This window comes from Streptomyces sp. NPDC048278 (assembly GCF_040652195.1).
GTDB lineage: Bacteria > Actinomycetota > Actinomycetes > Streptomycetales > Streptomycetaceae > Streptomyces.
Genome location: NZ_JBEZLP010000007.1, coordinates 113022 through 225144 on the forward strand (window position 1 = coordinate 113022; position 112123 = coordinate 225144).

105 protein-coding genes and 1 riboswitch (2 of these 106 only partly in view) are annotated in these 112123 nt (G+C 73.1%); of the genes, 53 read left to right on the forward strand and 52 right to left on the reverse strand.

What is annotated here, in order from left to right:
- The 6 genes in view from AB0D74_RS15070 to AB0D74_RS15095 are tightly spaced (at most 3 nt apart) and all read left to right on the forward strand, a layout consistent with a single transcriptional unit that may run on beyond the window.
- On the forward strand, positions 1 to 2792 hold the end of the coding sequence (locus AB0D74_RS15070; protein ID WP_362585392.1) for an SDR family NAD(P)-dependent oxidoreductase. The gene continues 4114 nt to the left of window position 1, outside the view; only the last 2792 of its 6906 coding nucleotides appear in the window; its start codon lies beyond the left edge, outside the window; its stop codon occupies positions 2790 to 2792.
- A gap of 1 nt (position 2793) precedes the next feature.
- Positions 2794 to 7590, forward strand: coding sequence for a beta-ketoacyl synthase N-terminal-like domain-containing protein (locus AB0D74_RS15075; RefSeq protein ID WP_362585395.1), 4797 nt, complete (start codon positions 2794 to 2796; stop codon positions 7588 to 7590).
- Positions 7587 to 7904 carry an acyl carrier protein gene (locus tag AB0D74_RS15080; protein ID WP_089105552.1) on the forward strand — a complete coding sequence of 106 codons (318 nt, stop codon included), beginning with the start codon at positions 7587 to 7589 and terminating at the stop codon, positions 7902 to 7904. Before AB0D74_RS15075 ends, AB0D74_RS15080 begins: the two co-directional genes overlap by 4 nt.
- Positions 7905 to 7907: 3 nt before the next feature.
- On the forward strand, positions 7908 to 8723 hold the full coding sequence (locus tag AB0D74_RS15085; protein ID WP_362585398.1) for an alpha/beta hydrolase: 816 nt from the start codon (positions 7908 to 7910) through the stop codon (positions 8721 to 8723).
- A complete protein-coding gene (locus AB0D74_RS15090; protein WP_362585401.1) occupies positions 8720 to 9910 on the forward strand; it encodes a glycosyltransferase in 1191 nt (396 codons plus the stop codon). The genes AB0D74_RS15085 and AB0D74_RS15090 overlap by 4 nt, the downstream gene beginning before the upstream one ends.
- Positions 9894 to 10949, forward strand: a complete 1056-nt coding sequence (locus AB0D74_RS15095) for a class I SAM-dependent methyltransferase (protein WP_362585404.1) — start codon at positions 9894 to 9896, stop codon at positions 10947 to 10949. Before AB0D74_RS15090 ends, AB0D74_RS15095 begins: the two co-directional genes overlap by 17 nt.
- Positions 10950 to 10959: 10 nt before the next feature.
- Here the strand turns inward: AB0D74_RS15095 and AB0D74_RS15100 are convergent, their stop codons facing one another.
- Positions 10960 to 11952: a lysylphosphatidylglycerol synthase transmembrane domain-containing protein gene (locus tag AB0D74_RS15100; protein ID WP_362585407.1), complete on the reverse strand. Its 993-nt coding sequence runs from the start codon at positions 11950 to 11952 to the stop codon at positions 10960 to 10962.
- Between the two features lie 200 nt (positions 11953 to 12152).
- On the opposite strand from AB0D74_RS15100, the gene AB0D74_RS15105 reads away from it, so the two are divergent.
- Positions 12153 to 12797, forward strand: a complete 645-nt coding sequence (locus tag AB0D74_RS15105) for a DedA family protein (protein ID WP_362586016.1) — start codon at positions 12153 to 12155, stop codon at positions 12795 to 12797.
- A 92-nt stretch (positions 12798 to 12889) separates the two neighbouring features.
- On the opposite strand, the gene AB0D74_RS15110 is transcribed toward AB0D74_RS15105, so the two are convergent.
- The gene (locus AB0D74_RS15110) at positions 12890 to 13417 is read right to left on the reverse strand and encodes a gamma carbonic anhydrase family protein (RefSeq protein WP_362585410.1); all 528 of its coding nucleotides are present in this window, start codon (positions 13415 to 13417) and stop codon (positions 12890 to 12892) included.
- Positions 13418 to 13527: 110 nt separating this feature from the next.
- Between AB0D74_RS15110 and AB0D74_RS15115 the strand changes: the two genes are divergently transcribed.
- Positions 13528 to 14292 (forward strand): acyltransferase, encoded by a 765-nt coding sequence (locus tag AB0D74_RS15115; RefSeq protein ID WP_362585413.1) that lies wholly within the window; start codon positions 13528 to 13530, stop codon positions 14290 to 14292.
- 34 nt (positions 14293 to 14326) lie between these two features.
- Here the strand turns inward: AB0D74_RS15115 and AB0D74_RS15120 are convergent, their stop codons facing one another.
- Positions 14327 to 15184: a DMT family transporter gene (locus tag AB0D74_RS15120; protein WP_362585416.1), complete on the reverse strand. Its 858-nt coding sequence runs from the start codon at positions 15182 to 15184 to the stop codon at positions 14327 to 14329.
- A 127-nt stretch (positions 15185 to 15311) separates the two neighbouring features.
- Between AB0D74_RS15120 and AB0D74_RS15125 the strand changes: the two genes are divergently transcribed.
- Entirely contained in the window at positions 15312 to 15884 is a 573-nt protein-coding gene (locus AB0D74_RS15125) for a helix-turn-helix domain-containing protein (RefSeq protein WP_362585419.1), read from the forward strand.
- A 31-nt stretch (positions 15885 to 15915) separates the two neighbouring features.
- On the forward strand, positions 15916 to 16470 hold the full coding sequence (locus AB0D74_RS15130; RefSeq protein ID WP_362585422.1) for a YbaK/EbsC family protein: 555 nt from the start codon (positions 15916 to 15918) through the stop codon (positions 16468 to 16470).
- A 24-nt stretch (positions 16471 to 16494) separates the two neighbouring features.
- Here AB0D74_RS15130 and AB0D74_RS15135 read toward each other — a convergent pair whose 3' ends face one another.
- Positions 16495 to 17736, reverse strand: a complete 1242-nt coding sequence (locus AB0D74_RS15135) for a cation diffusion facilitator family transporter (protein ID WP_362585425.1) — start codon at positions 17734 to 17736, stop codon at positions 16495 to 16497.
- Between the two features lie 63 nt (positions 17737 to 17799).
- On the opposite strand from AB0D74_RS15135, the gene AB0D74_RS15140 reads away from it, so the two are divergent.
- Positions 17800 to 18198, forward strand: coding sequence for a metalloregulator ArsR/SmtB family transcription factor (locus AB0D74_RS15140; RefSeq protein WP_362585428.1), 399 nt, complete (start codon positions 17800 to 17802; stop codon positions 18196 to 18198).
- A gap of 12 nt (positions 18199 to 18210) precedes the next feature.
- Here AB0D74_RS15140 and AB0D74_RS15145 read toward each other — a convergent pair whose 3' ends face one another.
- The 3 genes from AB0D74_RS15145 to AB0D74_RS15155 form a co-directional block, all read right to left on the reverse strand.
- Positions 18211 to 19434, reverse strand: a complete 1224-nt coding sequence (locus AB0D74_RS15145; RefSeq protein ID WP_362585430.1) for a 4-hydroxybenzoate 3-monooxygenase — start codon at positions 19432 to 19434, stop codon at positions 18211 to 18213.
- A 75-nt stretch (positions 19435 to 19509) separates the two neighbouring features.
- The gene (locus AB0D74_RS15150; RefSeq protein WP_362585433.1) at positions 19510 to 21147 is read right to left on the reverse strand and encodes an APC family permease; all 1638 of its coding nucleotides are present in this window, start codon (positions 21145 to 21147) and stop codon (positions 19510 to 19512) included.
- 230 nt (positions 21148 to 21377) lie between these two features.
- A complete protein-coding gene (locus AB0D74_RS15155) occupies positions 21378 to 21791 on the reverse strand; it encodes a CoA-binding protein (protein WP_362585436.1) in 414 nt (137 codons plus the stop codon).
- A gap of 206 nt (positions 21792 to 21997) precedes the next feature.
- On the opposite strand from AB0D74_RS15155, the gene AB0D74_RS15160 reads away from it, so the two are divergent.
- From AB0D74_RS15160 to AB0D74_RS15200, 9 genes are all read left to right on the forward strand, one after another.
- Positions 21998 to 22735, forward strand: a complete 738-nt coding sequence (locus AB0D74_RS15160) for a hypothetical protein (protein ID WP_362586019.1) — start codon at positions 21998 to 22000, stop codon at positions 22733 to 22735.
- Entirely contained in the window at positions 22732 to 23289 is a 558-nt protein-coding gene (locus tag AB0D74_RS15165; RefSeq protein ID WP_362585439.1) for a histidine phosphatase family protein, read from the forward strand. The genes AB0D74_RS15160 and AB0D74_RS15165 overlap by 4 nt, the downstream gene beginning before the upstream one ends.
- 87 nt (positions 23290 to 23376) lie before the next feature.
- Complete coding sequence (locus tag AB0D74_RS15170) at positions 23377 to 24003, forward strand: YigZ family protein (protein ID WP_362585442.1); 627 nt, start codon at positions 23377 to 23379, stop codon at positions 24001 to 24003.
- 121 nt (positions 24004 to 24124) lie between these two features.
- Positions 24125 to 25363 carry a cytochrome P450 gene (locus tag AB0D74_RS15175; protein ID WP_362585444.1) on the forward strand — a complete coding sequence of 413 codons (1239 nt, stop codon included), beginning with the start codon at positions 24125 to 24127 and terminating at the stop codon, positions 25361 to 25363.
- Between the two features lie 381 nt (positions 25364 to 25744).
- Entirely contained in the window at positions 25745 to 26863 is a 1119-nt protein-coding gene (locus AB0D74_RS15180) for a Gfo/Idh/MocA family oxidoreductase (protein ID WP_362585447.1), read from the forward strand.
- Positions 26860 to 27786, forward strand: a complete 927-nt coding sequence (locus tag AB0D74_RS15185; RefSeq protein ID WP_362585450.1) for a PmoA family protein — start codon at positions 26860 to 26862, stop codon at positions 27784 to 27786. The genes AB0D74_RS15180 and AB0D74_RS15185 overlap by 4 nt, the downstream gene beginning before the upstream one ends.
- The gene (locus tag AB0D74_RS15190) at positions 27783 to 28541 is read left to right on the forward strand and encodes a cupin (RefSeq protein ID WP_362585453.1); all 759 of its coding nucleotides are present in this window, start codon (positions 27783 to 27785) and stop codon (positions 28539 to 28541) included. Before AB0D74_RS15185 ends, AB0D74_RS15190 begins: the two co-directional genes overlap by 4 nt.
- A 169-nt stretch (positions 28542 to 28710) precedes the next feature.
- Positions 28711 to 29874 (forward strand): exonuclease SbcCD subunit D, encoded by a 1164-nt coding sequence (locus AB0D74_RS15195; RefSeq protein ID WP_362585456.1) that lies wholly within the window; start codon positions 28711 to 28713, stop codon positions 29872 to 29874.
- A 40-nt stretch (positions 29875 to 29914) separates the two neighbouring features.
- Entirely contained in the window at positions 29915 to 32905 is a 2991-nt protein-coding gene (locus AB0D74_RS15200; RefSeq protein ID WP_362585459.1) for an SMC family ATPase, read from the forward strand.
- Positions 32906 to 33099: 194 nt separating this feature from the next.
- On the opposite strand, the gene AB0D74_RS15205 is transcribed toward AB0D74_RS15200, so the two are convergent.
- Positions 33100 to 33546 carry an Lrp/AsnC family transcriptional regulator gene (locus AB0D74_RS15205; RefSeq protein WP_362585462.1) on the reverse strand — a complete coding sequence of 149 codons (447 nt, stop codon included), beginning with the start codon at positions 33544 to 33546 and terminating at the stop codon, positions 33100 to 33102.
- A gap of 136 nt (positions 33547 to 33682) precedes the next feature.
- Between AB0D74_RS15205 and AB0D74_RS15210 the strand changes: the two genes are divergently transcribed.
- Both AB0D74_RS15210 and AB0D74_RS15215 read left to right on the forward strand, forming a co-directional pair.
- Complete coding sequence (locus AB0D74_RS15210) at positions 33683 to 34156, forward strand: rhodanese-like domain-containing protein (protein ID WP_362585465.1); 474 nt, start codon at positions 33683 to 33685, stop codon at positions 34154 to 34156.
- Positions 34157 to 34203: 47 nt separating this feature from the next.
- Positions 34204 to 34719, forward strand: a complete 516-nt coding sequence (locus AB0D74_RS15215; protein WP_362585468.1) for an immunity 21 family protein — start codon at positions 34204 to 34206, stop codon at positions 34717 to 34719.
- A 7-nt stretch (positions 34720 to 34726) separates the two neighbouring features.
- Here AB0D74_RS15215 and AB0D74_RS15220 read toward each other — a convergent pair whose 3' ends face one another.
- The 6 genes from AB0D74_RS15220 to AB0D74_RS15245 form a co-directional block, all read right to left on the reverse strand.
- Positions 34727 to 35956, reverse strand: coding sequence for a cytochrome P450 (locus tag AB0D74_RS15220; RefSeq protein ID WP_362585471.1), 1230 nt, complete (start codon positions 35954 to 35956; stop codon positions 34727 to 34729).
- Positions 35957 to 35990: 34 nt separating this feature from the next.
- On the reverse strand, positions 35991 to 37385 hold the full coding sequence (locus AB0D74_RS15225) for an FAD/NAD(P)-binding oxidoreductase (RefSeq protein ID WP_362585474.1): 1395 nt from the start codon (positions 37383 to 37385) through the stop codon (positions 35991 to 35993).
- Positions 37372 to 37599 (reverse strand): ferredoxin, encoded by a 228-nt coding sequence (locus AB0D74_RS15230; protein WP_351720264.1) that lies wholly within the window; start codon positions 37597 to 37599, stop codon positions 37372 to 37374. The genes AB0D74_RS15225 and AB0D74_RS15230 overlap by 14 nt, the downstream gene beginning before the upstream one ends.
- A 143-nt stretch (positions 37600 to 37742) precedes the next feature.
- Positions 37743 to 38423, reverse strand: a complete 681-nt coding sequence (locus AB0D74_RS15235; protein ID WP_362585477.1) for a hypothetical protein — start codon at positions 38421 to 38423, stop codon at positions 37743 to 37745.
- A 188-nt stretch (positions 38424 to 38611) separates the two neighbouring features.
- Positions 38612 to 40300 carry a DUF885 domain-containing protein gene (locus tag AB0D74_RS15240; protein WP_362585480.1) on the reverse strand — a complete coding sequence of 563 codons (1689 nt, stop codon included), beginning with the start codon at positions 40298 to 40300 and terminating at the stop codon, positions 38612 to 38614.
- Between the two features lie 33 nt (positions 40301 to 40333).
- The gene (locus AB0D74_RS15245) at positions 40334 to 40825 is read right to left on the reverse strand and encodes an Lrp/AsnC family transcriptional regulator (protein ID WP_362585483.1); all 492 of its coding nucleotides are present in this window, start codon (positions 40823 to 40825) and stop codon (positions 40334 to 40336) included.
- Positions 40826 to 40884: 59 nt separating this feature from the next.
- Here AB0D74_RS15245 and AB0D74_RS15250 point away from each other — a divergent pair, with 59 nt between their 5' ends.
- Positions 40885 to 42063 (forward strand): PLP-dependent transferase, encoded by a 1179-nt coding sequence (locus tag AB0D74_RS15250; RefSeq protein ID WP_362585486.1) that lies wholly within the window; start codon positions 40885 to 40887, stop codon positions 42061 to 42063.
- Between the two features lie 72 nt (positions 42064 to 42135).
- On the opposite strand, the gene AB0D74_RS15255 is transcribed toward AB0D74_RS15250, so the two are convergent.
- From AB0D74_RS15255 to AB0D74_RS15275, 5 genes are all read right to left on the reverse strand, one after another.
- Positions 42136 to 43578, reverse strand: coding sequence for a GNAT family N-acetyltransferase (locus tag AB0D74_RS15255; RefSeq protein ID WP_362585489.1), 1443 nt, complete (start codon positions 43576 to 43578; stop codon positions 42136 to 42138).
- Between the two features lie 143 nt (positions 43579 to 43721).
- Complete coding sequence (locus AB0D74_RS15260; protein ID WP_362585492.1) at positions 43722 to 46418, reverse strand: DUF6493 family protein; 2697 nt, start codon at positions 46416 to 46418, stop codon at positions 43722 to 43724.
- Positions 46418 to 47884 (reverse strand): SWIM zinc finger family protein, encoded by a 1467-nt coding sequence (locus tag AB0D74_RS15265; protein ID WP_362585495.1) that lies wholly within the window; start codon positions 47882 to 47884, stop codon positions 46418 to 46420. The genes AB0D74_RS15260 and AB0D74_RS15265 overlap by 1 nt, the downstream gene beginning before the upstream one ends.
- A gap of 163 nt (positions 47885 to 48047) precedes the next feature.
- A complete protein-coding gene (locus tag AB0D74_RS15270; RefSeq protein WP_362585498.1) occupies positions 48048 to 49628 on the reverse strand; it encodes an alkaline phosphatase D family protein in 1581 nt (526 codons plus the stop codon).
- Between the two features lie 494 nt (positions 49629 to 50122).
- Positions 50123 to 50953 (reverse strand): alpha/beta fold hydrolase, encoded by an 831-nt coding sequence (locus tag AB0D74_RS15275; protein WP_362585500.1) that lies wholly within the window; start codon positions 50951 to 50953, stop codon positions 50123 to 50125.
- A gap of 578 nt (positions 50954 to 51531) precedes the next feature.
- Here AB0D74_RS15275 and AB0D74_RS15280 point away from each other — a divergent pair.
- Positions 51532 to 52293 (forward strand): GntR family transcriptional regulator, encoded by a 762-nt coding sequence (locus tag AB0D74_RS15280; protein WP_362585503.1) that lies wholly within the window; start codon positions 51532 to 51534, stop codon positions 52291 to 52293.
- A gap of 84 nt (positions 52294 to 52377) precedes the next feature.
- On the opposite strand, the gene AB0D74_RS15285 is transcribed toward AB0D74_RS15280, so the two are convergent.
- The 3 genes from AB0D74_RS15285 to AB0D74_RS15295 form a co-directional block, all read right to left on the reverse strand.
- The gene (locus tag AB0D74_RS15285; protein WP_362585506.1) at positions 52378 to 53535 is read right to left on the reverse strand and encodes an ROK family transcriptional regulator; all 1158 of its coding nucleotides are present in this window, start codon (positions 53533 to 53535) and stop codon (positions 52378 to 52380) included.
- A gap of 101 nt (positions 53536 to 53636) precedes the next feature.
- Complete coding sequence (locus AB0D74_RS15290; RefSeq protein WP_362585510.1) at positions 53637 to 54287, reverse strand: response regulator transcription factor; 651 nt, start codon at positions 54285 to 54287, stop codon at positions 53637 to 53639.
- Between the two features lie 14 nt (positions 54288 to 54301).
- On the reverse strand, positions 54302 to 55456 hold the full coding sequence (locus AB0D74_RS15295; RefSeq protein ID WP_362585513.1) for a histidine kinase: 1155 nt from the start codon (positions 55454 to 55456) through the stop codon (positions 54302 to 54304).
- A 108-nt stretch (positions 55457 to 55564) separates the two neighbouring features.
- Here AB0D74_RS15295 and AB0D74_RS15300 point away from each other — a divergent pair, with 108 nt between their 5' ends.
- The gene (locus AB0D74_RS15300) at positions 55565 to 56488 is read left to right on the forward strand and encodes an ATP-binding cassette domain-containing protein (RefSeq protein WP_362585516.1); all 924 of its coding nucleotides are present in this window, start codon (positions 55565 to 55567) and stop codon (positions 56486 to 56488) included.
- Between the two features lie 2 nt (positions 56489 to 56490).
- Positions 56491 to 57204 carry an ABC transporter permease gene (locus AB0D74_RS15305; RefSeq protein ID WP_362585519.1) on the forward strand — a complete coding sequence of 238 codons (714 nt, stop codon included), beginning with the start codon at positions 56491 to 56493 and terminating at the stop codon, positions 57202 to 57204.
- A 30-nt stretch (positions 57205 to 57234) separates the two neighbouring features.
- Here the strand turns inward: AB0D74_RS15305 and mug are convergent, their stop codons facing one another.
- From mug to AB0D74_RS15345, 8 genes are all read right to left on the reverse strand, one after another.
- Entirely contained in the window at positions 57235 to 57672 is a 438-nt protein-coding gene (mug, locus tag AB0D74_RS15310; RefSeq protein WP_362586023.1) for a G/U mismatch-specific DNA glycosylase, read from the reverse strand.
- Between the two features lie 116 nt (positions 57673 to 57788).
- Complete coding sequence (gene purB / locus AB0D74_RS15315; RefSeq protein ID WP_362585521.1) at positions 57789 to 59240, reverse strand: adenylosuccinate lyase; 1452 nt, start codon at positions 59238 to 59240, stop codon at positions 57789 to 57791.
- 76 nt (positions 59241 to 59316) lie between these two features.
- Positions 59317 to 60051: a GntR family transcriptional regulator gene (locus AB0D74_RS15320; protein ID WP_362585524.1), complete on the reverse strand. Its 735-nt coding sequence runs from the start codon at positions 60049 to 60051 to the stop codon at positions 59317 to 59319.
- Between the two features lie 80 nt (positions 60052 to 60131).
- Positions 60132 to 61619, reverse strand: a complete 1488-nt coding sequence (locus AB0D74_RS15325; protein ID WP_362585527.1) for an aldehyde dehydrogenase — start codon at positions 61617 to 61619, stop codon at positions 60132 to 60134.
- A 57-nt stretch (positions 61620 to 61676) separates the two neighbouring features.
- Positions 61677 to 62447, reverse strand: coding sequence for an alpha/beta fold hydrolase (locus tag AB0D74_RS15330; protein WP_362585530.1), 771 nt, complete (start codon positions 62445 to 62447; stop codon positions 61677 to 61679).
- Between the two features lies 1 nt (position 62448).
- Positions 62449 to 63000 (reverse strand): amino acid synthesis family protein, encoded by a 552-nt coding sequence (locus tag AB0D74_RS15335; protein ID WP_355726482.1) that lies wholly within the window; start codon positions 62998 to 63000, stop codon positions 62449 to 62451.
- Positions 62997 to 63599 carry an amino acid synthesis family protein gene (locus tag AB0D74_RS15340; RefSeq protein ID WP_362585534.1) on the reverse strand — a complete coding sequence of 201 codons (603 nt, stop codon included), beginning with the start codon at positions 63597 to 63599 and terminating at the stop codon, positions 62997 to 62999. The genes AB0D74_RS15335 and AB0D74_RS15340 overlap by 4 nt, the downstream gene beginning before the upstream one ends.
- The gene (locus tag AB0D74_RS15345; protein ID WP_362585537.1) at positions 63596 to 64720 is read right to left on the reverse strand and encodes an LLM class flavin-dependent oxidoreductase; all 1125 of its coding nucleotides are present in this window, start codon (positions 64718 to 64720) and stop codon (positions 63596 to 63598) included. Before AB0D74_RS15345 ends, AB0D74_RS15340 begins: the two co-directional genes overlap by 4 nt.
- A 210-nt stretch (positions 64721 to 64930) precedes the next feature.
- Here AB0D74_RS15345 and AB0D74_RS15350 point away from each other — a divergent pair, with 210 nt between their 5' ends.
- From AB0D74_RS15350 to AB0D74_RS15385, 8 genes are all read left to right on the forward strand, one after another.
- Positions 64931 to 65848: a flavin reductase gene (locus AB0D74_RS15350; protein WP_362585541.1), complete on the forward strand. Its 918-nt coding sequence runs from the start codon at positions 64931 to 64933 to the stop codon at positions 65846 to 65848.
- 32 nt (positions 65849 to 65880) lie between these two features.
- Positions 65881 to 67305: a cytosine permease gene (locus AB0D74_RS15355; RefSeq protein ID WP_362585544.1), complete on the forward strand. Its 1425-nt coding sequence runs from the start codon at positions 65881 to 65883 to the stop codon at positions 67303 to 67305.
- Between the two features lie 154 nt (positions 67306 to 67459).
- Positions 67460 to 68767: a type III glutamate--ammonia ligase gene (gene glnT, locus AB0D74_RS15360; protein ID WP_359219564.1), complete on the forward strand. Its 1308-nt coding sequence runs from the start codon at positions 67460 to 67462 to the stop codon at positions 68765 to 68767.
- Positions 68768 to 68778: 11 nt separating this feature from the next.
- Positions 68779 to 69636, forward strand: a complete 858-nt coding sequence (locus AB0D74_RS15365) for a glutamine amidotransferase (RefSeq protein WP_362585548.1) — start codon at positions 68779 to 68781, stop codon at positions 69634 to 69636.
- Positions 69624 to 70298: a glutamate synthase gene (locus AB0D74_RS15370; RefSeq protein WP_362585550.1), complete on the forward strand. Its 675-nt coding sequence runs from the start codon at positions 69624 to 69626 to the stop codon at positions 70296 to 70298. Before AB0D74_RS15365 ends, AB0D74_RS15370 begins: the two co-directional genes overlap by 13 nt.
- A gap of 91 nt (positions 70299 to 70389) precedes the next feature.
- Complete coding sequence (locus tag AB0D74_RS15375) at positions 70390 to 71709, forward strand: FMN-binding glutamate synthase family protein (RefSeq protein ID WP_362585553.1); 1320 nt, start codon at positions 70390 to 70392, stop codon at positions 71707 to 71709.
- Positions 71706 to 72797, forward strand: coding sequence for an FAD-dependent oxidoreductase (locus AB0D74_RS15380; RefSeq protein WP_362585556.1), 1092 nt, complete (start codon positions 71706 to 71708; stop codon positions 72795 to 72797). The genes AB0D74_RS15375 and AB0D74_RS15380 overlap by 4 nt, the downstream gene beginning before the upstream one ends.
- Positions 72798 to 72806: 9 nt before the next feature.
- On the forward strand, positions 72807 to 73445 hold the full coding sequence (locus tag AB0D74_RS15385) for an XRE family transcriptional regulator (RefSeq protein WP_362585559.1): 639 nt from the start codon (positions 72807 to 72809) through the stop codon (positions 73443 to 73445).
- Positions 73446 to 73466: 21 nt separating this feature from the next.
- Here the strand turns inward: AB0D74_RS15385 and AB0D74_RS15390 are convergent, their stop codons facing one another.
- From AB0D74_RS15390 to AB0D74_RS15420, 7 genes are all read right to left on the reverse strand, one after another.
- A complete protein-coding gene (locus tag AB0D74_RS15390; protein WP_362585562.1) occupies positions 73467 to 74249 on the reverse strand; it encodes an SGNH/GDSL hydrolase family protein in 783 nt (260 codons plus the stop codon).
- Between the two features lie 91 nt (positions 74250 to 74340).
- Positions 74341 to 75354, reverse strand: a complete 1014-nt coding sequence (locus tag AB0D74_RS15395) for a hemolysin family protein (protein ID WP_362585565.1) — start codon at positions 75352 to 75354, stop codon at positions 74341 to 74343.
- Positions 75351 to 76688, reverse strand: coding sequence for a hemolysin family protein (locus AB0D74_RS15400; protein ID WP_362585568.1), 1338 nt, complete (start codon positions 76686 to 76688; stop codon positions 75351 to 75353). Before AB0D74_RS15400 ends, AB0D74_RS15395 begins: the two co-directional genes overlap by 4 nt.
- A 157-nt stretch (positions 76689 to 76845) precedes the next feature.
- Positions 76846 to 77280: a GNAT family N-acetyltransferase gene (locus AB0D74_RS15405; protein ID WP_362585571.1), complete on the reverse strand. Its 435-nt coding sequence runs from the start codon at positions 77278 to 77280 to the stop codon at positions 76846 to 76848.
- Between the two features lie 44 nt (positions 77281 to 77324).
- The gene (locus AB0D74_RS15410) at positions 77325 to 78197 is read right to left on the reverse strand and encodes a TIGR03621 family F420-dependent LLM class oxidoreductase (RefSeq protein ID WP_362585574.1); all 873 of its coding nucleotides are present in this window, start codon (positions 78195 to 78197) and stop codon (positions 77325 to 77327) included.
- A 29-nt stretch (positions 78198 to 78226) separates the two neighbouring features.
- Positions 78227 to 80794 carry an ABC transporter permease gene (locus tag AB0D74_RS15415; RefSeq protein WP_362585576.1) on the reverse strand — a complete coding sequence of 856 codons (2568 nt, stop codon included), beginning with the start codon at positions 80792 to 80794 and terminating at the stop codon, positions 78227 to 78229.
- Between the two features lie 4 nt (positions 80795 to 80798).
- Entirely contained in the window at positions 80799 to 81659 is an 861-nt protein-coding gene (locus AB0D74_RS15420; protein ID WP_362585579.1) for an ABC transporter ATP-binding protein, read from the reverse strand.
- Positions 81660 to 81826: 167 nt separating this feature from the next.
- On the opposite strand from AB0D74_RS15420, the gene AB0D74_RS15425 reads away from it, so the two are divergent.
- Together AB0D74_RS15425 and AB0D74_RS15430 are read left to right on the forward strand one after the other, a co-directional pair.
- Positions 81827 to 82078: a toxin-antitoxin system HicB family antitoxin gene (locus tag AB0D74_RS15425; RefSeq protein ID WP_362585581.1), complete on the forward strand. Its 252-nt coding sequence runs from the start codon at positions 81827 to 81829 to the stop codon at positions 82076 to 82078.
- Between the two features lie 4 nt (positions 82079 to 82082).
- A complete protein-coding gene (locus tag AB0D74_RS15430) occupies positions 82083 to 82457 on the forward strand; it encodes a fic family toxin-antitoxin system, toxin component (protein ID WP_362585584.1) in 375 nt (124 codons plus the stop codon).
- Between the two features lie 23 nt (positions 82458 to 82480).
- Here the strand turns inward: AB0D74_RS15430 and AB0D74_RS15435 are convergent, their stop codons facing one another.
- Positions 82481 to 83164: a class I SAM-dependent methyltransferase gene (locus AB0D74_RS15435; protein WP_362585588.1), complete on the reverse strand. Its 684-nt coding sequence runs from the start codon at positions 83162 to 83164 to the stop codon at positions 82481 to 82483.
- Positions 83165 to 83243: 79 nt separating this feature from the next.
- A complete protein-coding gene (locus AB0D74_RS15440) occupies positions 83244 to 83930 on the reverse strand; it encodes a triacylglycerol lipase (protein WP_362585591.1) in 687 nt (228 codons plus the stop codon).
- A 116-nt stretch (positions 83931 to 84046) separates the two neighbouring features.
- Between AB0D74_RS15440 and AB0D74_RS15445 the strand changes: the two genes are divergently transcribed.
- Positions 84047 to 86224, forward strand: a complete 2178-nt coding sequence (locus AB0D74_RS15445) for a LuxR C-terminal-related transcriptional regulator (RefSeq protein ID WP_362585594.1) — start codon at positions 84047 to 84049, stop codon at positions 86222 to 86224.
- Between the two features lie 130 nt (positions 86225 to 86354).
- Here AB0D74_RS15445 and bioD read toward each other — a convergent pair whose 3' ends face one another.
- From bioD to bioB, 3 genes are read right to left on the reverse strand one after another with little or no spacing between them, the layout of a single operon-like run.
- Entirely contained in the window at positions 86355 to 87071 is a 717-nt protein-coding gene (bioD, locus tag AB0D74_RS15450) for a dethiobiotin synthase (RefSeq protein WP_362586026.1), read from the reverse strand.
- Positions 87072 to 87073: 2 nt separating this feature from the next.
- Positions 87074 to 88360 (reverse strand): adenosylmethionine--8-amino-7-oxononanoate transaminase, encoded by a 1287-nt coding sequence (locus AB0D74_RS15455; RefSeq protein WP_362585597.1) that lies wholly within the window; start codon positions 88358 to 88360, stop codon positions 87074 to 87076.
- On the reverse strand, positions 88353 to 89567 hold the full coding sequence (gene bioB / locus AB0D74_RS15460; RefSeq protein WP_362585599.1) for a biotin synthase BioB: 1215 nt from the start codon (positions 89565 to 89567) through the stop codon (positions 88353 to 88355). The genes AB0D74_RS15455 and bioB overlap by 8 nt, the downstream gene beginning before the upstream one ends.
- 147 nt (positions 89568 to 89714) lie before the next feature.
- Between bioB and AB0D74_RS15465 the strand changes: the two genes are divergently transcribed.
- On the forward strand, positions 89715 to 90842 hold the full coding sequence (locus tag AB0D74_RS15465) for an 8-amino-7-oxononanoate synthase (protein ID WP_362585602.1): 1128 nt from the start codon (positions 89715 to 89717) through the stop codon (positions 90840 to 90842).
- 110 nt (positions 90843 to 90952) lie between these two features.
- Here the strand turns inward: AB0D74_RS15465 and AB0D74_RS15470 are convergent, their stop codons facing one another.
- Together AB0D74_RS15470 and AB0D74_RS15475 are read right to left on the reverse strand one after the other, a co-directional pair.
- On the reverse strand, positions 90953 to 91180 hold the full coding sequence (locus tag AB0D74_RS15470; RefSeq protein WP_362585605.1) for a DUF397 domain-containing protein: 228 nt from the start codon (positions 91178 to 91180) through the stop codon (positions 90953 to 90955).
- Positions 91181 to 91189: 9 nt separating this feature from the next.
- Entirely contained in the window at positions 91190 to 92050 is an 861-nt protein-coding gene (locus AB0D74_RS15475; RefSeq protein ID WP_362585608.1) for a helix-turn-helix transcriptional regulator, read from the reverse strand.
- A 212-nt stretch (positions 92051 to 92262) separates the two neighbouring features.
- Here AB0D74_RS15475 and AB0D74_RS15480 point away from each other — a divergent pair, with 212 nt between their 5' ends.
- Positions 92263 to 92721 (forward strand): ATP-binding protein, encoded by a 459-nt coding sequence (locus tag AB0D74_RS15480; RefSeq protein WP_362585611.1) that lies wholly within the window; start codon positions 92263 to 92265, stop codon positions 92719 to 92721.
- Between the two features lie 34 nt (positions 92722 to 92755).
- Here the strand turns inward: AB0D74_RS15480 and AB0D74_RS15485 are convergent, their stop codons facing one another.
- The 3 genes from AB0D74_RS15485 to AB0D74_RS15495 all read right to left on the reverse strand — a co-directional run bounded on the left by AB0D74_RS15485 (position 92756) and on the right by AB0D74_RS15495 (position 94730).
- Positions 92756 to 93229 (reverse strand): C40 family peptidase, encoded by a 474-nt coding sequence (locus AB0D74_RS15485; protein ID WP_362585614.1) that lies wholly within the window; start codon positions 93227 to 93229, stop codon positions 92756 to 92758.
- 3 nt (positions 93230 to 93232) lie between these two features.
- A riboswitch (cyclic di-AMP (ydaO/yuaA leader) is annotated at positions 93233 to 93417 on the reverse strand.
- 361 nt (positions 93418 to 93778) lie between these two features.
- Positions 93779 to 94087 carry a hypothetical protein gene (locus AB0D74_RS15490; protein ID WP_362585617.1) on the reverse strand — a complete coding sequence of 103 codons (309 nt, stop codon included), beginning with the start codon at positions 94085 to 94087 and terminating at the stop codon, positions 93779 to 93781.
- Positions 94088 to 94094: 7 nt separating this feature from the next.
- Positions 94095 to 94730, reverse strand: a complete 636-nt coding sequence (locus AB0D74_RS15495) for an ATP-dependent Clp protease proteolytic subunit (RefSeq protein ID WP_362585620.1) — start codon at positions 94728 to 94730, stop codon at positions 94095 to 94097.
- Positions 94731 to 94870: 140 nt separating this feature from the next.
- On the opposite strand from AB0D74_RS15495, the gene AB0D74_RS15500 reads away from it, so the two are divergent.
- The 8 genes from AB0D74_RS15500 to AB0D74_RS15535 all read left to right on the forward strand — a co-directional run bounded on the left by AB0D74_RS15500 (position 94871) and on the right by AB0D74_RS15535 (position 102130).
- Positions 94871 to 95161: a type II toxin-antitoxin system Phd/YefM family antitoxin gene (locus AB0D74_RS15500; protein WP_362585623.1), complete on the forward strand. Its 291-nt coding sequence runs from the start codon at positions 94871 to 94873 to the stop codon at positions 95159 to 95161.
- A gap of 502 nt (positions 95162 to 95663) precedes the next feature.
- Entirely contained in the window at positions 95664 to 95966 is a 303-nt protein-coding gene (locus tag AB0D74_RS15505) for an urease subunit gamma (protein ID WP_037782101.1), read from the forward strand.
- An 11-nt stretch (positions 95967 to 95977) separates the two neighbouring features.
- Entirely contained in the window at positions 95978 to 96289 is a 312-nt protein-coding gene (locus AB0D74_RS15510; RefSeq protein ID WP_362585627.1) for an urease subunit beta, read from the forward strand.
- Positions 96282 to 98003: an urease subunit alpha gene (locus AB0D74_RS15515; protein ID WP_362585630.1), complete on the forward strand. Its 1722-nt coding sequence runs from the start codon at positions 96282 to 96284 to the stop codon at positions 98001 to 98003. The genes AB0D74_RS15510 and AB0D74_RS15515 overlap by 8 nt, the downstream gene beginning before the upstream one ends.
- 15 nt (positions 98004 to 98018) lie before the next feature.
- Positions 98019 to 98696, forward strand: coding sequence for an urease accessory UreF family protein (locus AB0D74_RS15520; protein ID WP_362585633.1), 678 nt, complete (start codon positions 98019 to 98021; stop codon positions 98694 to 98696).
- Between the two features lie 251 nt (positions 98697 to 98947).
- Entirely contained in the window at positions 98948 to 99628 is a 681-nt protein-coding gene (gene ureG / locus AB0D74_RS15525) for an urease accessory protein UreG (RefSeq protein WP_362585636.1), read from the forward strand.
- Positions 99625 to 100395 (forward strand): urease accessory protein UreD, encoded by a 771-nt coding sequence (locus AB0D74_RS15530; protein WP_362585639.1) that lies wholly within the window; start codon positions 99625 to 99627, stop codon positions 100393 to 100395. Before ureG ends, AB0D74_RS15530 begins: the two co-directional genes overlap by 4 nt.
- Before the next feature lie 130 nt (positions 100396 to 100525).
- Positions 100526 to 102130, forward strand: a complete 1605-nt coding sequence (locus tag AB0D74_RS15535) for an alpha/beta hydrolase (protein ID WP_362585642.1) — start codon at positions 100526 to 100528, stop codon at positions 102128 to 102130.
- Between the two features lie 69 nt (positions 102131 to 102199).
- Here the strand turns inward: AB0D74_RS15535 and AB0D74_RS15540 are convergent, their stop codons facing one another.
- Positions 102200 to 102925, reverse strand: coding sequence for a lysophospholipid acyltransferase family protein (locus AB0D74_RS15540; RefSeq protein ID WP_362585645.1), 726 nt, complete (start codon positions 102923 to 102925; stop codon positions 102200 to 102202).
- Between the two features lie 140 nt (positions 102926 to 103065).
- Positions 103066 to 104289 carry a metallophosphoesterase gene (locus AB0D74_RS15545; protein ID WP_362585648.1) on the reverse strand — a complete coding sequence of 408 codons (1224 nt, stop codon included), beginning with the start codon at positions 104287 to 104289 and terminating at the stop codon, positions 103066 to 103068.
- 432 nt (positions 104290 to 104721) lie between these two features.
- Between AB0D74_RS15545 and AB0D74_RS15550 the strand changes: the two genes are divergently transcribed.
- Together AB0D74_RS15550 and AB0D74_RS15555 are read left to right on the forward strand one after the other, a co-directional pair.
- Positions 104722 to 105135, forward strand: a complete 414-nt coding sequence (locus tag AB0D74_RS15550; RefSeq protein ID WP_362585651.1) for a DUF6153 family protein — start codon at positions 104722 to 104724, stop codon at positions 105133 to 105135.
- Positions 105136 to 105218: 83 nt separating this feature from the next.
- Positions 105219 to 105836, forward strand: coding sequence for a DUF305 domain-containing protein (locus AB0D74_RS15555; RefSeq protein ID WP_362585654.1), 618 nt, complete (start codon positions 105219 to 105221; stop codon positions 105834 to 105836).
- Positions 105837 to 105880: 44 nt separating this feature from the next.
- On the opposite strand, the gene rocD is transcribed toward AB0D74_RS15555, so the two are convergent.
- From rocD to AB0D74_RS15570, 3 genes are all read right to left on the reverse strand, one after another.
- Positions 105881 to 107101 carry an ornithine--oxo-acid transaminase gene (gene rocD, locus AB0D74_RS15560; RefSeq protein WP_362585657.1) on the reverse strand — a complete coding sequence of 407 codons (1221 nt, stop codon included), beginning with the start codon at positions 107099 to 107101 and terminating at the stop codon, positions 105881 to 105883.
- 29 nt (positions 107102 to 107130) lie between these two features.
- Entirely contained in the window at positions 107131 to 107940 is an 810-nt protein-coding gene (gene ddaH, locus AB0D74_RS15565; RefSeq protein WP_362585660.1) for a dimethylargininase, read from the reverse strand.
- 145 nt (positions 107941 to 108085) lie between these two features.
- Entirely contained in the window at positions 108086 to 108571 is a 486-nt protein-coding gene (locus tag AB0D74_RS15570; protein WP_351714537.1) for an Lrp/AsnC family transcriptional regulator, read from the reverse strand.
- A gap of 111 nt (positions 108572 to 108682) precedes the next feature.
- Between AB0D74_RS15570 and AB0D74_RS15575 the strand changes: the two genes are divergently transcribed.
- The 4 genes in view from AB0D74_RS15575 to AB0D74_RS15590 are tightly spaced (at most 22 nt apart) and all read left to right on the forward strand, a layout consistent with a single transcriptional unit that may run on beyond the window.
- Entirely contained in the window at positions 108683 to 109432 is a 750-nt protein-coding gene (locus tag AB0D74_RS15575; RefSeq protein ID WP_362585664.1) for a DNA-binding response regulator, read from the forward strand.
- 1 nt (position 109433) lies between these two features.
- The gene (locus tag AB0D74_RS15580) at positions 109434 to 109793 is read left to right on the forward strand and encodes a hypothetical protein (protein WP_362585667.1); all 360 of its coding nucleotides are present in this window, start codon (positions 109434 to 109436) and stop codon (positions 109791 to 109793) included.
- Positions 109794 to 109815: 22 nt separating this feature from the next.
- Complete coding sequence (locus AB0D74_RS15585; RefSeq protein WP_362585670.1) at positions 109816 to 111528, forward strand: cation acetate symporter; 1713 nt, start codon at positions 109816 to 109818, stop codon at positions 111526 to 111528.
- Positions 111525 to 112123, forward strand: partial view of a histidine kinase gene (locus AB0D74_RS15590; protein ID WP_362585673.1) — the 5' portion only. The gene runs 583 nt beyond the window's last position; the window shows 599 of its 1182 coding nt (coding positions 1-599); it begins with the start codon at positions 111525 to 111527; its stop codon lies off the right edge, out of view. Before AB0D74_RS15585 ends, AB0D74_RS15590 begins: the two co-directional genes overlap by 4 nt.

Genomic DNA, 112123 nt, shown 5'->3' on the forward strand with positions numbered 1-112123 from the left:
TCTCCGGCCCCACCGACGAAGTGACCACGGCCGTACGGCTGTTGCGCGAGGCCGGCCTCGGCGCCAAGCGCATCCCGGTGGCCTGCGCCTTCCACAGCCCGGTCGTGGCGGGCGCGGGCGACCGGTTCGCGGAGGTCCTCGCGGACACGGCCGTACGACCGCCCGAGTTCCCGGTGTGGTCCAACCGCACCGCGGCCCCCTACCGGCCCGACGCCGACGCCGTACGCGCCGAACTCGCCGCCCAGATCGGCTCACCCGTCGCCTTCTCCGCCCAGATCGAGGCGATGTACGAGGCCGGGGCCCGCGTCTTCGTGGAGGCCGGCCCCGGAACCGTCCTCACCCGGCTCGTGAGCCAGATCCTCGGCGACCGCCCGCACACCACCGTGGCCTGCGAGCCCCGGGCGGGCGGCGGACTGCGCGGCTGGCTCGACGCGCTCGCCCAGCTGGCCGTGGCCGGCGCACCCGTACGCACCGCCTGGCTGCTGCGCGGCCGGGACGCCGTGGACGCGGTCCGCACCCCGGCGCCGAAACGGCCCGGCTGGACGGTCGACGGACAGCTTGTGCGCACCGCCGCCGGAGACCTCCTGCCCGGTGCCCTCGCACCGGCCCGACGAGTCGTGGAGACGACTGTGACGACGAACCAGCCGCACGGCGCCCCCGCCGACCGGGACGCGCTGATCTCCGAGTTCCTGCGCACCAGCCGGGAGATGATCGCAGCCCAGCGCGATGTGCTGCTCACCTACTTCGGGGCGGCCCAGGTGCAGGTGCCGGCCGCGCCGGTACTCCAGCAGCTGCCGTCGGCCCAAGTGGTCGTAGCGCAGCCGCAGTCGGCGGAACCCGTCCTCGCCCTCGCGTCGGCGCCCGGATCCGCCCCGACGGCCGGGCCCGAGCCGACCGCCGACGTCGAGCGGGTCGTCCTGGAGATCATCAGCGAACGCACCGGCTATCCCGTGGACATGATCGAGCCCGACCTCGATCTGGAAGCCGACCTGAGCATCGACTCGATCAAGCGGGCCGAGATCGCGGGGGAGTTGGCGAAACGACTCGGCATCGCGGGCGGCGCGGAGACCCTGGACGACGCCGAACTGGAGGAGCTGGCCAAGGCGCGCACGGCCGCGGCCGTCACCGGATGGCTGCGGGCACGGGTCGGCACCGGCGAGGAGGGGTCGGCCCAGGCCCCGTCCGGACCGGACCCGGCCACGGCCGACGGGACGTCCGCCGTGCCCGAACCGGTGGCCGCCGCCGCGCCCGGCCAGGGCGTACCGGCGTCGGCCACCACCGTGGCCGAGGAGATCCCCGCTTCCGCCGCGGCCGACGAGGTCCCCGCGGGCGAGGCGCCCAAGCGGTTCGAGATGCGGCCCGTGGACCTGGCGGAGCCGGACACGGGGGCAGACCCGGCCGCCGTACTGTCCGGCAAGCGGTTCTTCGTCCTCGGCGACGGCGCGCGGACGGCGGCCCGGCTCGCCGGGTACGGCGCCGAGGCCGTGACCGTCGACGCGGACCACCTGCTCGGGGAGACGGACGGAGCCGTGGACGGCGTGCTCTACCTGGGCGCGCTGCCCGGCACCGACACCCCCGTACTGCCCGACGCCTACCCGGTCCTGCGGGCGGCCCTCGCCAGGAGCCCGCGCTGGCTGCTGGCCGCCCGTCCCACCGACGGCGCGGACGCGGCGCGCTCGGTCGGACTGCACGGGCTGTTCCGCACCGTGTCCCGGGAGTACCCGGACACCGTCGCCCGGGTCGTGACCCTCGGGGACACCGCGCCCGACGCGGTCGCCGACGCACTGCTCACCGAACTGCTCGCACCGGAACCGGCTCCCGTCGTGCTCCGCACGGCCACCGGCCGGCAGGGTCTGGAACTGGTCGAGGTGGCACCCGGCACACTCGGCAGCACCGGGGCCGGACCGGCCGGGGCGGGGGCCGCCGAGGCCGCCGCGCTCGGCCTCGACCGGGACTCGGTGGTGCTGCTGGTCGGCGGCGCCCGGGGCATCACCGCGAAGTTCGCGGCCACCCTCGCCGCCGCCTGCCGCTGCCGGATCGAACTGCTCGGCCGGACGCCCGCGCCGAACGGCCCCGAGACCCCGGACACCGCCGCCGCCCGCACCCCCGCCGAACTCCGCGCCGCCCTCGCCGCCCGCGGCGGCCTGAAGCCCGCCGAGATCAACCGCGAGACCGAACTGATCCTGGCCCAGCGGGAGATCACCGCCACCCTGGACGAACTCGCCGCGCTCGGCAGCGAGGCCCGCTACCGCGCCGTCGACTTCCGCGACCGCGACGCCGCCCTCCAGGCCGTCAAGGAGATCCACGCCGACCACGGCCGCCTGGACGGGGTCGTCTTCGCGGCCGGGGTGATCGAGGACCGGCTGATCGCCGAGAAGACCCCGGAGTCCTTCCAGCGGGTCTACGGCACGAAGACGACCGGCGCGGCCACCCTGCTCGCCGCCCTTGAGGAACTGCCCAGCGGTCCCGGGTTCGCCGTCCTGTTCGGCAGCATCTCGGCCGTCCTCGGCAACCGCGGCCAGGCCGACTACGCCGCCGCCAACGACGCCCTGGAGAGCCTCGGCACCGGCTGGGCGGAGCGCACCGGGAACCGCGCGCTGACCGTGCACTGGGGGCCGTGGGCGCCCGTCGGCGGCCACACCGGCATGGTCAGCCCGGAACTCGGCCGCGAGTACGCGCGCCGCGGCATCACGCTGATCGACCCCGACGAGGGCACCGCGGCGCTGCTGCGGGAGCTCGCCTGGGGCCCGGAGTCCGTACGGGCCGTCGTCTACACCGCCTCGGGCTGGTGACATGACCGACGACCGCCGGACACCGGTCGCGATCGTGGGCATGGCGGTGCTGCTGCCCGGCGCCGCGGGCCTCGACGCCTACTGGACCAACCTGCGCGACGGCGTGGACGCGATCGGCGAGGTGCCCGAGGGGCGCTGGGACGCGGACTACTACCGGCCCGGCTCGGCGGCCGGGCCCGCCGTCCCCGACGAGGTGTACTGCCGGCGCGGCGGCTTCGTGGACGGGCTGGCCGAGGTGGAGGTCACCCGGTACGGGATCATGCCGAACTCCGTCCACGGCACCGAACCCGACCAGCTGATCGCCCTCGACGTGGCCGCCGCGGCCATCGCCGACGCGGGCGGCGCGGACCGGCTGCCCGACCGGCACCGGATCGGCGTGGTCCTCGGCCGGGGCGGCTATCTCACCCCCGGCCTGGTCCGGCTCGACCAGCGGGTCCGGACCGCCGGGCAACTCGTCCGCACGCTGGGCGAGTTGGTACCCGACCTCACGCCCGCCCAACTGGCCAAGGTGCGCGAGGCGTTCACCGACCGGCTCGGCCCCGCCAGTCCCGAGTCGGCGATCGGCCTGGTGCCCAACCTCGCCGCCTCCCGCATCGCCAACCGCCTCGACCTGCGCGGCCCCGCCTACACCGTGGACGCGGCCTGCGCCTCCTCCCTGGTCGCCGTCGACCAGGCCGTCACCGAACTCACCGCCGGGCGCTGCGACGTGATGCTCGCCGGGGGAGTGCACCACTGCCACGACATCACCCTGTGGAGCGTCTTCTCCCAGCTGCGCGCCCTCTCCCCGAGCCAGCGCATCCGCCCCTTCCACCGCGACGCCGACGGCATCCTCATCGGCGAGGGCACCGGAGTCGTCGTCCTCAAGCGCCTCGCCGACGCCGCACGCGACGGGGACCGCGTCTACGCCGTGATCCGCGGCACCGGCGTGGCCAGCGACGGCCGTACCGCCGGACTCGTCAACCCCGACCCCGGCGGCCAGACCCACGCCGTACGCCAGGCCTGGCGGGCCGCGGGACTCGACCCCGCCGCACCGCACTCGGTCGGCCTCCTGGAGGCGCACGGCACCGCCACCCCGGCCGGTGACGCGGCCGAACTGACCACGCTGGCCGAGGTGTTCGGGCCCGGCACCGAGGGTGAGCGGGCCGTGCTGGGCTCGGTGAAGTCGATGATCGGCCACACCATGCCGGCCGCCGGAGTCGCCGGACTGGTCAAGGCCGCCCTCGCGCTCCACCACGCCACCCTGCTGCCCACCCTGCACTGCGACGACCCGCACCCGGCCCTCGCCGCCACCCGCTTCCGCACCCTGGACCGGGCCCGGCCCTGGGAGACCGGCTCCGGACAGCCGGTCCGCAGAGCAGCGGTGAACGCCTTCGGGTTCGGCGGGATCAACGCACACGTGGTGCTGGAGGAGGCCCCCGGCCGGCACGCCGCCCCCGCCTACCGCCCCGGCACCGCACCCCGCATCACCCAAGCCGCGCAGGCCATGCAAGCCGCGAACGTCACGCAGGTCGGTGAAGTCGCCGAAGCCACCAATGCCATCGAAGTCACCGAGGTCGCCGAGGTCGCCGAGGTCGCCGAAGGCACAGGCGTCGTCGTGGTCGCCGAACCCGAACGCATCCTCCTGCTCGCCGCCGACACCCCCAAGCAGCTGACCGCGATCCTCGCCGCCGACGACTCCGCCGTCCTGGCCGCCGGTCTCGCCGCCGACGGGACCCATCAGGACGCGGGCCCGGTCCGCCTGGGCATCGTCGACCCCACCGCCAGACGGCTCGCCCTCGCCCGGCGCGCGGCCGGCAAGGGCCGCGCCTGGCAGGGCCGCAACGACGTGTGGTTCAGGCCCGCCCCGCTGCTGCCCGCAGGCAAGCTGGCCTTCGTCTTCCCCGGCCTGGAAGGCGAGTTCACTCCCCGCGTCGACGACATCGCCGCGCATTTCGGCCTCCCCACCGTCACCGGCCCCGTCACGGACGCCGTTCGGGTCGGGGACGTAGGCCGTCATGGGTTCGGTGTCGTCGGCGTGGGGCGGCTGCTGGACTCGGCGCTGCGCCGGATGGGCGTGGTGCCGGACGCGGTCGCCGGGCACAGCGTGGGCGAGTGGACGGCGATGGTGGCCGCGGGGCTCTACTCGGGCGACCAGGTGGACGCCTTCATGGCCGAGTTCGACCCCGACGCGGTCACCGTGCCGGGCCTCGCCTTCGCCGCCGTCGGCGCCCCCGCCGACCGGGTCCGCGCCGCGCTCGACGATGACTGGACGGACGCCGGGATCGTCCTCTCCCACGACAACGCGCCGAACCAGTCGATGGTCTGCGGTCCCGACCTGGCCGTCGCGGACCTCGTCCGGGCCTTCCGCGGCGACGGCGTGCTGTGCCAGGTGCTGCCGTTCCGGTCCGGGTTCCACACCCCGATGCTGGAGCCGTACCTCACCCCCATCAAGGAGGCCGCCGAGCGCTTCCGGCTGTACCGGCCGACCGTCCCGGTCTGGTCCGGCACCACCGCGGCCCCCTTTCCGGCGGCCGAGGCCGGGGTGCGCGAACTGTTCGTCCGGCACCTGCTGGAGCCGGTCCGGTTCCGGCAACTGGTCGACGCCCTGTACGCCGACGGGCACCGGGTCTTCGTCCAGACCGGCCCCGGCCAGCTGGCCTCCCTGATCGGCGACACCCTCGGCGACCGCGACCACCTCGCCGTCGCCGCCAACTCCCCGCACCGCTCCGGTCTGGCCCAACTCCGGCGCGTGGCGACCGCGTTGTGGACCGCGGGCGCCGCCGTCGCGCCGGCGGTCCCGAGGCCGGGCAGCACGGCCGCGCCGGCCCGGCAACGGCCGCCCGTCCGGCTCGACCTGGGCGGCGCACTGGTCTCCCTGGACGGTCCGGAACTGGCGGAACTGCGCACGGCGTTGGGCGGCAGGCGGATCCCCGCCGGGTCCTCCCCGCTGGACGACCTCGCCACCCGCATCCCGGCCGCGGCCGAACTCGACGCGCTGCTGCGGGAGACGGCGGGCACGGCAGCGGCGGTCCTCACCGCGATCACCGCCTCGCCACTCACCGCCCCGCCACTCACCACGGCCCCTCGCACCACGACCCCTCGCACCACAGCCCCGCGTCCCACTGCACCCCCGCCCGTGCCGCGCGTCCCCGCCCCTGGCCCCGCGCCCGCCTCTGGCCCCGCGCCCGCCTCTGGCCCCGCGCCCGCCTCTGGCCCCGCCCCTGCCCCTGTCCCCGCGTCCGTCCCCACCGCCCCGCGCCCCGCCTCCCGCACCACCACCCTCCAGGTGTCCCCCGAGGCGATGCCCCACCTCCTCGACCACTGCTTCTTCCCGCAGCGCCCCGGCTGGCCCGACACCGAGGACCGTTGGCCGGTGGTCCCGGCCACCACGATCGTGCAGCACATGACGGACGCGGCCGAGGACGCCACCGGGCTGCGGGCGGTCGCCGTGCACGGCGCCCGCTTCGACCGCTGGCTCACCGCCACGCCCCCCGTCGACGTCCCGGTCACCGTCACCCCCGAGGGCCCCGGACGCGTCGCGGTCACCTTCGGCCCCACCGCCCGCGCGGTCGTCGAAGTGGCCCCCGACCACTCCCCGCCGCCCACCGGCCCGGCCGGGCCCCCGGCCACGGAGCGCGCCCCCGACCACACCGCCGCCGAGCTGTACGCCGAGCGCTGGATGTTCCACGGCCCGGCGTTCCAGGGCGTCACCGAGCTCACCGCGATCGGCGACCGGCATGTCCGCGGTGTGATCACCACGCCCACCGCCCCGGGCGCCCTGCTGGACAACGTCGGCCAGATCCTCGGCTACTGGATCATGTCCACCCGCACCGAGCGGACCGTCGTCTTCCCGGTGCAGATGCGGGAGATGCGCTTTTACGGCCCGCATCCGGTCCCCGGCACCGAGGTCGGCTGCCTGGTGCGGATCACCTCGCTCACCGACACCGTCCTGGAGGCGGACGTGGAGCTGACCGTCGGCGACCGGGTCTGGGCCCGGATCGGCGGCTGGCAGGACCGCCGCTTCGACAACGACCCGCACACCCGCCCCGTCGAGCGGTTCCCGGAGCGCAACACTCTCTCCGAGGCCCGGCCCGGCGGCTGGACCCTGCTCCACGAGCGCTGGCCGGACCTGGCCTCCCGCGAGCTGATCATGCGCAACTCCCTCGGCGGCGCCGAGCGTTCGGAGTACGCCGAGCACCCGCCGCGCGGCCGTCGGCAGTGGCTGCTGGGCCGGATCGCCGCCAAGGACGCGGTACGGCAGTGGCTCTGGCAGCACGGCGAGGGACCGGTCTTCCCGGCCGAACTCCGGGTCCGCAACGACGCGTTGGGCCGCCCGTATGTGGTCGGCGTGCACGGCCGCACGCTGCCCGCCCTCGACGTCTCCCTCGCCCACCGGGCCGAGGCCGCGGTGGCGATCGTACGGCCGCACACCCCCGGACCCGGTCCGGGCATCGACCTCGAAGAGGTCACCGAACGCGACCCGGCGGCCATGGAGGTCGCGCTCGGCGCGGACGAACTCCGGCTGCTGCGCACCCTGTCCGCCGACGGCCCGACGGCTCTGTGGTTCACCCGGTTCTGGGCCGCCAAGGAAGCCGTCGCCAAGGCCGAGGGCACCGGATTCGACGGCCGGCCAAGGGACTTCACCGTCCTGGAGGCGGCTCCGGACGGCAGCCGGCTGCTCGTCTCGGGCCGGCTGGAACGCGCCTACCCGGTGCACTGCGCGCCGGTCCGCAATCCCCCCGCACTGCCGGACCGCGACTACGTCGTGGCCTGGACCACCGGACCGGCAGCCGCAGACCCCGAGGAGGACCCGCGATGAACCCCACCGAGCCCGAGATCCGCGCCGACGAGGAGGCGGTGCTCGCCGACCTCGCGCGGATGCTCCGCACCCTCCTGGAGGAGTACGGCGACGACGACGCCGAGATCGGCATGAGCACCACCTTCAACCGTGACCTGGAGCTGGAGTCCATCGACCTGGTCACCCTCGCCGGGCTCCTGGAGGAGCGGTACGGCAAGCGGGTCAACTTCGCCGAGTTCCTGGCCGGGATGGAGTTCGACGAGATCATCGAGCTGACCGTCGGCCGGCTCGTCGAGTACGTCGTGTGGAGCCTGAAGGCCACGGAGGCGGGCTGACCCATGGCGATCGTCGACACCGGGGACATCCGGCTGCACGTCCAGAGAATGGGCCCGGGGGAGGGCCGTACCCCGCTGGCCACCGTGGTCCTCGTCCACGGGCTGCTCACCGACAGCCTGGCCAGTTACTACTTCACCGTGGCGCCCGCCTTCGCCGCCTCCGGCCTCGACGTGGTCATGTACGACCTGCGCGGCCACGGCCGCAGCGGCCGGCCCACCGGGGGCTACACCCTCGACCACAACATCGACGACCTGGAGGCCCTGCTCGACCACCTGTCGATCACCGGCCCGGTCCACCTCGTCGGCAACTCCTACGGCGGCACCATCGCCTTCGGCTGGGCGGCCCGCCACCCGGAGCGCACCGCCAGCCTGACGCTCATCGAGTCCGAGCCGGCGACCGCCGCCTGGGCCGCGAAACTCGGCGGCATCCTGCACCGGGTGGTCACCGAACTCGCCCACAACGAGTCGGACGCGATCGCCTGGATCACCGCCAACCGCAGCCACAACACCGCCCGGCTGGCCAGGGGCGCGGCCCGGCTCGCCCGCGAGACCAGCCTCGGCCGGGACATCCCGGCCAGCCGGGTCCTGACCGAGGACCAGATCAGCGCCGTACGCTGCCCGGTCCTCGGGGTGTACGGCGGGGACTCCGACCTGGTGGAGGTGGTCCCGCTCAAGGAGGCCCTGCTGGCGGACTACCGGTCGGTGGTGCTGCCCGGGCACGAGCACTCCGTGCTGGTCGAGGCGGCCGGCACGGTCGGCGGTCACATCCTGGAACTGATCCACTCGGTCAGCGGCGGCGTACGGGCCGGAGTCCGGTGAGCGGCTTCCTGTTCGTCGTACCGCCCCTGGTCGGGCACATCAACCCGGCCGTCGGCGTCGCGGCCGAACTCGCCGCGCGCGGGCACCGGGTGGCCTGGGTCTGCGCGGACACCGCGCTGGTGCAGCGGCTGGCGGGTCCGCAGGCCCGGGTGTTCCCGTGCGCGGGGACCGCGGAGGGCGAGCGGCCCGCCGACCTGCGGGGCGCGGAGGCGCTGCGGTTCCTCTGGGAGTGGTTCCTGGTGCCGCTGGCGGACGCCATGGCACCCGGTGTACGCGCGGCCGTCGACGAATTCCGCCCCGACGTGGTGGTCGCCGACCAACAGGCCTTCGCCGGGGCTCTGGTGGCCGAGCGGCTCGGGCTGCCGTGGGCGACCTCCGCGACCACCTCGGCCGAGTTCGGCGGCGCCTACGACGGCATCCCCAAGGTCGCCGAGTGGCTCCGGGACCGGCTCGCGGAGCTGCGCGGCCGGATCGGCGACCCGGCGGGCACCGCCGACCCGCGCTTCTCGCCGTACCTCACCCTCGCCTTCACCACCCCCGAACTGGCGGGCCGCACCGACCGGCCGGCGGTCCGCCACGTCGGCCCGTCGATCTCCGAGCGGCCGGTCGCCGACGGCTTCCCCTGGGACTGGCTGGACCCGAGCCGGGAGCGCGTCCTCGTCTCCCTCGGCACCGCCAACGCGGACGCGGGCGGGCGGTTCCTGGCCGAGTGCGTGGCCGCCGTCCGCGAACGAGCCGACCGGGTGCAGGCGCTGATCGCCGACCCCGGTGGCACCCTGCCCCCGGCCGCCGACGACAAGGACATCCTCATCCTGCCCTCGCTGCCCCAACTCCCGCTCCTGGAACGGGTCGACGCGGTCGTCTGCCACGCCGGGCACAACACCGTGTGCGAGGCCCTGTGGCACGGCGTCCCGCTGGTCGTCGCACCCATCCGCGACGACCAGCCGGTGATCGCCGGACAGGTCGTCGACGCCGGCGCGGGCCTCCGGGTCCGGTTCGGCCGGGTCACCGCCCCACGCCTCGGCGAGGCCCTCGACACCGTCCTGTACGAGCCCGGCCCGCGCACCGCGGCGGCCCGCATCCGCACCGCGTTCCGCGCGGCCGGCGGAGCACCGGCCGCCGCGGCCCACCTGGAACGCCTCGCAGCCGACCCGCACGCAAGGAGAGCCGATGAGCAAGCAGAGTGAGATCGAGGCGCTGCGCTCCGCCTACGAGCGGGACCTCGCCGAGGGCACCGACCGCTTCTTCGAGCCCCGCCGCACCGCCTGCCCCTGGTGCGGCTCCGACCGGCTCACCACCCGGCTGCGCACCACCGACCTGCTCCAGCACAAACCCGGCGCCTTCGCCCTCGACCGGTGCACGCGGTGCGGCCACACCTTCCAGAACCCGCGGCTGAACGAGACGGGCCTGGAGTTCTACTACCGGGACTTCTACGACGGGCTCGGCGAGCAGAAGATGAGCGGCACCTTCGGGGGCCGCACCAAGATGTACCAGGGCCGCGCCCGGTCCATGGTCCCGCACGACGCGACCCCGAAGAACTGGCTCGACGTCGGCACCGGCCACGGCCACTTCTGCGAGGCCGCCCGCGAGGTGCTGCCCGGCACCGCCTTCGACGGCCTCGACTTCACCGACGGCGTCGAACTCGCCGCCCGCGAGGGCCGCGTGGAGCACGCCTACCGCGGCGCCTTCCCCGACCTGGCCCCCGAACTCACCGCCCGCTACGACGTGGTGAGCATGTTCCACTACCTGGAGCACAGCACCGACCCCGACCGCGAACTGCGCGCCGCCCACGAGGCGGTACGCCCCGGCGGCCACCTCCTCATCGAGGTCCCCGACCCCGAGAGCCGCTACGCCCGCCTGCTCGGCCGCTGGTGGCTGCCCTGGCTCCAGCCCCAGCACCTGCACTTCATCCCGGTCGGCAACCTCCGGGCCCGCCTCACGGAACTGGGCTTCACGGTCGTCGCCGAGGAGCACGCCGAGGCGCACGACCCCGTCGACCTGCTGGCCGCCGTCTGGCTCGCCCTGGACCACACCGCGCCGCGCGAGGACGCCCCCTGGCTGCCGGCACAGCCCGGCGCCCTCCAGAAGTCGCTGCGCGCCGCCCTCCTCATCGCCGGCATCCCGGCCCTGATCGCCGGCACCCTCCTGGACCGCTTCGCCGTACGGCCGTTCTCCCGCCGCCTCCGCGTCTCCAACGCCTACCGGGTCGTGGCCCGCCGCGACTGACGCCCGGCCCTCACAGCACCTTCGCGCGGATCATCGCCGACAGCACCAGAGCGCCCGGCAGCAGCGGGATCCAGTCGGTCAGGACGCGGTAGCCGATCACCGTCGCGGCGGCCACCCCGGCCGGGGAGCCGAACGCGACCAGGGTGATCACCAGCGCCGCGTCCACCGCGACCCCGCCGGGCACCGGCACGGCACCCCCCGCCGTGCCCGCCGCCAGGTAGGCGAAGATCACGGTGCCCCACGACAGCCCGAGTCCGAGTGCCTCCCCGGTGCAGGCCAGCACGCACGCCTGCACCAGCGGCATCGCGGTGGCCCCGCCCCACAGGGCCAGCACCCGGGAGGGCCGCGCGTGCACCGTCCGGGCGTCGGTGAGCGCCGAGCGCACCATGCCGGTGATCGGGCGGCGCAGCGGTCGTACGACGGCCGTCGCCACGCCCATCAGGGTGAGTACCGCGGCGACCGGGATCAGCACCACACCGTCCGGCACCAGCTCGCCCAGCCGCCGCCAGGCCGACGACGACAGCAGGAACCCGATCAGCACGACCGTCTTCGCACCCGACTTCGCCACCGAGTACAGCGCGATCGAGGCGGTGGCCCGCTCCAGGGGGACGCCCCGGGTGCGCAGGAAACGCACGGTGACGGCGTGCGCGCCGAGACCGGCGGGCAGTGCGTGGTTGGCGGCGCCGGCGGCGAACTGCGAGGCCAGCAGCAGCCCCGGCGGCAGCCGGTCGGGTACCGCGCCCTGCCGCATGCAGGCGGCCACCACCCAGGTCAGGCAGGTGAAACCGCCCGCGGCCAGCAGCCACGCCGGTTCGGCGCGGGCGAGCCGGGTGACGCCCTCGTAGAGCAGCGACTGGTTGGTCAGCCCCCAGACCGCCGCGATGAGCAGGGGGGACAGGCACAGGGCGAGCCGGAGCGGCCGGCCGGCCATCGAGGAGGGCGCCGGCAGCGGACACACGGGCGCGTCGGGGTGGGACGACGACAGAGACGACAGTGAGGACACGGGGACGTTGTCCTTCCACGGCGGGCCTGCGGTGGGGAGCCGCGGGCGAGCAGACGCCGGGGAGCCTTCCCGTCCCGTATGACACCCGGATGTCCGAAAACCGAAGGCAGGAGGGCGGGCCGGTGCCGCGGGCGCTGCGGTACCCGGCGGACCCGGTAGCCTTCCTGGGGAAGGCGCACACGACAGGGGAGGATCCGGCGGTGCACGTCCAGGAATGGCTCGACTCGGTCCCGGCGGTCGCCGTCTACGCAGTGGTGGCGCTGGTCATCGGACTGGAGAGCCTGGGCATCCCGCTGCCGGGCGAGATCGTCCTGGTCTCCGCCGCGCTGCTCTCCTCCCAGCACTCGGGCATCAACCCGTTCGTCCTCGGCGCCTGCGCGACCGCCGGCGCGGTGATCGGCGACTCCATCGGCTACGCGATCGGCCGCAAGGGCGGCCGTCCGCTGCTGGCCTGGCTGGGGAAGAAGTTCCCGAGACACTTCAGCGAGGGCCACGTCGCCACCGCCGAGCGCTCCTTCGAGAAGTGGGGCATGTGGGCGGTCTTCTTCGGCCGCTTCATCGCCCTCCTCCGCATCTTCGCGGGCCCGCTGGCCGGTGTCCTCCACATGCCCTACTGGAAGTTCCTGATCGCCAACCTCCTCGGCGGCATCTGCTGGGCGGGCGGCACCACGGCGGTCGTCTACTACGTCGGCCTCGTCGCGGAGGACTGGCTCAAGCGTTTCTCGTACTTCGGCCTGGCAGCGGCAGTCCTCTTCGGCCTCGCCTCCATGCTGATCGTCCGCCGCAAGGCGAAGAAGCTCCAGGTGTCAGAGAAGGAAGCCGAACCTGTAGGCGCCGGGGACTGAAGCGCCCCGTCAGGGGCGCGGGACTGCATCTGATATGCGGCTCCGCCGCGTGGGCGCGAGAAGCCCCCACCCACCCGCACCCGCCGAACCCCCTACTCATGCACCCCGCGATGCGCCACAGCCAACTCCGCATAGAAGGTCCCGTTCAGGGTCACCCCCTCCCGCTCTTCCCGGCTGAGCTCGCGCCGCACCTTCGCCGGCACCCCCGCCACCAACGACCCCGGCGGCACCACCATCCCCTGCGGCACCAACGCCTGCGCCGCCACCAACGACCCCGCCCCGATCACGGCCCCGTTCAGCACGGTCGCCCCCATGCCGATCAGGCAGTCGTCCTCCACGGTCGCCCCGTGCACCACCGCGTTGTGCCCGATGGACACCCGCTCCCCGACGCTCACCGGAAACCCGGGGTCCGCGTGCAATGTCACATTGTCCTGGACGTTCGCCTGCGCCCCCACGGTGATCTTCTCGACGTCCCCCCGCACCACCGCCCCGTACCAGACACTCGCCCCGGCCCTCAGGGTGACGTCCCCGATCACCGAGGCGGTCGGCGCCACGAACACGCCGTCCTCGATCTTCGGCTCCCGCCCCCCGATGCCCACGATCAGCGCCTGCCGCGTCATCACCGTCTCCCGTCGTCGTCGATGTCCCCGGCAACCTAGCCCACGACCTGGGGCGAAGATCACAGCAGCCCGCCTTCTGCAATGCGGCGCCCGCTGAGTAGCGTGACTCCGTGCCGAAGCCCAAGAACACGTTCTCGTCCTGGCGCCGCCGCCTCGCCCAACGCGCGGTGCACGCGGCCTGGGCCTGGGTGCAGCGCACCGGATCCGTCTCCGCCGACCACCCCGGCCGCTTCCGCTTCGGCGCCCTCGGCGAGGCCACCCGGCTCGCCTTCCCGCTCGGCACGGTCTTCGGCGAGCCGTGGATCCACCTCGGCTCGCACTGCATCGTCGGCGAACAGGTCACCCTCACCGCGGGCCTGATGCCCGACCTCGACCTCGGCCCCGACCCGATCCTGCGCATCGGCGACGGCGTGGTCCTCGGCCGCGGCAGCCACGTGATCGCGGACACCACGGTCACCATCGGCAGCGACTGCTACTTCGGCCCGTACGTCTACGTCACCTCCACCAACCACTCCTACGACGACCCGCACGAGCCCATCGGCAGGCAGTGGCCCCGCATGGAGCCCGTGGAGATCGGCCCGGGCTGCTGGATCGGCACCGGCGCGGTGATCCTGCCGGGCGCGCGGATCGGCCGGAACGTCGTGGTGGCGGCCGGCGCGGTGGTCCGGGGCACGGTGCCCGACCACGCCGTGGTGGCGGGCGCCCCGGCCCGCGTCGTACGGCGCTGGACGCCCGAGACCGGCTGGCAGCCGCCGCTGCGCACGCCCCCGCCGGTGCCGATCCCGGCGGGCACCACGCCGGAGCAGCTGCGCGCGCTGGCCGAGCTGGACGAGGCGGACGTGGCGCGGCTCGCCGAACTGGAACCCGAGAGCTGAGCGGTAGCCGGCCGGGTCGTCGGCCTGGCGCCGCTCAGCCGGTGGCCAGCAGCAGCGTTCCCACCAGCGCCAGCCCGGCGCCCGCCGCCTGGATGGCGCGCAGCCGTTCGCTGAGGAAGCCGCGGGCCGCGAGCGCGGTGACCACCGGGTAGAGCGAGGCGAGCACCGCGGCGACGGTGACCGGGCCGTGCTGGGCGGCGATCGAGTACGTGCCGTTGGCCGCGACGTCGGCGAGACCGACGAAGCCCAGCGCCGGGAGCGCGGACCAGGTGAAACCGGCCGGGGGCAGTGCGGGCGCGCCCCGCCGCACGGACAGCCACAGGGCCGCGCCGCCTGTCGCGACGCTGGTCAGCCGCTGCACGAAGAGGGCCAGGAAGAGGCCGGTGACCGTGGTGGACGCCTCCGTGATCAGCGCGAACACCGTGCCGAAGCCCGCCGCCGCGACCAGGGTGAGCAGGATCGTCCGGCGCTGCACGGGCGCGCCGCGCAGCTGCGGGCCGCCGGCCAGCACGACCCCGGTGACGGCGACCGCGATGCCGGCCACCTGGAGCAGCCCCGGCCGCTCGCCGAGGAAGAGCCCGACCCCGACCGGGACGGCGACGCTCAGCGTGGCCAGCGGGGAGACCACCCCCATCGGGCCGAGGGCGAGGGCCTTGTAGAAGGAGAGCAGCGCGACCGGTCCGGCCAGGCCCGCCGCGACCGCGAACCAGAGCCGGGGCCCGGCCTCGCTCCAGCCGCCCGTGGCGACCACGATCACGCCCAGCACGACCGCCGCCAGGCCCTGCGACGCGACGACCACCGTGAGGGCCGGCGCGCGTCGCGTGAGCAGCCCGCCGCCGAAGTCGGCCAGCCCCCACAGGAGACTGGTGGTGAGGGCGAAGAATGCTGTCACGGCCCGCCTCGCAGTACAGTTCGGTGAACGATCAGGTACACCCCATCGTAGTTCAGTCAGATGAACTACGTCATTCAAAATATTGGACCCCCATGCCTTCCGCAATGCCTTCCCCCATGGACGGAACGTGTCGGACCTCGACCTGCTGACCCAGTCCCTGGCCCGCAACGTCAAGCACTGGCGCGCGGTGCGCGGCTTCACCCTGGACGTGCTCGCGACCAGGGCCGGGGTCAGCCGCGGCATGCTGATCCAGATCGAGCAGGCCCGCACCAACCCGAGCATCGGCACGGTCGTCAAGATCGGTGACGCGCTCGGCATCAGCATCACCACCCTGCTCGACTACGAACAGGGCCCGAAGGTCCAGATCGTCCCCGCCGACAAGGCCGTACGGCTGTGGCACACCGACGCAGGCAGCTACAACCGGCTCCTCGCCGGCACCGAGGCGCCCGGCCCGCTGGAGATGTGGGACTGGCACCTGATGCCGGGCGAGAGCAGCCCGTCGGAACCCCATCCGACCGGCACGGTGGAGATCGTCCATGTCCTCGCCGGGGAACTGACCCTCACCGTCGACGGGACCGACCACCGCGTGCCGACGGGCGCCAGCGCCTCCTTCGAGGCCAACACGGCCCATGTGTACGGCAACACCGGGGACGTGCCGATGGAGATGGTGATGACGGTCTCCGTGCCGCCCGTGCCCTGAGCCCGGCGGGCCGGGCTGTTAGCGTGCGGACATGCGCGCACCCATCGGAGACTTCGACACCGCCGTCCCCGCCCCGGACTGCCTCGACGAGCTGACCGCGCCGGTCGCCGACGCCCTGCGCGCGTGGACCGGCGCCGTCCCCGCCGACCGGATCGTCTACGTCGAGACCGACCCGCAGTGGGCGGACACCGCGGTCTTCGTCGAGCACTACGGGCGCGACCTGCTGGACAAGTCGGCCAACTGCGTGGTGGTGGCGGGCAGGCGCGGCGCCGAGACCACCCTGGCGGCCTGCCTGGTGCTGTCCACCACCAAGGTGGACGTCAACGGCGTGGTGCGCCGCCAACTCGGCTCCCGCAAGGCCTCGTTCGCGTCGACGGACACCGCGACCGGCGCGACCGGCATGGAGTACGGCGGCATCACCCCGATCGGACTCCCGCGCGACTGGCCGCTGTTGGTGGACCCGGCCGTGGCCGACCTGCCCTACGTCCTGGTCGGCAGCGGCCGTCGGCGCGGCAAACTCCTGGTCCCCGGCGAGGCGTTCGCCCAACTGCCGGGCGCGGTCGTGCTGCCGGGGCTCGGCGTCTAGGAGACGACGCGTGCGCGTGGTCGGCTAGGAGACGGGGTGCGCGTGGTGGGCCAGCGCCAGGTGTGGGTCCGCCTGGCCCGGCGCGGGCGCCGGATCCGCGTGCACCAGGGCCGCCGTCAGCCGCGGTACGGCGTGCAGCAGCGCGTGTTCCGCCGCGACGGCGATCGCGTGTGCCTGCCGTACGGTCGCCTCGCCGTCGACCACGACCGCCACCTCGGCGCGCAGCCGGTGCCCGATCCACCGCAGCCGCAGCTCGCCCACCGCCCGCACCCCCGGCACCTCGCGGAGCGCCCGCTCGGCCCGGTCCGTCAGTTCCGGGTCCACCGCGTCCATCACGCGCCGGAACACCTCGCGCGCCGCGTCCCGCAGCACCAGCGCGATCGCCGCGGTGATCGCCAGCCCCACCAGCGGATCGGCGAGTTGCCAGCCCAGGGCGGCGCCGCCGGCCCCCAGCAGCACGGCCAGCGAGGTGAACCCGTCGGTGCGGGCGTGCAGCCCGTCGGCCACCAGCGCGGCCGAGCCGATCTCCCGGCCCACCCGGATCCTGTACCGGGCCACCCACTCGTTCCCCGCGAACCCGGCGAGCGCGGCCACCGCGACGGCCGTCAGGTGCGTGACCGGACGCGGCTCCAGCAGCCGCTCGACGGCCGTCCACGCGGCGAAGCAGGCCGACGCGGCGATGGTCAGCACGATCGCGATCCCCGCGAGGTCCTCGGCCCGCCCGTAGCCGTAGGTGAAGCGGCGGTTCGCCGCGCGCCGCCCGAGCACGAAGGCGATGCCCAGCGGTACGGCGGTCAGCGCGTCCGCGGCGTTGTGCACCGTGTCCCCGAGCAGGGCGACCGAGCCGGACAGGACCACCACGACCGCCTGCACCAGCGCCGTCGCCCCGAGCACGGCCAGCGAGACCCAGAGCGCCCGCATGCCCCGCGCCGAGGCCTCCAGGGCCGGGTCCAGCTTGTCGGCCGTCTCGTGGGAGTGGGGCGTCAGGAGGTGCGCGAGGCGGTGGCGGAGGCCCGCGGCCGAGGGACGGGAGTGACCGCGGTTCTCGCCGTGACCGTTCCCGTGGTGGTGGCCGTGCCCCTGCCCGTGGCCGTGCCCCTGCCCGTGGCCGTGGCCGTGGCCGTGGCCGTCGTCGTGGCCGTGCGCGTGCTCGTGCGCGTGCGCGTGGCCGTGGGCCGGCTCGCCGTGCCGGTCGTGGGCGTGCTCGTGGGGGTGACGGTCGTCCGCGTGTGCGTGTGTGTGTTCGTGATGGTGCCGGTCGCTCATGCGGCTCCCCTCTCCGGTGCGCGGGGCGTGGACACGGGACGCCCACGACGCCATTATGTGCGTATGAGCGCACGCTTGCACCTATCACCTGCGCATCATGCGCATCCGCGCACCCCCGGCGAGGAACAGTTCGCGCTCGCCGCCGAACTCCTCGCCCTGCTCGGCGACCGCACCCGGCTCACCCTGCTGCACGCCCTGACCACGGGGGAGGCCGATGTCACGACGCTCACGGAGGTGTGCGGCGCCGCCCGGCCTGCCGTCAGCCAGCATCTGGCCCGGCTGCGGCTCGCCGGTCTGGTGGGGACGCGCAAGGAGGGGCGGCGGGTGGTGTACTCGCTGCGCCACGGTCATCTGCGGCGGCTGGTCGAGGAGGCGCTGAAGGTGGCGGACCACCGGCTGACCGAGACCGAGACCGAGACCGAGACCGAGACCGAGACCGTGCGGGACACCCGGTCCTCGTGACGGCGGTGGCTCTCAGAACGCGTCGGCCGCGCCGAGGTACTGCTCCGCGAAGGCCGTCGCCGCCGCGCGGGAGGTGAACAGCCTGCGCAGTCTGGCCAGGCTGGTGCCCGCGAGGAACGGGTCGCCGGAGGCGGTGCCGTGGTAGATGCCGGACAGGAACTGGGAGAACTCCTGGTAGTCCCAGACCCGGCGCAGGCAGGCGTGGGAGTAGCCCGCCAGGCCGGTGTCGTCGCCCTTGGCGACGCGCGTGGCGAGTGCGTCGCCCAGCAGGAAGGCGTCGTGCAGGGCGAGGTTCATGCCCTTGGCGGCGATCGGCGCGGTCAGGTGCCCGGCGTCACCGGCCAGGAAGAGGCGGCCGAACACCAGCGGTTCGACCACGTAGTCGTGCATGTCCAGCAGGCGCTTCTCGATCAGCCGCCCCTCGTTGAGCGGTGGCGCCCCGGCGGCGTCGAGCCGCTCGCGCAGCTCGTCCCAGACCCGGTCGTGCGACCAGCTCTCCGGGTCGTCGCCCGGCGGGCACTGCAGGTAGTAGCGGGTGACCTCGGGGCTGCGCGCCATGTGCCCGGCGAAACCGTTCGGATGGACGCCGAACAGCACGCAGTCCGAGGACGGCGGCGCCTCGGCGAGCAGGGCCAGCCACGCTATGCCGTAGTCCTGCCGGGCGACCCGCACCCGCCCCTGCGGTATCGCGTCCCGGGTCACCCCGCGCGCCCCGTCGCAGCCCGCGACGAACTCGCAGCGCAGGACGTGCCGTTCACCGGTCGCGGGGTCGAGGTACGACACGGCGGGCCGGTCCGTCTCCAGGTCGTGCAGTGCGACGTCCCGCACCCCGAACCTGATGTCCCCGCCGCGCACGTCGGCGTACTCCCGCACCAGGTCCGTCACGAGCAACGGCTGCGGATAGACGTAGTGGTGATGGTCCGTCAGTTCGCTGTAGTCGAAGCGGAACCGGTCGCCGCCGAACCGGAACTCGCACTCGCTGTGCACCTGCGCCCGGGCCACCAGGCCGTCGCCCAGGCCGCGTTGCCGGAGTCCGCGCACCGCCCATTCCTCGATGACCCCGGCCCGCGGCCGGGTCTCGATGAACTGTCTGCTCTCGGTCTCCAGGACCACGCAGTCGACGCCGGCGGCCCGCAGGATGTTCCCGACGGTCAGCCCGGCGGGTCCGGCGCCCACGACGACGACCGTACGGCGTTCCTCGGAAGGGGAGTTGCTGTGGGGGGAGGGGTGAGTCACCCCCGCATTATGACGGTGTCCCGTCAGCCACGGCAGTGCCACCGTGGCTGACGGGACGTGGGTGAGGAGGGCGGGTCAGTGCGCCGGGGCGTCCGTGACCACGACCTCGTCGATGCTGCGCTCGATGTCCTCGGCCGTGGAGGCGGTCGCCTTGGCCCAGTAGTAGATGCCGATCGAGAAGACGGCGATCACCAGGATGTCCCACCACAGCGCGATGTTGTTCTGGCCGCCGAAGCTGCCCTGCCAGGAGATCAGGCCCATGCCGATCAGATAGGCGGGCAGCCACTGCGCGGCCCGGAAGTCCAGCCGGGGCGCGTCCGGCAGGTTCCTGCTGTGGGCGTAGAAGGCGTAGCCGCCGAGCAGCAGGTAGCCGAGGATGATCGCGAGGCCGAGCCGCCACAGGATGTCCCAGCCGGACCAGTAGATGATCAGGTTGGCGACCACGAACGACAGCGGGGAGATCACCTTGCCGAAGGGCAGCCGGTAGGGGCGCTCGTGCCGCGGCAGCTTGTCGGTGAAGACGCCGTACGCCAGCGGGGCACCGGCGTACATCAGCACGCTCGCCGAGGTGATGAAGCCGACCAGCTGCTGCCAGCTCGGGAACGGCAGGAAGCAGATCACACCGGTCACGAAGGACATGACGAGACCGAACCACGGCACACCGCGGGAGTCGGTCCGGGTGAAGAGCTTCGGCGCGTAGCCGTTCTTCGCCAGGCCGTAGGAGACCCGGGAGGTGGCGGTGGTGTAGATGAGGCCGGTGCCGCCGGGGGAGATGATCGCGTCCACGTAGAGGACCCAGGCCAGCCAGCCGAGGCCCACCAGGGTGGCCAGGCCGGCCCACGGGCCGCTGATCCCGGCGTACTTCAGGTGGTCCCAGCCGTGCGCGAAGGTGCTGTGCGGCAGCGCGGCGATGAACACGACCTGGAGCAGGACGTAGATGACGGCGCCGATCGCGACCGAGCCGAGCGTGGCGCGCGGCAGGTCCTTCTTCGGGTTGCGGCTCTCGCCCGCCAGCTGGATCGCCTGCTCGAAGCCGAGCAGCGCGAAGATGATGCCGCTGGTGCTGATCGCGGCCAGGACGCCCTTCGCGCCGAAGGGGGCGAAGCCCTCCGAGTGGAAGTTGGCGGTGTGGAAGTTGCCGACCGCGATGATGAAGATCGCGGCCAGCGGCACGGCGATCTTCCACCAGGTCGCGGCGCTGTTGGTGTGCGCCAGGACCCGGACGCCGAAGAAGTTGACGCCGACGAACAGGGCCATGAGCACGATGGCCACCAGCAGGCCGCTCGTGGTCAGGGTGCCGTCGGCGTGCTCCAGGTGCTGGGCCCACTTCCAGTGACCGGCGTAACCGATCATGGCCTCGACCTCGATCGGGGCCACCGTCGCCGCCTGGAGCCAGGAGAACCAGCCGAAGGACATGCCGGCCAGGCCGCCGAACGCGTAGTGCGGGTAGCGGGCCGTACCGCCCGCCACCGGGAACATGCCGCCGAGCTCGGCGTGCACCAGTGCCAGCAGCACGATCGCGACCGCGCCGATCACCCACGAGATGATCGCCGCGGGGCCGGCCATGCCGACCGCCTTCTCGGCGCCGTACAGCCATCCGGAGCCGATGATCGAGCCCACCGAGGCCCACATCAGGCCGATCAGGCCGACGTCCCGCCTCAGACCGCCCGAAGGTGTGATGTCCTCCGTCGCGGCTTTCTCGACACTCACCATGTCAAGTGGCCTCTCAGTTTCTGAACGCAGATTTAACGAGCAAGAGGGCACAAGTTAAGGGCGCACGTCGCAACCGGAGAAGAGTGTTGCCGAAAATTTGACCCTCGATCTTTCCTGTCTTGGCCAAAGCTTTTGCACAGGTCAGCGAGGGTCACAGAATGTCCGTATTCAGTTCTGTTAAGTGAGAAGAAGGTAAGACAGGGCAAGCTCAGATTTTCCTCAAATCCGGCTCAGTTCTGGTTCAGGCGGGGTATTTCGATGGCCGGGCAGCGGTCCATGACCATGTCCAGACCCGCGGCCCGCACCCGCTCGTACGCCGCCTCGTCGACCACCCCGAGCTGGAACCAGACCGCCTTCGCGCCCTTCTCCAGCGCCTCGTCCGCGACGGCACCGGCCAGCTCGCTGTTGACGAAGACGTCGACGACGTCGACCTCGAAGGGGATCTCCGCGAGGGAGGCGTAGCCCTGCTCGCCGTGGACCGTCTCCGCCTTGGGGTGGACCGGCACGATCCGCTTGCCGAACCGTTGCAGCACCTGCGCCACCCCGTACGCGGCCCGTCCCCGGTTGGCCGACAGGCCGACCACCGCCCAGGTGTCACCCGTCCCGGTCAGAATCCTGCGGATCGTCGCTTCGTCGCCGTACACCGTCGGCCTCCTCGGCTCGGGGGAATGTCCGCCGTCGGCAACAGCGGCCGGCGGACCCTGATTCCCCGGCCGGGACCGGGTACGCGCGGTACCGCCGGGGCAGCTCGCGCGGCACGGGGTGTCACATGTCCCGCATGTCCCGCCACGGTGACCTGAATCGTCGCAAGGTGCCTGCGTACGGCCCGCCGCACGCCTACGCTCAGCCCGTGCTGCGCATCCTCGACGCCAAGTCCGGTGAGACCGTCCCCGCCGTCTCCGCCCGCCGTGCCCTGACCCGGGTGGAGGCACACGCCTCCGGGTACGACCTGACGGCGCTGCGGGTCCTGCTCACCACCGACCTCCTGCTGCGCGCGCTGGAACTCGGCGGCACCCCGGTCCTGCCGCTGCTCACCGCCGACCGTCACCAGGCCGAGCTGCACGCCGCCGCCACCACCCTCGGCATCCGCCCCTTCGAGGACGGCCGCGACCTGGCCGCAGGACTGGGCGAGGCACAGGTCGTCCACGTCACGGCGGCGGGTGGCACCCGGTCCGCGGCCGGAGCCGGCGTGACCGTCGCCGTCGCCCCCGCCGACGGTCCCGACGCCGGTGTCCTGGGCACGCTCGACGACCCCGCCGCACTGCGGCTCGCCCTCCTCGACGCCCCGCGCGGCACGGCCGTCCACCTCGGCGCCGGCGCCCTCGACGAGGCAGGCCGGCGGCTCGGCCGGCTGCGCGGGTCGGTGGCGCACTGGGCGCGCAGCCCCTCGCGGCCGGTGCCCGAGAAGGTGCGGGGACGGCTGCGGGACGCCTGGGAGGACGACCTCGACGTGCCCGGGGTGCTCGGCGTGCTGCGCTGGATGGAGAACCAGCCCGAGATCTCCGACGGCGCCCGCTTCGAGACCTGCGCCTACGCCGACCGGCTGCTCGCCCTCGAACTCACCCGTGACCTCGGGCGGGCGGCGTGATCACCCGGGCGGGCGCGGGCCCGCTGCGCCGCCTGGTCGTCCTGCGGCACGCCAAGTCCGCCTGGCCCGAGGGCGTTCCCGACCGCCTGCGCCCGCTCGCGGACCGCGGCCGGCGCGACGCCCCCGCCGCCGGGCGAGCCCTCGCCGAGTCCGACTCGCTGCCCGACCTCGCGATCTGCTCCACCGCGGTACGCGCCCGGCAGACCTGGGAGCTGGCCGCCGGCCAGTGGGGCACACCGCCGCCGGTCCGCTACGACGGGCGGGTGTACGCCGCCGACGTACCCGGCCTGCTCGCGGTCGTGCGCGAGGCCCCGCCCGAGGTGGAGACACTGCTGCTGGTCGGGCACAACCCCGGCCTGGAGGAACTCGTCCTCGACCTCGCGGGCGACGGCCTCGACGACACCCTGGAGCAGATGCGCAGGAAGTTCCCGACCTCCGCGCTCGCGGTCCTGGCCTGGCACGGCCCGACGTGGGCGGCGCTCGCCCCGGGGACGGCCCTGCTGACGGAGGTCACGGTGGCCCGCGGACACAAGGAGAAGCAGAAGGAGACGTAGTAGGAGGTAGTAGGAGAGGGAGCAGGGAAAGGAGCAGGGAAAGAGGCAGGGAAACGGGCGGTGCGCGGGCCCGCATAGGGTGGGCGGATGCAGGACGAGTACCGCACCGTCGCCCGCGCCGGCACGCACGAGACCGAGGTCAACCGCTCCCGCTTCCTGTGCGCCCTCGCCCCGGCGGCCACCGAACAGGAGGCCCAGGACTTCGTCGCGGCGGTCCGCAGGGAGCACGCCGACGCCACCCACAACTGCTGGGCCTACGTCATCGGCGCCGACGCCGCCACCCAGCGGGCCAGTGACGACGGCGAACCGGGCGGCACCGCCGGCGTCCCCATGCTGCAGATGCTGCTCCGCCGCGACATGCGGTACGTCGTCGCCGTCGTCACCCGCTACTACGGCGGCGTCAAGCTCGGCGCCGGCGGCCTCATCCGCGCCTACGGCGGTGCGGTGGGCGAGGCCCTCGACACCCTCGGCACCCGCACCCGGCGACGCTTCCGGCTGGCCACGGTGACCGTCGACCACCAGCGGGCCGGCAAGCTCCAGAACGACCTGCGGGCCACCGGCCGCGAGGTCCGCGACGTCCGCTACGGCGAGGCCGTCGCCATCGCGATCGGCCTGCCGGACGCCGACGTGGACGCCTTCCGCGGCTGGCTCGCCGACGCGACGGCGGGCACCGCCACCCTCGAACTGGGCGGGGAGGCGTACGGGGACGCGTGACGGCCGGGGACGCCCGTTCGGGGACCTGACCTGCGGCCCGGCACCCGACCCAGAATGACTCGCGTACGTGCGAAGGCGCTCGGGCCGGCTGAGCCCTTGCCACCACGAGTGAGGCCACGCGATGGCATTGCAGGTCGCCGAGGGAGACGAGACTCCCTGCGGTACTCCCCTCGACACCCCCTCCGGCGCGGGACGGCCGTTCGTCGACGTCGGCTCCCCCTCGTTCCGTTTCGACGACCGCCGCCTGCACGCGGCCCGCACCCGGGGCCTGCTCCCGGACAGCATCTACGGTCCCGTGATCTGCGACCACGCCACCGTCGGGCGGCTGCTGCGGCAGCCGACCCTGGTGCACGACCCCTGGCGGCAGCTGCGGTGTTCCGGGGTGACCGACCACGCGATCGGGTCCTGGTTCGCCTCCCTGCTCATCTTCTCCCGGGCCGCCGACCACGACGCGCTGCGCCGGCTCATGCGCCCGCTCCTGCGCGGCCCGGCCTTCGACCCGTCGTTCGCCGCCGCCGAGGCCCGCGCCGCGACCGCCGCGGTCGACGGCGCGTGCGAGTTCGTGACCGACGTCGCCGACGCGATCGTGGACGCCCAGGCCGCACGGTTGCTCGACGTCGGCAGAGACACCTATCGCGAGATCGCGCAACCGGTACGCGACCTGGCGCTCGTCCACCGGCTGATGCCGCTGGAGACACTCGGGCAGGCGAAGGCGGCGGTCGAGCACGTGCAGGACTTCCTCGGCCGGCTGGCCCGCCGGGAGGGCGTCACGGCGGCCGAGCGCCCGGACTGGACGCGCTCCAGGATGTCGCTCCTCATCGGGTTCGAGCCGTACCGCCTGGCGCTCGGCCAGCTGGTCGCCGTACTGGCGGACCATCCGCGGACCTGGTCGGCGGCGGCCGGCGACGAGACGGTCGCCCGGGCCGCGGTACGGGAGCTGCTGCGCTGGATGCCGACGGCGCCGATCCAGATCCGGTTCACCGAACAGCCGTTGACGCTGGCCGACCGCACCCTGGAACCCGGCCGTCCGGTGCTCCTGTGCGCGGTGCAGGCCAACCGCGACGCGGAACCCGACGGCGACGCCTACCGGCCGGGGCGCGTGCCGTCCCGCCCGCACCTCAGCTTCGGCGCGGGCCTGCACTACTGCATAGGCGCCACCGCCTCCGAACACCAGCTGGCCGCCGTGCTGGGCGCGCTGGCGGCCCGGTTCCGCGCACCGGAGCCGACGGGCGGGGTCCGGTGGGGCCCGCCGTCGGGGGTGCAGGGCCCGGTCGAGGTCCCGGTCCGGCTGACCCGGCACCGGGACCGACACCTCGACGCCCACCGAGGAGATGCCCGGATCAGCCCGGTCGGTGAGTGACCACGGAGACGAACAGAAGGTGAGCACCGACGGCGGGCGGACCCGCGTGCCCTCCGAGCAACGCCGTGAGTGCGGGGATGCGGTGCCCCCGCGCGGCGATGCGGTGCCCCCGCGGACGACGGGTTCGGGGTCGAAGAGGAGTTCGCCGACCGGGACGTCGCCCAGCACGTCAAAGCCCTGTCGGCGCGCCCCGCGGCCCAGCGGCGACACCGCGCTGACGTGCACCGGCCCCCGTTGCCTGGCCGCCGCCCGGCCACTGCGCCCGCTTCTCTCGGCCATCGCTGCGCGGGGGGTTGTCCTGACATTCCTCCGAATCTAGGGTCTCTCCGGGAGCAAGCGCTTTCTCCGCGTCTTGGTCCCCGCACTCCCAGGAGGACCCCCATGCCCCCACAGCCGACCCGCCGCCGCGTCGCCGTGATCGGCACCGGCGCGATCGTCAGCGGCAGCCATCTGCCCGCCCTCACCGCCCACGCCGACCGCACCGAGTTGGTCGCCGCGGTCGACGTCGACCAGGCCCGCCTCGACGCCTTCCGGGAACTCGCCGGCGGCGACGTCGCCGGGTACACCTCCGTCGACGAGATGCTGGACGCCGTACGCCCCGACCTCGTCCTCGTCGGCACGCCCCCCTCCCTGCACCGCGCGCAGACCGTGGCCGCGCTCAAGGCGGGCGCCTGGGTGCTGTGCGAGAAGCCGCTGTGCCTGTCGCTCGCCGAGTACGACGAGATCGCCGCCGCCGAGGAGGCCTCCGGCGCCTACGCCTCCGTGGTCTTCCAGCACCGCTACGGCTCCGGCGCCGTACACGCCCGGCAGCTGATCGCCGACGGCGAGCTGGGCGCCCCGCTGGTCGCGCACTGCCAGACCACCTGGCACCGGGACGCCGCCTACTACGCCGTGCCGTGGCGTGGCACCTGGGCCAGTGAAGGCGGCGGCCCGACCATGGGCCATGGCATCCACCAGTACGACCTGCTGCTGCACCTGCTCGGCCCGTGGACGGAGATCCGGGCCATGGCGGCCCGCCTGGTCCACGACACCGAGAGCGAGGACGTGTCCACCGCCCTCGTCCGCTTCGCGAACGGCGCCCTCGCCACCGTCGTCAACAGCGTGCTCTCCCCGCAGGAGGTGAGCCGCATCCGCGTCGACTGCGCGGACGCCACCGTCGAACTCACCCACCTGTACGGGCACCGCAACGAGGACTGGGTCTACACCCCGGCCCCGCACGTCCCCGCCACCCGCAGCGACGCCTGGCGCACCCCGGAGGCGGACGTCCCCAGCTCGCACACCGCGCAGCTCGGCGCCCTCCTCGACGCCTACGACGCGGGCGAACGGCCACCGGGCAGCGGCCCCGACGCCCGCGCCACCCTCGAATTCGCCGCCGCGCTCTACAAGTCGGCGTTCACGGGCCGCCCCGTGCACGCGGGCGAGATCGGCCCCGGCGACCCCTACTACGCAGCCATGCACGGCGACCACCCCCACTGGGCCCCCACCGAGGAGCGCGCATGAGCATCCGCGTCAGCCACGTCCACGGCGAGCACATCGCGGTCGCGGCACCGGACGGCACCGAGATCCTGCGGTACGTCTACCGCCCCGACCCCGAGGCGTACGAGGCGCGCAAGCCGTACGCCCACCCCGTGCGCACGCTGGCCGGGCGGACCGTCACCGGCTACCGGCCGAGCGACCACCGCTGGCACAAGGGCCTCCAGATGACGGCCAGCCACCTGTCCGGGCAGAACTTCTGGGGCGGCAACAGCTATGTCCACGGTCAGGGTTACCAGGTGCTGCCCGGGCGGGTCGGCTCGATGCGGCACGACGGATTCACCCGGTTCGCCGTCGCGGACGACCGGCTCTCCTTCACCGAGGAGCTGACCTGGGTGGAGAACGGCGGCGCGGAGTGGGCGCGGGAGGTGCGCGGGCTCACCGTCCACTCCGTCGACGAACGGGCCGGCGCCTGGGCGCTCGACTGGACCATCCACCTCACCAACGTCCGCGACGAGCCGCTGACCTTCGGTTCCCCCACCACCGAAGGCCGCGAGATGGCCGGGTACACCGGGCTCCAGTGGCGCGGCGCCCGTGACTTCACCGGCGGTACCGCGTTCGGCCCGGACTCCGTCACCGGCGCCGAGAAGCTGATGGGCACCCAGGGCCCCTGGCTCGCCTACACCACCGAGCACGACGAGGTGGACGGGCACTCCACGATCGTCTTCGCCCACGCGCCCGAGAACCTCGACGGGCGGACGCCGATCCACGAGTCGCACTGGTTCGTGCGCGCGGAACCGATCCCGACGGCCGCGTTCTCCTGGGCGTTCTTCGAGGAGTTCGAGCTGCCGCCCGGCGAGTCCTTCGCCTACCGCTACCGGATCGTCTTCGCCGACGGCGCCTGGGACGCCGACCGCGTCGCCGCGCATCTGGCGAGCCTGCCGTGGTGAGCACGCCCGGGTCCGCGCCGCCCCACCCCCTCCCCGGCGCCGTCGGCCTCTCCCACCTCAGCGCCTACGACTGGGAGGCCGCCGACGGCGTCTGCGGCGGCAGCCCGCATCTGCACCTGGTCTGCACGGAGGCGTACGTGGTCACCGGGGGCCGGGGCGCCGTGCAGACCCTCGGCCCGGCCGGCTACCGGGAGATCCCGCTGGAGCCCGGTTCCGTCGCCTGGTTCACCCCGGGCACCGTGCACCGCATGGTGCAGGGCGGCGACCTGCGCATCACCGTGCTGATGCAGAACGGCGGACTGCCGGAGGCCGGGGACGCCGTCTTCACCTTCCCGCCGGAGGTGCTCGCCGATCCCGAACGGTACTCGGCCGCCGCGGCGTTGCCGCCGGGCACCGGAGCCGAGACGGAACGGGCCGCCCGGCGCCGCCGGGACCTCGCCGTCGAGGGCTACCTCACGCTGCGGGAGACGCTGGTCGCCGGGGACGGCGGCCCGTACGCCGAGTTCCAGCGGTCCGCCGCCCGGCTGGTGCGCGACAGGGTGCCGCGCTGGCGGGAGCTGTGGCGGGCGGGTGCGCTGGCCGCCGCCGAGCGCACCGGTGCCCAGCTGGACGCGCTGCAGGCCGGCGAGCCCTCGTACCTCGGCGAGGCGGGCGCCTACGAGACCGCGCCCACCCGGCTCGGCGGGTTCGGGATGTGCGGCCGGCGTGACGAGTACAGCCTGCCGGGCGTGACGCTCCCGTACGGCGGTGGGTGACGCGGGTTTCCGGAGAGGGGTGCCGCCCGGCGATCAGGGAATGTGAGGTCTGTGGTGGATCAGGGGGTGATATGCGTTAGCGTGGCAGGCGGTGCCGGGGAGCCCCCGTGCTGATTCATACGGGTCATATAGGTGCAATAGGGGTAAGGGTGCGGGTCGGGGTGGTTGCGTGAGAATCCTGCACACTTCCGACTGGCATCTCGGCCGGGCGTTCCACCGCGTCAACATGCTGGGCGCCCAGTCGGAGTTCATCGGCCACCTCGTGGCGACCGTACGTGAGCACGCCGTCGACGCCGTGGTGGTCGCCGGCGACGTCTACGACCGCGCGGTGCCGCCGCTCGCCGCGGTCGAGCTGTTCGACGACGCCCTGCACCGGCTCGCCGGCCTCGGCGTGCCCACGGTGATGATCTCCGGCAACCACGACTCGGCCCGCCGCCTCGGGGTCGGCGCCGGTCTCATCGACCGCGCCGGCATCCACCTGCGCACCGAGCCGTCGGCCTGCGGCACCCCGGTCGTGCTCGCCGACGCCTCCGGGGACGTCGCGTTCTACGGCCTGCCGTATCTCGAACCCGCCCTGGTGAAGGACGAGTTCGCGGTCGACCGGGCCGGACACGAGACGGTGCTGGCCGCCGCCATGGACCGGGTCCGCGCCGACCTCGCCGCCCGCCCGCCGGGCACCCGCTCCGTCGTCCTCGCGCACGCCTTCGTCACCGGCGGCGAGCCCAGCGACAGCGAACGGGACATCACGGTGGGCGGTGTGGCCGCCGTCCCGGCCGGCGTCTTCGACGGGGTCGACTACGTGGCCCTCGGCCACCTGCACGGCTGCCAGACCCTCACCGAACGCGTCCGCTACTCCGGCTCGCCGCTGGCCTACTCCTTCTCCGAGGCCGGCCACCGCAAGAGCATGTGGCTCGTCGACCTCGCCGCCGACGGCACGGTCACCGCCGAGCGCCTCGACTGCCCGGTGCCACGCCCCCTGGCCCGCATCCGCGGCACCCTGGACAGCCTCCTCGCCGACCCCGCGCTCACCGCCCACGAGGACGCCTGGGTCGAGGCCACCCTCACCGACCCGGTCCGCCCCGCCGACCCCATGGCCCGCCTCGCCGACCGCTTCCCGCACACCCTCAGCCTGGTCTTCGACCCCGACCGCGCCCCGGACGACCCCGACGTCTCCTACGCCCGCCGCCTGGCCGGCCGCACCGACCGGCAGATCGCCGGGGACTTCGTCGCCCACGTGCGCGGCGCGGGCCCCGACGAACGCGAACTGGCCGTCCTGGGCGAGACGTTCGACGCGGTCCGCGCGGACGGCACGGTACGCGAGGTGGCCCGGTGACCGCACACCCGCACCCGAGCCCCCGCACGGAGGCGCCCGCATGAGGCTCCACCGGCTCGACATCACCGCCTTCGGACCCTTCGGCGGCTCCCAGAGCGTCGACTTCGACACGCTCTCCGCCGCCGGGCTCTTCCTCCTGCACGGACCGACCGGCGCCGGAAAGACCTCCGTCCTGGACGCCGTCTGCTACGCCCTCTACGGCACCGTCCCCGGCGCCCGGCAGACCGGCCAGGGCCTCACCCTGCGCAGCGACCACGCCGACCCGGCCACCCGCACCGAGGTCCGCCTCGAACTCTCCGTCGCCGGACGCCGGCTGGAGATCACCCGGCAGCCGCCCTGGGAACGCCCCAAGAAACGTGGCGCGGGCACCACCCTGGACAAGGCCCAGACCTGGCTGCGCGAGTACGACGCGACGGCCCGCGCCTGGAAGGACCTCAGCCGCTCCCACCAGGAGATCGGCGAGGAGATCACCCAACTGCTCGGCATGAGCCGCGAACAGTTCTGCCAGGTCGTTCTCCTGCCCCAGGGCGACTTCGCCCGCTTCCTGCGCGCCGACGCCGGCGCCCGCGGCCAGCTGCTCGGCCGGCTCTTCGACACCCAGCGCTTCGCCGACGTCGAGAAGCGCCTCGCCGAGCGCCGCAGGACCGCCGAGGCCCGGGTCCGGGACGGCGACTCCGTGCTGCTGGCCGACGCGCACCGCATGCAGCAGGAGGCCGGCGACGCGATGGAGCTGCCGGAGCTGGCCCCGGGCGAGCCCGGCCTGGCCGCCGCCGTCCTCGCCGCCGCGGCCGTGGCCCGCAGCACCGCACGCGAGCGCCTCACCGTCGCCCACTGCCGGCTCACCGCCGCCGAGTCCGCCCAGTTCGCCGCCGACCGCGCGCTCGCCGGCGTACGCGAACTGGCCCGGTCGCAGGCCCGGTTCGCCGAGGCACGGCAGCGGGCCGTACGGCTGGAGGAGCGGGCCGGGGACCACCGGGCCGCGCAGGCGCGGATGGAGCGGGCCCGCAAGGCGGAATCGGTGGCGCCGGCGCTGGAGCTGCGGGAGGCCGCCGAGGAGGAGCACCGCAGAGCGGCCGGCGCCGAGGTGCGCGCCCGGGCGCTGTTGCCGGAGAGCCTCGCCGGAGCCGGTGCGGCAGGGCTCGCCGCCGCTGCCCGCAAGGCCGCCGAGGAGCTGGGCGGGCTGGAGTCCGCGCGCCGGGCCGAGCGACGGCTCACCGAGGTCGTCGACGAGCGGGTCCGGCTCGACCGGCAGGAGCGGGACGACGAGGACACGCTGCGCGAGGCCGCGGGCTGGCTCGCCGGCTGGGACGCCCGGCGCGCGGGACTCCAGGCCCGTGTCGACTCCGCCCAGGAGGCCGCGACCCGCGCCGAGCAGCTCGCCGTGCAGCGCGACCCCGCCCGCCGGCGGCTGGAGGCCGCGCGGTTGCGGGACACGCTGGGCCGGGACACCGACGAGGCCCAGCGCGCCGCCCTCGCCTCCGCGCAACGCGCCGTGGCGGCACGGACGCACTGGCTCGACCTCAAGGAACAGCGGCTGAACGGCATCGCCGCCGAGCTGGCCGCGGAGCTCACCGAGGGACAGCCGTGCGCGGTCTGCGGGGCCACCGAACACCCCGCGCCGGCCGAGAAGTTCGCGGGCCACGTCGACCGCGAGGCCGAGGAGGGCGCGCTCGCCGCGCTCCAGCGCGCCGACGAGCAGCGCGCCCGGGACGAGCGGCGGCTCGGCACCGCACGCGAGGCCCTGGCCGCCGCCACCGCCGAGGCAGGAGACACGCCCACCGCACAACTGGCATCCCAGACGAACGAGTTGGAGCAGGAGTACGCCCGGGCCCGGCAGCTGGGCTCCACCCTCCACGCGGCCCACGAGGAGCTGCGGCTCGCCGAGCAGGAGCGCGAGCGCCGACTGGCCGACCGGCAGCAGACCGAGGTCCGGGCCGCCGCCCGGCTGACCCGCCGCGAGGGCCTCGACGCGGAACAGACCGTCCTGGAAGAGGAGTTGGCGCAGGCCCGGGGGAGCGCCGCCAGCGTGGCCGCGCGGGCCGGGCAGCTGGAGCGGCAGGCGGTACTGCTCACCGACGCCGCCGACACCGCGCGTGCCGCCGAGGACACCGCCCGGCACCTGAAGGACACCGACGCCCGGCTCGCCGACGCGGCCTACCGGGCCGGTTTCGACACCCCGGAGGCCGCGGCCACCGCCCTCCTCGACGACACCGCCCACCGCGAACTCCAACGGCGCCTGGACGAGCGGCAGTCCGAGGAGGCCGCAGTACGTGCCGTGCTCGCGGAGACCGACACCGCAGCCGCCGCGCAGCAGCCGCCCGCCGACCTCGACGCGGCGGAGCGCACCGCCGCCCTGGCCGCCCAGCGCCTGCGCGACGCCGCCTCCGCCCGCGACGGCGCCGCCCGCAGCTGCGGCGAACTCGACCGGCTCTCCGCCCGCGCCACCGCGGGCGTACGGCAACTCGCCCCGCTGCGCGAGGAGTACGACCGGGTCGCCCGGCTCGCCGGCCTCACCGCGGGCACCTCAGCCGACAACGAACGCAGGATGCGGCTGGAGTCCTACGTCCTGGCCGCCCGCCTGGAACAGGTCGCCGCCGCCGCGACCGTACGCCTGCAACGGATGTCGTCCGGCCGCTACACCCTGGTCCACTCCGACGACCGCACCGGACGGGGTCGCAGCGGCCTCGGACTGCACGTGGTCGACGCCTGGACCGGACGCGAACGGGACACCGCCACCCTCTCCGGCGGCGAGACCTTCTTCGCCTCCCTCGCCCTCGCCCTCGGCCTTGCGGACGTCGTCACCGACGAGGCGGGCGGTGTCCGCCTCGACACCCTCTTCATCGACGAGGGCTTCGGCAGCCTCGACGACCAGACCCTCGACGAAGTTCTCGACGTCCTCGACTCCCTCCGCGAACGTGACCGCACCGTCGGCATCGTCAGCCACGTCCCCGACCTGCGCCGCCGCATCCACGCCCAACTGGAGGTCTCCAAGGGGAGAACGGGCTCGGCCCTTCGACAGCACGGGGTCTGAGCGCTCCGGTGGTTGCGCGGTCCGTCCACCGCGGGCCGGTGGGGGCTGGTCGCGCAGTTCCCCGCGCCCCTTACGGGGCCCGGAAGAACGGCCCGGCGAAGCGCCCCGAAGGGGCGCGGGGAACTGCGCGACCAGCCACGACGCAGCCGCAGTCGACAGCCGGCCGATCGCGGCGCCCCCCCCAGCGGAGCCGCTCAGACGCCGACGGCCCGCCGCGGAAGCGGCGACGAGTAGACGACGCTCGTCGTCACCGACCCCAGCGTGCCGATCCGGCCGGAGACCTCCTCCAGGTGCCGCATCGAGCGGGCGGTGACCTTGAGGACGAAGCAGTCGTCGCCCGTGACGTGGTGCGCCTCCAGGATCTCGGGGGTCGCGGCGACCAGGTCGTGGAAGGGCTTGTAGTTGCCGTTCGGGTAGCGCAGCCGGACGAAGGCGAGGATGGGCAGGCCGAGCCGCTCCGGGTCGACCACCGCCGCGTACCCCTGGATCACGCCCGCCTCCTCCAGCCGCCGCACCCGCTCGGTCACCGCGCTCGCGGACATCGCGACGGCCCGCGCCAGCTCGGCGAAGCTGGCCCGGCCCTCACGCTGGAGGACGTCGAGGATGCGCAGGTCGGTGGCGTCCGGGGAAAACTCGGTCATGGAGGATGGATAACAGGGATTCCCCGGCCGGACAAGGAGTGGGCCGGGGATCACGGCTTCAGGGCGCCCCGTCACCCTCGTAGATTTGCGGCCATGGAGATCCGCCGCACCGACGGCGGCCGGCGAAAGGCCTCACATGACCGTCACCACCGACCACCCCGTCCTGCGCATCGCCCCCGCCGCCCCCGCCGAGGCCGCCGCCCACTTCCGGGCGAGCCTCGCCTGCCACGCCGACGTCTCCGACGTGGCCGCCGCCCTGGCCGCTGACGGCGACCCCGGCTTCGTCGTCCTGGACTCCCGCTCGACCGAGTCCTGGGACCAGGGGCACATCCCCGGCGCCGTCCACCTGCCCACCGCGCTCATCCCCGAGCAGGCGGCCGGGCTCCTCGACAGGGCGCGGCCCGTGGTGACGTACTGCTGGGGTCCCGGCTGCAACGGCGCGACCCGCGCCGCCCTCGCACTGGCCGAACTCGGCTACCAGGTCAAGGAGATGCTCGGCGGATTCGAGTACTGGGTGCGTGAGGGCTTCGAGTTCGAGACCTGGCAGGGCCGCGAGCGCCGCGCCCCGGACCCGCTGACCGCCCCCGTCGCGGGCGACTGCGGTTGCTGATTCCCGGAGGCGAACCTGTGCCGTCGCTGTCCGTGTAGGTTCACCCCATGACTCGATATGGGGATCCAGGCGCGGTGGAGTGGGTGGAGTCGGGCGGCGGCCCGCTGGTGGCGGTCCCGGAGACGGTTCTGCCGTTCTGGGCCGGCGCCGACAGCGAGGACCTGGCCACCGACTACGACCGGGCCTGCGAGGTCGACGGTTACGTCGGACTGCTCCCGGTCGGGGACAGCACCGCCCTGGTCCTCGGCGACGAACCCGCCTCGACGTCGTTCCTGCCGGACCACGGCACCTTCGTACGGTGGTCCGCCGCCAACTCGGAGGAAGAGCTCCTGGCGCAGGTGCCCGCCGCCCTCGACACCGCCGCGTGGGAGAGCGAGATCCGCTGGCAGGTCCCCGGCCCGGTCGTCCTGTTCGACTCCGCCTGGCCGGGTGACGAGTCCGAGGGCGGCGACCGTCTGCGGGTCCCGCTGGAACCGGGCACCTACGCGGTGCGCGCCGCCTACACCAGACCCGGCCCGGAAACCTGGCTGGGCCTGGTGCAGTTGCGCAGGCTCTCGGCCTGACCGACCGTCACTTCACGCCGTCGATCGCGATGTTGAGGTGGCGCGGGCCGCGCAGCACCGCGTTCGGGCGGTAGGGCGGCGGGTCCTCGACGAGGCGTGGGTTCTCGAGCCGGCGGGCCAGCTGGGCCAGCGCGATCTGGGCCTCCAGGCGGGCCAGCGGGGCGCCGAAGCAGCTGTGGATGCCGCTGCCGAAGCCGAGGTGCTGGATGTCCTGCCGGTCCGGGTCGAAGCGGTCGGGATCGGTGAACCGATGCGGGTCCCGGTTCCCGGCGGCAAGCATCAGCCAGATCCGTGACCCCTTGGGGATGGTCACCCCGTGCACCTCCAGGTCGGCGATGCAGGTGCGCTGCGGGAGCAACTGCACCGGCGGCTCGTAGCGCAGCAGCTCCTCCACGATCCGCACCGACAGCCCCGGGTCGGTACGCAGCCGCTCCAGGTACTGCGGGTGGCGCAGCAGCGTCAGCATGCCGTTGGTGATGAGGTTGACCGTCGTCTCGTGCCCGGCGATGAGCAGCAGCACCGAGGTGCTGAGCACCTCCATGGTCGTCATGGCGCCGTCCGGACCGTGACTGTGCACCAGGTCGGAGAGCATGTCGTCGCGCGGCTCCTTGGCGCGCTGCTCCACCAGCCCGTTCAGGTACATGCCGAGCTGCAGCCTGGCCTCCTGCGCGGTCTTCGCGGAGTCGTCGGCCGTGCGGCTGTCGGGGTCCAGGCCGGCCACGATCGGGTCGACCCAGGCCCGGAACCTCGGCTCGTCCTCGCGGGGCACGCCGAGCAGCCGGCAGATGACGGTGACCGGGAACGGGTAGGCGACCTGGTCGACCAGGTCGACCTCCCGGGCGTCCCCGAGGCCGTCGATCAGCTCGGTGACGATCTCCTCCAGCCGGCCCCGCATGCCGTCGATCCGGCGCGGCTGGTGCGGCGGCCCGAAGGAGCTGTTGGCGATCCGGCGCAGCCGGTCGTGCTCCGGCGGGTCGAGCCGGATGAAGCTCGGCGGCAGCCCCGTCGCCTCCGGTCCGGACAGCTCGTCGTCCCCGCCCGCGGTCACGTTGGACTCGTCGGAGCTGATCCGCGGATCGTGCAGCAGGGCCTCGATGGCGTGGTAGGTGCTGATGAGGTAGGGGCCGTCCTCCTCCTCGTGCAGCACCGGCGTCTTGCGGAGTTCCTCGTACAGCGGGTACGGGTCGGCGCGGTTCGCGAAGTCGGTGATCCGGTACAACATCGAGGTCTGCGTCATGACAGTTCCTTGGAGCGTCGGGGCCGGGTCGCGGTCAGTGGCGGGCGGGGTGGAAGACCAGCTGGGTGTCGGTCGGCGAGTAGCCGCTGAGCGTCACCATGGGGCCGTGCGTCGGCAGCGCCGGGTCCGGGAAGTCCGCGTCGACCGGCACCCGTCCTTCGGGACGCCGGTCCACGGTCGGGAACTCCACCGGGAACGGCCCGGCCTTCTCGATCTGCCGCTGGTAGAACTCCAGCCACCGCGTGTTGTCGAAGCTCACCGCGGCGATCGTCCGGCCCTTGTAGCCGTACACCCCGACGAACCGGCGTTCGGCCAGCGAACCCTGGGTGATCATGATCTGCTCGCCCATCGGCGGCACCCCGACCGACTTGATGTTCACCCCGAACTGCGACGACCAGAACGCCGGCACCCACAGGTGCGGCCTGCGCTCGGCGCTCGGGCTGATCATGTTGTGCGCGGCGATCTCGGCCTGGGCGACCGCGTTGCCCCAGTGTTCGAGGGACAGGAACTGGTAGCCGAACAGCGCGTGCGGGGACCGGGCGACGTCGCCGGCGACGAAGACGTCGTCGGTGACGATGCCCCGGAAGTCGAAGGCACGGCAGCCCGCGTCGCAGGCGATTCCCCGCGGGCCCGCGCCGAGACCGGAACCGGCCAGCCAGTCGGTGTTGCGGGTCGCGCCGAGCGAGACGATCACCACGTCCGCCTCGACGATCGACTCGTCGGACAGGTGGACCGCCCGCACCCGACCGGCCGGGTCGCCCTCCAGCGCGGTGACCTGGACGCCGGTGCGCAGGTCCACGCCGTTCTCGCGATGCATCTCGGCCGCCACCGCGCCGATCACCCCGCCGAGGGCGCCCACCAGCGGCGCGCCCGCGCGTTCCGCGACGGTGACCGCGATGCCCTGCTCCCGGCAGGCCGAGGCGATCTCCGACCCGGTGAACCCGGCGCCGATCACGAACACCCGGCGCGGCCCTGCCTTCAGCCGCCGCAGCAGCGCCGCCGCGTCGTCCCGGGTGCGCAGTGTGAACACGCCCTCGAGACGGGCCTCGTCCTCCTTCGGCCAGGGCCGGGCCCGCACCCCGGTCGCGATCAGCAGCCGGTCGTACTCGACCTCGTCGCCGTCGGCCAGCCGGACCCGCTTCGCCTCGACGTCGAGACCCGTGGCCGCGACGCCCAGCCGCCACTTCGCGTCGATCTCCCGGCGGTGCGGCAGCGCGGTGTGGTTCGGGACCGCCCTGCCGAGCAGGACCGCCTTGGACAGCGGCGGCCGGTCGTAGGGCTCGTACGGCTCGTCGCCGATCATGGTGAGTTCGCCGGTGAACCCCTCGGCACGCAGCGTCTCGGCGCCCCGCAGCCCGGCCAGCGAGGCGCCCACGACCACGATCCGGCCCTCACGGCGCAGCCAGTCGAGATAGTCAGTGGGCGGCATCGGAGGCACCTCCCGCGAATCCGTCCAGGCCGTCGGCGGTGATCGCCTGTACCGGGCAGGCGGCCACGGCCCGCGCCACCCGCTCGCGCTGCTCCTGCTCGGCCTGAGGGTTGTAGACGAGGGATTCCTCGCCGTGCATGGCGAAGACGTCCGGGGCGAGGAACGCGCACTGCGCGTACCCCTGACATCTGTTGAGGTCGACGACAAGGCGCATCATGGCTCCGCCCTTCCGGTGGCCAGGTCCGGTGCGTACCGCGGTCCGTCGGTCCGGTCGTGGACGGCGGCGAACTCCCCGCACGCCAGCATGGGAGCCCGCTCGCGCCGTCGCGCGCCGGGGCCCGCCGATCGGGTGAGCCCTCAGGCCGCCGGGCGCGTCGGGGCCGCGGCGGCACGGCGGAAGCCCGCCACGAGGATGTGCACGCTGAGCAGCAGCGACCAGGCCGGGAACACCAGCTCGGCCCAGGGCACGGCGGACGACACGAACAGCAGGACCAGGGTGGTGAGGAAGCCCAGCAGGGTGAGCCAACGCGGCAGGATGCGCAGGCGGTGCCCGATCACCGAGGCGGAACAGGTGTAGACGGCGGCCATCCGCATCGCGTACCCGGTCATCAGCGTGTAGGCGAGATGCTGGCCGAAGTCCCAGGTGGGCCGGGAGGGCGAGGTGCCCGCCGGATGAGCGGTGTCGAGCACGGACGACGCCACCGCGGCGGCGGCGAACATCATGGCGGTGAAGACCAGTCCGCTGCCGAGGAAGACGGTGGCCATGAACCGGTCCTCGGCGTCGCCGACGTGCGAGCGGACGGCGCCGACGAACCACAGGAAGAAGATGCCGGCGAACGGCACCAGCAGGAGGGCGGTGTGGAGGGCGCTGCGCCGGGTGGGATCCGGCTGCTGGGCGGTGACCGCGTCGGCGCCCTGCGGGATGGCCAGCCGGATCAGCACCATGGCCGCCGCGAGCAGCAGCGCGAAGACGATCCCGGCCGCTCCCGCGGCGCGCGGGGTCTGCAACGGCTCCTTCGGGTGCGTGGAGGTCTGCATCCGCGGCTCGCTTCCTGTGTCCGGTGGCCCCCGGCACCAGCAAGCCCGTCGGCGCCGGCCGCCGCCACCGGAGCACCCCCGAACGGCAGACCGTGCGGCCCCGGCCCCGGACACGGCCGCCGCCGGGCGCCCACCGGCAGTGGGCGCCCGTCCGGTGCCGCCGCCCGGTCAGGCGCGGACCCGTGCCGTCACAGCTGCGACAACTCGTCCACCAGGTCGTCCAGGCCCAGCGAACCCTGGGAGAGGGCCGCCATGTGCCAGGACTTGAGGTCGAAGCCGGCGCCCCGCCGCTCCCGGGCCCGCTCCCGGCCCAGCAGCCAGGCCCGTTCGCCCAGCTTGTAGCCGATGGCCTGCCCCGGCATGGACAGGTAGCGGGTCAGCTCGCTCTCCACGAAGTCCGCCGGCCGGCTGCTGTGCGAACCGAAGAACTCCTGCGCCAGCGCGGGCGTCCAGCGCTCCCCGGGGTGGAAGGGGGAGTCGTCCGGGATCGTCAGCTCCAGGTGCATGCCGATGTCGATGATGACCCGCGCGGCCCGCATCATCTGCGCGTCCAGATAGCCGAGGCGGCGCTCCGGGTCGGTGAGGAAGCCCAGTTCGTCCATCAGCCGCTCCGCGTACAGCGCCCAGCCCTCGGCGTTGGCGCTGACCATGCCCACACTGGCCTGGTAGCGCGAGAGGTCCTCGGCGACGTGCTTCCACTGCGCCAGCTGGAGGTGGTGGCCGGGCACGCCCTCGTGGTACCAGGTCGACACCAGGTCGTAGACCGGGAACCGGGTCTGGCCCATGGTCGGCAGCCAGGTGATGCCCGGGCGCGTGAAGTCGTCCGACGGCGACGTGTAGTACGGCGCCGCCGCGCTGCCGGGCGGAGCGATCCGGGACTCGACCCGGCGCACCCGCTCGGCCAGGTCGAAGTGGGCGCCGTCCAGCTCCTCGATGGCCTCGTCCATCAGCGACTGGAGCCAGCCGCGCACCTCGTCGACGCCCTCGACGTGGGTGCCCTGCTCGTCCAGGTGCGCCAGCGCCACCCACGGCGTGGCCGCGCCGGGCAGGATCTTCTCGGCCTCGGTCTTCATCTCGCCGAGCAGCCGGTGGTACTCGGACCAGCCGTACGCGTACGCCTCGTCCAGATCGAGGTCGGTGCCGTTGAAGTAGCGCACCCAGCGGGCGTACCGCTCCCGGCCCACCACGTCCGGCGTGCCCTCGATCGCGGGCGCGTACACGTCCCGCATCCAGTCGCGCAGCGCCAGCACGGCCTCGGTGGCGGCGCGGGCCGCCTCGTCCAGCCCGGTGCGCAGCGCCTCCGGCCCGGACGCCGTGAACTGCTCGAACCAGCCCTTGCCGTCGCCCGTGTCGGCCCACTGGCCGAGCTGTCCGACGAAGGTCGCGGTGGCGCGCGGACCGGCGTACAGCTTCCGCTCCAGGCCGAGTTCGAGGGACTGCCGGTAGCCCTCCAGCGCGGCCGGCACCGCACGCAGCCGCTCGGCGACCGCCGCCCAGTCCTCCTCGGTGGCGGTGGGCGTCACCGTGAACACCTGGCGCACCGCGTGCGCCACCGAGCTCAGGTTGCTGACCGAACGCAGGCTCTCGTCGGCCTCGTGCACGGCGAGGGAGGCGGTGAGCCGCTCGCGCAGCAGGCGCGCGCAGCGACGCTCGATGTCACTGTCCGCACCGGGCTGCCGTTCGGCCTCGTCGAGCTTCGCGAGCGTCTCGCGCTGGAGCCGGGCGAGCGCCTCCGCGCCGGCCGGCGACGTGTCGGGCAGCCGGCCCGAGCTCTCCTTGTCGCCGAGGAAGGTACCGGTGATCGGATCGAGGGCGATGAGCTCGTCGACGAAGGTGTCGGCGACCTGACGGGGCAGCGGGTTACTGGTCTGTGACATGCGGTCCATCCTCGTACGACGGACCGCCGTGCGTCACGGGGATTGCGGCGACGGCACCGGCGGAAGCAGCGGCCCGCACTCCCATTTCTGGAAGATCAGCCGGGTCTCCACCCGGGCCACCTCCCGATGGGCCGTGAACTCGTCCAGGACGAGTCGCTGCAGGTCCGTCATGTCCGCCACGGCCACATGCACGAGATAGTCGTCGGGACCGGTCAGGTGGAACACCGTCCGCGACTCCGGCAGCGCCCGGATCCGCTCCACGAACGGTCCCACCAACTCCCGCCGGTGCGGCCTGACCTGCACCGACAGCAGCGCCTCCAGACCTCGCCCGAGTTTGGCCGGATCCAGCTGGAGCCGGTGCCCGAGGATCACCCCGGAGCGGCGCAGTCGGGTCACCCGGTCAAGACACGTCGACGGCGCCACGCCCACCTGGGCGGCGAGGTCGCGGTAGGTGGTCCGGGCGTCGTTCTGAAGCAGCCGCAGCAGATGCAGATCGACCGGATCGAGTACGACGGAATCAGCCATCGGCCGAACGTAGCACGGGATTCGCCCCACCCGCCCCGTCGGATGTTCACCCTGCGGCCATGGACTCAGCGAGCACCTACGACGACCCGGCGGCCCTCGGCGGCCACGCCTTCCGTACACCGCGCGCCCTGGCCACCGAGGCCGTGCACGCCGGCCGCGACGACCTCGCCCGGCAGGGCCTGCACGCCCCGCCGATCGACCTGTCCACCACCTACCCGTCGTACGACAGCCGCGCCGAGGCCGCCCGCATCGACGCCTTCGCCGCCGACGGCGCGGACCCGGCCGGACCGCCGGTCTACGGGCGCCTCGGCAACCCGACGGTCGCCCGCTTCGAGACCGCCCTGGCCCGCCTCGAAGGCACCGCGTCCGCCGTCGCCTTCGCCAGCGGCATGGCCGCCCTGACCGCCGTCCTCCTCGCCCGCGCCGCGACCGGCCTGCGCCATGTCGTCGCGGTACGGCCCCTGTACGGCTGCAGCGACCACCTGCTCACCGCCGGCCTCCTCGGCACCGAGGTCACCTGGACCGACCCGGCCGGGATCACCGACGCGCTGCGCCCCGACACCGGCCTGGTGCTGGTCGAGTCCCCGGCCAACCCGACCCTCGCCGAACTCGACCTGCGGGCCGTCGCCCACGCCTGCGGCACGGTTCCGCTGCTCGCCGACAACACCTTCGCCACCCCCGTGCTGCAACGCCCCGCGGAACACGGCGCACGCCTCGTCCTGCACAGCGCCACCAAGTACCTCGGCGGTCACGGCGACGTCCTGGCCGGGGTCGTCGCCTGCGACGAGGAGTTCGCCGGGCAGCTCCGGAAGATACGGTTCGCCACCGGCGGCGTCCTGCACCCGCTCGCCGGCTACCTGCTGCTGCGCGGCCTCGCCACGCTCCCGGTGCGGGTCCGCGCCGCCTCCGCCACCGCCGCCGAACTGGCCCGCCGCCTCACCGCCGACCCGCGCGTCGCCCGCGTCCACTACCCGCGGCTGGGCGGCGCGATGATCGCCTTCGAGGTGTACGACGACCCGCACGAGGTCATCTCCCGGGTACAGCTGATCACCCCGGCCGTCAGCCTCGGCAGCGTCGACACCCTCATCCAGCACCCCGCCTCCATCAGCCACCGGGTCGTCGACGAGGCAGACCGCCGCAGCGCCGGGGTGAGCGACAGGCTGCTGCGCCTGTCCGTGGGCCTGGAGGACGCGGACGACCTGTGGGCGGACCTGGACCGGTCACTGGGGATGCTGTAGCGCCCCGCAAGGGGCGCGGGGAACCGCGCGACCAGCCCCCACGCCCCCGCAGCCGCCGAACGACCAAGAGTCCTACGGCGCTTCGGCGTTGTTCCCCAACTCACCCGCACCGGAAAGCCACCCCGCGGCAGTCACGGCACTCTCCGTCTCCGCCGCAAGCCGCGCCGTGATCACCAGCGTCCCCTCCTCGATCTGGTAGTCGAGCGGCAACCCCAACGCCCTCATCGCCGCCACCATCCCGGTGTTGGACGCCTGCGTCACCGCGTACACGCTCTCGCAGCCCGCCTCGACGGCCATCCGCACCAGCCGCCCCAGCAGTTCGCCGCCGATGCCGCGCCGCTGCCAGTCGTCCTCGACGAGCAGGGCCACCTCGGTCTCGTCCCCGTCCCACAGCAGATGCCCGAGGCCGACGATCCGGCCCGACGCGGTCTGCACGGCCAGCGTCCTGCCGAAGCGGGGGCTGAGCAGGTGGTTCAGGTACCGGTCCGCGTCCCCGACCGGCCCGTGGTAGCGGAGCGCAAGGGTCCGTGTCGAGCAGCGCTCGTGCATCGCCCTCGCCGCCTCCAGGTCGCCGGTGTCGGCCCGGCGTACCGTGATCTCGCTGCCCGCGGGCAGCGAGATCACGTCCTGGCTGCGCGGGATGCGCGGCCCGAGCCGGGCGTCCAGCTCCACCAGCGCCCGCGCCCGCGCGAACTCGGTCGGCGTGAACGGGAGATACGGCCGTTCCACGGTGATCACTCCCCCCTCCGGCGCACGCAGCCGCATCACGGTGTCCTCCAGCGCCCCCTCGACGGGAACCGCCTCGGGGCTCCGGGCCCCGCCGACCGGGTGGGCGGGGAGCGAGCGGATCGTGCACCTCCCCAACAACTGCCGGAGGGCCAGCGGAAGTTCCGCCGCGTCCAGGGCGGTGCGAGTGGCCAGTCCCAGCACCCGGGTCGGCGCGTCCACCAGATCGTGTGCGTCGGCCCGCTCGATCCAGGTGTCCGTGCCCCCGGCCAGCGCGACCGCCCGGGTGATCTCGCCGGCGAGCAGCTCACCCGGGGCCCGCAGCAGGAACTCGTCCACCGTGCCGTCGCCCAGCGGATGCGTCTGCAGGCTCAGGATGTCCACGCGGTGCCCGGCGAGCGCGGCGCACAGCGCAGCAAGCGAACCCGGCTCGTCGCGCACCGTCGTCCGCAGCCGCCACAGCGTGCTCGCCCGGTCGCCGGTTCCCGAGGCGTCCGCGCCGGCCCCGGCCCGCCGTGTCTCGGTGACGGCCGGCCGGGCGCCGGTATCGGTATCGGTCACCGGCGGTGCGTGACCTGGGCGCCTCGCCCACCAGACGTGGAAGCCGGCCGTCGCGGCCAGCACCAGCGCCGAGATCACCAGCAGCGCCGGCCCGTCGGGCCCGTGCCCGACCAGGTTCGCCACTCCGTCGGCCACCGCGACCGCGGTGAACAGGGCGGCGAGCTCGACGACGTCCCGTCGCCAGTGGTGCACGGGGCGTCCGTTCCGCGCGCGTGTCACATCAGACATGTTCCGATTCATGCAGCCACTGTGAAGCAACGGTGTTGCGTGATCACGAACGCTCTGTGACCGACGGGTAAAGCATGCTTACGTTCCTTTTGTGATGTTTCTTGTGGTGCCGAGGTCCGTGAAATGACCGGTTCCTGACCCTGTCAGGCGGCCTCCGCCACGGCCAGGGCGTCCCGCAGCCGACGGGCCTGGACCGCCAGCCGGGACGAGCCGCGCCGGGCCGCCGCCCCGGACAGATGCGGCAGCTCACCCCGGGCCCCGGACCGCTCGGCGCAGTCGGCGGCGACCGAGAGCAACTCCCCGAGCCCACGGGCCGCACCCGAGGCGCCCGCGGTCCCCGTGCTTCCCGCGGACGCGAGGTCGGCGAGCAGCACGGGCAGGGTGTGCCGGAGCATCTCCCATATCGTCGCGTTCGCCCCCGTGGCCGCCGCCGTCCGGGCCGACTCGGCCAGCCGCAGCGGCTTCACCGCACCGCGCCGGACCAGCTGACCGAGGTCGGCGCCCAGCCGCTCGGCGTCGAGCTGCCCGCGCGCGGCGAGCACCAGCAGCGCGTCCACCGCGGCCAGCCGGTCCTCCGGATGCCGGGCGCCCAGCCCGTACGCCACGCACAGGTGCGTGCTCTCGCCGGCCGGGCCGCCGGACTCGGCGAGCAGCGGCAGGGCGGCGGCCATGCCCCTCCCGTCGTCCTGGGCGGCCTCGGAGACGTCGTGCACCAGCCGTACGGCGACGATCTCCCGCAGTTCCGGGAGCGTGGCCAGCCAGTGCCGGTGGTTCTCCTGGCCCCAGTGGTAGCAGTACCGGACCGCGTCGGACACCGTGAACGCCCGGCCCAGCCGCCGGAACGCCTCGGGGAAGTCCGCCAGGAGTTCCCCGACCTCACCGGACTCGACCAGGATGCGCGGCCCCGACGTCCGACGGCCGTTGGCGGGGAGGGCGGGCGCCCCGGCGGACAGCCGGCGGGCGAGTCGCTCGCCCTCCGGCGTGCCGAGCGCGCTCGCGCGTCCGGCGGCGGCCAGAGCGGCCGTACGGTCCTCGCGCCGGACCCGCAACAGGGCTTGGGCGAAGTCTGCCTCGCCCACCCGGGCGCCGAGGCGGCGGTAGGCGTCGAGCCGGTCGACGAGTTCGGCCGGCTCCAGGAGCCCGGTGCTCCACGAGGGTGTGGCCAGGAGCAGCGGCTGCGGGTCCGTGCGTATCCGGTGGGCCAGTTCCCGCAGCCGGACGTCCAGGACGCGCGAGAACCCGTGGCGCGCGCAGTCGTGGTCGGCCGGACCGCTCCGCAGCCCGGCGAGCAGGGTGGCCGTGCTCACGGCCCCGTACAGCGTGGCCAGGACCAGTTCGAGGCCGCCCTCGGCGGTGAGGAGACCGCGCCGGGTATGGCCGAAGCGCTCCTCGCACAGCTGCCGGCGATGCGGCTCGGGCTCCCACCACCAGCGGGTGGCCGCCACCGGTTCGAGAGCCTCCCGCAGCGCGTCCTGGTCGCGGTGCGCGTGCCGGGCCAGACCGTCCAGCGCCCGCTCGAACGCGGCCACGTCCTCGTCCCCGTCCGCGGCCAGCAGGGCCGACACCTCCTCGGCGAGTGCCACGGCGGAATCCGGCGCGGCCGGGAGCCGGAGCGGCTCCGGAGGCGGCGGCAGCACCTCCTCGTACGCCTCGGGCGCCGCCGCGGGCGCGATGCCCGGAACGGCGGTCGCCCGCATCCGCAGGGCAGGGCTCAACCGCTCGGCCGCGACGGCGATCTCGGACCGGACGGCCTCGGACCGGGCCGCGGGCTCGCCGTCGAGCCGCTTCGCGTGCCGCTCCACCAGCTTCAGCGCCCGCTCCTGCACCTGGGTGTCCTCGTGCCCGAACGCCTGAGCCACGACCGGCAGCAGCTCCGCCGCCGCGGACGCGTCGCGGGCGAGCACCTTGCCGAGCAGCACCAGCTGGGCGCGCACCAGCTTCTTCTCGGCACGGAACAGCAGGCCTTCGGAGGCCTCGGCCAGCTGCCGCGGGGTGAGGCCGCCGTCCAGCGCGAGGCCGGCCAGGACCGACTGGGCGTGGGCGGCGACCGGGGAGGCGGCGTCCCTCGCCAGGGCCGTCCAGTCGGCGACGCGCTCGCGCACCTCGTCCCTCGTGAGGGCGAGCAGGCCCAGCAGCGGCAGGAAGATCCGGTGGTCGGTGGGGCCGCCGCCGCGCAACAGGCGGGCCACACAAGCGTCGACCACGGACTTGCGCTCCAGCACGCCCGCGCCGGTCAGCTCCGCGAGGGCGCTCTGCCAGGAACCGGGACCCTCACCGAACAGCCAGCGGACCTCGCCGAGATCGGCGAGCTCGAACAGGCCCGTCACCAGCGGCGCGAGGTCGGGCTCGGCACGCAGCCGGTCGACGAGGGAGACCCGTCCCCAGCTGTGGCCGATGTGCCTGACCCAGCCGACCACATAGGCGTCCGTCACCGGGACCTCGCACCCGGAACGCCGGACCAGTCCCGCCATCAGCAGGAACGGCACGTCCGCGGAGACCGGCCGCGCGGCCAGCCGCCGTGCCACGTCGGCCTGCCAGCCGGTGTCCCGGTCCGCCAGCACCTTCAGCAGCGTGTCCGCCGGGGCCTGCCGCCACCGCATGTCGGCCCCGGCGATCCAGGTCGCGGCTGCCGCGGCCCCCGAGTGGCACATGGCCCCGGCCACCTGGAGCGCCGGATAGCTGCGCTCGGGCCGGGTCTCCCAGGGAGCGGCCCGCAACTCCTTGCGCAGAGCCTGCAACTCGGGCAGCAGCCCCCGCCGTTCGGCATCCGACAGCTTCCGCACCAGGAGGGCCGTCTCCCCGGTGCGCCCCGCCCGTACCGCCTCAAGCACCGCGTCCATCACGCACCCCCGCCGATCTCCGCCATGTCCTGTCCCGCCGTGTTCCGCGCCCGCGTGTTCCGCGCCGCCATGTCCTGCCCTGCCGTGTCCTGTTCCGCCGCGGCCCCCCGCCGCACCATCCGCACCGCCAGCGCGTGCTTGCACGGACCGCGCCCGCCCCGGTACTTCGCCCACCACAGGCAACTGCAGCTCAGCACCCCCGCCGTGTCCCGCACCCGGTGCACATGACCGTCCTCGGCCGTCACCGTGGCCAGCCCGCCGGCCAGGGCCACCGCACCCGCGGCCACCAGCGCCCGGGCCGACCGCAGCCGGGGGTTGTGCCGCTCCACGCGCCCCGCGTCGTAGGGCAGTTCGCGGTGGAAGTAGGCGGCCTCCGCCGTGTCGTAGCCGACCCGTCCCGAGGTGCCGAGGCGGACCAGGGCCGCGCGGACCCGGTCCGCGGTGAGCCCGGAGGCGGCGGCCAGGTCGGCGACGTCGACACGGGGCTCCCAGGCCAGCAGGACCGCGATCAGCTCCGCGTCCTCGGCGGCCTCGCCGGTGGCGAGCGAGTCCAGCACACCGCCCTCGCCCGAGAACCCCCGGGCCGCGTCCGGCGACAGGGTCAGCGTGAGCCGCATGCCCGGCAGGACGATCTCCCAGGCGGCGGCCGTACCGGAGGCGGCCAGGCCTCCCTGCGGGCCGTAGACGCGCAGGGCCGTCGCATGGCGCAGCACCCGCTGCAGCGCGCCCAGCCGCTCCGGTCCCGGCAGGCACACCGCGCCCGGCACCGGCCGGGTCGTCGGCCGCAGCCCCCGGCCCACCGGTACCACCCAGCCGGGACCGGCCGAGCCCCGGCGCCCGGTGCCGCCGCGGGGGAGCGAGCGCAGGAACCGGACCGCCTCGTCCGCCGGCAGCTCGGCCCGCAGATCGAACCCGGCGGCCACGACCTGCGCCTCCGCGAAGCCGCGCAGCCAGCGGTCCGGGAGCGGGACCTTCTTCTCCACCACCGGGCCGTCCAGCGTGGTCACCGCCAACTCCTCGGGGCCGACCCGCAGATGGAGCGGATCGTCCGAGCCGAGCCGGGAGAGCGCCTCCCGCAGCGGGTTGTTGACGTCGACGTTCGTCGTGCCCTGGCCCACCTCGCCGCCGTCCAGTCCCGGGCCGAGGACGTCCAGCCGGGCGTACACCCCGCCGCAGCCGGAGAAGGACTCGAAGCGCAGCCGGTCGCCGTTGCCCGTCACCACCGGGTCCAGCGAGGCGCGCAGCTGCGGCTGGTAGTACCGCGCCGCCGCCACGTCGGCCACCGCGAGCAGCCCGGCCGCGGCCACCTGAGGCGAGGTCAGGAACCCCGCGAAGAACCGCGGATGGTCCTCGACCCCGGTGGGCGTCGCACCCCGGGAGGTCTCGAGACCGAGGTGGCGGCCGTCGGCGCCGGAGCGCAGCACGGAGGGTTGGCGATAGGCCACGGCCTGTGAAGATCGCGTCATGGGAAAAACCGTAGAGGCGACCACTGACAATCGCTCCGACCTGCGAAAACATGCTGTGCGACGGCGGGTTCGCGGAGTCGGGGAACGGTGTGCCGAAAGATGCGGCAGGGCCGCGCACCGGGGGATGACGCCGGTGCGCGGCCCTGGAAAAAGCGTACGGGAGTTACTGGCCGACCCGGCCCGGCTGCAGGGTCTGCGTGAACAGCACGGTGCCGTCGTACTCGCGCAGACGCACCGTCAGTTCACCGCTGTCACCGTCGATGTCGACCTCGCCGAAGAACTGGTAGCCCTCGGCGGGTGACACGTTCGAGGCGGTCGGCGCCTTGACGAACACCCGGTCGGGTCCGAAGGTGCCGTCCAGCGCGCTGGCCGGGAAGGCACCGGCGTTCAGCGGGCCGGAGACGAACTCCCAGAACGGCGCGAAGTCCTTGAACGCGGCCCGCGACGGGTCGTAGTGCTGGGCCGAGGTGTGGTGGACGTCGGCCGTCAGCCACACCGTGCCGGTGATCTTCCGGTGCTTGATGTACCGCAGCAGCTCCGCGATCTGCAGCTCGCGGCCGAGCGGCGCGCCCGGGTCGCCCTGGGCGACGGCCTCGAAGTTCGCCTTGCCCTCGACCGGGTCGGGCACGACCAGGCCGATCGGCATGTCCGCGGCGATCACCTTCCACACCGCCCGCGACCGGGACAGCTCGCGCTTGAGCCATGCCAGCTGTTCGGCGCCGAGGATGCCCTGCGGGTCGGTCGTCTGGTCGTCGGGGGAGTTGGCGTTGCGGTAGGTCCGCATGTCCAGTACGAACACGTCGAGGAGCGGGCCGTGGTGGTGGACCCGGTAGATCCGGCCGTCGGGACGGCCGCTGATCGTGGAGATCGGGAAGTACTCGGAGAACGCCCGCCGCGAGCGAACCGCCATGTCGTCCAGCCTGGTGCCGGCCGGGTAGGCGGTGCCGGTGCCGATGACCTCGCCCGGGTACCAGTTGTTGCGGACCTCGTGGTCGTCCCACTGGATGACGTTCGGCACCTGGGCGTTGAACCGGCGCAGCGCCTGGTCCAGCAGGTTGTAGCGGAAGTTGCCGCGGAAGTCGTCCAGGGTGACCGCGACGTGCGACTTCGCCTCGGAGGTGACGTTGCGGTAGAGGCTGCCGTCGGGCAGCGCCTGGGTAGCCGTGATCACGCCGTCGGCGTAGATGTTGTCACCGCTGCACAGGAAGAAGTCCGGGTCCAGCTTGGCCATCGCGTCGAAGATGCGGTAGCCGCCGATGGACTCGTTGATGCCCCAGCCCTGTCCGGCCAGGTCACCGGACCACAGGAACTTCACGCCCTGGCGGCGGCGCGCGGACGCGGTGCGGAAGGTGCCGGTGACCGGCTCGCCGGTGCGGCGCGGGTCGTCGGGGTCGGCGAGCCGCACCCGGTAGTGGATCTGCTCACCGGAGGGCAGCCCGTGCAGCCGCGTGGTGCCGGTGAAGTCGCTGTCCGCGCCGAGCAGCGGGCCGTGCCAGCTGCGGGCGTTGCGGAACGACTCGGTGGCCGAGGTCTCCACGATCATCCGCGCCGGCCGGTCCGAACGGACCCACACCAGGCCGGAGTCGGCGGTCACGTCGCCCGCCTGGACGCCCCAGTCCGCCCGGGGACGCCCGGACAGTGCGAACGCCGGCGCGGAACCGAGCGCCGTGGGCAGGGTCAGGGCCGCCGACGCGGCGAGCGAGCCGCGCAGCACGCTGCGGCGGCCAGGGAGCGAAAAGGACATGGAAGGGCCTCCAGAACGGGAACCGGCCAGGGGTGCACAGCCACAACTACGGGGGCGCCGCAGCGCACACGCAAACCGCGAGTGAACAACTGACCGGCACTGCAAGCGCTGTCCCTCCACCGGGCAGGCCGTTGGCGGTGCCCTGCGGGGGTGCGGGGGCGCCGGGGTGGCGCTGGGTTCGGGCGCGCGGCTGCGGCTCGGTCACCGGTCGGCGACCGCCGCCGTGTGGCCCCGCGAGGCGCCCTCCTGCATCGGCTTCCGGCATCGGCTATCGGCATCGGCTTCCGGCCGGCGGCCGGCGGCCGGCCGTGCTCCGGGCTGCCACTCCGCGGGCCGGTCGCCGGTGGGCAGGGCCCAGACCCGCCTGGACGGCCGTCGTACCCCGGCCGCCCCGGGGCCCCGCGCCGCACCGTGCCGCAGGCAGGCTCAGGCCCGTAGACGCGGACGCGGACGCTGACGTGGACACGAACACCGCACCGGCGTCCGGCCGTGCGTCAGCGGCTGCCGTCGAGGATGACGCGGGCGACCAGCGCCGGGTCGTCGTTCATCGGGCAGTGTCCGCAGCCGGGCAGGCGGATCAGCCGGGCCTTGGGGATGATCTGCTTGGCCCGCACCCCCTGGCGGCGCACCAGCAGCATGTCCCGGGTGCCCCAGCCCACGGTGACCGGGATGCCGGGGATGTCGTCGGTGAACTGGACGGCGGAACCCGCCCGCAGGGTCTCGGCGAATCCGCGGGCCTGGGCGAGGGCCAGCGTCTCGGCGACCACGGCGTCGGGTGAACGGCGCGCCGGACGGGCGTAGATGGTGCTGGTCAGGGCGGCCCGCCCGGCGGCCGACCGGGACAGCCGCTCGATCAGCGGGAGCGGCAGCCGCTCCGCGATCCGCCGCATGGCGATGAGCACGCCGAAGGCATAGCGCCGCTCGGCCTGGGTCCAGAACCCGGCGGGGGAGAGCGCGGTCACGGACCGTACGAGCTTCTCGCGGCCCAGCTCCAGCGCCAGCAGCCCGCCGAGGGAGTTGCCCGCCACGTGCGGCCGGTCCAGCTCCAGGGCCTCGAACAGGGCGCCGAGCACGGCGTTGGTGGTCGGCAGGTCGTAGGCGAGGCCGGCCGGAAGGGCCGGGGAGGCGCCGAAGCCGGGCAGGTCCACGGCGATCACGTCCCGCTCGGTCGCGAGGATGTCCACCACGGGGTCCCAGGCCTGCCGGTGATGCCCTATGCCGTGGATGAGGACCAGGGGTTCGCCGCGGCCCACGCGCGCGTACGAGACGGTCACATCCTTCCGGCCGAGCGCGGCCGGGGCTTTGAAGGAGACGGTGGCGGACATGGGGGCTCCTCGTCTGGCGACTTCGGCGGACGCCGTAGACAGCTTGTCAGCAATTGCTACTCGCGGGTAGTCCCCGGTGCGGTGTGTCGTGCGCCGGTCCGCCCCGTCAACGCACCCCGGGCGGCTCCTGATGGAAATGGGGATGCCGCCCCGCCTCCCGGGGGCACCGCACCGGCCACTTCCGCGCCCGGGTCGCGGGTCTCCGGTGGTCCCCGTCGGTCCCGTCCGGTCCCCGGATCATTCTGGGCCGAGGGTGTGGGACGCCGGGCGATTCCGTCCTGACATGCGCGAACGTGTCGGACCCGAGGTGGGTGACGACCGCGGCGCCGACCGCCGGCCCTCCTGCTCGGGGCCCTTCCCCGGGTGCGGTGGGAGCTTTGCCGCCATGTCACGAAAACGCACCCGCGCGAACGCCTCGTGAACGCTCTGTGACACCGCTTTCTATGCGTTGCCCAAGGGATCGAGGATTGGTCTTGACCAAGGGTCTGCGCCGCCCTATGGTCGCAGATAAGTAAAACAACCTTTAATAAACAAGGGCGCTAAAACGCCGCCGGACCACGGCGATTGCGGAGGACAGGGTGGGGACCACGCAGCTGGAATCGGTGCCGGAACCGAAGTACTGGCATCTCAAGACCGTGCTCAGTGAGGCACTGGACTCGGAGTTCTCGGTCGGCGAGATCCTGCCCAACGAGCGCGACCTCGCGGCCCGCTTCGGCGTGGCCCGAGCCACCCTCCGCCAGGCACTCGAACAGCTCGAACTGGAGGGCAGGCTGCAGCGCCGCCGCGGTGTCGGTACGACGGTCGCGCCCCCGCGCATGGGCGTGGCGGTCGGCACCGACCAGCACGCCTGGCCGGGCGCGCCCGGGGACGCCTGGCAGCCCGCCGACTGCACCCTCGCGGTGCCGCCCGCCGCCGTCGCGGCAGCCCTGGAGACAGGCGCGGAGGAGCCCGTGCACATCGTGCGCCGCTCCCGTGTCTCGCACGGCCAGCCGGTCGCCGCCGAGCTGCTCTACATTCCGGCGGCCTCGGTCCCGGAGCTGACGGCGATCGACGCGCCGTCGGGAGCGCCCCGCGCGCGTGCGGTGCTGCGTGAGCTGCTGCACCTGGAGCTGGAGGGCCAGGACCGCGCCGTGGAGCTCGGCTCGGCCCGCGCGGACGACGCCAAGGAACTCGACCGTCTCCCCGGCGCCCCGGTGCTGGTCGTCACCACCCGGTTCCTCGCCGCCGGCCGCACCGCCGCGCTGTCCGTGGCCACCTACCGGGCGGACACCTGCCGGCTGACCTTCGGCGACACCGGCGGCGTGGAGATCCACCACGGCCCCGAGCGGCAGGCCTCCTAGCCGCCGCGCCCGACCAGGTCGTGCCCCGGCTCCTCGCCGGGGCGCGACGCTTTTCCCGACCCACTTGCTCAGCCACTCAGCCGCTCAGCGGCGCGCGGTGACCGTCCCGTCCACCGCGAACAGCTGTTCCTCCACATGGTCGAGGGCGAGCCGCAGGGCGCCCGTCGCCACCGCCGCCTCACCGAGCAGCGAGAGAGCCACCCGGGGCGGTCGCAGACAGTAACGGGCGAGCTCCCGGCGCAGCGGCTCCAGGACGCCGTCGAGGCCGGCCGCCCAGCCGCCGATCACCACCAGCTCCGGGTCCAGCGCCAGCACCAGCGCGGCCACGTCGTGCACCAGCCGCTGGATGAACCGGTCGACGGCCGCCCGCGCCCGCGCATCACCCTTGCGGGCCAGCGCGAACACCTCGGCGACCGCCTGCTCGTCCAGCGGATGCAGCGGCTCGTCGGTGGTGGACAGCAGCGTCTCCGGGGTCACCTCCCGGCCCAGCAGATGCAGCGCGCCGATCTCCCCGGCCGCCCCGCCGTACCCCCGGTGCAGCCGCCCGCCGATCAGCGATCCGGCGCCCGGACTCAGCCCGGCCATCACCATCACCACGTCGTCGGACTCGGTGGCGGCGCCCTTCCAGTGCTCGGCCACGGCCGCCGCGTTGGCGTCGTTCTCCACCAGGACCGGACACTTGAAGGACCGGCTCAGCCGCTCGCCGAGCCGCAGCCCCGTCCACTCGGGCAGCGCGGTGCCCAGCCGCACCCGGCCGTCCGCCTCGACGATGCCCGGGGTGCCGACCCCGACGGCCCGCAGCGAACTGCGCGCCACCCCGGCCCGGCGCAGCAGCTCGGCGACGGCGGTGCGCAGCCGCTCCAGCCGCTCGTCCGCGTCGGCCGTCTCGTCGACCTCCTTGGCCTGCGCGCCCAGTATCCGGCCGTCCAGGTCGGCCAGGAGCGCGGCGACGCGGTGCGGGCCGATCTCCAGGCCGAGCAGATGCCCGGCCTCCGCCCGGAACCGGAACCGCCGGGCCGGCCGCCCCTGCCGCCGGGCGGCGCCCTCCTCGGCCGCCGTCTCGACGACCAGTCCGGCCTCGATGAGCCCCTCGACGACCCCCTCGACGGTCGGCCGGGACAGCCCGGTCACCCGGGTGATCTCGGTGAGCGTCGCACAGTCGGTGGCCCGCAACGCATGCAGCACCACTGCGGAATTGATCCTTCGCAGCAGAGACGGATCACCGCCGGTCAGTCCCGCCAACGTCCGTCCTCCCAGCTAACCCTGCACGTTGGCCGGATCGTACTTCGACGCCCACGACCCCGGCGAGTGCCGGACGCCTCCGATCTGCCGCAGATCCACGATCAGCGGCGCCCGACGAACCCCGACTCGTACGCCGCGATCACCGCCTGGGTGCGGTCCCGCACCCCGAGCTTGGCCAGGACGGCGCCCACATGGGACTTCACGGTCTCGGTGCCGACGACCAGCCGCGCGGCGATCTCGGCGTTGGTCAGCCCCCGTGCCATGAGCCGCAGCACCTCGGCCTCCCGCTCGGTCAGCCGCGCCCACTCCAGCGCGCCCCGCCCGTCGCTCCGGCCGTACCGTTCGGCGAGTTGCCGCACCGACGCCGGGAACAGCAACGACTCGCCCTCGGCGACGAGCCGCACCGCATGCACGATCTCGGCCGGCCGGGCCCGCTTCAGCAGAAACCCGTCGGCGCCCGCACGCAGCGCCTCGTACACGTACTCGTCGTCCTCGAACGTGGTCACCACGAGGATCTTCGGTGGCTCCGCGACCGTGCGCAGCACCGCGCGCGTGGCCTCGATCCCGTCCAGCAACGGCATCCGTACGTCCATCGCGACCACGTCCGGCCGCAGTTGCCGCACCAGCGGGATCACCGCTGCCCCGTCCGCCGCCTCCCCGACCACCCTGATGTCGGGCTGTGCCTCCAGCACGGCCCGCAGGCCCGCGCGGACGAGTGGCTCGTCGTCGACGAGCAGAACAGTGACCGGCATCCGGTCAGCGTAGATCAGCCGACCGGTAGTTCGGCGTGCACCTGCCAGTCGCCCCCGTCCGGTCCGGTACGCGCGCGGCCCCCGAGCAGAGCCGCGCGCTCGCGAATGCCGCGCAGCCCGCTGCCCCGCCCCGGCCCGGGTATCGCGCCCGGAAGCGGATTGCGCACTTCCAGGTCGAGGGTTCCGCCCGCCACGCGCACCCGGACCCGCACGGGCACGGCCCCCGCGTGCCGCAGCACGTTGGTGAGCGCCTCCTGGAGGATGCGGTAGCCCTCCCGGGAGACCGGCCCCGGCACCGTCTCCAGCGGGCCGGTGACCTCCGCGTCCACCTCGGCGCCCGAGGCGCGCGCCGACTCCAGGAGCCGGTCGGCCTCGGTGAGCGTCGGCCGTCCGCCGGCCTGCTGGCGGGACTCGCGCAGCACGCCCAGCACCCGCTCCAGGTCCGCCAGCGCGCTCCGGCCGGTCTCCTCGATGGCTGCCAGCGCCCGGTCGGTGAACTCCGGATCGCCCGCCGCCCGGGCCGCGCCCGCCTGCACCACCGCCACCGTCAGCGCATGGCCGATCGAGTCGTGCAACTCGCGCGCGATACGCGTGCGTTCCAGGAGCTGCTCGGTGCGCTCCTCCAGGGCCGCGAGCCGCTCGGCGGCGGACGGACCGAGCAGCCGCCCGGCCAGCGCGGTGATCAAGTTCCCGAAACCGACGACGACCCCGTAGAGGGCGATCAGCGGGAGCGGGACCAGCAGGGCGTAGGCCCAGTGCGGCCGGGCCGTGTCGAGCAACGGGACACCGCCGGGCGTCTGCCCGGCGGCGAGTCGGCCGAGGTCGAAGGCGATGGCCGGGAGCCACACCGAAGCCAGCGCCCCCGCCGAGCCGACGATCATCCGCGCCTCCAGCCACAGCACCGTACGCCCCCGGTCCCGCCAGGTCGCCGACGGCGTCTGCGAGATCCCCGACTCCTCCTCACCGGGCGTCAGGAGAAGCCGCGCCTGTACCCCCTCGCCCCGGCGCACGGCCGGGATCAGCCCGACCGGGATCAGCGCCAGCGCGGGCACCCACGGCCTCGACGGGTCGACGAAGAGCCACAGGGCGACGACGAGCAACGGCACCCACAGGTGCAGCAGGCGCGTGTACGTCGTCCCCCGCAGCAGCGGACGGAGAAAGCGGATCATGCGGACATCGTGACAGGCCCCACCGACAACGGCCGTCCCCCGGGCGGGGGAGACGGTCCCCGCCTGCAGGGGAGGCCCCAACCCCCTCGCCCGACCAGGCTGTCGGGCATGAACACCATCGACGTGCGCGACCTCACCAAGGAGTACGGCGGCCGACGGGCCGTGGACCAGCTCACCTTCTCCGTCCGCCCCGGCCGCGTCACCGGTTTTCTGGGCCCCAACGGAGCCGGGAAGTCCACCACCCTGCGCCTCGTCCTCGGCCTCGACCACGCCACCTCCGGCTCGGCCACCGTCGACGGGCGGCGGTACCCCGAACTCCGCGAACCCCTGCGCCGGGTGGGTGCCCTGCTCGACGCGGGCGCCGCGCACGGCTCGCGCACCGGACGCGACCATCTGCGCGCCCTCGCGGTGAGCAACCGCATCCCGGCCGGCCGGGTCGACCAACTCCTGGCGGAGACGGGGCTCGAGCCCGCCGCCCTGCGCCGGGTGCGCACGTACTCCCTGGGGATGCGCCAGCGGCTCGGGATCGCCGCCGCCCTGCTCGGTGATCCCGGGGTGGTGCTGCTCGACGAACCTTCCAACGGCCTCGACCCCGAAGGCATCGTGTGGATCCGCCACCTGCTGCGCCGACTGGCGGCGGAAGGCCGCACCGTGCTGGTCTCCAGCCATCTCATGAGCGAGACGGCGGCCTTCGCGGACCACCTCGTCGTCCTCGGCCGCGGCCGGCTCCTGGCCGACACACCCGTGCGCGACTTCATCCACGCGCGCGTACGGCCCGCGGCGAGGATCCGCACCACCGACGACGGACGACTCGCCGAACTGCTCGCCCGGCACGGCCGGGACGCGGCCCGCGGTGCGGACGGGGCGTGGACGGTACGGCACGCGCACGTGGAGGAACTCGGCCGCCTGCTGGCCGGCGCGGCCGTCCCCGTGCTCGAACTCACCCAGGAACAGGCCACCCTTGAGCAGGCCTACCTCGACCTGACCGCGACGGACGCCGAGTTCACCGCGCAGCACCACCAGGAGGCCTGAGCATGCCGTTCCGGCCCCTGCTCCACGCCGAGTGGATCAAGATCCGTACACTGCGTCCGCTCGTCGGCACCCTGTGCGCGGTCCTGCCCGCCACCGCCGTGTGCACCGCGCTCTCGGCGGCCGGTTCCGGCGGCGGATCCGACCCGCTCTTCTCCGCCTTCGCCGGCGTGTCCTTCGGGCAGGTCGCGGCGGTCGCCTTCGGCGCGACGGCCGTCACGTCCGAGGTCCGGGGCGCCGCCCTGCGCCTCACCCTCTGCGCGGTGCCTGACCGGCGGCGCTGGTTCGCGGCCAAGGCCACGGCGATCGCGCTGTCCGTGCTCGCCGTCGGCCTGGTGACCGGCCTCGTCACGCTGGTGCTGGGCAGGCTCCTGCTCGGAACAGCCGGACCGACCTGGCCGGAAGGGCTGCGGGGTGCGCTGGGCTGTGGCGTCTACCTGACACTGATGGCCCTGTTCGCGGCGGGAGTCGCGGCCGTGCTGCGCAGCGGGACCGCGACGCTCGGCGTCCTCGTCCCGCTCCTGCTGATCGTGTCGTTCGTGATCGGCGACCTGTCGGCCGGCATCTCCGACTTCCTTCCCGACCGGGCAGGCCAAGCGGTCCTGCACAGCGGCCGGGAGGGGACCCCGGGTCCATGGGCCGGACTCGCGGTGACCGGACTGTGGACGGCGACGGCACTGCTCGCCGGAGTCCGCAGTCTGCGCCGGCGCGACGCCTGACGACCAGCCGGGTGCCACTGGGACCGCGAGCTACCCCTCCGCCGCCGCTCGCAGCCGTCCGAACTCCTCTGCCATCGTCGCCGCCGTCCAGTGCGCGTTCAGCCCGCTGGGGTTCGGCAGCACCCACACCCGGGTGTCCCCGATGGTCCGTTCCTGCGGTCCCACCTGGGCCCCGCGGTCGGCGAAGGCGGCGCGGTAGGCGGTGACGCCCACCACCGCGAGCCACCTCGGCCGGACCCGCGTCACCTTCGCGGTCAGCAGGCGTCCGCCCTCCGTGTACTCCGACGCCGTCAGCTCGTCGGCCCGCGCGGTCGCCCGCGCCACCACGTTCGTGATGCCGAGCCCGTACGACAGCAACTCGTCCTGTTCCGCGGGCTTCAGCAGCCTCGGGGTGAAGCCGGACAGGTGCAGGACCGGCCAGAAGCGGTTGCCGGGGCGGGCGAAGTGGTGGCCCGTGGCAGCCGTCATCAGGCCGGGGTTGATGCCGCAGAACAGGACGTGCAGGCCGTCCGCGAGCACGTCCGGGACGAGACGGTCGCGGGCGGCCTCCAGGTCCGCCGCGGTGAAGCGGGGGGAACGGCCGGTCAGAGGATTGCTCCGGGGGTGTAACCGGCGGCCTCGGGGTGCTGCTTGACGATCTCCTCGATCCGGCCGACGACGACACCGACCTGGGCGGACGCCGCACCCGTGAAGGACAGCTTGTCGGCCATCAGGGCGGTGAGCTGCTCGTGGTCCAGCGGCAGCCGCTCGTCGGCGGCGAGCTTGTCGAGCAGGTCGTTGCGCTCGGCGCCCTGCTCGCGCATCGCGAGCGCGGTGGCGACGGCGTTCTCCTTGATCGCCTCGTGCGCGACCTCACGGCCGACACCCGCGCGCACCGCGCCCATCAGCACCTTGGTGGTGGCGAGGAAGGGGAGGTAGCGGTCCAGCTCCCGAGCGACGACGGCCGGGAAGGCGCCGAACTCGTCGAGGACCGTCAGGAAGGTCTCCAGGAGGCCGTCGAGCGCGAAGAAGGCGTCCGGCAGGGCCACCCGGCGCACCACCGAGCAGGACACGTCGCCCTCGTTCCACTGGTCGCCCGCCAGCTCGCCGGTCATCGAGGCGTAACCGCGCAGGATCACCATCAGACCGTTGACGCGCTCGCAGGACCGCGTGTTCATCTTGTGCGGCATCGCCGAGGAGCCGACCTGGCCCGGCTTGAAGCCCTCGGTGACCAGCTCGTGCCCGGCCATCAGCCGGATCGTCTTGGCCAGGGAGGAGGGGGCGGCGGCCAGCTGTACGAGCGCGGTGACGACCTCGTAGTCCAGGGAGCGCGGATACACCTGGCCGACCGAGGTGAACGCCTGCGAGAAGCCGAGGTGGCCGGCGATCCGGTCCTCCAGCTCGGCCAGCTTCGCCGCGTCCCCGCCCAGCAGGTCCAGCATGTCCTGGGCGGTGCCCACCGGGCCCTTGATGCCGCGCAGCGGGTAGCGGCCGAGCAGCTCCTCGACGCGGCCGTACGCCACCAGCAGCTCGTCCGCGGCGGTCGCGAAACGCTTGCCGAGGGTGGTGGCCTGCGCGGCCACGTTGTGCGAGCGGCCGGCCATGACCAGCTCGGCGTACTCGCCGGCCAGCCTGCCCAGGCGGGCCAGGACCGCCGTCGTACGGTCCCGCATCAGCTCCAGCGAGAGCCGGATCTGGAGCTGCTCGACGTTCTCCGTCAGGTCACGGGAGGTCATGCCCTTGTGCACGTGCTCGTGGCCGGCGAGGGCGTTGAACTCCTCGATCCGCGCCTTCACGTCGTGCCGGGTGACCTTCTCGCGCTCGGCGATGGAGGCCAGGTCGACGGTGTCGAGAACCCGCTCGTAGTCGGCGATCGCCGCGTCCGGCACCTCGATCCCGAGGTCCTTCTGGGCCCGCAGCACGGCGAGCCAGAGCTGCCGCTCCAGTTTCACCTTCTGCTCGGGCGACCAGAGCGTGGCGAGCTCGGCGGAGGCGTAGCGTCCGGCGAGGACGTTCGGGATACGGGGCTTGGCGGGCGCGGCTGAAGTCACGTGCACGGAGTTTACCCGGCGCCCGGCAGCGCCTCCGGAGCGTCCACGGAGCAGACGCGCAGGTGAGGCCGGGGCGGGACCGTCACCGCGGGGAACCGGCCCGGCCCGGGTCCCCCTTCTGCTGCTCCGCCTGCTCCCGTTCGTCCATTCCCGCCAGCAGTGCCTGATGGCTGCGGCGGACGTGCTCGCGCATGACCCGTTCGGCACCGTCGCCGTCCTTGGCGAGGACGAGGTCCAGCACCCGGTGGTGCTCGTGGTCGGACTCGGTCAGGCGGCCCGGCTGGGCCAGCGAGGTGCGGACGAGACGGGCGTACGCGAGCTGGTTCATGAGGGTGCGGTAGTGCGCCTCCAGCTTGGTGTTGTCGGCGCCGACAACGATCAGGTCGTGGAACTCGTGCACCAGCCGCCCGTACCCCTCGGCGTCACCCGCCCGCACCGCCTCGTCGGCCTCGCGCATGTTGTCCCGCAGCCGGGCCACCTCGGGCACGTTGCCCCGGAAGGCGAGCAGCCGGGCCGCGGCGCCCTCCAGCAGCTCCTTCATCTGGAACAGCTCGGTGATCTCGCGCCGCGAGGGCACCGCGACGAACGTGCCGACCCGCGGCCGTACCTCCACCAGGCCCTCGATCTGCAACTGCTTCAGGGCCTCGCGGATGGGGGTACGGCTGACCCCGAAGGTCTCCGACAGCGCCATCTCGGACAGGCTGGAGCGCGGCGGCAGCTCACCGGTGATGATCATCTGCCGTAGCTCCTCGGCGACGCGCGCCTGCATGCTCGTCTGCTGGAGCGGCTTCCGCGCCCGGCCACTGGGTTCTTGCATGGTACGTGAACGTAGTCGGGGTCGTCGGGAGTCGTCAACAGGCCGGGGTGATGTCGGTCGCTCTGCCATACAAGGGTCGTTCATGACCGCAGGATGAACGGATCACCGGCCGGTTCCTCGCTCGTGTTGACCCACACGCTCTTCAGCCGCGTGTACTCCCGGATCACCTCCGTGCCGTGCTCGACACCCGTGCCGCTGCTCTTGAAGCCGGACCGCGGGGACATCGGCGACATCGACCGGTAGGTGTTGGCCCACACGGTGCCCGCCTCCAGCCGCGCCGCCATCCGGTGCACCCGGTTCACGTCCCGGGTCCACACGCCCGCGGCCAGGCCGTACGCCGAGTCGTTGGCGATGGCCAGGGCCTCCTCCTCGGACGCGAACGGCATGAAGGTGGCGACCGGGCCGAAGATCTCCTCCCGGCAGATCCGCATCGCGTTGTCCGTGCCGGTGAAGACCGTGGGGGAGTAGAACCAGCCGTCGAGGCCGGTGTCGGGCCGGGCCCCGCCGCAGACCACCTTGCCGCCCTCGGCCAGCCCGAGTGCGACGTACGACTCGACCTTGGCCAGCTGGTCGGCGAGGGCCAGCGGGCCGAGTTCGGTGGAGTCCTCCAGCGGGTCGCCGATCCGGATGGTGGCGGCGCGCGCGGTGACGCGTTCCAGGACCTCGTCGTACACGTCCCTGTGCACCAGAACCCGGCTGCCGGCCACACAGGTCTGGCCCGCCGCCGCGAAGATCCCCGCGATCACGCCCATCGACGCCGACGCCAGGTCGGCGTCCGGGAAGACGATGTTCGGTGACTTCCCGCCGAGTTCGAGCGTGCAGCGGACGAAACGGTCGGCGCAGGTGCGGGCGATACGGCGGCCGGTCTCGGTGGAACCGGTGAAGGTCACCTTGGCGACGTCCGGGTGCTCGGTGAGGGGGCCGCCGGCGGTCGGGCCGAAGCCGGTGACCACGTTGACGACACCCGGCGGGAAGCCGGCCTCCTCGAAGAGCGGGGCGAGGGCGAGGAGGGAGGCCGAGGTGTGCTCGGACGGCTTGACGACCACGGTGTTGCCTGCGGCGAGGGCCGGGGCGAGCTTGGTCGCGGTGAGGAGGAGGGGGGAGTTCCAGGGGGTGATCGCGCCGACCACGCCGACGGGTTCGCGCAGTGTGTAGTTGAGCAGGTCGCGGCTCGCGCCGGGGACGACCTCGCCGTGGATCTTGTCGGCCAGGCCGGCGTAGTAGTGGAAGTACTCGGGGAGACCGGCGAGTTGGGCGCGCATCTCGCGCAGGAGCTTGCCGTTGTCGAGGGTTTCGGTGCGGGCGAGTTCTTCGGCGTGCTCGCCGATGAGGTCGGCGAGGTCGCGCAGCAGGCGGCCCCGGCGGGTCTGGCTGAGGTCGCGCCAGCGGGGGTCCTCGAAGGCGGTGCGGGCGGCGCGGACGGCGCGGTCGACGTCTTCGGCGGTGCCGTTCGCGGCCTCGTACCAGGGCTGGGCCGTGGTGGGGTTGAGGCTGGGGAAGTACTCGCCGGAGGTCGGTGCGGTCCATTCTCCGGCGATGTAGTGGTCGTGGCGGGGGAGTGGGGTCATTGAGGTCGCTCCTCGGCTGCGGGTGAATCGTGGTTGATCGCGCAGTTCCCCGCGCCCCTAGAGGGGCGCCCAGGGTGCCGTGTGTTTCAGGATCACCTCGGTCAGCTCCTCAGGGCGTTCCAGTGGCAGCAGATGGCGTGCTCCGGGAAGGACTTCCGCGTGGGCACCTGGAATTCGGTCGGCCAGCCTGCGGGTCATCTCCGGGGTCGATCCGGGATCGTCCGCACCCGTCACCGCCAGGGTCGGAGCGGCGATGTCCGGCAGGAGGGGCCACAGCCCCATGTCCGCCGTCGCGAACACGTCGTAGCAGGCCAGGTACGAAGTCCGGTCGTTCGCCAGCAGTGTGGCGAGCACCCGGTCCGCCGACTCCGGCGCACGCGACCGCCATTGCGGGGAGAACCAGCGTTCGACGGCGGCCCGCGCCGACCCCTCGAAGTCCGCCCGTGCCCGCTCCCGCCTCCCGGCCACCGCCGTCCGCTCCTCCTCCGACCGCCCGGCGACCGAGCTGACCAGGGTGAGGGTGGCCGTCAACTCGGGGCGTGTTACGGCCAGTTGTTGAGCCACCAGGGCGCCCAGCGAGAAGCCCACCAGATGGGTCGGTCCGTCCAGGAGTTCGGCCACGTCCTCGGCCAGCTCCGCCAGCGACACACCGGGAGCCGCCGGTGGGGAGTCGCCGTGCCCGCGCAGGTCGACCAGGGTCACCCGGTGCCGTGCCGCCAGTGACGGCAGACAGCGTGCCCACATGCTCCGGTCGAGGCCGACACCGTGCAGCAGCACGAGATCCGTACCGGAGCCGTGGACCTCGTGGCTCAAGGGCGCCGCCGTCATGTCACTGTTCCGTGGCCAGCGGGGCCAGCCGCGCCTGGGGCCTGCCCTGGGCCGCCGCCGCGAGGCCGATGACGATCTCGTCGGCGCGGGGGCCGTCCGGGACCCGGACCTCGATGCTCTGGTGGTGGGAGCGGATCGTCGCGTCGGTGACGTGCTTGAGCGGGATGTCGAAGACCGTGCCGGCCGCCGCCCGCTTCTCCACCGCGGGCAGCAGGGTGGTCGCGTCGGCCGCCTTGCGGAAGTGGTCGCCGAACTTCAGCGTGTGGATCAGGCCCGAGCCGTGCTCGATCTCCCCGTCCAGGCCCACGATCGCCGCCTTGCCGTACGCCTCCACCGGCGCGCCGAGTGCGGCGACCACCCGGGGTGCCAGCAACTCGCCGAGCTGCGGGGCGACTTCGTCGATGCCCGGCAGCAGGTCGGCCACGAAGCCCTGGCCCGCCCACGGGTTCTCGATCACCGCGAGCACCACCGCCGTACGGGCGGGCGGGTCGACGGGTCGGCCGCCCTCGGTGTGGATGTCCTCCGTGTACGTGATGATCTTCCGGACGTTCATCGGGCGCTCTCCAGTTTCTCCAGGTCGGCGAGGCGGACCACGGGGTCGGTACGGCGGTCCCCGATACGGGCGTTGGGGCGGGGTCCGGACGCGGCGGCGGCGATCACCACGATCTCGTCGGGGCGGGGCGCGTCGGGGACCCTGATCTGCACGGTCTGGTAGTGCGAGCGGGTCGCGGCGGCCGTCTTGTGCCACAGCGGCACGGTCAGCGGTTCGCCCGCCGGCAGCCGGTCGTCGTTGAAGACGATGATGGAGGTGCCCTCCGTCAGCTCCCGCAGGACGTTGCCGAAGTACGGGGTGTGGATGAGCGCTCCGCCGTGCTCGACCTCGCCGTCGAGCCCGACCACGGCCGCCTTCCCGAAGGCCTCCACACGGTCGGCGCCGCCGAGTTCCGCGATCAGCCTGCCGGTGAGGATCTGCGCCAACTCGGGTGCCACCGACTCCACCTCGGGCTGGAGGTCGGCCACGAAGCCGCGCCCGGCCCACGGGTTGCGGATCACCGCGGCGACCGCGACCCGCCGTACCGGAGCGGCCACCGGGCGGCCCAGTTCCAGCAGCACCTCGTCGACGACGGTCACGACCTTGCGGATGTCCGTCATGCGGTGAACTCCGGCATGACCTTGTCCGCGAACAGCTCCAGGCTGCGCATCGCCTTGCGGTGCTCCAGACCTGGGTGCGTGGTCCACAGGAGCAGGTGCTCAAGACCGACCTCGTCGCGGAGTTCGGCGATCTTCTCCGCGACGTACTCGGGGGTGCCGACCAGCAGGTTGCGGCCGTGCAGGAAGTCGTACGACAGCTGGTGCGCGTCGGTGAGCTCCTCGTCGGCCTCCATCAGGTTGGCCAGGCCCCGCCAGTGCATGATCCAGCGGTACGTCGTCATCAGCGCCTCCTCGAAGTCGGCGCGGGCCTGCTCCATGGTGTCGGCGACGTACACGTCACGGACCAGGCCGATGCCCTCGCCGAGCGCGTACTCCCGGCCCGACGCCAGGCTGGCCGTGGTGCGGTACAGCTCGAAACGTTCCTTCAGGGCGGAGACCGGCGGCAGCCAGAACATGCCCTGGACGCCGTCGGCCGCGGCGGCCTGGATGGAACGGGGGCTGTCGATGACCTGCCAGAGCGGCGGGTGCGGGCGTTGCAGCGGGAACGGGGTGACCTGCATCTTCGTGATCACGCCATCGGTGGTGTAGTCGTCCGTGGCGGGGGAGAGCGGGTGGTTCCACTTCACCCCGGGGGCCGGGAACTCGTAGAAGCGGCCCTGGTGCACGAAGAACTCGCCGCTCCACGCCTTGCGCAGGATCTCCACCGTCTCGTCGTACAGCGCCCGGTTCTGCTCCTGGTCGCGCGGGTCGGCGAGCGCGTTGAGGTTCAGGGCCTCGCGGCCGTACAGGCCCCGGCCGAGGCCGACCTCGACGCGCCCGCCGGAGAGCTGGTCGAGCATCGCGATGTCCTCGGCCAGGCGCAGCGGATGCCAGAAGGTGGCGATGGAGGCCGCCTGGCCGATCCGGATACGCGAGGTGCGGGCCGCGATGTCGGCGCCCATGAGAACCGGGTTCGGAGTGATCTCGATGGCCTCGTGGCCGAAGTGGTGCTCCGTGTACCAGGTGGACCAGAACCCCGCCTCTTCGGCCGCTACGGCGAACTCGCGTGCCTCGTCCATGACTTGGGCGTACTCGCCGAGCCGGCCGGGCGCTCCGAGGTTGTGGAATATCGAGAACCGCATCAAGTGTCCTTTCCACTTCGGCTGTGCCATGCAAGCGAGGCTAGGAGGGTGGATCGGGCCCGTCAAGGGTTCACCTCGCCGAAACAACCATGACCTGTGTATTTGACGCGCCTACCAGGGTGGATGGAGCTTTTGTGTCGAGGGTGTTGACACGGTTGTGCGGCGTACTTACCGTCCTCTGCCATACAAGAGCTGACCGATGGGACCGCCATGACCCACACTCTTGACCGCACCTCCCTCCTCCGCTCCGCCTGGCGGGCCGCCTGGGACCACGGGCGGGTCGACGCCCTGGACGACCTGCTCAGCCCCTCCTACGTCCGTCGCCGCGGCCCCGCCGGCGCCACCCAGAACCGCGACCAGTTCAAGGACTCCGTCCGCGCGGTGCGGGAGGCGTTCCCCGATCTGCGCACCGAGATCGAGGACGTCGTCGAGGACGGCGACCGGGTGGCGGTCCGCTGGCGCAGCACCGGGCGCCACACCGGCGCCTTCCTCGGGGTGCCGCCCACCGGCAAACCCGTCGAGGTCTCGGGCGCCACCTTCGCCCGCTTCGAAGGACCGGCCGTGGCCGAGGAGTGGGTGACCTTCGACTCCCGGCAGCTCCTCGAAGCGCTCGGGATCATCACCACCGCGCAGCAGGCCGCCGTCGACCCGGACCTGGTGCGCGGGGTGCACCGCAAGTTCATCACCGGCGTCACCGTGGTCACCACGGACGACGACGGCACCCCCCGCGGGCTGGCCTGCAACGCCTTCTCCAGCATCTCCCTCGACCCGCCGATGGTGCTGGTCTGCGTCCAGCACAGCTCCGCCACGCACCCCGCCCTGCACCGGGCGAGCCACCTCGGCATCAGCATCCTCGCCGCCGACCAGCTCGACGTCGCGAAGACCTTCGCCGCCAAGGGCGACGACAAGTTCGCCCGGATCTCCTGGACGCCCGGCGACTTCGGCGCCCCGTTGATCGACGGCTCCTGCGCCCAGCTGGAGGTGGAGATCGGGGAACGCCTGGAGGCCGGCAGCCACACCGTGTTCACCGGCCGGGTGGTCTCCGCCCGCCACGACGACCTCGCCCCGCTGGTCTACAGCGGCGGCGGATTCTTCGACATCTCGCACACGGCGCCGCTGCCGTGGTGACCTTCCTCCCGTAGCAAGAGCAGGAGCACCGCATGACAGAAGGAACACCGGCGCCGGTCTACGGCAGCGCGGTCACCAAGGTCGAGCCCTTCGGCGTCGACCACATTCCCGACAACGAGCGCCACGGCAGGCCCAGTTCGCAGTTCTTCGTCTGGTTCGCGGCCGGCCTCAACTTCCCGATCATCCTGCTCGGCTTCAGCGCGGCCTGGTTCGGGCTGAGCTTCGGCGCCGCGGCGACGGCCATCGTGATCGGCGCGGCGCTGGGCTCCCTGCTGATGGCCGTGATGTCCCGGATGGGCGTACGGCTCGGGGTGCCGCAGCAGATCCAGGCCCGCGGCCCGCTGGGCTTCTTCGGCAACTTCCTGCCGGTGGCGTACATCAACGTCTTCGCGGGGATCGGCTGGGCCTCGGTCACCGTGATCCTCGGCGGCAAGGCGTTCGCCGAGCTGACGCATCTGCCGTTCTGGCTGTGCGCGGCCGTGCTCACGGCGGCCGAGCTGGTGGTGTCGATCTACGGCTACAACATGATCAACTACCTCCAGCGGGTGCTCACCTACGTCCTGACCCCGCTGTTCCTGCTGATCACCGTGGTCGCCGTGGTGCGCGGCGGCAGCTTCTTCCACTCCGACCCGCACGCCTCCGGATACATCGGCGCCACCGGCGGCTGGATCACCTTCGGCGGCTGGTTCCTCTCCTTCCTGGTCGCCTGGGCCCCCTTCGCCTCCGACTACTCGCGCTACCTCCCCGACACCCCCGAGGTCGTCACCCGCACCGCCTGGTACACCGGGCTCGGCAACTTCGTCACCATCTGCTGGCTGGGCATCCTCGGCGTGGTCGTCGGCGGCAGCGCCACCAGCTCCGACTCCATCACCGCGCTGCACGAACTGGCGGGCCCGTTCGCCGTCCCGGCCCTGATCGCCGTCGGCCTGTCCGCGCTCGCCCAGAACTTCCTCAACGTCTACGGCGGCGCGATCTCCGTCCAGACCCTGAAGGTCCCGGTCAGCCGCAGCCAGGCGGTCACCGCGATCTGCCTGCTGGCCTACGCGATCAGCCTGTGGGGCGAGTCGGGCACGGAGGACAAGTTCAAGGTCTTCCTCAATCTCACCGCTTATTTCATCGCCCCGTTCGCGGCCGTGCTGCTGCTCGACTTCTATCTGGGCGGTCGCTCCGACCCGTCCCGGATCGCCGAACTCTACGACCGCCGCCGGATCCTGGACTGGGGGTTCGTCGCCTGGGCGGGCGGGGTCGCCGCGTCGGTGCCGTTCTGGCAGTCCAGCTTCTACACCGGGCCGTTCTCGAAGGCCTTCCCCGGCGCCGGCGACCTGAGCATGTTCGTCGCGGCGGGCGCGGGCACGGTCCTCTACCTGCTGACGTACCGGCTGAAGCCGCTGTGGATCGCCGACGGCGGGCCGACACCGGCCCTCGTCGCCGACAAGGCCGCCGCCGACCTCTCCTGACGGCTCCTCAGGGCCGGTCACCCCTCCTCGGAGGCGGTGACCGGCCCTTCGGATTACGGGGAACTTCCCGGGCGGAAATCCCGCCGTAACGCACCGCCTGTCTACTGGTGTGCAACAGTGATTCATGTCAGTGGACACCTCCCGGGAGGCCCCCATGACGACCGACCTCGCCGCACTGGTCCGGGACGACGGCATCGAGTTCGTGCTCGCCGTCTTCGTCGACCTGACCGGCAAGCCGTGCGCCAAGCTCGTCCCCGCCCAGGCCGTCGAGGAACTCCGGGACGAGGGCGTCGGCTTCGCCGGATACGCGGCCGGCGCGCTCGGCCAGCAGCCCAGCGACCCGGACGTCGTCGCCCGGCCCGATGCCTCCTCGTACACCCCGCTCCCCTTCGTCAAACCCGGCCTCGCGCTCGTCCACTGCGACCCGTATGTCGAGGGGGAACCCTGGCCGTACGCCCCGCGCGTCATCCTGCGCTCGCTCCTTGAGCGGGCCGCCGCCCGGGGACTCTCCCTGGCCGTGGGCGCCGAGGTCGAGTACTTCCTGGTCAACCGCGACGAACACGGCGTCCTCAGCGTCGCCGACGCCAGGGACACCGCCTCGCAACCCTGTTACGACGCCCGCGGCCTGACCCGGATGTACGACCACCTCACCGCCGTCTCCACCGCGATGAACAGCCTCGGCTGGGGCAACTACGCCAACGACCACGAGGACGGCAACGGCCAGTTCGAGCAGAACTTCCGCTACGCCGACGCCCTCACCACCGCCGACCGGGTCATCACCATGCGCTACCTGGTGTCGGTCCTCGCCGAACAGCGCGGCATGACCGCCACGTTCATGCCGAAGCCGTTCACCGACCGCACCGGCACCGGCATGCACCTGCACCTGTCGCTGTGGCGGGACGGCGAACCCGCCTTCCCCGACCCGGCGGACACCCGCGGCCTCGGCCTCTCCCCGCTCGCCTACTCCTTCGTCGCCGGGATCGTCGAGCACGCCCGCGCCCTCCAGGCCGTCATCGCGCCCACCGTCAACTCCTACAAGCGCACCGGCGCCGTCTCCACCCGCTCCGGCGCCACCTGGTCGCCCCGGGTCGCGGGCTACGGCGGCAACGACCGCACCCACTTCGTGCGCGTCCCCGACGGCAACCGCGTCGAACTGCGCGGCGGTGACGGCGCCGCCAACCCCTACCTCGCCGCCGCCGGTGCGCTGGCCGCCGGACTCGACGGCATCGAACGCGGCCTCGACCCGGGCGAGCCGGGCGCCGGGGGCAAGGGGCCGGAACTCCCGCCGACCCTGCTGCACGCCGTCGAGGCCCTCCAGTCCGACGACGTCATCAGCGGCACCCTCGACGCCGCAGGGCCGGGCGTGAGCCGGTACTTCGCCGACCTCAAGCGCGAGGAGTTCTTCGACTGGCACTCCACGGTCGGCCCCTGGGAGCTGGACCGCTACCTCACCGCCTTCTGAAGGGACTCGGTATGTGCGGAATCGTCGGGCTCCATCTGCGGGAGCCCGCCCTCGAACCCCGGCTCGGCGAACTGCTCGCCGCGATGCTGGGACAGGTCGTCGAACGGGGACCGGACTCGGCGGGCGTCGCCGTCTACGGCGACCCACGGCTGTCCCCGCCCGGGCAGAGCGTGGTCTCCCTGCTCGGCACCTCGGTCGCCGAGGTCGAGACGGTACTGCCGGGCGCGGTGGCCTACGACGCCGACGCCACGACCGTCGTCCACGCGGAGCCCGCCCGGCTGGCCGAACTCCTGCCCCATGCCCGGGTGATCGGCTCCGGCGAGGGCTGCGCCGTGCTCAAGGGCACCGGGAAACCGGTCGAGTTGGCCAAGTCCTTCGGGCTCGCCGGCGTCACCGGCTGGCAGGGCGTCGGACACACCCGGATGGCCACCGAGTCGGCGGTCACCCCCGAGGGCGCCCACCCCTTCTCCGTGGGACCGGGCCAGTGCCTGGTGCACAACGGCTCCTTCGCCAACCACGCCACCATCCGCCGGGAACTGCGCGCCCAGGGCGTCGAGTTCGACAGCGAGAACGACTCCGAGGTCGGCGCCCGGTTCGTCGCGCACCACCTCGCCCAGGGCGCCGACCTGGAGAAGGCGCTGAAGCTGCTGTGCGAACGCTTCGACGGCTTCTACACGTTGCTGGTGTCCACCGGCGACTCCTTCGCGGTGGTCCGGGACGCCATCGCCTGCAAACCGGCGCTGGTCGCCGAGACCGCCGACTGGGTGGCGATGGCCTCCGAGTACCGGGCGCTGGACGTCCTGCCGGGCATCGAGAACGCCCGCATCTTCGAACCCGAGCCGGAAGAGGTGTACGTATGGCGACGCTGATCGACCTGGCGACGACGCCGGTGCGCGAGCTCAACGGGGCGTTGCACGCGGCCGGGGCCGACGACTGGCGGGTGCTGAACCCACGCGGCGCGCACGCCGTCGCCTGCGGCATCCGGGAACCGCTCACCGTCGACATCGAGGGCCACGTCGGCTACTACTGCGCCGGCATGAACCAGCACGCCACGGTCACCGTGCACGGCAACGCCGGGACCGGAGTCGCCGAGAACATGATGTCGGGGACGGTCCGGGTGCGGGGGAGCGCCTCCCAGTCGGCGGGGGCCACGGCCCATGGGGGGCTGCTGGTGATCGACGGGGACGCGTCGGCCCGGTGCGGGATCTCCATGAAGGGCGTGGACATCGTGGTCGGCGGAAACGTCGGTCACATGAGTGCGTTCATGGGGCAGGCCGGGCGGTTGGTCGTCTGCGGGGACGCGGGGGAGGCGCTGGGGGACTCGCTGTACGAGGCGCGGATCTATGTGCGGGGGGCGGTGAGGTCGCTGGGCGCGGACTGTGTGGAGAAGGAGATGCGGGGTGAGCATCTCGCCGAGTTGGGTGAGTTGTTGAAGGCGGCGGAGCGGGAGGAGGAGCCGGGGGAGTTTCGCCGGTACGGCTCGGCGAGGGAGTTGTATCACTTCAAGATCGACAACTCGGGTGCGTACTAGCGCCGTTGTCGGCTGCGGGCCGGTGGGGGCTGGTCGCGCAGTTCCTCGCGCCCCTAAAGACACAACTCGCCGTACTCAAAGGAGCTGAACCTTGGAACCCGCATCCCATGGCCTGCGTGAGTCCGCCACTTTTGATCGAGCCACCATCCATGCCATCCAGCGTGCCGCCGACACCGGGATCTATGACATCCGGGGGTGGGGGGCCAAGCGCAGGCTGCCGCACTTCGACGATCTGCTGCTGCTCGGTGCCTCCATGTCCCGTTATCCGCTGGAGGGTTACCGGGAGCGGTGTGACACGGACGTCGTGCTCGGTGCGCGGCACGCCAAGAACCCGTTGCGGCTCGCCACGCCCGTCACCGTCGCCGGCATGAGCTTCGGGGCGCTCTCCGCGCAGGCCAAGGAGGCGCTGGGGCGGGGGGCGAGCGAGGTCGGTACGTCGACGACCACGGGGGACGGTGGGATGACGCCCGAGGAGCGCGGGCACTCCAAGCACCTCGTGTACCAGTACCTGCCGTCCCGGTACGGCATGAACCCCGATGACCTGCGGGCCGCCGACGCCATCGAGGTGGTTCTGGGGCAGGGAGCGAAGCCCGGTGGCGGGGGGATGCTGCTCGGGCAGAAGGTCACCGAACGGGTGGCGGGGATGCGGACGTTGCCGGTCGGGATCGATCAGAGGAGCGCGTGCCGGCATCCCGACTGGACCGGGCCCGACGACCTCGCCATCAAGATCCTCGAACTGCGCGAGATCACCGACTGGGAGAAGCCGGTCTATGTGAAGGTCGGCGCGACCCGGACGTACTACGACGTGAAGCTGGCCGTGCACGCGGGCGCCGACGTCGTGGTGGTCGACGGCATGCAGGGCGGTACGGCGGCCACCCAGGACGTCTTCATCGAGCACGTCGGCATCCCGACGCTCGCCGCCCTGCCCCAGGCGGTGCGGGCGCTGCAGGAGCTGGGCGTGCACCGGGAGGTCCAGCTGGTGGTGTCGGGCGGCATCCGCTCCGGCGCCGACATGGCCAAGGCGCTGGCGCTGGGGGCGGACGCGGTCGCCATCGGTACGGCGGCGCTCATCGCGCTCGGCGACAACCACCCCCGGTACGAGGAGGAGTACCGGCGGCTGGGGTCTGCGGCGGGCTACTTCGACGACTACCAGGACGGCCGCGACCCGGCCGGCATCTCCACCCAGGACCCGGAGCTCGTCGCCCGGCTCGACCCGGTCGAGGGCGGCCGACGGCTCGCCAACTTCCTGCGGGTGATGACCATGGAGGCCCAGACCCTGGCCCGCGCCTGCGGCAAGGCCCACCTGCTGCACCTCGAACCCGAGGACCTGGTCGCGCTCACCATCGAGTCCGCCGCCATGGCCCGGGTCCCGCTGGCGGGCACGGACTGGATCCCGGGGACCGGGCTGTGATCGCGGTCGTCGGCGCCGGGCTCATGGGTGCGGCCACCGCCTGGCAGCTCGCCCGGCGCGGTCACCCGGTCACCCTGATCGAGGCGTACGACATCGGGCACAAGCGGGGCAGTTCCCACGGCAGTTCGCGCATCTTCCGGCACGCCTACGCCGACCCCTTCTACGTCCGCCTGACCGGGCGGGCATTGGAGGAGTGGCGGGTGCTGGAGGAGGACACCTCGACTCCCCTGCTGCGTACGACCGGTGGGCTCGACCTGGGGGAGGGGCGGGACCCGGAGGGCCTCGCCGAGGTCCTTGCGGCGGCCGGAGTGCCGTACGAACTCCTCGGCGCCGAGGCCGCCCGGGAGCGATGGCCGTCGATCCGGTTCACCGGCCCGGCGCTGTACCACCCGGGCGCGGGGGTGCTGGACGCGGACGAGACCGTCGCCGCCTGTGTGCGCGGGGCGGTGGACCACGGGGCGGACGCGGTGATCGGGGTGCGTGCCGTGGGCCTGGAGGCGGTCGCGGGCGGCGCGGTGCTGCTGCGTACCGACGACGGCCGGGAACGCTTCGCCGACACCGTGGTGATCGCGGCCGGCGCCTGGCTGCCCGAACTCGAACTGCCCCTCGCGCTGCCGCCGTTGACGGTCACCCAGCAACAGGTCTTCCACTTCCGGCAGCGGGACCCGGGCGAGCGCTGGCCGATCCTGGTCACCAAGGACGCGGACCTGCAGGTCTTCGGGCTGCCGTCGGGCAGCGACGGGGGCTTCCAGCCGGCGATGAAGGTGGCCGAGCACGACCGGGGCACGCCCACGACGGCCGGTACGCGCAGCGGGGTGGTCGACCCCGCGTCCCGGAGCCGGGTGAGCGGCTTCGTGCGTGACCGGCTGCCGGGGCTCGACCCCGCCCCGGTCGCCGAGGCGACCTGCCTCTACACCAGCACCCCCGACGAGGACTTCGTCCTGGACCGGCGCGGGCCGTTCGTGATCGTCTCGCCGTGCTCCGGGCACGGCGCGAAGTTCGCCCCGCTCATCGGGGCGATGGCGGCCGACCTGGCGACCGGCCGGGCCGAGCCCCAGTCGCGGTTCCGGCTCGAACGTGCGGGCTAGGATGCGCCGGTGACCGAGCAGCACACAGACGGCGACGACGGCGACAGCGACGCAAGCGACGATTTCGACGACAAGGCACTGGAGCGGATCATCGCGGTCCGGACCCGTGAGTACCGGCAGGCGGCGGGGGTCTCGGTCGGGGAGATGGCGCAGCGCGTCGGGATCTCCAAGGCCATGCTGTCGAAGATCGAGAACGCCCAGACGGCGTGCAGCCTCACCACCCTCTCCCGCCTCGCCCGCGGCCTCGACGTCCCCGTCACCGCCCTGTTCCGGGGCATGGACGACGACCGGGAGGCGGTCTTCGTGCCGGCCGGCCACGGCGCCCGGATCGTCCGGCGCGGCAGCCGCGTCGGCCACGAGTACGCCCAGCTGGGCTCGCTGCGGGGCGCCCACAAGCGGATGGACGCCCTGCTGGTCACCCTCACCGAGCAGAGCGAGGTCTTCCCGCTCTTCCAGCACGGCGGCACCGAGCTGCTCTACATGCTGGAGGGCGAGATGGTCTACGGCCACGGCAAGGCCAGCTACACCCTGCGCCCCGGCGACGCCCTCCAGTTCGACGGCGAGGCCCCGCACGGCCCCGAACGCCTCGTCGCCCTGCCGATCCGCTTCCTCACGGTGACGGCCTTCGGGGACAGCCCCCAGCACTGAGCCGGGAACCGTCCCGCGCCCCTATGCCTCGTACGGCAGCAGCTCCGGCCGCTTCGGCGCGCGGCCGTCGCCCGAGGAGCGGCCGGTCAGACGGCGGCCTATCCACGGCAGCAGGTACTGCTTGGTGAAGCGGGCGTCCTCGATCCGGCGCGCGGCCCAGCCGGGCGGCGGGGTGGCCGGCAGCGGTGTCCGCCACCCGGGGTCCTCGGCCTCGTACCCGAGGATCTGCCAGACCGCCTCGGCGACCCGGCGGTGCCCCTCGTCCGTCAGGTGCAGCCGGTCCACGTCCCACATCCGCGGGTCGGCCAGCGAGGGCGCGCCGTACAGGTCGACCACCAGCGCGCCGTGCTGCCCGGCGAGCTGCTCGATGATCTCGAACAGCGCCTCCATGCGGGGGCGGAACCGCTCCAGGACCGGACCGTTGCGGCCCGGGCTGCGCATCAGCACCAGCTGCCCGCAGGCCGGGGCCAGCCGCTCCACCGCCTCGGTGAGCAAGTCCCGGACCCGGACCATGTCGCACTTGGGGCGCAGCGTGTCGTTGAGGCCGCCGACCAGCGTGATCACGTCGGGCCGCATCGCGACCGCCACGTCCACCTGCTCCTCGACGATCTGCCCGATCAGCTTGCCGCGCACCGCGAGGTTGGCGTAGCGGAAGCCGGGGGTGCGGGCGGCCATCCGGGCGGCGAGGAGGTCCGCCCAGCCCCGGTAGGAGCCGTCGGCCCGCAGGTCCGACATGCCCTCGGTGAAGGAGTCGCCGATCGCGACCAGGCTGGAGTGTGCGGGAAGCACCGGGTTCTTCTGCATGGCGACACAGATGGTATCCCGAGGCGCATACCCGCCGGTCGGTCACTCCCACCGGCTGCGACTTCTCCGACGGCCCCTCCTCCGGGGAGGCCTAAGCGTGCTGCCCGAACAGCTCCCGCAGCACGTCCTCCATCGTCACCAGACCTGCCAGCCGCCCGTCGTCGCCGCGCACGCCGGCCAGGTGGGTACGGCTGCCGCGCATCGCGGTGAGCACGTCGTCCAGCGGGGTGTCCTCCCGTACCCGGGCGATCGGCCGCATGTCCCGCAGCCGGAACGCCTCGTCCCGGGGCGAGGCGTCCAGCGCGTCCTTGACGTGCAGATAGCCGACGATCCGCCGACCCTCGTCCACCACCGGGAACCGGGAGAACCCGGACTCCGCCGACAGCCGCTCCAGCTCCTCCGGGGTGACGCCCACGCGCGCGTAGACGACGCGTTCCAGCGGTACCACCACGTCCTGCACCGGCCGGCGGCCCAGCTCCAGGGCGTCGTGCAGCCGCTCCTGCGCCCGGTCGTCGATCAGGCCCGCCTCGCTGGCGTCCTTGACGATCTCGGCCAGTTGGGCGTCCGTGAAGGTCGCCGAGACCTCGTCCTTGGTCTCCACGCGGAGCAGCCTGAGCAGGGTGTTGGCGAACGTGTTGATCGTGAAGATCACCGGGCGCAGTGCCCGGGACAGCGCGACCAGGGGAGGTCCGAGGAGCAGGGCGCTGCGCACCGGCTCGGCCAGCGCCACGTTCTTCGGCACCATCTCGCCGAGCAGCATGTGCAGGTAGGTCGCGACGGACAGCGCGATCACGAAGGACACGGCATGGCCCGCGCTCGTGGGCACGCCGACCGCGTGGAACACCGGCTCCAGGAGATGCGCGATCGCGGGCTCCGCGACCACGCCCAGCACCAGCGTGCACAGCGTGATGCCGAGCTGGGCGGCGGCCAGGAGTGCGGAGACGTGCTCCAGGCCCCACAGCACGCTCCTGGCCCGCCGGTCGCCGGCCTCCGCGTGCGGCTCGATCTGGGATCGGCGCACGGAGATCAGCGCGAACTCGGCACCGACGAAGAACGCGTTCACGACCAGCGTCGCGAAACCGATCAGCAACTGTACGGCGGTCACCGCTGCCCCTCCTGCTCCGTCGTCTCGCCGGCGAGCGGCGCGTGCAGCAGCACCCGGGCCGCCCGCCGCCCCGACGCGTCCACCACGTCGAGCCGCCAGCCGGCGATCTCGACACCGTCCCCGGTCTCCGGTATCCGGCCCAGCTCGGCCGCGACCAGCCCGGCCAGCGTCTCGTACGGGCCCTCGGGCGGCCGGAGGCCCACGCGCGCGAGCTGGTCCATGCGGGCCGCGCCGTCCGCTGTGTAGAGCGCGCGGCCCGTCGTGTCCGCACCGGCGGGGGCGAGGTCGGGCGTCTCGTGCGGGTCGTGCTCGTCGCGGACCTCGCCGACGACCTCCTCGACGATGTCCTCCAGGGTGGCGACCCCGGCCGTACCGCCGTACTCGTCGATCACGACGGCCATCGTGCGCCGGCCGCCGAGGCGGTCCAGGAGACGGTCGACGGTGAGGGACTCGGGGACCAGCAGGGGCTCGCGCATCACCTGGGCGACCCGGACCCGGGACCGTTCCTCGGCGGGCATGGCCACGATGTCCTTGATGTGGGCGGTGCCGACGACCGAGTCCAGGCTGTCCTCGTAGACCGGGAAGCGGGACAGGCCGGTCGCCCGGGTCGCGTTCGCCACGTCCTCGCAGGTCGCCCGGACCTCCAGGGCGACGACCTGGACGCGCGGGGTCATCACGTTCTCGGCCGTGAGATCGGCGAGGTTGAGCGTGCGCACGAACAGCTCGGCGGTGTCCGCCTCCAGCGCGCCCTGCTTGGCGGAGTGCCGGGCCAGCGCGGCCAGCTCCTGGGGCCCGCGCGCGGAGGCCAGCTCCTCGGCCGGCTCCACGCCGAACCGCCGTACCAGCCGGTTCGCGGTGTTGTTCAGATGCGTGATGAACGGCCGGAAGGCCGCGCTGAACCAGCGCTGGGCGTTGCCCACCCGCTTGGCCACGGCCAGCGGTGTGGAGATCGCCCAGTTCTTGGGCACGAGCTCGCCGACGACCATCAGGAACACCGTGGACAGCGCGGTACCGATCACCAGCGCGAGCGAGCTCGCCGCCGACGCCCCGATGCCCACCGCCTCCAGCGGGCCGGCCAGCAGCTTCGCGATCGAGGGCTCGGCGAGCATGCCGACCACCAGGTTGGTGACCGTGATGCCGAGCTGCGCCCCGGAGAGCTGGAACGTCAGGTTCCGTACGGCCTTGAGGGCGCCGGCCGCCCCGCGCTCGCCACGCTCCACGGCGCGTTCCAGCTCGCCGCGCTCGACCGTGGTCAGGGAGAACTCGGCCGCGACGAAGGCACCGCAGGCGAGCGACAGCAGGATCGCCACCAGCAGGAGGAGCACTTCGGTCATCGGGTCACCTCCGTCCCATGATCGGGCAGGGCGGTCGGGACCGCGCGGCGTTGCCGGAGGACAGGACTGGGAGGCTCGCCCATGGCTGGACGCTCACACACCTTTCATCGAGGAAGGACGACGACTCCCCCAATAGTAAAGGACCGGCAAAGTGACGTCAGTGGCCGCCGTCCGTCAGCGGCTTCACCCACCGCCGCCACTGCTCCTCGGGCTGGTACCCGGCGGCCCGCCAGGCGTGGTGTGCGCTCTCGTTGCGGAGCAGCACCATCGCGTCCGCCCGCCGTCCGCCCAGCCGTACGAAACGCTCGTCGGCCGCCGTCAGCAGGGCCGAGCCGATGCCCCGGCGGCGCCGCCCGGGATGCACCGCCAGCCGGTACAGATGGCAGCGCCAGCCGTCGAAGCCGGCGATCACCGTGCCGACGAGTTCCCCGTCCAGCTCGGCGAGGAGCAGGGCCTCGGGGTCGGTGGCGAGGAGACGGTCCACGCCACCGCGGTCGTCGCTGATGCTGGTGCCCTCCGCCGCCGTCTTCCAGAAGGCGAGCACGGCGTCGAGGTCTCCGGACGTGGCAGCACGTATGCGCAGGTCGGTCATGCCGTGATCACATCACGGCGGTCCCCGCCCGTCGGCGATTTCCACTATGCGGACGGCACCGCCAGCACCGCCAGCTCCGCCAGCACCGGAGCGAAGGCCTCCATGTACGGCTCCAGGACGGTCAGATACGAGAACCCGTACCGGTCGCGCAGTCCTCGCACCCGCCCGGCGACCTCCTCCGGCGTGCCGACCAGGACGGTGGGCAGGGCGAGGAGCCGCTCCAGGGTCAGCTCGGGTCGCCGCTCCAGCACGGGGCCGAGCGCGGACAAGGGGGAGTCGGTGACCGCCGCGATCTGGACGAGCAGGTTGCGTTCGGCGGCTTCGGCGCGCGTCGCCGCCAACTCCCCGTAGCGGGCCACCCGTTCGTCGAGTTCCTCGGCCGTGACCGGATCCAGGCGGCCCTCCGTGCTCCCCGGTACCAGGCGGGCCCCGGTGAAGGCCGCGATGTCCGCGTGCTCGGCGGTCAGCCGCAGCATCCGGTCGCCGTTGCCGCCGATCAGCAGCGGCACCCCGGCCCCGTCCGACTTCAGCAACTCCTCGACCGTGCGCCGCAGATGGTCCACCCGCTCGCGCGGCGAGCCGAACGGCAGCCCGGCCCGGTCGTGCTCCGCCTGCACATAGCCGGTGCCGAGGCCGAGTTCGAGACGGCCACCGGTCAGCGCGGCGGCCGTCGCCACCTCACGGGCCAGCAGCACGGGGTTCCAGAAGCCCGCGTTGAGCACGAACGTGCCGAGCCGGGGCCGTTCGGTCGCCCCGGCAGCCGCGACCAGCGCCGGGAAGGGCGCCGGCATGCCCAGGTGGTCGGGGACGAGGATGACGTCGTATCCGAGTTCCTCGGCACGCCGGCACTTCGCGCGCCACTCGCCGGCCGAGGCGGGCGTGAGCAGGTTGACCCCGAAGCGGAACGGACGCGGCATGAACTCTCCTCCGCCGAAGACGACTTCAGTCACTCGTGCGCGATGGCCGCCAGCACGTTCATCCGTGACGCGCGCAACGCCGGCAGCAGCGCGGCCACGATGCCCACGACCGCCGACCCGATCACGACCGCGACGATCGTGCCCCACGGCACGGCGAGCGCCTTCATGCCCTGGAGCGCCAGCACCTGCTGGGTGCACACGCCCCACACCAGGCCCAGGGCGAGTCCCAGCACCGCGCCGAACACCGCGATCACCACGGACTCCAGCCGGATCATCCGGCGCAGCTGCCGCCGGGCCAGCCCGATGGCGCGCAGCAGCCCGATCTCCCGGGTGCGCTCCACGACCGACAGGGCCAGGGTGTTGACCACCCCGAGCACCGCGATCACGATCGCGAGCCCGAGCAGCGCGTAGACGAGGTAGAGCAGTACGGCGATCTGGTCGTGCACCAGCTTCTTGTAGTCGGCCTGGTCGCGGACCTGCACCTGCGGATACGGCGCCAGCGTCCGCTCCAGCCGCGAGCGCAGCTGGTCGGCGCCGGTGCCCGGGGCCCGGTTGACGTACAGCGACGAGTCCTGGCCGTCGGGGACGTACTTCTCCACCGTGGCGATGCCGAAGAACAGCCCGCCCTGGGTGCCGAAGCCGCTGCCGCTGTCCTGGTCGGTGAGGGCGGCCACCGTCATCTCGGCCCGCTTCCCGCCCTGGAACTCGACGGGGAGCACGCTGCCCAGGCGCACCTTGTGGTCCTCGGCGAAGGTGGCGTCCATGCCGAGGCTGCCGGGGGCCAGCGCCGCCGCGGTGTCGCCGCCCTTGTAGGCGACATGGGCGACCTGGTCGACCTGCGCGTCGTACCCGGCGGCGGTCGTGGTGACCCGCTTGCCGTCCGGCAGCCGTACCGCCACCGGCGCGAACCGCTGCCGTACGACGAGGCCCACGCCCTCGGTGCCCCGCACCTTGTCGGTGATCTCCTTGGTGAACGGCAGGAAGTTGCCGTTCTGGATCGTGAAGTCGGCGCCCAGGGTCTTGTCGATCTGCTGGTCGAAGGACTTGGACATGGAGGCGCTGGCCACCGACATCCCGCCGACCAGGGCGAGCCCCACCATGAGCGCGGCGGCGGTGGCGCCGGTCCGGCGCGGGTTGCGCAGGGCGTTGCGCTGGCTCATCCGGCCGACCGGGCCGAAGAGGGCGGGGAAGGCCCCGCCGAGGACCCGGATCACCGGCCGGACCAGCAGCGGGCCCGCGATGACCGTCGCGACCAGGGTCAGGACGACCCCGAGGCCGAGCAGCGAGGCGGCGGAGGCGGTCTTCGTGGCCGTCGCACAGCCGGCCAGGGCCGCGGCCCCGAGCACCCCGACGATTCCGCCCACGACCGCCCGGGTCCTGAGCGGCTTGCCCAGCCCGGCGATCTCGGCGTCCGCGAGCGCCGCCATCGGGGACACCGTGGCCGCGCGCCGGGCGGGCAGGTACGCGGCGACGAAGGTGACGCCGACGCCGACCACGTAGGCGGCGACCGGCGTGCCCCAGCCGACGACCATCTCGGTGGCCTTGAGGTTCATCCCGAACGCGCTCATCAGCTTGATCAGCCCGAACGCCAGCCCGACCCCGGCGCCCAGGCCCAGCGTCGAACCGACGAGCCCCAGCAGCACCGCCTCGGTGAGCACCGACCGCCGTACCTGGCGCCGGTCGGCGCCGAGGGCGCGCAGCAGCCCCAGTTCCCGGGTGCGCTGGGCGATCAGCATGGAGAAGGTGTTGACGATGAGGAAGACGCCCACCAGGGTGGCGATCCCGGCGAATCCGAGCATCACGTACTTGATGACGTCGAGGAAGCCGCCGAGGTCCGCGGCCGACGACTTGGCCTGCTCGTCGGCGGTCTTCAGGTCGTACGTGCCGGTTCCGATCGCCGCGCCGATCCGGGCCTTGAGCCGGGCGTCCGGCACGCCCTGCGCCGCGTCCACCGAGATGCTGGTGGCCCGGCCGGGGGAGCCCAGCAGTTCCTTCGCGGCCACCGCCGGGTCGAGGAAGACCAGGGCGGCGCCGGGGTTGGTGGTGGTGAAGGTGGCGATGCCGACGATCTCCACCTTGAAGGTGCCGGGCTGGGCCTGCACGGTCAGCGTGTCGCCGATCCGCACGTCCTTCTTGTCGGCGGTGTCCGCGTCGAGCAGCGCCTGGCCGGCGCCCCGCGGGACGTGTCCCGAGGTGAGCTTCACCGGGCTGCGGCGGGTGAGGTACCAGTCGGTGGCGATGGTCGGGGCGCCGGTGGTCGGGCCGACCGACTTGTTGTGGCTGTCGACCACCACGATGTTCTGTACCGAGACGTCCGCGTGGGTGTCCGCGACCCCGTCGACCTTCGCCACCTCGCCCGCCAGCGCGGCCGGCACGGTCTGGACCGCCCCGGTCGGCACCGACGACTTCAGGTCCTGCTTCGGCTCCACCGTCACGTCGGCGGAGGTGGAGGCGAACAGCCGGTCGAAGGTGCGGGTGACGGTGTCGGAGAAGATCAGGCTGCCCGCGACGAACGCCACGGACAGGACGATGGCCAGCGCGGACAGCATCAGCCGTCCCTTGTGCGCGAGGAAGCTGCGCAGGGTTGCCTTCAGCACCGGGTCAGTCCTCCTCGGGCCCCGTGGACCCGAAGCCCACGTCGGTCCCCGTGGATCCGTCGCCCACGTCGGTCCCCGTGGCCCCGCGTGCTCCGTCGGACCCGCGTCCTACGTCGAACCGCTTCATCCGTTCCAGCACGGCCTCCGCCGTCGGCTCCTCCATCCGGTCCACGATCCGGCCGTCCGCGAGGAAGAGCACCAGGTCGGAGTGGGCGGCGGCGCCCGGGTCGTGGGTCACCATGACCACCGTCTGGCCGAGCTGGTCCACCGCGTCGCGCAGAAAGCCCAGCACCTCCAGGCCCGCCCGTGAGTCCAGGTTCCCGGTCGGTTCGTCGGCGAAGATCAGCTCCGGGCGGGAGGCCAGCGCCCGCGCACAGGCCACGCGCTGCTGCTGGCCGCCGGAGAGCTGGGCGGGCCGGTGCTTGAGCCGGTCCCGCAGCCCGAGCGTGTCGATGACCTGGTCCAGCCACTTCTCGTCGGGCTTCTTGCCCGCGATGTCCATGGGCAGGGTGATGTTCTCGGCGGCGTTCAGCGTCGGGATCAGGTTGAACGACTGGAACATGAACCCGATCCGGTCCCGGCGCAGCCGCGTCAGCTCGCGCTCGCGCAGCCCGGTGATCTCGGTGCCGCCGAGCCAGACCTGACCGGCCGAGACGGTGTCCAGCCCCGCCAGGCAGTGCATCAACGTGGACTTTCCGGAGCCCGACGGCCCCATGACCGCGGTGAAGCGGCCCCGCGCGATGTCCACGTCCACCGAGTCCAGCGCGAGCACCGCCGTCTCGCCCGCTCCGTACGCCTTGGTCAGACCGCGCGCACGGGCCGCGACCCCGTCCGCGGCGGGCGCCTCCGCAGCTGCTGTGGACAAGACTGCCTCCCCGTTTCATACGACGGTCGTCCGACCTCTTCGCACGACCTCTTCGCACGGCCTCTTTGCCCGGGTCGAGCGTAGTGTGACCCGTCCCACAGCCGGTATCACTTTTCGATTCCGATGCGCGCTTGCCGTTGCTAGCGGATCCGCGCTAGCTTCGAGTCATGGCGAAGACCCAGCTGAACGTGCGCGTGGACGAGGGCACCGCCAGGGCGGCCCGCGAACGCGCTCTCGCGCGCGGTGTGAGCGTCAACCGCTACATAGAGGAACTGGTCATGCAGGACACCGGTGAGGCCGGCCGTACGTTCGTCGAGGCCGCGGCCGATTTCATGAAGCAGTACGAGTCCGTCTTCGCCGAGGAGTTCGGCGAGACGCACGGTACCGACACGTCTGACAAGACCGAAGGCCGTCACTGATCCCTTGAGCGACCTGACGATCGACCTCGCCTGGCTCCTCATGCTCGCCGAACAGAAGACCCCCGGTGACCCCCAGGTCACCGACTGGGGTGCGCTGATCGCCGCCGTGGCCAGGCACCGGGCCGAGATATTCGACGTCCCCGTCTACGACTCCCCGCAGGCCCGCGCCGCCGCCCTGCTCCAGTTGCTGATCCACGTCCCGGCCCTGGAGCGCTCGAACGCTCTGTTCGCGTCCTCGGTCGCCTACGCCTACCTGGTGGCCAGCGGCCTCAAGGTCGTCACCTCGCCCGAGCAGGTCCGCGACCTGGCCCGGCTGGTCAAGAACGGCCAGGCGAGCGTCGCCGACATCGCCGAGGAACTGCGCCGCTGGAGCCTGTGACCGGCCCGGCCGGGAGCCTGCGCTCAGGCTTCCAGGGGCTTGCGTGCGACGCCCAGCGCACAGTACGAGGAGGGCAGCCGGGGGCCGTGCTCCGGCAGGAACACCCGGCGGTACGGGCCGAGCTCGAACCCGGCCGCGCGCAGTTCGGCGACCGGCTCCCGGGACAGATGGCAGCCCCCGACCAGCAGCGGCCACACCGTCCGGTCCAGGGCCCGCTGGCTGAACCGCATCGCCGGGCCACCGCCCGCGCCGTGCTCGAAGAACCGCAGCTCACCGCCCGGCCGCAGCACCCGCCGCACCTCCGCGAGCGCCCGCCGCACATCCCGGACGCTGCACAGCACCAGCGAGCACACCGCCGCGTCGAAGGCCTCGCTCTTCACCGGCAGCGCCTCCGCCGCACCCGGCACCACGTCCACCGGGACGTCGGCGCGCACGGCGGCCTCCGCCGCCAACTGCCGCAGGGTGCGCTCCGGTTCGATCGCCACGACCTCCGCGACCGAACCCGGGTAGCGGGCGAAGTTGAGCCCGTTGCCCGCGCCGATCTCGATCACCCGCCCGGACAGCCCGGAGAGCAGCCGCTCCCGGATCGCGGCCATCCCGAGACCGGTCTCGGCGGAGACGCTGCAGCGGGCGTAGAAACGCGCGAACAGCGGGTGGTGGACGGGATCCCGCACCGGTGTCCCGGCGCCGGCGGACATCAGCCGCATGACGGACCTCCCGACGGAAGCAGGTCTACGGTGATTGTCCCCCGTTGCGGCCCGTCGCACCCCCGCTGCCGCGGACGGCTCAGCCGATGAAGTCGCGCACCTGCTCGTAGACGCCGTAGTCGTTGTTCATGTCGGTGTGCGAGATGCAGCCGACGTCGACGTTGGTCGCCCCGCTCAGCTCCGCCGAGGTGTCCGGGTCGATCGCCGCGTCGCAGTCCGACCAGTACGCCGCGTACGAGACGCTGCCGGGCGTCTCGTCACCCGAGTTCAGCGCGGTCAGGAAGGAGCTGCCGGTCGTCATCTCCTTGCAGGACGTGTACAGCCACCCGCACAGCGAGGCGACGCTGGTCCCGTGGTTCACCCCGGCGACCGACACGAAGTGGTCCACGTACGAGGTCCCGCCGAGGTTCTTCAGGTAGTAGCGGCTGTTCAGCGCACCCATGGAGTGCACCACCAGGTCCACCTTGGAGGCGCCGGTCTTGGAGAGGACGGACTGGATGTACGTGGACAGCGTCGAGGCCGTGGTGACGTTCGACTTCGTCCAGTCGTACGAGATCGCGTACAGCTCCGAGGACGAGTAGCCGTCCGCCTCGAAGTCCGCGATCCAGTCGTCCCAGCTGCTGGAGTCGCTGCTCAGACCGTGTACGAACACGATCGGGTCGTGGCTTGCCGCGTGCGCGGTGCCGGCACTCAGGGGGAGGGACAGAAGGAGCGAACCGGCTATCGCCGACAGAGCGGTTGCGATGCGACGCTTGGCGCGTTGCATGATGCCTCCTGAAACGGGTGGGGTTGTTCAGGAGTGTCGGGACCGGTCTACGCGCGGCGCATCGGTGAAGTCGCCAGTCTTTACGAATCAACTAACTCGCCAGTAACGTCTTTCGTGTGGTGATACCGGTGAACCCCCCACACCTCGACCGCACTTCGCCACCGCAGCCGACCGACGCGGGGCCATGCCCGGCTCCGGCGCTCCCCGAGGGCGTCCGCGTCCGGGTGACACGAGTCGTATACGAGGACCAGCGCGCCGCGGCCGAACTCGTGCCGCGTCTCACCGAACGGCAGGCGGCCGGTGCCGACCCGCTGCCGGTCGAACCGGCGGAACTGGCACCGCGGTTGCTCCGCACCCTGCGCCGGGAGATCCGCGCCCTGCCCGACGAGACCAGGCTGCTGTTGCTGCTCGCCGCCGCCGACCAGTACCCGGTCGCCACCCACGCCTTCCTGCGCGCGGTCACCGCCGGCCGCCTCGACACCCGCCCGCTGGAGGCGGCCGAGGCGGCCGGGGTCGCCCACGCCAGTGCCGGCGGGGTGTTCTTCCGGGATCCCTGGACCCGGATCGCCGCCTACGAGACCGGCTCGGCGGCCGACCGCCGCGAAGCCCACCTGCTGCTCGCCCGGGTGCTCGGCGGCAAGGCCGAGACGGCCCGCCGCTCCTGGCACCGGGGCGCCGCGGCCCTTGGCCCGAGCGCCCGGCTCGCGGCGGAACTGCGCACCGCCGCCGACCGGGCCCGCTGCGAGGGGCGCCCCGCACTGGCCCGCGCCCTCGCCGAACGCGCCGCCGACCTCTGCCCCGACCCGGCCGAGGAGGGCCGGCTGCTCGCCCTGGCCGCCGCCGACGCCTGGCGCTCCGGAGAGCCCGACCGGGCCAGACGGCTCGCCGCCCGCACCGACAACTCCGCCCTCGACGGCGTGCTCGCGCTCAGAGCCGGCAACGCCGCCGAGGCCTTCGACGCCCTGCTCACCGCGGCCGTCCGGCAGGAACGTTCCGCCGATGCCGTGGAACTCCTCGCCCTCGCCACCGAGGCCGCCGTCTACACCGGTGACCTGAGACGCTGCCGCGAGGCCCACGTCCTGGCCCAGTGGCTTGACCTCCCGCCGTCCGGCATCCTCGCCGCCCTCGCCTGCGCCGTCGAGGGCCGCTACGCCGACGCCCGCGTCCTCCTCAAGGGCACCGCGGGCCGCTGCGGGCCCGGCGGCGACCCCGGTCCGCTGATCCACTCCGGCATCGCCGCGCTGATGCTCGGCGACCACACCAGGACCGTCACCGCCACCCTCCGGGCCGCCGCCTCCGCCCGGTCGCGCGGCATCCCGGGGACGGTCGCCCAGGCCATGGAGTTCCGCGCCTACGCCGACTTCTGGACCGGCCGCCCCCGGGCCGCCGAGGCCGCCGCCCGGGAGGCCCTGCACCAGGCCCACGCCACCGGGCAGGACAACGGGGCATGCCATCTCCAGGCCGCGCTCGCCATGTTCGCCGCCGTCACCGGCGACGAGGAGGCCTGCCGGGAGCGCGCGGCGGCGGCACGCTCGCACGCCCTGGCCCACGGACTGGGCCTGCCCGCCGCCCTCGCCCAGTGGGCGCTGGCCTTCCTCGACCTGACCAACGGCCGCTTCCCGGCGGCGGTCGCCCGGCTGCGCGCCCTCGCCGGGTTCGGGCCCGGACACGGCCACCGGGCCATCCGGCACCTGGCCACTCCGCACTACGTCGAGGCCGCCGTCCGCACCGGCGACACCCGGGTCGCCGGCGCCGCGCACGCCGACTACCACCGCTGGGCCACCGCCGTCCGCAGCCCCGACGACCTCGCGCTCAGCGCCCGCTGCCGGGCCCTGCTCGCCCCCGGCGCCGAGGCCCTCCCGCACTACCGGGCCGCACTGGAGCTGCACGCCCGGGGCACCCGGGACTTCGAACGCGCCCGCACCGAGCTGCTGTTCGGCGGCGCGCTGCGCCGGCTGCGGCAGCGCACGGAGGCGCGCGACCGGCTGCACAGCGCCCGGGAGGCCTTCGAGTCCTTCGGCGCCCCGCACTGCGCCGCCCAGGCCCGCGCCGAACTGCGCGCCCTCGGAACGGCGTTGACACCTGTCAGCGGTGCACCCGACCCGGCCTCGGTGCTCACCGCCCAGCAGCTGATGGTCGCCCGGATGGCAGCCGAGGGCGCCACCAACCGCGAGATCGCCGACCGGCTCAACCTCAGCCCGCGCACCATCGACCACCATCTGCGGGGGGTCTTCGCCCGGTTGGGGATCCGGTCCCGGATCGAGTTGGTACGGCTGCTCGGGGAATCGCCCTAGGGTGCGGCGCCGTCGTGGCTGGTCGCGCAGTTCCCCGCGCCCCTAAAAGAAGGGGGGTGGCGACGCGCCCCTCAAGGGGCGCGGGGAACTGCGCGACCAGCCCCCCCCACAGCCGCACCCGACCGACGGCCTAGGGCGCCTCCCGTACCCGGAACGACTCCGCGTCCCAGGTGCCGTCCAGCCTGGCTGAGAGCCAACTCGGCGCCACCGCACGGAAGTCGGCGGGCGCCAGTGCCCCCGCCCCGGCGGGCAGCGCACCGAGCAGCGGGGCCCCGGCCACCTCCGGCAGGTCGGCGACGTTGCACCGCGACGCGAGGTCGGGGGCGTCCGGCCAGCTCCCGATCACCACTCCCAGCAACTCCAGCTCACGGAAGCGCAGTTCACGAGCCGTCAGCTCGGTGGTGTTCAGTGTGCCGAGCCCCGCCGACGCCACCACCAGCACCGGCGCGTTCAGCAGCCGGGCCGCGTCCGCCAGCGTGCCGCCCGCCGCGTCGAACCGGACGAGCAGGCCGCCCGCGCCCTCGACCAGCACCAGTTCGTGCTCGGTGGCCAGCTTGGCGGCGGCCTCGGCCACGTCCTGCGGCTGCACGGGCGGCATCCCCGCCCTGCGGGCCGCCGTGCCCGGCGCCAACGGCTCGGGAAAGCGCGCGACCTCGACCGCCGTCACGGCACCCGCGAGCCGCGCGACCTCGTCGGCGTCCCCGCGCTCGTCGGGTCGTACCCCCGTCTGCGCGGCCTTCAGGACCGCCACCGAGCGGCCGGCCGCGATCGCGGCGGCGGCGACGGCGGCCGTGGTGACCGTCTTGCCGACCTCCGTGCCCGTACCCGTGATCACCAGGATCGGCATGCTCATCCCTCCCGCGCGGCGGCGCACACCGCGCGCGCGATCCGTGCCAGGTCCGCGTCACCCGTGACGTACGGCGGCATCGTGTAGACGAGGTCGCGGAACGGCCGCAGCCACACGCCCTCGCGCACCGTGGCGGCCGTGGCGGCCCTCATGTCGACCTCGTGGTCGAGCTGTACGACCCCGATGGCCCCGAGGACCCGGACGTCCCGGACTCCGGGGAGCTCCCGGGCGGCTGCCAGGCCCTCGCGCAGCCCCGCCTCGATCCGCTTGACCTCCGCGAGCCAGTCCTGGCCGAGCAGCAGTCCCAGCGAGGCGCAGGCGACCGAGGCGGCGAGCGGGTTGCCCATGAACGTCGGCCCGTGCGCCAGCACCGGCACCTCGCCCCGGGAGATCCCCTCGGCCACCCGGGGCGTGCACAACGTGGCCGCCATCGTCAGGTAACCGCCGGTCAGCGCCTTGCCGACGCACATCACGTCCGGCGTGACGGCCGCGTGGTCCGCCGCGAACAGCGCGCCGGTGCGGCCGAAGCCGGTCGCGATCTCGTCGAACACCAGCAGCACGTCGTGCGCGTCGCACGCCTCGCGCAGCACCCGCAGGTAGGCGGGGGAGTGGAAGCGCATCCCGCCGGCGCCCTGCACCACCGGCTCCACGATCACCGCGGCCAGCTCGTGCGCGTGCCGCTCGATCATCGAGCGCAGGTGCTCGGCGTACGACTCGTCGTACTCCGCCGGCGGCGCGTCGGCGAACACCTGGCGGGGCAGCACCCCGGACCAGAGCTCGTGCATGCCGCCCTCGGGGTCGCAGACGGACATGGGCTGCCAGGTGTCGCCGTGGTAGCCGCCGCGCCAGGTCAGCAGGCGCTGCTTGGCGGGGCGGCCGAGGGAACGCCAGTACTGCAGGCACATCTTCGCCGCGACCTCGACCGACACCGACCCCGAGTCGGCGAGGAAGACGTGCTCCAGGCCGACGGGCGTGATGTCGACCAGGAGCTTCGCCAGGCGGACGGCGGGCTCGTGGGTGAGCCCGCCGAACATCACATGGCTCATCCGGCCCAGCTGGTTGTGCGCGGCCTCGTTGAGCACCGGGTGGTTGTAGCCGTGGATCGCCGACCACCACGACGACATGCCGTCGACCAACTCGCCCGAGCCGTCCGCGAGCCGCAGCCGGACCCCGCTCGCCGACTCCACGACGAGCGGTTCGGCCCGGCCGGGCATCGGGCCGTACGGATGCCAGACGTGCCGGCGGTCCAGCTCCAGCAGCTCGGGGAGGCTCAGACCGGGGTCAGGCATTGGGCGCGAGATCCGTTCCGGCACCCCGGCGGCGGACGGCGACCAGGTCGGTGCGCGGTTCGTTGGCAGCCGGAACGGTCACGGCCTCGGCCGCATCTTCGTGGGAGCCGCACACCGACCCGCACCCGGCACCCTCGCCCGCGTGCGACGCGCAGCCCGCGCCCTCCGCCCCGTGCGATCCGCAGCCGCCGCCCTGGACCTCGGACCGGTGCTGCGGCAGCGTCACCTCGTCCGCGCCCTCCACCGTGAACCCGGCGTCCGCGATCATCTCCAGGTCGGCCTGGCCGGCCTGGCCCTCGGTGGTCAGGTAGTCGCCGAGGAAGATCGAGTTGGCCAGGTGCAGCGCGAGCGGCTGCATGGTGCGCAGATGGACCTCACGGCCGCCCGCGATCCGGACCTCTACGTCGGGGCAGACGAACCGCACCATCGCCAGGATCCGCAGACAGCGCTGCGGGGTGAGGTTCCACTCCTTGGCCAGCGGGGTGCCCTCGACCGGGATCAGGAAGTTCACCGGAACGGAGTCAGGGTCCAGCTCGCGCAGCGAGAAGACGACGTCGACCAGGTCCCCGTCGCTCTCGCCCATACCGGCGATCAGACCGGAGCAGGCCGACAGCCCCGCCGCGTGCGCCTTGTTGACCGTGTCCACCCGGTCGGCGTACGTGTGCGTGGTCGTGATCTCCCCGTAGGTTCCCTCGGACGTGTTCAGGTTGTGGTTGTAGGCGTCCGCGCCAGCCTCGCGCAGCCGCTCCGCCTGGCCGTCGGAGAGCAGACCGAGACAGGCGCACACCTCGACGCCCTCGTTCTGCTCCTTGATCGCCTTGATGGTGCCCGCGACCCGGTCCACGTCCCGGTCGGTCGGACCGCGCCCGCTGGCCACCAGGCAGACCCGCTTGGCGCCCCCGGCCAGGCCCGCGGCGGCGGCCTTCGAGGCCTCGTCGGGTTTCAGCCAGCTGTACTTCAGGATCCCGGTGGACGAGCCCAGCCGCTGCGAGCAGTAGGAGCAGTCCTCCGGGCACAGGCCCGACTTGAGGTTGACCAGGTAGTTGAGTTTCACGCGCCGGCCGAACCAGTGACGGCGCACCTTGCCGGCCGCGGCCACCACATCGAGCACGTCGTCGTCGGAGGTCGCCAGTACGGCGAGCGCTTCCTCGCGGGTCGGCAGCTCGCGCCGAAGCCCCTTGTCCACCAGCGTGTTCAGCAGGTCCATGAGAGCCGATCCTGTACTACGAGGCTGCTCCGGGCCAAGGAGAGTTTGCACAACCCTGTCAGTTCGACGTGTGGGTATTGCCACACAGTGGGCGCCTGATGATCCCGCTAGGGTCTGTTCACTGCCTACAAATTCACCGGAGGGGCCATGGCGTTCGGCTGGATCGACGAACAGGCGGAACTCCGCCGCCGCGCCGGACTCGTACGGACCCTGCGTCCCCGCCCCGCCGACTCGCCGCTGCTGGACCTCGCGAGCAACGACTACCTGGGCCTCGCCCACCATCCCGAGGTCGCCGAGGGCGCCGCGAGGGCGGCCCGGACCTGGGGTGGCGGCTCCACCGGATCCCGGCTGGTGACCGGTACGACGGAACTCCACACCGAGCTGGAGCGGGAGCTGGCCGGATTCTGCGGGTTCGAGGCCGCCCTGGTCTTCTCCTCCGGCTATGCCGCGAACCTCGCCGCCGTCACCACGCTCGGCCCGCACGGCGCCCTGATCGTCTCCGACGCCCTCAACCACGCCTCCCTGATCGACGGCTGCCGGCTGGCCCGGGGCACCACCCAGGTCGTCGGGCACGCCGACCCGGACGGCGTACGCAAGGCCCTCGGGACGCACGAGGGGCCCGCCGTGGTCGTCTCCGACACGGTGTTCTCCGTCGACGGGGACGCGGCGCCGCTGGCCGCACTGGCCGAGGCGTGCCGGGAGCGCGGTGCCGGGCTGCTCGTCGACGACGCGCACGGGCTCGGCGTGCTCGGGGACGGCGGGCGGGGCGCGGCGTACGCGGCCGGGCTCTCCGGCGCCGACGACGTGGTGGTGACCGCGACCCTGTCGAAGTCGCTCGGCAGCCAGGGCGGGGCGGTGCTGGGGCCGGCCCGGGTGATCGACCATCTGGTCAACGCGGCCCGGACGTTCATCTTCGACACCGGCCTGGCCCCCGCGGCGGCGGGCGCGGCGCTGGCCGCCCTGCGGCTGCTGCGCCGCGAACCGGACCGTGCGGCGCGGGCCCGTGAGGTGGCCGCGGAGCTGCACGCACGGCTGACCGCCGCGGGTCTGGAAGCGGTACGTCCGGACGCCGCGGTGGTCTCCGTGCGGGCCCCGTCCCCGGAGCAGGCCGTGCGGTGGGCGGCCGACTGCCGGACGGCAGGCCTGGCCGTGGGCTGTTTCCGTCCGCCGTCGGTGCCGGACGGCATCTCACGGCTCAGGCTGACCGCCCGTGCGGACCTCTCCGGGGCCGAGATCGAACGCGCTGTACGTGTGATCGGCAAGACACGACCATGAGTCGGCGTGACACGGCCGGGCCTGGCTCGCGAGCGGATACGGAGTCGGGGATGGATGGGTACGAGTCTGATCGATTTCGTTCGTATCTGGTCAGACTCTTCTGGGGCTGATCAGCCGGCGAACGCGGCCGTGAAACCCGTCCAGCTCTCGGGGGAGAAGAGCAGGGCGGGTCCGGCCGGAGCCTTGGAGTCGCGCACGGCGAGCAGTCCGGCCGAGGGGCCGGAGCGCGGCCGTGCCGTCTCCACGCAGTTGTTCGCTCCGGTGCTGTAGCTGCTGCGCAGCCACCTCAGTCCGTGCAGATCAGCACTTGAAGGTACGTTCCGAGGCAGTGCAGTCATGGTGCCTCCTTACGCGCCGTCAGCTATTGCGGCGATGTAATCCAACGAGTCCTCGGGCGAAAGGGCGTGGATCCGGAGCGTGTCGAACGCCTCCGTGTAGGCCTGGAGGTCTTCTTTCCGCTCCAGGTAGAGGCTACTCGTCAACTGGTCGATAACAACCACGTCCAGATCAGAAGTGCTCGGAAATGAGAAGATTACGAAAGGCCCGGTGATGCCGATATGCGCCCCGGCCGCGAACGGCAGCACCTGGAGCCGTACTTGGGGCAGCCGGGCCGCCTCCATCAGCCGCACCAGCTGCCGCGCCATCACACCGGGACCGCCCACCTCCCGGCGCAGCACCGCCTCGTCCAGGACCGCGCTCAGCTCCAGCGGCGGATCCTGGCGCAGCACGTCCTGCCTGGCCAGGCGTACCTCCACCAGGGTGTCGAGGGAGTCGTCGGCCCGCGCGTCCATGGCCGCCCGGGTCACCGCCCGCGCGTACTCGGGGGTCTGCAGCAGCCCCGGCACGACCAGGGTCTCCAGCGTGCGCATCGCGCTGGCCTGTGACTCCAGACTGATGAAATCGCGGTAGGCGGGCGGCAGTACCCCACGGTAGGCGTGCCACCAGTGGTGCCGCCCCGCCGTGTCCTCCGACCCCGCCAACACCAGCAGCAACTCGCGCAGTTGCCCCTCGACCACGCCGTAGGCGTCCAGGAGTAACCGCACATCGGCCGGTTTCACACCGCTGGCGCCGGTCTCGATCCGGCTCACTTTCGACTGATGCCAGCCCACCAGACGGGCGGCCTCACCGCTCGTGAGGCCGGCGCCGGTGCGCAATGTGCGCAGTTCGGCGCCCAGTTTCCGGCGGCGTACCGCGGGACCGTTCTGCATGGGCTACTCCTTACTCCTTCCGAGCCGCCCAAATACGGTCTGAGGTCGCAGAGTTCACCGCTTCGAGCGACAGATATATGCATATCTTGGTGGATCGCTCCCCGTGACCGGCCCGGTAATGGCAGTCTGGCGAAGAAGCACCAGTCCGGGACCGTACTCGAACCATCCGCACTGTGTCGGACTCCGGTCCCGAGGAAAGGGACGACGTCGCCATGGCAGACCACCTGGAAGCATCCGTCACTCTGCCGAGCGATCCCGCCTCGGTCTCCGCCGCCCGCGCCTACGCGCTGGACACCCTCGCGGAGTGGGGCCTGCCACCGGAGACGGAAACCGCGGACACCATCCGCCTCATCATCTCCGAACTCGCCACCAACGCCGTGCAGCACACCTTCGGGCAGTCGCCCACCTTCACGGTGGACCTCGTGCTCGACCGTGACGAGCAGCTGCGCATCGGCGTCACGGACAGTCATCCGCGCTTCCCCAAGAGACTCCCCGCCGCGGTCCAGCAGGACAACGGGCGCGGCATGGTCATCATCCGCTGGCTCACCGCCGAGTGCGGCGGCAAGCTCCGGGTGCGCCCCACCAGAGAGGGCGGCAAGACCGTCTCCATCGAACTGCCCTGGACGATCCCGGCGGGCACCGTCACCGCGGCCGGCCAGCAGGAGCCGTAGCCCCGAGCCCCTGCAGGCCGGCCGTCGGTGCGGGTCAGCTGACCCGGCCGTACCAGACGCTGCGCGTCCAGATCTTCTGGAGCTTCACCACGTCCCCGGTCTTCGGGGCGTGCCAGATCTTTCCCTTCCCGGCGTAGATGCCGACGTGGTAGACGCTGGAACCCGAGTGGAAGAAGACCAGGTCCCCGGCCTTGCGGTTGCCGGCCGAGATGTGACGGGTCTTGTTGTACTGCTGGGCCGCCGTACGCGGCAGCTTCTTGCCCGCCTTCTTGAACGAGTACAGCGTCAGCCCGGAGCAGTCGAACCTGTTCGGTCCGGTGGCGCCCCACCTGTAGGGCGAGCCCTTCTTCGAGGCGGCGATCTGCAGTGCCTTCGTCGCCATCGTGGCGGCCGAGGCGTCGGAGGCGACGCCCGGTATCACGATCGAGCCGCCCACGGCGGCGATGGTCAGCGCCGAGGCCGTACCGGCCCGGGCCATCAGCGACGGAACACGATTGAGCGCAGTCATGCGCAACCCTTCGTCAGCCGCCTGTGAAGGATGACCTGTCGGATTCGGGCTGGCGAAGTTGCCCGGCCGTGTCACCACGGCTTCACCCCAAGGGCTGCTCGGCTCGGTCATGGCGCGACCGTGCCGGCGACCCGTCGTGCTTGGGTCCTCCACTCCTGCCGATGCACTTCTGTCGACGGGTCAATCCGGGCGGCGGCAGGACTCGGCGTCCGCCCGGACCGCCCCGCCGCTGTGGCGGGGGCTTGTCGTCAGACAGGGATCTTCACGCACTCGTGTCCGAAAATCCCAACGGAATCGGGGATTTGTGGGGTTACTCACCACCCACCCGTTCGGGTGGACAGCCCTGTGTTCGATTCTCCGTCAACTGCCCTGCGTAGCCCCGGACCTGCGCGAAAGCCGTTCGCGGACACCCCCGTGCGGGCAACCTGAGCGGCCTCCACGGGAAGGTAAAACCACGCCACGCTCCGCCGTTCGGCGGTAACCCCTTTGGATCGTTTCGGCTCGGGCCCGGTCGTTCCGTCGACGCGCCGCACCGGCGTCCGGAGGGTGTCACCGTACGCAGTCGGGCGGGAGTACGACGCGAGCGGTCCGGCGCTCGCCGTCGAGCACCCGCAACGCGCGTGTCAGCGTGTCCCCGTGGAGCTCCGTCTCGCCCCGCAGATGCATCAGGGCGAGCGCGTCGCGCAGCTCGGCCGCCGCGCGCACCAGCGCCTGCGCGGCGCGCAGCCCGCGGTAGGTGTCCTCGTTCTGCGCCGGGTTGATCCGGCCCAGCAGATCCACCACGTCCAGGTAACGGTCGATCAGTTCGCCCTCGGCACGGGTCAGCGCGGGCAGCGGCGGCAGCTCCGGCGGCAGCATCGGCGGCTCACCCCGCGTCCGGCAGGCCGGGCGAGGTACGGCGGGCGGGCATGACCCGGTCCACCAGCCCGTACGCCAGCGCACCCGGCGCGTCCAGGACCAGGTCCCGCTCCAGGTCCTGGTGCACCTGGTCCGCCGTGCGCCCGGTGTGCTGGACGAGCATTCGTTCGATCATGGCCCGGACCCGGTCCAACTCCGCCGCCTGGATGGCCAGATCACTCGGCTGGCCCTGCACCGGTTGCGGCAGCGACGGCTGCTGGAGCACGATCCGCGCGCCGGGCAGCACGGACCGCTTGCCCGGAGTGCCGGCCGCGAGCAGGACCGCCGCCGACGCCCCCGCCTGCCCGAGACAGACCGTCTCCACGTCGCAGGTCACGTACTGGACCGTGTCGTAGATCGCGGCCATCGCGCTGTACGACCCGCCCGGGGAGTTGATGTACAGCGAGATGTCCCGCTCCGGAGCCGTGTGCTCCAGGTACATGAACTGCGCCATCACGTCGTTGGCCGACGTCTCGTCGACGGGCGTGCCGAGGAAGACGATCCGCTCCTCCAGCAGCTTCGAGTACGGATCCATGGTGCGGTGCCCCGTGCTCGTGCGTTCCGTGAACTCGGGCAGGACGTAGCGGGCGGACGGTCGGGTCATGACGTACCCCTCCTCGCGACTGAGGCGGCCCGGGAGCCGAGCCTTCTGTTGAAAATGTACAGGACGTACAGATCATTGAGTGGGGATTCCGCTGTCGCCGAACAAGATGTGATGTCCGGGGTGCCCCGTAAGCTGGGTTCATGGCCTACGAGATTCCGGTGACCCAAGCCAGGGCTGAGCTCGCCGAACTGATCAACCGGGTGGTGTACGGCGGTGAGCGCGTCGTCGTGACGCGCCACGGCAAGCCGCTCGTCGCCCTCGTCTCCGCCACCGACCTCGAACGCCTCGAAGAGCTCCCGGAACCGGCCGAGGACCACGTCGACCACGTCGTCAGCTCCGTCTCCACGGTCCGCGAGACCACCACCGCCGTCCGCCCCGAACGAGGCCGCTTCGGCATCGCAGCAGAACACAGGGGAGCCGCAGGCTCCTGAACAAGCGACGCCCCCGAGGCGGCGCCGCCAAGGAGGCGCCCCCGAGGAGGCGCCCCCGAAGAAGCGCCCCCGAAGGGGCGCGGGGAACTGCGCGACCAGCCACGACGGCGCCGCAGACGAACGACTCGCATCGCGGCACGTCCCACTGAGCACCCGGCACGTATCAGGACGCGTCCCGCCGAGCTGCCCCTGCGCCCCCCGGCCGTCGGCACGCCCATCGCCCCCCCCGGACCATCCGAGTGAGGGCCGTTCAGGTGTCATCCGCCCGCGGTCGGCCTCCGGCGCGGCCGGACACGCCTTCGCGCCCCCCGCCGCAAGGCCCATGCCCCGGTCATGAAGTGATCAAGGCCCGGTTAACGTCGCCGAAACTCCGGCAAACTAGCCTGCCGATCCACGCCACCTGGGGTTTTCCTAGCCGGATTGGGTCCGTGAGCCCAATCCGTCGCGGTGGCCGCGGCAACCGGACCCCGCACGGTCCGGAGCGAGGACTGTGAGGTGGGACGTGCAACTGACCCCGCACGAGCAAGAGAGGCTGCTGATCCACGTGGCGGCCGACGTGGCCGAGAAGCGCCGGGCCCGCGGCCTCAGGCTGAACCACCCCGAGGCGGTCGCCCTCATCACGTCGCACATCCTCGAAGGCGCGCGTGACGGCCGTACCGTCGCCGAACTCATGGCCTCCGGGCGCAAGCTGCTCACCAGGGACGACGTCATGGAGGGCATCCCCGAGATGATCCACGACGTCCAGGTCGAGGCGACCTTCCCGGACGGCACCAAGCTCGTCACCGTCCACGACCCGATCGTCTGAGGGGGCCGCCGATGATTCCCGGAGAAGTGCTCTTCGCCGACGGGCCCGTCGTATTCAATGCGGGCCGCGAGGTCACCCGGATGACCGTCCTCAACGCCGCCGACCGGCCCGTCCAGGTCGGCTCCCACTACCACTTCGCCGAGGCCAACCCCGGCCTGGAGTTCGACCGGGACGCGGCCCGCGGCAAGCGGCTGAACGTCGCCGCCGGCACCGCCGTCCGCTTCGAGCCCGGCATCCCCGTCGACGTCGAACTCGTCCCGCTCGCCGGCGCCCGTGTGGTGCCCGGACTGCGCGGCGAGACCGGAGGTGCCCTCGATGCCTGAGATCTCCCGCGCCGCCTACGCCGACCTGTTCGGGCCGACCACCGGCGACCGGATCCGGCTCGCCGACACCGACCTGCTCGTCGAGATCGAGGAGGACCGCTCCGGCGGCCCCGGACTCGCCGGGGACGAGGCGGTCTTCGGCGGCGGCAAGGTCATCCGCGAGTCCATGGGACAGTCGCGTGCTACGCGCGCAGACGGCACCCCCGACACGGTCGTCACGGGCGCCGTGATCATCGACCACTGGGGCATCGTCAAGGCCGACATCGGCATCCGAGACGGCCGGATCACCGGCATCGGCAAGGCCGGCAACCCCGACACCATGGACGGCGTCCACCCCGACCTGGTGATCGGCCCCGAGACCGAGGTCATCGCCGGGAACGGCCGGATCCTCACCGCGGGCGGCGTCGACGCGCACGTCCACTTCATCTGCCCGCAGATCGCCGACGAGGCCCTGTCGGCCGGGGTCACCACCCTGGTGGGCGGCGGCACCGGCCCCGCCGAGGGGTCCAAGGCGACCACCGTCACCCCCGGGCCGTGGCACCTCGCCCGGATGCTGGAGGCGATGGAGCAGTACCCGCTCAACATCGGCTTCCTCGGCAAGGGCAACACCGTCTCGCACGAGGCGATGCTCTCCCAGATCCGGGGCGGGGCACTCGGCCTGAAGCTGCACGAGGACTGGGGATCGACCCCGGCCGTCATCGACGCCTCCCTGACCGTCGCCGACCGGACCGGCGTCCAGGTCGCCATCCACACGGACACCCTGAACGAAGCGGGCTTCGTGGCGGACACCCTCGCCGCGATCGGCGGGCGCGGGATCCACGCTTACCACACCGAGGGCGCGGGCGGCGGGCACGCCCCGGACATCATGACCGTGGTCTCCGAACCGCACGTGCTGCCGAGCTCGACCAACCCGACCCGGCCGTACACGGTGAACACCGCCGAGGAACACCTCGACATGCTGATGGTGTGCCACCACCTCAACCCGGCGGTGCCCGAGGACCTGGCCTTCGCCGAGTCACGGATCCGGCCGTCGACCATCGGCGCGGAGGACATACTCCACGACCTCGGCGCGATCTCGATCATCTCCTCCGACGCGCAGGCCATGGGGCGGGTGGGCGAGGTGATCCTGCGGACCTGGCAGACCGCGCACGTGATGAAGCGGCGGCGCGGCGCCCTGCCGGGTGACGGGCGGGCCGACAACCACCGGGTACGGCGGTACGTCGCCAAGTACACGATCAACCCGGCCCTCGCGCAGGGCCTGGCTCGCGAGATCGGCTCGGTCGAGACCGGCAAGCTCGCCGACCTCGTGCTCTGGGAGCCCGCGTTCTTCGGGGTCAAGCCGCACCTCGTCCTCAAGGGCGGGCAGATCGCCTACGCGCAGATGGGCGACGCCAACGCGTCGATCCCGACGCCCCAGCCGATCCTGCCGCGCCCGATGTACGGTGCGATCGGACGGGCACCGGCCGCCAACTCCTTCAACTTCGTCGCCCCGTTGGCGATCGACGACGGGTTGCCGGAGCGGCTGCAGCTCGGGAAGCGGTTCGTCGCCATCGAGTCGACCCGTGGCGTGACCAAGGCGGACATGCGGGAGAACGACGCGCGCCCGCACGTCCGGGTGGATCCCGACAGCTTCGCCGTGCACATCGACGGGGAACTGGTCGAGGCGACACCTGCCGCCGAACTTCCCATGGCCCAGCGCTACTTCCTGTTCTGAGAGCTGGTGGGTGTGGTGTCTCGGGCAGCGTTGCTGGTACTGGCCGACGGCCGCTTCCCCGCCGGAGGGCACGCGCACTCCGGCGGGGCGGAGGCGGCCGTCAAGGCCGGGCGGATCACCGGGGCCGCGGACCTGGAGGAGTACTGCCGGGGGCGGCTGCACACGGCCGGGCTGACGGCGGGTGCGGTCGCCGCGGCTGCGGTACTCGGTGCGGACGTACGGGAGTTGGACGCGGCCCTCGACGCGCGGACGCCGTCGGTCGCGCTGCGGGGTGCGGCGCGACGGCTCGGGCGGCAGTTGCTGCGGGCCGCGCGGGTGGCCTGGCCGGGGGCCGAACTGGACGGCCTGGCGCGGGAGTTCCCCAAGGGGGCGCATCAGCCGGTGGTGTTGGGGGTGGTGGCCAGGGCGGCGGGGCTCTCGGCGGTGGACGCGGCGTACTGCGCGGCGTACGAGTGTGTGAGCGGGCCGGCCACGGCGGTGGTGCGGTTGCTGAGTCTGGATCCGTTCGAGGCGACGGGGGTGCTGGCGAGGCTGGCGGGGGAGGTGGACCGGGTGGCGGACCGGGCGGTGGAGGCGGCGCGGGGGGTGGTCGGCGGGGCGGGGGTCGAGGCGTTGCCCGCGGGGTCGGCGCCGGTGATGGAGATCGGGGCGGAGTGGCATGCGGGGTGGGCGGTGCGGTTGTTCGCGTCGTAGGGGGTTTCGCCCCCGCCGCCCCTACCCGTCCCGTCCTTCCAAGGGGTGGGCCCCCTTCGACCGCCCGGTTCGGGGGCTGCCGCCCCCGGACCCCCGCATCGGCCTCCGGCCTCGTCCTCAAACGCCGGACGGGCTGAGATGTGGTGCCGACCGGCCTTCGTCCTCAAGCACCGGACGGGCTGGAAGGTGGGGGCGCTGACCGGTCTTCACCCTCGAACTTCTGAAACGGACTCACCACACAAGGAGCTGTCATGCATCTCGACCACGACCATCACCACGGCCCGGCTGCGCTGAGCGCCGACGCTCAGCGGCCCGACGGGTCCCGGCGGGCTCTGCGGATCGGGCTCGGGGGGCCCGTGGGGTCCGGGAAGACGGCTACCGTTGCCGCGCTGTGCCGGGTTCTGCGGGACGAGTTGTCCCTGGCTGTCGTCACCAATGACATCTACACCCGGGAGGACGCCGAGTTCCTGCTCCGGGAGGCCGTGCTGCCGCCGGAGCGGATCAGTGCCGTCGAGACGGGGGCCTGTCCGCACACCGCGATCAGGGACGACATCTCGGCCAACCTCGAAGCCGTGGAGGACCTGGAGGACGAGGTCGGGCCGCTGGACCTGATCCTCGTCGAGTCCGGTGGGGACAATCTGACCGCCACCTTCTCCAAGGGGCTCGTGGACGCGCAGATCTTCGTGATCGACGTGGCGGGAGGCGACGACATCCCGCGCAAGGGCGGACCGGGGGTGACCACGGCCGACCTGCTCGTCGTGAACAAGACGGACCTCGCTCCCCATGTCGGGTCGGATCTGGCGCGGATGGCCGCCGACGCCAAGGCGCAGCGGGCCGAACTGCCCGTCGTCTTCCAGTCGCTGCGCGGCGAGACCGGTGTCGCGGACGTGGCCGCGTGGGTGCGGGAGCGGCTCGCCGCGTGGGCCGGATGACGGGGACGGGCGTACGCGCCGTCGCTCGGATCGTCGCCCGGGCCGACGGGCGGGGCGGTACCGCGCTTCCGGTGCTGGAGGGCGAGGGACCGCTCGCGCTGCGGCGTACCCGGGGGAGCGGGGCCGAGGCCCGGGTGATGGTCGTCGGGGCGATGAGCGGGCCGCTCGGCGGGGACCGGTTCGGGATCGAGGCCCGGGTCGGGGAAGGGGCCCGGCTGAGCGTCGGGTCGGCCGCCGCGACCATCGCCCTGCCCGGGCAGGGGAAGGAGGAGGCCCGGTACGACGTACGGCTGGACGTCGCCGACGGAGGCGAACTGCGCTGGCTGCCGGAGCAGTTGATCTCCGCCAAGGGCAGTGACCTGTGCGTCTCCACACGCGTCGAGGTCGGCGCGCGGGGACGGCTCGTGCTGCGGGAGGAGCAGGTGCTCGGGCGGGTGGGGGAGGAGCCGGGGCGGCTCGGCAGCCGGCTCACCGTGCGGGTGGCCGGGAGAGCGGTACTGGACCAGGAGCTGGCCTGCGGGCCCGGGGCACCCGGCGGCTGGGACGGGCCCGCCGTGCTGGCGGGACATCGCGCGGTCGGGCAACTCGTCGTCGTACGGCCGGAGTTCGCGGTGCATCCGGTGGAGGCGCGGATGCTGGGGGAGGGCGCCGCGCTCACTCCGCTCGCCGGGCCCGCCGTACTGGTGAGTGCGGTGGCCGGGGACGCGCTGCGGCTGCGCCGGGTCCTGGACGAGGCATGGGAGACATTGGCCCAGTTGGGCGGTTGATCCGCTCAGCGGTACGCCGAAATCCGGTTATCGGATTGGTAAAGACGGCTGTTGAGGCCTGTTCTCAGGTGCCTCACAGACGTAAGGATCTCCCCTGACCATTCGTCATGATGGAGGGGGAGGAGCCCACTTGAGGGACTACTTCAGATCGAGGAGTCGCGTGCTGGCGCTCGGTTCGGCCGGGACGCTCGTCACGGCCAGCCTGCTCACCGGTGCGCTCGCGGTTCCCGCCGCCGGCGCCGAGGCCCGGCACGGCGGCCAGGACCGCGCGCAGCAGGGCGCGGCGATCGCCGCCGCCCGGGCCGCCAAGGCCGGGATCGCCTGGGCCGACTGCCCGGCCGACTGGGCCCTGACCAAGCCCGTCCAGTGCGGCTGGGTCAGCGTGCCGCTCGACTACACCAAGCCCTACGGCAAGCAGATCAGGCTTGCCGTCGACCGAATAGGCAGCACGGGGACGCCGGCCGAGCGCCAGGGCGCGCTCGTCTACAACCCCGGCGGCCCCGGCGGCTCGGGCATGCGCTTCCCGCTCCGGGTCACCACCAAGAACCCCCTGTGGGTCAACACCTCGAAGGCGTACGACTTCGTGGGCTTCGACCCGCGTGGCGTCGGCCACTCCGCGCCCATCTCCTGCCAGGACCCGCAGGAGTTCGTGAAGGCCCCCAAGGCCGACCCGGTGCCGGACAGCGAGGCCGACAAGACCGCTCAGCGCAAGCTGGCCAAGCAGTACGCGGACGGCTGCGCCGAGCGCACCGGCCGCGCGATGCTCCAGCAGATGACCACCGCGAACACCGCCCGCGACCTGGACGTGATCCGGGCCGCGCTCGGCGAGCAGAAGCTCAACTACCTCGGTGTCTCCTACGGCACCTACCTCGGCGCGGTGTACGGCACGCTGTTCCCGGGGCACGTGCGCCGGATGATCGTCGACAGCGTCGTCAACCCGTCCCGGAAGAACATCTGGTACCAGGCCAACCTGGACCAGGACGTCGCCTTCGAGGGCCGCTGGAAGGACTGGGAGGACTGGGTCGCCGCTCACGACTCCGCCTTCCACCTGGGGACCACCCGGGACGCCGTCCAGGCCAAGTGGCTCCAGCTGCGCGCCACCGCCAAGGCGAACCCGATCGGCGGGGTCGTCGGACCGGCCGAGCTGATCGGCTTCTTCCAGAGCGCCCCGTACTACGACTCCTCGTGGGTCCCGGTCGCCACGGTGTTCAGCAAGTACTTCGCCGGTGACACCCAGGCCCTGGTCGACGCCGCCGCCCCGGACCTGACCGACACCGCCGGCAACATCACCTCGGAGAACGGCAACGCCGTCTACACCGCGGTCGAGTGCACCGACGCCAAGTGGCCGACCGGCTGGCACAAGTGGGACCGCGACAACACCGAGCTCAACAAGCAGTACCCCTTCATGACCTGGGCCAACGCCTGGCTCAACCTGCCGTGTGCCACGTGGCCGGTCAAGCAGCAGACCCCGGTGGAGGTCAGGACCCACAAGGGTCTGCCGCCGGTGCTGATCGTGCAGTCCACGCGTGACGCCGCCACCCCGTACCCCGGCGCCGTCGAACTGCACAAGCGCTTCCAGGGCTCCCGGCTCATCACCGAGCAGGGCGCCGGTTCGCACGGTGTGACCGGCCTGGTCAACCCGTGCATCAACAGCCGCGTCGACGCCTACCTGCTCACCGGCAAGCTGGACGGCGCGGACGTCACCTGCACCCCGCACGCGACACCGCAGCCGTAGCACCTCCGGTACGACGACGAGGGGCGGCGGGATCCACTCCCGCCGCCCCTCCCGTACGTCCCCACGGCCTCAACTCAGCGGCGCCCGCGGGAACCTGCGCTCCTTCTCGCCCTTCGCCGCCGTCTGCCCGGCCTTGACGACGGCCGCGTACTCGTCGACGTACTCCTGCTCGGAGAGGGTCAGGATGGCGTACATGATCTCGTCGGTGATCGCGCGCAGGACGGCCTTCTCGTGCTCCATCCCGGCGTAGCGGGAGAACTCGAGGGGCTTGCCGAAGCGGATCACGACCGGGTGGACGTTCGGGATGACCTTGCCGGGCGGCTGCGCCTCGAACGTGCCGATCATCGCGCAGGGGATCACCGGGACACCGGCCCGCAGGGCCATCACGGCGACCCCGACCTTGCCCTTGTACAGGCGGCCGTCGTGCGAGCGGGTGCCCTCCGGATAGATGCCGAGCAACTCGCCCTTGCTCAGCACCCCGAGCCCCTCCCGGATCGCCGCCTGGCCCGCCTCCTTGCCGGAGCGGTCCACCGGGATCTGCCCGGCGCTGCGGAAGAAGAAGGCGGTCAGCCGGCCCCGCACCCCCGGCCCCGTGAAGTACTCGGCCTTGGCGAGGAAGGTGATGCGTCGCTTGAGGACGGCCGGCATCAGGAAGTGGTCGGAGAAGGAGAGATGGTTGCCGGCGATGATCGCCGGCCCCGTCGGCGGCACGTGTTCCAGGCCCTCGATCCGCGGCCGGAACACCACTCTCAGCAGCGGCCCCAGCAGTACGTACTTGAGCAGGTAGTAGAACACGGCTCGCCCCTCACTTGTTCATTCCCCCAGGTTGGCTGGGCGGCGGGTCGGACTCCGGCGGCGGCTGTCTGGATCTTCGGCTCAGTGTCTCAGCGATATGAGGGTGAGTCACTACGAGCGGAGACCGGAGCGCGCCTTGCTCACCTCGGCGAGGTCGGCGGCTGCGGGGAGCGGAGTACCAGCAGGGTGATCTCGCTGGGGGCGAAGACGCGGAACGGCGGGCCCCAGAAGCCGGTGCCGCGGCTGGTGTAGAGCAGGGTGCGGGCGCCGTGGCGGCTGAGGCCGGCCACGACGGGCTGGTCGATGCGGACCAGGTAGTGGAAGGGCCAGATCTGGCCGCCGTGGGTGTGGCCGGAGAGCTGGAGGTCGATGCCGTGGGCCGCCGCCCGGTCGACGAACTTCGGCTGGTGGGCCAGGAGCAGGACGGGCAGGTCGGGGTCGGCGCCGTCCAGGGCTCCGGCCAGGTGGGCGCGGTGGCCCGCCAGGCCGGAGGACTCGGCGGTGACGTCGTCCACGCCGGCCACCACCAGGGTGTCGCCGCCGCGTTCGACCAGCAGGTGGCGGTTGCGCAGCGGCTCCCAGCCCAGTTCGTCCATCAGGTCGACCCAGCCCTGGGCCTCGCTGTAGTACTCGTGGTTGCCGGTGACGTAGACACGCGCCCGGGTGGCCCGCACGGTACCGAGGGGGACGGCCTGGGCGCGGCGGCGTTCGGCCGTACCGTCCGCGATGTCGCCGGTGTGGCAGACCACGTCGGCTTCGAGGCTGTTCACCGTCTCGCACACCCGTTCCGACCAGCGGGCGCGGTCGAGCGGGCCGTAGTGGGTGTCGGTGATGAGGGCGACGCGGAGGCCGTCCAACCCGGCACCCAGCCGGGGGAGTTGCACGTCGAGGCGGCGCACCCGGGGCACGCGGCGGGCCTCGGCGTACCCCCAGGCGAGCAGTACGGCGGTCGTGCCGAGGACGGCCCACGTGACGATACGGGCCCGGTCCTGGCTCGCGCCGACTCCGGCCACGGTCAGGGCGAGCCGCAGGAGGACGCCGAGCAGAACGGACCAGGTGAACAGCGTCCAGCCGGCGCCCAGCAGGGTGTCCCCGGCTATCGCCGCCCGGTCCTGCTGACGCCGGCCGTGGCCGCGCATCATCGCGAGCGGCATACCGACGAGGCCGAGGACGAACAGCGCGGTGCCGGCCAGCGAGACGGGCAGCGGCCAGTGCTGGCCGGTGTACAGGAGCACCCAGCAGGGCACCGTCCACAGCAGGACGGGGGCGATCAGGGGGATGTAGCGCATCAGGCGGTGCAGTCGGCTCTGCCGCGGATCCTCCGCCGCGCTGTCGGCGGGTCGGGTGTCGCTGGTGTCGGTCACGCTTGGCCTCTCTGACCTGTCTGCCGTCCCGCGCACTGTATCCGGTCCGCCGCGGGCCGGATCCGGCGTCCGGGCCTGCCGACGGGCACGCCAAGACCCCCGGGCGACAGGTGCCCGGGGGTCCCGCGGACGTATGCGGGGGCCGCGGGGGCCGGCGGAAGACCACGCTCTCCCCGCGGTGGCTGCCCCACGTCTCGCCCGTGCGCTTCGGCAGCGGCTGCGCCACGCCCGTGCAGCCGTAGGTGTCGTAGACCACGGCGTCGCGGTCGGTCTGGTTGCCGGCGCCGAAGGCGGGGGAGCCGAAGTCGTGGCACACGCTGCTGCCGGACCCGGCGGGACGGGGACAACCGGCGTACGGCGCCGGTGCCGTGACACGGCCGGCCGGGGTGTGCCGGGCCGGCCCGCTCTCAGGGTGCGCATAGGATGGTCCCGATGCGCCCCACCGAGCCGCCCGCCGCCCGACCGCCGCACCGGCGTCTGCGCAGCCTGCTCGTACTGGGGCTGCTGGCCGGGCTGTTCGGCATGCACGCGCTGGCACCCGGCGGTGTCATGGGAACGGCGATGCACGGCGGGCACGAGCCGACCGTCACCCGTGCGGCGGTCGTGGTCACCGCGTACGACGGCTGCCCCGGCGACGACGGCCACTGCGGCGGCGACCACGCGCACCACGCCGACGCGACCTGCGCCTCCGGTGCGGTCGGCGGCGGACCGGCGCTGCCCGCGCTGGTACCGGACCCGGTCCCCGCGCTCGCGGGCGACTGCCTGCGCCCTTCCCGCCCGGCCGTGGCGCCGGACGGCGCACGGGCACCCCCCGACCTGGCCGAACTCCAGCTCCTGCGGATCTAGAGGCACCCGAGCCGGCCGTACGCGCACCAGTGCGGCGGCCGTGCTCCCGCGTGCCCGTACAGACCTATCGCAGGAGACCCGGCATGACCATCACGCGTACCCGTTCCGTCCTCGTCGCGCTCACCGCGACCGCCGCCCTGGCCCTCACCGGGTGCGGCAGCGGCGACGACAGCTCCGCCACCGCGCACGCGTCGCACTCGGCGGCGGCCGGCACCACCGCGACCGCCACCGCCGGTGCGCACAACGCGCAGGACGTGACCTTCGCGCAGAGCATGATCCCGCACCACCAGCAGGCCCTGGAGATGGCCGGCCTCGCCGTCGACCGTGCCTCCTCCGCCCCGGTACGGGACCTCGCGGCCCGGATCGAGAAGGCCCAGGAGCCCGAGATCAGGACCATGACCGGCTGGCTCGGGGCCTGGGGCGAGGACGTGCCCATGGCGGGCATGGACCACAGCGGCCACGCCGGCATGACCGGCATGATGTCCGACAAGGACATGGCCATGCTCAAGCAGGCCGAGGGGACGGACTTCGACACGATGTTCCTGACCATGATGGTCAAGCACCACCAGGGCGCGGTGGAGATGGCCGGCACCGAGCAGGCCAAGGGCGAGTACGGCCCGGCCACCGGCATGGCGGGCGCCATCGTCACCGCCCAGAACGCCGAGATCAAGGAGATGAACAAGCTCCTCGGCAAGGGCTGACCGGGGTCGGGGTGGCCGCGCCCACGGGCGCGGCCACCCCGGGCTCAGGCCGCCAGTACCTTCTCCAACGCGCCCAGCGCCGACCGCAGTTCCTCCGCCGTGACGGTCAGCGGCGGGGCCAGCCGGATCGTGGAGCCGTGGGTGTCCTTGACCAGGACGCCCTCGCGCATCAGGCGCTCGCCGATCTCCCGCCCGGTGCCGATCGCCGGGTCCACGTCGACGCCCGCCCACAGCCCGCGCGAGCGGAAGCCGACCACGCCGTCGCCGACCAGCTCCGTCAGGCCGTCCCGGAGGATCACGCCCAGCTCGGTGGCCCGGCGCTGGAAGTCACCGGTCTCCAGGAGCTCGACCACCGCCGTGCCGACCGCCGCCGCCAGCGGGTTGCCGCCGAACGTCGAGCCGTGCTCGCCGGGGTGCAGCACCCCCAGCACCTCCCGGCGCGCCACCACCGCGGACACCGGCACGATCCCGCCGCCCAGCGCCTTGCCGAGCAGCAGCACGTCCGGGACGACGTCCTCGTGGTCGACGGCGAGGGTGCGGCCGGTGCGGCCGAGGCCGGACTGGATCTCGTCGGCGATGAACAGGCAGTTCTTGCGGCGGGTCAGCTCCCGCACCCCGGTCAGATAGCCGTCGTCGGGGATCAGCACCCCGGCCTCGCCCTGGATGGGCTCGATCAGCACCGCCGCCGTGGTCTCGTCGACGGCCGCCTCCAGCGCGGCCAGGTCGTTGTACGGCACGATCCGGAAGCCCGGCGTGAACGGGCCGAAGCCCGCCCGCGCCGTCTCGTCCGTGGAGAAGCTGACGATCGTGGTCGTCCGGCCGTGGAAGTTGTCCGCGGCGACGACGATCGTGGCCCGGTCGGCGGGGACGCCCTTCACGTCGTACGCCCACTTGCGGGCCACCTTGATGCCGGACTCCACCGCCTCGGCCCCGGTGTTCATCGGCAGCACCATGTCCAGGCCGGTCAACTCCGCGAGCCGCTCGGCGAATTCGGCGAGCCGGTCGTTGTGGAAGGCGCGCGAGGTGAGGGTGAGGCGGTCCAGCTGGCGGTGCGCGGCCTCGATCAGCGCCGGGTGGCGGTGGCCGAAGTTGAGGGCCGAGTAGCCGGCCAGCATGTCGAGGTAGCGGCGGCCCTCGACGTCCTCCACCCAGGCGCCCTCGGCGCGGGCCACCACGACGGGCAGCGGGTGGTAGTTGTGCGCGAGGACCGGTCCCTCCGCCTCGATCAGCTCGGCGGAGGTGCGTGCGCGTGCGGGTGCGGTCATCAGGGGGATCTCCTGGTCCTCGGCGGCGGTCAGCGGATTTCCTGGGTGCAGCACTTGATGCCGCCGCCTGCCTTGTGGAACTCCGACAGGTCGACGGGGACGGGCTCGTAGCCCTGGTCGGCGAGCCGGGCGGCGAGCGCCTCGGCCTGCGGCGCGATGAAGACATGGCGGCCGTCGGAGACCGAGTTAAGGCCCCACGCCAGTGCGTCGTCGCGGGTGGCGAGGACCGCCTCCGGGAACAGCCGGCTCAGCACGTCGCGGCTGCCGGGGGAGAAGGCCTCGGGGTAGTAGACGACGTTCTCCTCGTCGAGGACGAACAGCGCGGTGTCCAGGTGGTAGAAGTACGGGTCCACCAGGGTCAGGCTGATCACCGGATGGCCGAAGAACTCCTGCGCCTCCCGGTGCGCCTCGCGGCTGGTGCGGAACCCGGTGCCGGCGAGCAGGTACCGGCCCGTCCACACCAGGTCGCCCTCGCCCTCGACCACCGAGCCCGGGCGGTACACGTCGTAGCCCGCGGTCTTGAACCAGAGGTCGTAGTGGGAGGACTCGGGGCGCCGCTCGGGCGCGTGGAAGAGCGAGCCGAAGACACGGCCGCCGACGACCACCGCCGAGTTCGCGGCGAACACCATGTCGGGCAGGCCGGGGACCGGCTCCAGCCGGTCCACGCTGTGGCCATGGGTGCGGTAGGCGTCGATCAGCGCGGTCCACTGGTCCTGGGCCAGGTCGACGTCGACCCTGGTGTCGGGGTTCATCCAGGGATTGATCGCGTACTGCACGGCGAAATGTCTGGGTTCGCAGACAAGAAAGCGCCTGAGGCGCGGCACACGGCTTTCGGACACAGAGGTGTTCCTCCGCTTTCCCGCGGTGTCGACTGAGGGTTGACACCACGGTAGAAAGCGTCGGATACGGACGACAAGAAACAAATGTTGCGTGTCGGCGCAGGAACGCTGCGTCTCCGGTCCTGTAAACGCAGCATCGGTGCGTTTACTCCGGCACGGGGTGCGTGGCCCCGGCCTCCGGGCTCTCCGGCAGCAGATGCGACAGCACCATCACACTGATCGTCTTCCGGATGAACGGCTCGACGCGGATCCGCTCCAGCACCTCCTCGAAGTGGTCCACGTCCCGGGCCCGCACGTGCAGCAGCGCGTCCGCGCCGCCGGTCACCGTCATCGCCGCGGTGATCTCCGGATGGTTGCGGACCACCTCCGCGAGCCGCCGCGGCGGGGCCGCGCCCTCGCAGTACACCTCGACGTACGCCTCCGTGCGCCAGCCCAGGGCCGCCGGGGTGACGGTGGCCGTGAACCCGGTGATCACCCCGGTCTCGCGCAGCCGGTCGACCCGCCGCTTCACGGCCGTCGCGGAGAGCCCGACGGCCGCGCCGATCTCGGCGAAGCTGGTCCGCGCGTTCGCCATCAACGCGATGGTGATCTTCCGGTCGAGATCGTCGAAGGGGGCGGTGCCGCTGTTCATGCCCGCACTGTAACCACGGGCGAAGACACTTCGGGAACGCCACGTCATCCGACGCCGACGTCCACGTCCGGCACATGTCCAGCGCCGCGTTCCGCCGCCTACACTCCGTTCATGCTGCGCGCCCTCGCCGTCGACGACGAACGCCCCTCGCTGGAGGAGCTGCTGTATCTGCTGCACGCCGATCCGCGCATCGGCAGCGTCGAGGGCGCCGGGGACGCCACCGAGGCACTGCGCCGCATCACCCGCGCCCTGGAGTCCGGCCCGCACGGCCCCGAGGCCGTCGACGTCGTCTTCCTCGACGTCCAGATGCCCGGCCTGGACGGCCTGGACCTGGCCCGGCTGCTCACCGGCTTCGCCCGGCCCCCGCTGGTCGTCTTCGTCACCGCCCACGAGGACTTCGCGGTCAGGGCCTTCGATCTCAAGGCGGTCGACTACGTCCTGAAGCCGGTACGCAAGGAACGCCTCGCGGAGGCGGTACGCCGGGCCGCCGAACTGCGCGGCGCCGCACCCCGGATACCCGTCCACGAACCCGACCCCGACCACATACCCGTCGAACTCGGCGGCGTGACACGGTTCGTGGCGGTCGACGACATCACCCACGTCGAGGCCCAGGGCGACTACGCCCGCCTGCACACCGAGCGCGGCAGCCACCTCGTCCGCATCCCGCTCTCCACCCTGGAGGACCGCTGGCGCTCCCGCGGCTTCGTCCGCATCCACCGCCGGCACCTCGTCGCCCTCCGCCACATCGGCGAACTCCGCCTGGACGCGGGCACGGTGAGCGTCCTGGTCGGCGCCGAGGAGCTCCAGGTCAGCCGGCGCCACGCCCGCGAGCTGCGCGACCTGCTGATGAGGAGGGCCTGACGTGGCCGCGGACCCCGCCGAGCGCCGGGTCACCGTCACCGGCCCGCCCCGCCGCAGCCGCCGTACCTCCGGCTACTACCGGCCGCGCACCGAGATCGACGAGCAGACCACCCTCGGCCACACCTACGTCCGCTCCCTCATGCGCAGCCAACTGCGCGTCGCTCTCACCGTGTTCGCCGTCCTGGTGCTGCTCGTCGGGCCGCTCCCGCTGGTCTTCGCCGCCGCCCCCGAGGCCCGCCGCCTGGAGTGGCTGGTGCTCGGCTTCTGCCTCTACGCCCCGCTGATCCTGCTCGCCCGCTGGTACGTGCGCCGCGCCGAACGCAACGAGGAGGACTTCGTCCGCCTCGTCGAGGACCGATGAACTCCAGCTCGGACGAACCCAGATGAACTCCGGCTACGCCGTCCCGGCGGTCGCCCTCGTCGTCGTCGCGACCGTCCTCGTCGGCGCCTTCGGCCTGCGCATCTCCCGGACCACCTCCGACTTCTACGTCGCCTCCCGCACCGTCGGCCCCCGCCTGAACGCCGCCGCGATCAGCGGCGAGTACCTCTCCGCCGCCTCCTTCCTGGGCATCGCGGGACTGGTCCTCGTCCAGGGCCCCGACATGCTCTGGTACCCGGTCGGCTACACCGCCGGCTACCTCGTCCTGCTGCTCTTCGTCGCCGCCCCGCTGCGCCGCTCCGGCGCCTACACCCTCCCCGACTTCGCCGAGGCCCGGCTCGCCTCGCAGCCGGTACGACGACTGGCCGGGGCGTTCGTCGTCGGCGTCGGCTGGCTCTACCTGCTGCCCCAACTCCAGGGCGCCGGACTGACGCTGGCGGTCCTCACCGGCGCCCCCGACGCGCTCGGCGGGCTCATCGTGGCCGTGGTCGTCGTCGCCACCGTGGCGGCCGGCGGCATGCGCAGCATCACCTTCGTGCAGGCCTTCCAGTACTGGCTGAAGCTCACCGCCCTGCTCGTCCCCGCCCTCTTCCTCGTCCTCGCCTGGCAGAGCGCGGGCGCCCCCACCCACGCCTTCGACGAACCGGCCACCTTCCGCACCCAGCGCGCCGTAACCGTCCAGGACACCCTCTCCCTCAAGCTCGACCGCCCGCTCACGGTCACCGTCACCGGCACCGTCGACGGCCGGCGGCACGAGGACGCCAGGGTCACCCTCCCCGAGGGCACCCACCGCATCACCGCCGGTACCCGCCTGACCTTCGCCGAGGGCACCCGTGTCCCCGCCACCGACCGGGGCACCAACGGCGGCATGTCCACCTCGCTCGCCGAGAGCCGCGAGGAACGCCCGCTGTACGCCACGTACGGACTGATCCTCGCCACCTTCCTCGGCACCATGGGCCTGCCGCACGTCGTCGTCCGCTTCTACACCAGCCCGCACGGCGTCGCCGCCCGCCGCACCACGGTCGCCGTGCTCGCCCTGATCGGCCTCTTCTACCTGCTGCCGCCCGTCTACGGTGCCCTAGGCCGCCTCTACACCCCCGAGCTCACCCTCACCGGAGAGACGGACGCCGCCGTCCTGCTGCTGCCCGACCGGGTCGTCGGCGGCCTCGGCGGCGAGCTGCTCGGCGCGCTGGTGGCGGGCGGCGCCTTCGCCGCGTTCCTCTCCACCGCCTCCGGCCTCACCATGGCCGTCGCCGGCGTCCTCACCCAGGACGTCCTCCCGGCCCGCGGCGTACGGCACTTCAGACTCGGGACCGTCCTCGCCATGGCCGTACCGCTGGCCGCCAGCGTCCTGGTGGGCGGCCTGCCGGTCGCCGACGCCGTCGGACTGGCCTTCGCCGTCTCCGCCTCCTCCTTCTGCCCGTTACTGGTCCTCGGCATCTGGTGGCGCCGGCTGACCCCGCCCGGCGCGGCGGCCGGGATGCTGGCCGGCGGCGGCTCGGCGTTCTGCGCGGTGGCCGCGACGATGGCCGACCTGCCCGGCACCGGGAGCCTGCACGCCCTGCTCGCCTGGCCCGCCCTCTGGTCCGTCCCGCTGGGCTTCCTCACCATGATCCTGGTCTCCCTGGCGACCCCCGGCCGGGTACCGCCCGGGACGGCCGCGATCCTGGCCCGCTTCCACCTGCCCGAAGAGCTGCGCGCGGAGGTCAAGGCGTGACCGGGTTCCTGGCCGGCCTCCTCGTGGCCGTACTCCCGCTCCTCGCCGCCGGCTTCTGGCTCGGCCGCCGCACCGCACGCCCCGAGAGTCTCGGCGGCCTCGGCACCCCCGTCGAGCACGCCACCTTCGAGACCCTGCACACCGCCTCCCTCGCCGCGCCGCCGCTGCGCGCGGGCCTCACCGAGGAGACCGCCCGCCGCTCGGCCCGCCGACTGCGCACCCTGCTCGGCACCGACGCGCTCTGCCTCACCGACCACGACAACCTGCTGGTCTGGGACGGCGTCGGCGACCACCACCGCACCGAGATCATGGAACGGCTCGCCGGGCCGCTGGAGTCCGGCCGCGGCGAGGCCTTCCGCCTGCACTGCGAGCACCCCGACTGTCCGGTCCGCTGGGCGGTGGTCACGCCCCTCACCGTCGACGACCGCGTCCACGGCACCCTGGTCGCCTGTGCCCCGCGCGAGTCCGCCGTCCTGGTCCGGGCGGCCGGCGAGGTCGCCCGCTGGGTCAGCGTCCAGCTGGAGCTGGCCGACCTGGACCGCTCCCGCACCCGGCTCATCGAGGCCGAGATCCGCGCCCTGCGCGCCCAGATCTC

What these genes read in the sequence shown, in the direction of transcription:
- AB0D74_RS15075 (WP_362585395.1), top strand. Translation starts at nt 2,794, where the DNA reads ATGACCGACGACCGCCGGACACCGGTCGCGATCGTGGGCATGGCGGTG.
- AB0D74_RS15345 (WP_362585537.1), bottom strand. Translation starts at nt 64,720, where the DNA reads ATGCGGTTCTCGATATTCCACAACCTCGGAGCGCCCGGCCGGCTCGGC.
- AB0D74_RS15085 (WP_362585398.1), top strand. Translation starts at nt 7,908, where the DNA reads ATGGCGATCGTCGACACCGGGGACATCCGGCTGCACGTCCAGAGAATG.
- rocD (WP_362585657.1), bottom strand. Translation starts at nt 107,101, where the DNA reads ATGACCGCACCCGCACGCGCACGCACCTCCGCCGAGCTGATCGAGGCG.
- AB0D74_RS15480 (WP_362585611.1), top strand. Translation starts at nt 92,263, where the DNA reads ATGGCAGACCACCTGGAAGCATCCGTCACTCTGCCGAGCGATCCCGCC.
- AB0D74_RS15235 (WP_362585477.1), bottom strand. Translation starts at nt 38,423, where the DNA reads ATGCAGACCTCCACGCACCCGAAGGAGCCGTTGCAGACCCCGCGCGCC.
- AB0D74_RS15220 (WP_362585471.1), bottom strand. Translation starts at nt 35,956, where the DNA reads ATGACGCAGACCTCGATGTTGTACCGGATCACCGACTTCGCGAACCGC.
- bioB (WP_362585599.1), bottom strand. Translation starts at nt 89,567, where the DNA reads ATGGACCTGCTGAACACGCTGGTGGACAAGGGGCTTCGGCGCGAGCTG.
- AB0D74_RS15175 (WP_362585444.1), top strand. Translation starts at nt 24,125, where the DNA reads ATGGCATTGCAGGTCGCCGAGGGAGACGAGACTCCCTGCGGTACTCCC.
- AB0D74_RS15260 (WP_362585492.1), bottom strand. Translation starts at nt 46,418, where the DNA reads ATGGACGCGGTGCTTGAGGCGGTACGGGCGGGGCGCACCGGGGAGACG.
- AB0D74_RS15245 (WP_362585483.1), bottom strand. Translation starts at nt 40,825, where the DNA reads ATGGCTGATTCCGTCGTACTCGATCCGGTCGATCTGCATCTGCTGCGG.
- AB0D74_RS15355 (WP_362585544.1), top strand. Translation starts at nt 65,881, where the DNA reads ATGACAGAAGGAACACCGGCGCCGGTCTACGGCAGCGCGGTCACCAAG.
- AB0D74_RS15300 (WP_362585516.1), top strand. Translation starts at nt 55,565, where the DNA reads ATGAACACCATCGACGTGCGCGACCTCACCAAGGAGTACGGCGGCCGA.
- AB0D74_RS15575 (WP_362585664.1), top strand. Translation starts at nt 108,683, where the DNA reads ATGCTGCGCGCCCTCGCCGTCGACGACGAACGCCCCTCGCTGGAGGAG.
- AB0D74_RS15210 (WP_362585465.1), top strand. Translation starts at nt 33,683, where the DNA reads ATGACCGTCACCACCGACCACCCCGTCCTGCGCATCGCCCCCGCCGCC.
- AB0D74_RS15350 (WP_362585541.1), top strand. Translation starts at nt 64,931, where the DNA reads ATGACCCACACTCTTGACCGCACCTCCCTCCTCCGCTCCGCCTGGCGG.
- AB0D74_RS15555 (WP_362585654.1), top strand. Translation starts at nt 105,219, where the DNA reads ATGACCATCACGCGTACCCGTTCCGTCCTCGTCGCGCTCACCGCGACC.
- AB0D74_RS15530 (WP_362585639.1), top strand. Translation starts at nt 99,625, where the DNA reads ATGACGGGGACGGGCGTACGCGCCGTCGCTCGGATCGTCGCCCGGGCC.
- AB0D74_RS15265 (WP_362585495.1), bottom strand. Translation starts at nt 47,884, where the DNA reads ATGACGCGATCTTCACAGGCCGTGGCCTATCGCCAACCCTCCGTGCTG.
- AB0D74_RS15215 (WP_362585468.1), top strand. Translation starts at nt 34,204, where the DNA reads ATGACTCGATATGGGGATCCAGGCGCGGTGGAGTGGGTGGAGTCGGGC.
- AB0D74_RS15205 (WP_362585462.1), bottom strand. Translation starts at nt 33,546, where the DNA reads ATGACCGAGTTTTCCCCGGACGCCACCGACCTGCGCATCCTCGACGTC.
- AB0D74_RS15440 (WP_362585591.1), bottom strand. Translation starts at nt 83,930, where the DNA reads ATGCAACGCGCCAAGCGTCGCATCGCAACCGCTCTGTCGGCGATAGCC.
- AB0D74_RS15455 (WP_362585597.1), bottom strand. Translation starts at nt 88,360, where the DNA reads ATGCCTGACCCCGGTCTGAGCCTCCCCGAGCTGCTGGAGCTGGACCGC.
- AB0D74_RS15330 (WP_362585530.1), bottom strand. Translation starts at nt 62,447, where the DNA reads ATGACGGCGGCGCCCTTGAGCCACGAGGTCCACGGCTCCGGTACGGAT.
- AB0D74_RS15515 (WP_362585630.1), top strand. Translation starts at nt 96,282, where the DNA reads ATGCCTGAGATCTCCCGCGCCGCCTACGCCGACCTGTTCGGGCCGACC.
- AB0D74_RS15305 (WP_362585519.1), top strand. Translation starts at nt 56,491, where the DNA reads ATGCCGTTCCGGCCCCTGCTCCACGCCGAGTGGATCAAGATCCGTACA.
- AB0D74_RS15290 (WP_362585510.1), bottom strand. Translation starts at nt 54,287, where the DNA reads ATGCCGGTCACTGTTCTGCTCGTCGACGACGAGCCACTCGTCCGCGCG.
- AB0D74_RS15570 (WP_351714537.1), bottom strand. Translation starts at nt 108,571, where the DNA reads ATGAACAGCGGCACCGCCCCCTTCGACGATCTCGACCGGAAGATCACC.
- AB0D74_RS15490 (WP_362585617.1), bottom strand. Translation starts at nt 94,087, where the DNA reads ATGCTGCCGCCGGAGCTGCCGCCGCTGCCCGCGCTGACCCGTGCCGAG.
- AB0D74_RS15550 (WP_362585651.1), top strand. Translation starts at nt 104,722, where the DNA reads ATGCGCCCCACCGAGCCGCCCGCCGCCCGACCGCCGCACCGGCGTCTG.
- AB0D74_RS15275 (WP_362585500.1), bottom strand. Translation starts at nt 50,953, where the DNA reads ATGTCCGCCACCGTCTCCTTCAAAGCCCCGGCCGCGCTCGGCCGGAAG.
- AB0D74_RS15255 (WP_362585489.1), bottom strand. Translation starts at nt 43,578, where the DNA reads ATGTCTGATGTGACACGCGCGCGGAACGGACGCCCCGTGCACCACTGG.
- AB0D74_RS15250 (WP_362585486.1), top strand. Translation starts at nt 40,885, where the DNA reads ATGGACTCAGCGAGCACCTACGACGACCCGGCGGCCCTCGGCGGCCAC.
- AB0D74_RS15410 (WP_362585574.1), bottom strand. Translation starts at nt 78,197, where the DNA reads ATGCCGCGTCCGTTCCGCTTCGGGGTCAACCTGCTCACGCCCGCCTCG.
- AB0D74_RS15475 (WP_362585608.1), bottom strand. Translation starts at nt 92,050, where the DNA reads ATGCAGAACGGTCCCGCGGTACGCCGCCGGAAACTGGGCGCCGAACTG.
- AB0D74_RS15465 (WP_362585602.1), top strand. Translation starts at nt 89,715, where the DNA reads ATGGCGTTCGGCTGGATCGACGAACAGGCGGAACTCCGCCGCCGCGCC.
- glnT (WP_359219564.1), top strand. Translation starts at nt 67,460, where the DNA reads ATGACGACCGACCTCGCCGCACTGGTCCGGGACGACGGCATCGAGTTC.
- AB0D74_RS15335 (WP_355726482.1), bottom strand. Translation starts at nt 63,000, where the DNA reads ATGAACGTCCGGAAGATCATCACGTACACGGAGGACATCCACACCGAG.
- AB0D74_RS15185 (WP_362585450.1), top strand. Translation starts at nt 26,860, where the DNA reads ATGAGCATCCGCGTCAGCCACGTCCACGGCGAGCACATCGCGGTCGCG.
- AB0D74_RS15320 (WP_362585524.1), bottom strand. Translation starts at nt 60,051, where the DNA reads ATGCAAGAACCCAGTGGCCGGGCGCGGAAGCCGCTCCAGCAGACGAGC.
- AB0D74_RS15470 (WP_362585605.1), bottom strand. Translation starts at nt 91,180, where the DNA reads ATGACTGCACTGCCTCGGAACGTACCTTCAAGTGCTGATCTGCACGGA.
- AB0D74_RS15390 (WP_362585562.1), bottom strand. Translation starts at nt 74,249, where the DNA reads ATGCAGAAGAACCCGGTGCTTCCCGCACACTCCAGCCTGGTCGCGATC.
- AB0D74_RS15510 (WP_362585627.1), top strand. Translation starts at nt 95,978, where the DNA reads ATGATTCCCGGAGAAGTGCTCTTCGCCGACGGGCCCGTCGTATTCAAT.
- AB0D74_RS15370 (WP_362585550.1), top strand. Translation starts at nt 69,624, where the DNA reads ATGGCGACGCTGATCGACCTGGCGACGACGCCGGTGCGCGAGCTCAAC.
- AB0D74_RS15500 (WP_362585623.1), top strand. Translation starts at nt 94,871, where the DNA reads ATGGCCTACGAGATTCCGGTGACCCAAGCCAGGGCTGAGCTCGCCGAA.
- AB0D74_RS15080 (WP_089105552.1), top strand. Translation starts at nt 7,587, where the DNA reads ATGAACCCCACCGAGCCCGAGATCCGCGCCGACGAGGAGGCGGTGCTC.
- AB0D74_RS15365 (WP_362585548.1), top strand. Translation starts at nt 68,779, where the DNA reads ATGTGCGGAATCGTCGGGCTCCATCTGCGGGAGCCCGCCCTCGAACCC.
- AB0D74_RS15140 (WP_362585428.1), top strand. Translation starts at nt 17,800, where the DNA reads ATGAGCGCACGCTTGCACCTATCACCTGCGCATCATGCGCATCCGCGC.
- AB0D74_RS15435 (WP_362585588.1), bottom strand. Translation starts at nt 83,164, where the DNA reads ATGCGGCTGATGTCCGCCGGCGCCGGGACACCGGTGCGGGATCCCGTC.
- AB0D74_RS15495 (WP_362585620.1), bottom strand. Translation starts at nt 94,730, where the DNA reads ATGACCCGACCGTCCGCCCGCTACGTCCTGCCCGAGTTCACGGAACGC.
- AB0D74_RS15585 (WP_362585670.1), top strand. Translation starts at nt 109,816, where the DNA reads ATGAACTCCGGCTACGCCGTCCCGGCGGTCGCCCTCGTCGTCGTCGCG.
- AB0D74_RS15230 (WP_351720264.1), bottom strand. Translation starts at nt 37,599, where the DNA reads ATGCGCCTTGTCGTCGACCTCAACAGATGTCAGGGGTACGCGCAGTGC.
- bioD (WP_362586026.1), bottom strand. Translation starts at nt 87,071, where the DNA reads ATGCCGATCCTGGTGATCACGGGTACGGGCACGGAGGTCGGCAAGACG.
- AB0D74_RS15180 (WP_362585447.1), top strand. Translation starts at nt 25,745, where the DNA reads ATGCCCCCACAGCCGACCCGCCGCCGCGTCGCCGTGATCGGCACCGGC.
- AB0D74_RS15270 (WP_362585498.1), bottom strand. Translation starts at nt 49,628, where the DNA reads ATGTCCTTTTCGCTCCCTGGCCGCCGCAGCGTGCTGCGCGGCTCGCTC.
- AB0D74_RS15325 (WP_362585527.1), bottom strand. Translation starts at nt 61,619, where the DNA reads ATGACCCCACTCCCCCGCCACGACCACTACATCGCCGGAGAATGGACC.
- AB0D74_RS15425 (WP_362585581.1), top strand. Translation starts at nt 81,827, where the DNA reads ATGGCGAAGACCCAGCTGAACGTGCGCGTGGACGAGGGCACCGCCAGG.
- AB0D74_RS15485 (WP_362585614.1), bottom strand. Translation starts at nt 93,229, where the DNA reads ATGACTGCGCTCAATCGTGTTCCGTCGCTGATGGCCCGGGCCGGTACG.
- mug (WP_362586023.1), bottom strand. Translation starts at nt 57,672, where the DNA reads ATGACGGCTGCCACGGGCCACCACTTCGCCCGCCCCGGCAACCGCTTC.
- AB0D74_RS15110 (WP_362585410.1), bottom strand. Translation starts at nt 13,417, where the DNA reads ATGACGCGGCAGGCGCTGATCGTGGGCATCGGGGGGCGGGAGCCGAAG.
- ureG (WP_362585636.1), top strand. Translation starts at nt 98,948, where the DNA reads ATGCATCTCGACCACGACCATCACCACGGCCCGGCTGCGCTGAGCGCC.
- AB0D74_RS15405 (WP_362585571.1), bottom strand. Translation starts at nt 77,280, where the DNA reads ATGACCGACCTGCGCATACGTGCTGCCACGTCCGGAGACCTCGACGCC.
- AB0D74_RS15295 (WP_362585513.1), bottom strand. Translation starts at nt 55,456, where the DNA reads ATGATCCGCTTTCTCCGTCCGCTGCTGCGGGGGACGACGTACACGCGC.
- AB0D74_RS15340 (WP_362585534.1), bottom strand. Translation starts at nt 63,599, where the DNA reads ATGACGGACATCCGCAAGGTCGTGACCGTCGTCGACGAGGTGCTGCTG.
- AB0D74_RS15130 (WP_362585422.1), top strand. Translation starts at nt 15,916, where the DNA reads ATGCGCGCACCCATCGGAGACTTCGACACCGCCGTCCCCGCCCCGGAC.
- AB0D74_RS15150 (WP_362585433.1), bottom strand. Translation starts at nt 21,147, where the DNA reads ATGGTGAGTGTCGAGAAAGCCGCGACGGAGGACATCACACCTTCGGGC.
- AB0D74_RS15170 (WP_362585442.1), top strand. Translation starts at nt 23,377, where the DNA reads ATGCAGGACGAGTACCGCACCGTCGCCCGCGCCGGCACGCACGAGACC.
- AB0D74_RS15200 (WP_362585459.1), top strand. Translation starts at nt 29,915, where the DNA reads ATGAGGCTCCACCGGCTCGACATCACCGCCTTCGGACCCTTCGGCGGC.
- AB0D74_RS15240 (WP_362585480.1), bottom strand. Translation starts at nt 40,300, where the DNA reads ATGTCACAGACCAGTAACCCGCTGCCCCGTCAGGTCGCCGACACCTTC.
- AB0D74_RS15400 (WP_362585568.1), bottom strand. Translation starts at nt 76,688, where the DNA reads ATGACCGAAGTGCTCCTCCTGCTGGTGGCGATCCTGCTGTCGCTCGCC.
- AB0D74_RS15095 (WP_362585404.1), top strand. Translation starts at nt 9,894, where the DNA reads ATGAGCAAGCAGAGTGAGATCGAGGCGCTGCGCTCCGCCTACGAGCGG.
- AB0D74_RS15225 (WP_362585474.1), bottom strand. Translation starts at nt 37,385, where the DNA reads ATGCCGCCCACTGACTATCTCGACTGGCTGCGCCGTGAGGGCCGGATC.
- AB0D74_RS15135 (WP_362585425.1), bottom strand. Translation starts at nt 17,736, where the DNA reads ATGAGCGACCGGCACCATCACGAACACACACACGCACACGCGGACGAC.